We start from the raw sequence: 115,343 nt of genomic DNA, 5'->3' as shown, positions 1-115,343 counted from the left end.
GACCTGCATACGTCAGTAACGGTAACATCTGCGAAAACACAAATGGGAAACACGCTATCACTACAGTGACTAAACCCACAATGGCGGTAGTACGTTCACGAGATTGATTAACAAAGATTGACTGCGCGGCTAGGCCTGCACGGTATAAATTCGCGTTAGCCGTTGTCCAACCAGCGATAATGATAATCACAAAGCCTGAAAAACCTAAAGCATGGTAAGCAACATCACCTGGATCGAGTTGAGTAATAGTAGTTTTTAATAGTACAGCAGTACCTGCCCCCATAATACCAGCAGAGATCCATGCTAAGTAGTGGCCGAAGAACATGCCAACACCTGAAATCAAACCATAACTTTTACGCTTTGCGAAGCGGAAAATAGCCATGTCTATCAAACCGAAGTGAGTAATTGAGTTAGCTGCCCACGCAAAGCCTATCACTTCAAGTAAACCAATACCGGGTTCACCTTTGTCATTTAATCCAGTCCAAATTGAGCTGTCACCTATGGTCATGAAGTCTTGCCAGCCCGTTAATGTGGTACTGCCAATCACATGATTTGATAACACTGGAAATAAGGTAAATGAACCCGCAATAAAAATAACAAATAACCACGGCGCACAAATTTTAGAAAAGTCAGCCACGGTAGAGAAACCATACATGGCGACGACAACGACGATAGATCCTACCGCTAATACAATCATCACAAACCATAGACTGCTAGGGTACCAATTTAATTGTGCCGGAATATCGAATAAGAAACGAACGGCTGTCGACGATACAGTGATCATCGCTGCGGATATCACCGAGAAGATAACGACATTTGCCCAGTTATAGAGCTTGGTCATTGAGTCGCCGGCAATCTTATTTAAATAATTATATAAACTGAGTCGAGTTTCAACAGCAATAGGTGCCGTTAATAACCACCACGAACACATCGCTAATAGATTACCAATTAATAGTCCAAGTAATATATCAATAGTTGAGGCACCTAGAGCAACAAAAGTGGCACCAATAACAAACTCCGTCGCGGCAACATGCTCCCCAGCATATAAACCTGCAAAGTGTTTCCAACCATGTAATTTATTTTTAGCTACAGGCAGCTGCTCTTCATTCATTTGTTTGAATGAAGCCTCATGTTGACTTGTTGTCATTATTTTTATATTCCTATTTAGGGAATAAGTAAAACCCTCACCAAAAATCGATGATAAAGTGATACTATATTTCCTTTACTGACTATTTATTATTTCTATTGAGTTGAAATAATAACCCCATTCATATTCACATTATTTTTATAAATTATTCACGCGTTATTGATCTAATTTCAATGTTAAACATCATTTTATTTAATCATTTACTTTAGCTTTGCTAATATTCTTTCAGCTGTATATTCATTGGTTATCAATGAATTAATTAAGCGACCTTGCAATGCTGAAAATATTGCATCAACTTTATGTTGACCAGCAGCAATGCCATAAACAGGTTTATTTGAATCAATTCTCAACGGTGAGCTCATCACCAATTGATTCATTGAATGCTCGAGTAACTGCCCTTGCTGGTTATACACCCAACTGATGATTTCACCAGTGGCATTGTCATTAATTAACTCGGTTAACTGTGACTGATTAATGAAACCATCGAGCAATAATGGTGACTCTGCGCCCATATGCCCAATACCAACAAAAGTGGCATCTGCTTGTTTAACTAATTCAAAAATACTTTTTACCGGCGCTAAGTCATGCAATAACTGCTTTTCCGCTACTGAAGTCGCAATAACGGGTAATGGCATAGGGTAATGCTTAGCCTGCACTCGATTAGCCATGCTGACTACGATATCAAATGCTGATGCAGAACCGTCTAACATCATGTTGCCTAATAACGACACTATTTTATGCTGTGGACATTGCATCGAAGGTAACTCATCGATACAAGCTTTGAGTGCTCGTCCGGTACCAAAGGCTAAAGTTTTAGGTTGTTCAGACTTTAAGTACCGCTCTAACACGCCTGCACCACATTGCGCTAAACCGTGCACGGAACTGTCATCAGCAGGATCGCTGGGTACAATTTCGCATTCCAATAAATTAAAAGCTTGGGTTAACTGTTGGCCCAACTCCATACATTTACCAATGGGGTGATCTAAACGGACTTTAATTAACCCTTCACTAACCGCTAATGCGACTAAACGTTGTGCTGACTGTCTTGATACTTCTAATTTTTGGGCAATTTCATCTTGAGTATTCTTCGCGACGTAATATAACCACGCAGCTCTTGCCGCTTGCTCTAATCGCGCGAGTTCTGAATTCGACTTGTTATCCATGTTGTCCCTTATATTCAGTATCAACGCATTAACGCTGGCATTAGACGATTAAAATGTTGCCAATGACTTAGTACAGCAATCTCTGGGTAAGCCTGTGACACTGGGTGTAACTCATCGCTAACGTTATCGACTATATGACCACCGCCAATATAATGAATCACTTTCATTTTGGCCGCGACAGCTGCACTAACGCCAAAAAAGCTATCTTCAATCACCAAACAATGCTGTGGCTCGACCCCCATGCGTTTAGCCGCATACAAAAACAAATCAGGTGCCGGCTTACCTCGTTTGACTTCGCTGGCCGTAAAAACATTCAAACCAAACACATCCGTTAACCCTACTACTTCTAATGCGCTAGTTGTACGCGGTAAACTGCTGCTGGTTGCTATGCAATACGGTACTTTCAAATCTGCCAATATCGATCTAATACCGTCTGTTACGGTTAAATTACGCTCAAACTCAGACAATAGTTGCTGACGATATTCTGCTTCAAATTGTTCAGGTAATGTCAGTGCCAGCAAACGCTTTACTTTGTCGGCGACGGTAGCAAATTGACAACCTAGAAAATGCTGTTGTACAAAAGCCATATCAATGCAGGCGCCTAATTGAGCAAGTTTTTCGATTAACACATTCGCGCTAATCACCTCACTGTCGATCACAACCCCATCGCAGTCGAATATTATTAATTGTGTATTTATGTTCATATGCTCGCCTTGCCAGATCAAGTCAGATAACTAACCATATTTTACAGCGTGCTGAACCTGAAACCACAATAATAAATCCAACATCACATTCTGTAGAGTTCTACAAAACTCAAATAACGTGGATAAGTGACCACATTACACTAACTAGAGTAAACATTCGCACCACGAGTGAGCATATGCCCTAGCAGTGAGCATATTCCCTTTTATAAATATTGATGTCAATCACAATTCTCTAATTAAATAAGCAAAACAAGCTTTAGCGATTGCTTATACACGCAACCCAATTATAAAATATTATTTAAATTCAATAGAATATTTTCAACATAGTTGATTCAATTTGTTATTTCATCAATGTAAAAGTTCAAAAAACAGACTATTTCTATTGTAAAACAATTGTAAATTATCGCTTTTTTAGTTGAAAATCGTACTAAAGGTAAGCGACAAGATAAAGAATGAACACGCAATATATGCATTACTTTGGTGCTAAAAACAGGTCTTAGTTATGAATTAATGCCAATTTGGGTGATGTTTACATGCCTAGACAAACGTAAGTTAAATATTCAACAAAATATAGCGTTCATAAAACAAGCTATTACTGTAATAAAATTACATTCCGTTATGCATTTGTGGTCATCATCACAGCAAATAGCGCATTAAAGTTGTAATTTTATTTACAAAGAATATTTTGCAAAACTGATTTGTTGAATATTTTTAAAGGAAACCACTATGACAGTTACCAATACACAAGAGCTTGATTTATTAGTTGAGCGCGTTGCCAAAGCTCAAGCCGAGTTTGCAAACTTTAGCCAAGAAAAAGTCGATACTATCTTTAGAGCGGCTGCTTTAGCTGCAGCAGATGCACGCATATCTCTGGCAAAAATGGCCGTAACCGAAACCGGCATGGGTGTATTAGAAGATAAAGTGATTAAAAACCACTTCGCATCTGAATACATTTATAACAAATACAAAGATGAAAAAACCTGCGGTATTTTATCTGAGGACTTAACCTTCGGTACCATTACTATTGCAGAGCCGGTCGGAATTATTTGCGGTATTGTCCCCACAACTAACCCTACTTCTACTGCTATTTTTAAAGCGCTTATTAGCTTAAAAACCCGTAATGGCATTATTTTCTCACCACACCCAAGAGCTAAAAACTCAACGACTACAGCGGCTAAAATTGTATTAGATGCCGCAGTTGCAGCAGGTGCACCTAAAGATATTATTGGCTGGATTGACCAACCAAGCGTGGCATTGTCTAATCAGTTAATGACTCATGCAAAAGTTAACCTCATTTTAGCCACCGGTGGACCAGGCATGGTTAAAGCAGCGTATTCATCAGGTAAACCAGCCATTGGTGTTGGCGCAGGTAATACACCCATTGTTATCGATGAAACAGCAGACATCAAACGCGCGGTAAGCTCTATATTAATGTCAAAGACCTTTGACAATGGTGTGGTATGTGCTTCTGAACAAGCGGTGATTGTAGTCGACAGCATTTATAAGCAAGTTAAAGAGCGTTTTATCAGTCACGGTGGTCATATTCTGTCTAAAGCAGAAACTGCGGCAATGCAAAGTGTCATCCTTAAAAACGGTGGCCTTAATGCCGATATCGTTGGCCAGAGTGCTGTTGCGATAGCCGCAATGGCAGGTTTTGAAGTGCCTAGTACCACCAAAGTGCTTATTGGTGAAGTGACTGATATTGATGATGCTGAAGCCTTTGCTCACGAGAAATTATCTCCGTTATTAGGGATGTATAAAGCAAAAGACTTTAATGAGGCAATGGACAAAGCGGAAGCCTTAGTTACCTTGGGCGGTATTGGTCATACATCTGGTTTATATACCAATCAAGACACCCAGGATGAGCGTGTTAAAGCCTTTGGTTTTAGAATGAAAACAGCCCGTATTTTGATTAACACACCTGCTTCACAAGGTGGTATCGGTGACTTATATAACTTCAAGCTAGCACCATCGTTAACACTAGGTTGTGGTTCATGGGGCGGTAATTCAATTTCTGAGAACGTCGGACCAAGTCACTTAATCAATAAAAAAATGGTCGCTAAGAGGGCTGAAAACATGTTGTGGCATAAGCTTCCATCATCTATTTATTTCCGTCGCGGTAGCTTACCAATAGCACTTGAAGAGTTAAGTGATAAAAAACGCGCGCTGATCATCACTGACAAGTTTTTATTTAATAACGGTTACTGTAATGAAACCTTAAAAATTCTGAAAGCACAGGGGCTTGAAACCGAAATTTTTTATGAAGTAGAAGCTGACCCAACCTTAGCCATTGTGCGCCAAGGCGCTAAAGTTGCGCAAAGCTTCCAACCTGATGTGATTATTGCATTAGGCGGTGGTTCGCCAATGGATGCTGCTAAAATCATTTGGGTTATGTACGAACATCCTGAAGTTGATTTTGCCGATCTAGCGCTGCGTTTCATGGACATTCGTAAACGTATTTATAAATTTCCTAAGATGGGCGTTAAAGCTCAAATGGTTGCCATTCCGACAACCTCAGGTACTGGATCAGAAGTGACTCCTTTTGCCGTGGTAACCGATGAAGTAACCGGAAAGAAATACCCTATTGCTGACTATCAATTAACGCCGAACATGGCGATTGTCGATCCTAACTTAGTCATGGACATGCCAAAATCACTGACCGCTTTTGGTGGTATTGATGCTGTCACACATGCGTTAGAAGCTTATGTGAGCGTGATGGCAAACGAATACAGTGATGGCCAAGCACTGCAGGCATTAGACCTATTATTTAAGTACCTTCCGGACTCTTATGAATTTGGTGCTAAAGCACCCGTTGCTCGTGAAAAAGTCCATAATGGTGCCACCATAGCCGGTATTGCTTTTGCCAATGCATTCTTAGGCGTTTGTCACTCAATGGCGCACAAATTAGGTGCTGAGTTTCACTTAGCTCATGGTTTGGCTAATGCATTATTAATCTCTAACGTGATCCGCTTTAACGCGACAGATATGCCAACCAAGCAAGCAGCATTTAGTCAATACGACCGCCCTAAAGCCTTATGTCGTTATGCGGCCATTGCAGATTATTTAAAGCTAGGCGGTAAAACGGATGCTCAAAAAGTTGAAAAACTGATTGAGAAAATCGAACAGCTAAAAACAACGATTGGTATTCCTGCATCAATTCAAGATGCTGGCGTTAATGAAGCAGATTTTATCGCCAAACTGGATGAACTGGCTGAAGATGCATTTGATGATCAGTGTACTGGCGCCAATCCACGTTACCCGTTGATTAAAGAGCTAAAACAAGTGTTATTAGACAGCTTCTATGGCCGAGCTTATAAAGACTAGTCGATTCGATAATAAGCAGTAAGCTTTTAACATTACGCCTTACCATATTGTAAGGCGTTTTTTATGTCTTAAACATGCATCCGAAAACGAGTCTGTTTCAAATCAACACGGCTAGCGGAGCAAAGTGTCGTTTACAATCTGTTGATTATCTCGAAAACTGTCTACTGAGATAATGCCAGCATAACGGCCTTATTGGCATGTATTTGAGTCGTATCATACAAAGGAACATGGGTATGTTGCTGCTGCACTAGCAAGGCTATTTCAGTACAACCTAAAATTACCGCCTCAGCTCCTTGTGCATATAATTTATCAATAATACCAAGATAGCATTGCCGTGATTGCGGATTAATCGTGCCCAGACATAACTCTTGATATATCACGTCATGGATTAATGTTTGCTCGTCTGATGAAGGTACTAGTACTTCAATGGGATAGTTATCGCTTATCCGCTGCTTATAAAAGTCCTGTTCCATGGTAAAGCGCGTGCCGAGTAGGCCGACTTTACTGATCCCATCGGCTAACAACACCTCAGCAGTGGCATCAGCAATATGCAAAATGGGTATAGAGATTTGTGCTTGGATCTCATCAGCCACTTTGTGCATGGTATTGGTACAAATCAACAAAAAATCTGCCCCGCCAGCTTCAACCGCTTTCGCTGCAGTCGATAAGTGAATAGCAGTGTCATTCCACAACCCCTTATGTTGTAGGGTTTCTATTTCAGCAAAATCAACACTGTATAAACAAATCTTGGCTGAATGCAGTCCGCCTAGGGCAGACTTCACGCCTTGATTAATGGCTTTGTAGTAATTGAGTGTCGACTCCCAACTCATACCACCTATCATACCGATTGTTTTCATACTCACTCCGGTCACTGAATGCTGTAGGTCTATAAAGACATTATTATCATGATAGAAACATAATGTGGGATAACAAGCTTAATGGCGGATCGATATTGTCTATTTCAGGCTTAGGTCGATTAACCGCTTTGTGGCTCCAAGGTGTCATGACTGAAGATAAATACCTGACTGTGGTAGATTCATTTTTAGGTAGATAACAAAAAACCAGCTAATGCTGGTTTTATTCTAGCCATATAAAATGGTGCTATCAATGGATAAGTGTTTTGTTGGTTACGACTTAAATGGCATTGCACCTAAGTAGTCTTTTTTGCCCACTTCAACACCATTATGACGCAAAATTGCATAGGTAGTGGTCACATGGAAATAAATATTAGGAATGGCATGTTCAAAAGCGAAATCACGCCCAGTAAGATATTTATCTTCCCAACGACGATGAGTAATTTTACGCGTTTCTGCACCAGCAAAGTCTTCGGCTGTAAACGTGGCTAAATAATCGACAACAGAAGCGATACGAGTTTGTAACTCCGCTAATGTCGTCTCATTATCTTCATGTTTTGGCGCACTATCTTCTTGGCCAGTTAAACGCGCGACGGCTAATTTGGCTGTATCGCACGCAATTTGCACTTGGCGAGTTAAGTTAAATTGATCAGGCGCTAAACGTGAATTAAGTAACACCGACATTTCAATTTTTTTAGCTTCTGCAAAGCCTTCACCTTTGACAAGGATTGCACTTAGGTTATTAAGCATTTTACTAAATTGTACAACCGTTAAATCATAAAGCATGGAGAATACCTCTTAATATGAATGAACTTGCTTTGTTATCGACTTAAACCATCAATAAATTTGTGTTAAATCATTCATCATCATTTTATGGAATCGCGATGAATGGTGCTGCTATGAAAAGTTTATCTCACATATCATAGTGATTAATGATTAATGATTAATGATTAATGATAAATGATTAGTGATTAATGAGTATTTTAGTAAGCTTCATCAATGTGCTAAACATTATACGGTTTCTAATAAAACACCAGTAAATGCATATAAAAAAACCAGCAGATGCTGGTTTTTGAATCATCACACAATAAAGAGATTACAGTGCAGCAAGCGCTTCTTTACACAGTTGGGTAATGCGATCCCACTCTTCGTTGTCTACTGCATCAGTCGGTGCTATCCAGCTACCGCCAATACAATCAACATTTGATAGTGCTAAGTAATCTTTATAAGTCGCAGGGCTAATACCGCCTGTTGGACAGAAACGAATATCAGACAATGGGCCAGAGAATGATTTCAGTGCATTGACGCCACCAGAAGCTTCTGCTGGGAAAAACTTGAAGTGAGTGTAACCCAACTCCATACCCACCATGATCTCAGAAATACTAGCCACACCAGGAATCAATGGCACAGTACCTTTCTTGGCTGCTTTTAGTAAATCAATCGTTGCACCAGGAGTGATAATAAACTGTGAACCAGCAGCAACCGCTTGGTTTAGCTGAGCTTCATTTAAAATAGTCCCTGCACCAACAAGTGCTTCAGGTACTTCTTTAGCAATCTTTGCAATCGCTTCAAGGGCGCAAGGTGTACGAAGCGTAACTTCAAGTACACTAATACCGCCAGCCACTAAGGCTTTTGCTAAAGGCACAGCATGTTCAATTTTATTAATGACCATGACCGGAACTACCGGGCTGCGTTTAAACACGTCATGTGGTTGAAACAACCAGTTATTAGGCTCAATCATATTACCGACTTCCTTTTATTTTTAATATAATTCATCAATAGCGTTAGTACTGCGAGCACCTGTTTCAGGGCTGCTTAAACTACGTCGAAGCGCGCCAAACAATTCACGGCCCATGCCATAACTTGAATGATGCAAATCCACTTTACCTGCAGTTCGACTTGCAAGTGTTTTCTCGTCTACAAACAGGGTTAATTCACCCGTTGTCGCATCAACACGAATCACATCGCCGTTTTCAACTTTGGCAATCAGACCACCATCAAGTGCTTCTGGGGTTAAATGAATTGCAGCAGGAACCTTACCAGAGGCTCCAGACATACGGCCATCGGTGACCAACGCCACTTTGAAACCTTTGTCTTGTAAGGTGCCTAAATAAGGTGTGAGCTTGTGAAGCTCAGGCATACCATTAGCTTTAGGGCCTTGACCTCGAACAACCACAACACAATCTCTGTCAAGCTCGCCTGCCTGAAATAGTGCGTCGAGTTTGTTTTGATCATCAATCACAATCGCAGGACCTTCAATCACACGATTATTATCAGGTACTGCAGACACTTTAATCACCGCACGACCTAAATTACCTTTCAATAATTTCAAGCCGCCATTGCTTTGGAACGGTGTAGCAAGGTGGGTTAATACTTCTTTGTCTAAGCTTTCTGTCACACCATCAACCCACTTAAGTTCGCCATCAAGCAAACGAGGTTCTTGGGTATAACGACGCAAGCCGTAACCAGCAACGGTATTGACATCTTCATGCAATAAACCGCCATCAAGTAACTCTTTAATCAACAATGCCATGCCGCCAGCAGCGTGGAAGTGATTAATATCGGCATGACCATTTGGATATACGCGGGCTAATAATGGTACTGCATCAGATAAATCAGAAAAATCATCCCAATTAACGATAATGCCTGCGGCGCGAGCTGCTGCGACAATGTGCATGGTTAAGTTAGTTGAACCACCTGTCGCAAGAATACCCACAATGCCGTTCACTACTGACTTTTCAGATACCACTTCACCAATTGGTGTGTACTGAGTGCCCATTGACGTTAAACGACAAACTTGTTTAGCAGCCATTTTGCTCAATTCATCACGTAATGGATCGTCAGGATTAACAAACGATGAACCAGGTAATTGTAAGCCCATAATTTCAAGCATTAACTGGTTAGAGTTAGCCGTACCATAGAAAGTACAAGTGCCAGCGCTATGATATGACTTAGCTTCAGCTTCAAGCAGTACAGCACGATCAACTTGCCCTTGAGCAAATTGTTGACGAATACGTGCTTTTTCTTTGTTTGGAATACCCGACTTCATTGGCCCAGCAGGCACAAATAGCATCGGCAAATGACCAAAACTTAACGCGCCAATTAATAAACCCGGGACGATTTTGTCGCAAATACCCAGCAGTAACGCGCCATCAAACATGTTGTGCGATAAACCTATCGCAGTAGACATCGCAATGACTTCACGACTCAGTAGACTTAACTCCATGCCCGGCTGACCTTGGGTCACGCCGTCACACATAGCAGGAACACCGGCAGCAACCTGCGCCACACTGCCTACGTCCACACATGCTTGCTTAAGCATATTTGGATAGGTTTCGTAGGGTTGATGCGCTGACAACATGTCGTTAAATGCGGTTACGATACCAATATTGGCTTTCGTCAGTTGACGTAAAGAGTCTTTGTCCGCTGGCTGACAGGCCGCGAATCCATGAGCCAAATTGCCACAACTTAGGGCGCTACGATGAACACCTTTGGCTTTGGCATCGTTTAAGGCCGTTAAATACGTTGAACGAGACTGTTTACTGCGTGCGATAATTCTATCGGTGACGGCTTGTACTACTGAGTGCATGGTAAAACTCCTTACGCGCTATAGAACACATCAACGGGCGTTTTACGCTGCGCTAATACGGCTCTAATGGGCATTTGGGTAACATCATCATTCTCAAGAGCCTGATGATAAACAGTTAATTTTGGTTCTCCGACAAGATGCAAATAAATCTGACGACTATTTAAAATGGCATCTTTAGACAAAGTGATACGTGCATGTGGAGCCGTAGTCGGATTGACCGCAACACACAAAGCTTTAGTGGTTAATGCATTATCAAGTTCTGCGCTGCAAGGGAACCACGAACAAGTATGCCCATCAGTACCCATCCCCAATATCACCACATCAAAAGGACGCGGGAAATTAGCCAATGATTCGCTGGTCATATCGCAACCGGCTTCAGGGGTTGCGAACATATTTTTTAAACCACGAAACTTTCCACTGGCAGCGCGGTTTTGCAATAAATGCTCGCGAACCAACCTTTCATTTGAATCTTTTTCATCAGTGCCAACCCAACGTTCATCAGCCAAAGTGATATAAACATCACTCCAGTCGACGAGTTTATGGCTTAATAGCTCAAATAATTTCAACGGTGTTGAACCACCCGATACCACTAAGCTGGCTTTGCCACGAGTGTCGACAGCATCTTGTAATTGCTTCGCAATTTTGTCGGCTAATTTAGCTTCTAAATCAGCTGGAGTGTCGAACGATTTAAATACAGTATCTTTAATCATGTAAGCTCCCTACTCGTCCCAAGAACGACCATCTTTGGTTATCAATGCAACCGATGCCACAGGTCCCCATGTTCCACAAGGATAAGGCTTAGGCCTTTCGCCACTTTGTTCCCAAGACTGAATGATGCCATCGACCCATTTCCACGCTTGCTCAACTTCATCACGACGCACAAACAGCGCTTGATTACCAAGCATCGCTTCTAATAACAAACGTTCATATGCATCTGCAATACGTTCGTTTTTAAAAGTGTCACTGAAACTTAAATCAAGCTTGGTCGTTTGTAGACGTTGCTTTTGCTCAAGACCAGGAACTTTGTTCATCATCTGAATTTCAACCCCTTCATGAGGTTGTAAGCGGATGGTCAATTTGTTTGGTGGCAGATTACGTAAGCTTGCTCGGTACAAGTTATGCGGTGGGTTTTTAAAATACACCACAATTTCACTGCTCTTGAACGGCATACGCTTGCCACTACGTAAATAGAATGGCACACCAGCCCAACGCCAATTATCAATATCAACACGAAGTGCCACAAAGGTTTCGGTGTTTGATTGTGTATTGGCATCTTCTTCTTCGAGATAACCAGGAACAGGCGAGCCTTTTAAGAAACCCGCACTGTATTGACCACGAACGGTATTTTCATACACATTGTCTTGGTTAATTGGACGCAGTGACTTGAGTACTTTTACTTTTTCATCACGAATACTGTCAGCGTCTAAATTGACTGGAGGATCCATCGCAACCAAAGTTAACACTTGTAGTAAATGGTTTTGGATCATGTCACGCATTTGGCCTGCGCCATCAAAGTAGCCCCAGCGCCCTTCAATACCCACTTCTTCAGCTACAGTAATCTGGACATGATCAATCGTGCGATTATCCCACTTAGAGGCAAACAATGAGTTAGCAAAACGCAAAGCAATCAAGTTTTGTACTGTTTCTTTACCTAAGTAATGGTCTATGCGGTAAACCTGGTTCTCATTAAAGAACTCGGCAACTTGGTCATTAATCACATGCGATGATTCTAAATCGGTACCAATTGGCTTTTCCAGCACAACACGGGTATCAGATTGAATAAGGTCTTGTGCATGTAAACAACGGCAGATGGCACCGAAAATCGAAGGAGGTGTCGCGAAGTAGTTCACCATGACGCGTTTACTTGGTTCAAGTAAATCGTGGAAGGCACTGTAGCCTTCAGGATCTGTAAAATTAGTACCGATATAATGACAACGACTGAGGAAGCGCGCTAACGTTGTTGGGCAAAGTTCGTCTTTAACAAATGTATTTAGTGCTTTAGTAACGAGGGCGATAAACTCTTCTTGAGTGAATGCGTCTTTTGCTACACCGATTACCTTGGTTTCTTTATCAAGTAATTCTGCTTTATCTAGCTGATATAGAGAAGGTAATAATTTACGCCTAGCTAAATCGCCTTTTGTACCGAAAAGTACGAAGTCGCAAGCCTTGGCTCCAATTGATTTGCCCATTGCTGAAAGCTCTCCTAATAATATGTGTGTGTCATGTTCGAATTCGGTCGATGAATAAAAGCACACTTTTGTTGTAATATAACAACAGAATTTAAATATTGCATCTTTAATTTGCATTTATTCTATTGTTGTTAATCTAGTCATGTGTATCTATTATCTGCTATGATTTTCTACCAATTACAAGGCTTGAGAACCATTCAACCGTGATCTATGTCTTGAAAAATAACTACAGATTACTGTCAAAGGTAAATAAATAACTTAAATCACGTAATTCCTGTAAGTTATGATATAAAATTACATTACCTACTTTTAGCTACTTTTTAGCGGATGCTTGCTTATGAATACCCTTGAAAAGGTTCAAAAAAGCCTTACCCAATTTAGTAAATCGGAACGTAAAGTTGCCGAAGTCATATTAGCCTCACCGCAAACAGCTATACATTCAAGTATTGCCACATTAGCCAAAATGGCTGATGTTAGTGAACCAACTGTTAACCGATTTTGTCGTCGATTAGACACAAAAGGGTTCCCTGATTTTAAGTTACATTTGGCTCAAAGTCTTGCTAACGGTACACCTTATGTTAGTCGACATGTTGAAGAAGATGATACGCCTGAGTCGTACACAACAAAAATCTTCGAATCTTCAATGGCATCGCTCGATACTGCCCGTCAAAGTTTAGATACATCAGCGATAAATAAAGCGGTCGATATTCTCACTCAAGCCAAGACTATTTCGTTTTTTGGCCTTGGTGCATCAGCGTCTGTAGCCCACGATGCACAAAACAAGTTCTTTCGTTTTAATGTACCAGTAATATGCTTCGATGACGTGTTAATGCAGCGAATGAGCTGTATTAACTGTAATGAAGGCGACGTAGTCGTATTGATTTCGCATACTGGCCGGACTAAATCACTGATTGAAATAGCTCGTATTGCACGTGAAAACGGCGCTGCTGTGATTGGTATTACCGCCCGTAACTCACCATTGTCTTATGAGTGTACATTGCCTGTAACGATGGAAGTGCCCGAAGACACCGACATGTATTTACCGATGGCATCGCGCTTAGCGCAATTGGTTACTATAGATGTGTTGGCAACAGGCTTTACCTTACGCCGCGGCCCTCGTTTCCGTGATAATTTAAAACGTGTAAAAGAAGTGTTGAAAGAATCTCGTGTGAACAAGGATTTAACCATCTAAATTGATGGGCGGTTAAATAAACATATCTTATGGATTATTTAACTGCGTAAATTGTTTGTTTTAGGCTGCATAAAGATAGAGTCTATACTCTATAAAGTGATAATTTTGCATGAAGCTTTCAAGATAACTGGTAAATAATTACACAATTCAGTTATGTTTGATCGCGTAAAATCTCATCGACAGCAATCAAATATTGTTCTTAAGGCCAAACGGTTTAGTCTGTTTGGCCTTTTTTATTATAAAAATCGCTAATCTGTCACATAAATTACATATTAAAAACGATCATTTTGTTGGTAACTTTACTACATTTTCCCAGAATGTCTGTTAATATAGTTGCATCATTTAAGTGCTAAGATTGTTTAAGTACTTTAAATAACCAAATTCAATTTAACAAAAAATCTTTCTTATCATTAACGGAGTATCTTATGTTCCGCAGAACTAAAATCGTTACGACACTTGGACCAGCAACTGACCGCGATGACAATTTGCGTAAAATTATCGCCGCAGGAGCTAACGTTGTTAGACTTAACTTCTCACATGGTTCACCAGAAGATCATTTAAAACGTGCTACAGATACACGTAGAATCGCTAAAGAATTGGGCAAGCATGTCGCTATTTTAGGTGACTTACAAGGTCCTAAAATACGTATTTCTACCTTCAAAGATAACCAAAAAATCAAACTTAACTTAGGTGATAGCTTTATTCTTGATGCTGACTTAGCAAAAGGCGAAGGCGATGATAAACAAGTTGGTATTGATTACAAGCAATTGCCTAATGATGTAGTCATTGGCGATATACTAATGCTCGATGATGGTCGAGTACAGTTAAGAGTTGACCGTGTTGAAGGCCACAAAGTCTTCACAACGGTTACTGTAGCTGGCCCGTTATCTAATAACAAAGGCATCAATAAGAAAGGTGGCGGCTTAACCGCTCCGGCCCTAACTGAAAAAGACATGGCAGATATTAAAACTGCAGCCTTAATTGATGTTGATTTCTTAGCCGTATCATTCCCACGTACTGGTGCTGATCTTGATCTAGCACGTGCGTTAGCACTTGAAGCCGGCAGTAAAGCGCTAATTGTCGCTAAAGTTGAACGTGCTGAAGCCGTTGAAAGCGATGAAGCAATGGATGATGTTATCCGCGCATCAGATGTAGTCATGGTTGCTCGTGGTGATTTGGGTGTCGAAATTGGTGATGCTGCACTTGTTGCCGTACAAAAACGCCTAATTGAACGCTCGCGTCAACTCAACAAAGCTGTGATCACTGCGACCCAAATGATGGAGTCGATGATTACCAGCCCAATGCCAACACGTGCAGAAGTAATGGACGTGGCTAACGCAGTGTTAGACGGTACTGATGCGGTAATGCTTTCAGCAGAAACTGCCGCTGGTGACTTCCCTGAAGAAACCGTTATGGCAATGGCTAACGTTTGTTTAGGCGCTGAATTACACCCAAGTGTAAATGTATCTAAGCACCGCATGGATCAACGCTTCTCTTCTGTTGAAGAAACAATTGCCCTTTCAACCATGTATGCGGCTAACCATTTACCTGGCGTTAAAGCGATTATTTCGTTAACAGAATCTGGCGCGACAGCTAAATTAATGTCACGTATTAGCTCTGGTTTACCTATTTTTGCATTATCTCGTCATCAAAAGACATTAGCCAGCATGGCAATGTACCGTGGTGTACAACCAATTGAGTTTGACTCAACTGCGTACCCTGCCGATGAGCTAGCTAAAGAAGCATTAAATTGCATGGTGAACAGAGGTTATTTAGTCAGTGGTGATATGGTACTGATGACTAAAGGTGACGCGATGGAAACCATCGGTGGCACTAACACTTGCAAAGTGTTGATCGTTGCTTAATCAAGCCGAGCATAACGAGTAACATTCACTAACGTACATGCAGTGATATACACTCGTTAATAATAAAGCCAATCTTCGGATTGGCTTTTTTATCCGTTATTTTTGAGCTCTTGCGACATAGCGCAATAAAGTGACGTTAAACGTTGCAACCGCTTGTTCGCTTGTTCGCTTGTTCGCTTAACAGCTTCCCCCCAGAACGTGATGGATAAAAAAAGCCCCGACAAAGTCAGGGCCAATTTGTTTCAAAGATCTATATCAAATTAATCAACTGAGATTATAGTTTCTCAAAGTCATTCACGTTGATAGCAGCTAAACGTAATACGTCCGCCTCAACAAGCTGTTTATGCTCAGCTTCAGTGATAATGTCTTTCTCTAACGCCACGTCAAATAACTCAAGCATAGGAAGCTTAGATTTTATATGGCCACTACGTTGTGCCTTCTTAAGTTTCTTATACAAATCTTTCGCTGCATATTTAGCTAAGAACGCATTTTCAACTTCAGCAATACCACTAGTGTCACCTTCAAACTCTCCACAAAGGAAAGTAATGCGATCACGAGCAGGTCCAGGCTTAAGCATACCTTTGACTAAATCAACTGCATATTTATCACTTGGTGCATTGAAGTGGTTACCTAATGGGAAAATCAACACTCGTAGTAATACCGCAGCAATTTTACTCGGGAAATTACGAATCGCGTCATTAAGCGCTTTAGCCGCTAAATGTAAACGCTCAGTCATCACATAATGCACGGCTGGTAAATCATCTTGCTGACGACCATTGTCTTCAAACAGTTTTAACGTAGCAGATGCAAGATATAACTGACTTAGTACATCCCCCATACGCGCAGAAAGCATTTCTTTACGCTTAAGGTCCCCGCCCATAATTAACATCGATAAATCAGTCATAATGGCCAGTGACGAAGAGATACGCGTCATGTCACGATAATATTGCTGTGTAGGGCCACTCACTGGTGCACTGGCAAAACGACTGCCTGTTAATGCACTACCAAATGAACGTAATGCATTACCCATCGCATAACCAATGTGACCTAGCAACAAAGAATCAAAACGATCTAATGCAGAAGTTTCATCTTCCATTGCTGCGGCTTCCATTTCAGCCAAAACATATGGATGACAACGGGTTGCACCTTGACCAAAAATCATCAATGAACGAGTAAGAATGTTTGCACCTTCTACCGTAATTGAAATAGGTGTTGCCATATAAGCATGACCTAAGTAGTTTTTAGGCCCTAATTGAATACCTTTACCAGACTGAATGTCCATCGCATCTTCTAACACATCACGGCCTAGCTCTGTCATGTGGTATTTTGCAATGGCGGTCACCACTGAAGGTTTAACTTTTAAGTCGATACCTTGTGTGGTTAAACGTCGTGCAGCTTCCAGCTGGTAAGTATTGGCGATAATACGCGCCATCGCTTCTTGTACGCCTTCAAAAAGACCAATAGGCATACCAAACTGCTGACGAACGTAACTGTAGGCTGTGGTCGTTTTGGTACAGACATGGCCAGATGCGGTTGCCAGAGCAGGTAATGAGATACCACGTCCTGCAGATAAGCATTCAACCAGCATACGCCAGCCTTTACCGGCAAACTGTGGTCCACCAATAATCCAATCTAATGGAATAAATACATCTTCACCACTTGTTGTACCGTTCATAAACGCCATCATTAATGGGTTATGACGACGACCAATCTCAACACCTTTATGGTCAGTTGGGATCAACGCACACGTAATGCCTATGTTTTTAACGTCACCGAGTAAACCGTCCGGATCGCGCATTTGGAACGCTAAACCGAGCACGGTAGCAACTGGTGCTAAGGTGATATAGCGTTTGTTCCACGTTAGGCTTAAACCTAATGTCTCTTCGCCTTCAAATTCGCGCAGGCAAACAACACCGATATCGGGTATCGCACCAGCATCACTGCCCGCTTCTGGGCCCGTGAGCGCGAAACAGGGAATGTCTTTACCAACAGCAAGTGAAGGTAACCAACGCTCCTTTTGCTCTTGAGTACCATAATGGGTCAACAACTCTCCAGGGCCTAAAGAGTTAGGTACCATTACGGTCACGGCAGCACTGACACTACGCGTGGCTATTTTGGCTACAATCGTTGAGTTTGCATAAGCAGAAAACTCGCGTCCACCGTACTTTTTAGGAATGATTAACGCAAAGAAACCTTGTTCTTTAAAGTATTGCCATAACTCTGGCGGGAGATCTTTGCGATTATGGACGATATCAAAATCGTCGATCATGGTTAATGCGGTTTGAACTTGATTATCAATAAAGTCTTGTTCTTCAGCGCTTAACGTTGGTTTACCGTAGCTGTGTAAGGTATTCCAGTTTGGCTTTCCGCGGAATAACTCACCTTCCCACCAAACATCACCCGCCTCCATTGCTTCTTTCTCGGTACTCGACAAAGGAGGCAATACTTTTTTGAAAAACGAAAATACTGGACGCGTAATAAATTGCATCCTGATATTACGCACGCCAAAGAGGACAATGATCGCTATAACTAGCAATATGACGATACTCATTTTATACCTTCTTAGTTTGTTAACACAGGGACAGCAACGCCTGCTGCCATGTAGGGGATTACTTTACGGATAATGGCTTCAATATTGTTATGTTCACCATAATCTGCTGTGGCAATTTCATTTAATGCATCTGCAGAAGCCATAGTGAACACAATAGTCCCTAAAGTGAAGTGCAAACGCCAAAACATTTCTGCTGCAGGTATGTGAGGTGCACTGGCGGATACCGCTTGTACAAACGTCGCTAAATGCTCACCATAATGCGTGGTAATAAACCAGCGCAAATGACCTTGGCTTTCAATATAACCGCGACCTAACAGCTGCAAGAAAATAATCGTGCCACCGTTGCGTACTTTATTGAGTTCAAGTAACGGTTTAATTAAAGCAGAAAAAATCTCGTTTAGTGACGCATTCTCAGGCGCATGATGTATACGTTTAATCTCTACCGCGGCGCTTGGCATAAAGACATCTAAGTATCTTGCTAACACAGCTCGAATTAATTCTTTTTTTGAACCAAAATGGTAATTAACAGATGCCAAATTGACTTCAGCTTTGCTGGTGATCAGTCGTAACGACGTTTCAGAAAAACCTCTTTCAGCAAACAACTTTTCAGCTGCATCGAGTATTCTTGTTTTTGTATCAGTACGGCTTGCCATTCCCAGACCCAAGTTAATTTAAACACCCGTTTAAATTAATCATTGAGCGCACAGATGTCAATCGAAATTGTCAGCTTTCTTTATTAAGACAAATAACAAAAATCGTAACAACCACACCAGATTGTTAACTAATATGCAATACATGCTGTTTTTCGGTACACTGATGCCGATAATAAAAACAAGGATGCACACAACATGAACTTGCCTTTAAAACGACCGTCTCAAATTGCACTTATTGTTTCAATAGCATTAGGCTTAAGTGCCTGTAGCGACACGACTGCGACCACTCAGATACCTACTGAAAAGATAGATACTGCTGCGGCTATCGATTTTGTCAATAGAGCTGAAGCCGATTTAGCCAATTTATCAATTGAAGCTAATCGGGCTGAATGGATTTATTCCAATTTTATCACTGATGACACCGCGGCGTTGTCTGCCGCTATGGGTGAAAAAGTCACCTCAACATCCGTGCGCTATGCAACTGAAGCGGCGAAATATGCCAATGTAGAGCTTGATGCTGTTAATGCCAGAAAACTTAACAGCTTACGCAGTAGCCTTGTTTTACCAGCCCCTCTAGACCCAGCTAAAAACGCAGAACTTGCCAGCATCGCGTCTGAACTTAACGGGTTATATGGTAAAGGCAAATACTGCTTTGCCGACGGTCGCTGCCTCACTCAACCAGAGCTTTCCAATATAATGGCAGAGTCGAAAGACCCTGCATTGCTTTTAGAAGCTTGGAAAGGTTGGCGTGAAATAGCCAAACCAATGCGTCCACTATTTGAACGAGAAGTCGAATTAGCTAATCAAGGTGCACAAGATTTAGGCTACGCCGACTTATCTGAATTATGGCGAAGTCAGTATGACATGGAGCCAGAAGCATTCTCTGCCGAATTAGATCGTCTATGGGCACAAATTAAGCCTCTATATGATTCATTACATTGTTATGTTCGTGGTGAACTAAATGAGCAATACGGTGACGACGTTGCACCTAAAACAGGCCCTATCCCTGCACATTTATTGGGCAATATGTGGGCTCAGCAATGGGGCACGATTTATAATAGTGTCGCACCTAAAGATGCAGACCCAGGTTACAACGTTACCGAATTGTTAGCCCAGAATGGCTACGATGAAACAAAAATGGTCAAACAAGCTGAAGGCTTTTTCACTTCACTTGGCTTTGGTGCATTACCAGAAACATTCTGGACTCGCTCAATGTTTGTTCAACCTCAAGACCGTGATGTGGTGTGTCATGCATCTGCATGGGATTTAGATGACCAAGATGATCTTCGGATCAAGATGTGCATTCAGAAAAATGCTGAAGACTTTAGCGTTATTCATCACGAATTAGGCCATAACTTTTATCAACGTGCTTATAAAAATCAGCCGTTTATCTTTAAAAACTCTGCCAACGATGGTTTCCATGAAGCCATTGGTGACACGATTGCCTTATCGATTACCCCTAAATATTTGCAAAAAATTGGCTTGCTCGAAACCGTACCCGATGCGTCAAAAGACATCGGCTTATTGTTAAAGCAAGCATTAGATAAAATTGCCTTTATGCCTTTCGGTTTGATGATCGACCAATGGCGCTGGCAAGTATTTAACGGCACCATTAAACCGGAGCAATATAACCAAGCCTGGTGGGATTTACGCGAAAAGTACCAAGGTGTTAAAGCGCCAATTGAACGTACTGAAGCCGACTTCGACCCTGGTGCTAAATACCATGTTCCTGGTAATGTTCCCTATACGCGTTATTTCTTAGCGCATGTTTTGCAGTTCCAATTCCACAAAGCACTGTGTGATATTGCAGGTGATACCGGCCCAGTTCATCGCTGTAGCATTTATGGAAATAAAGAAGCGGGGGCTAAGTTGAATGAAATGCTCGAAATGGGCGCCAGCAAACCTTGGCCGGAAGCACTGAGTGTAGTGACGGGTTCCGATAAAATGGATGCCAAGGCAGTATTAGATTACTTTGCACCTTTGCAAGTGTGGTTAGATGAGCAAAATACCCAAGCTAATCGTCAGTGTGGCTGGTAACGCTAGTGATGACCAATTGTACTAATGAACTGTACTAATGATCTGTACTAATGATCTGTATTAAAGGGTTATAGCAATTGGTTGAATTAATAAATAATAGGGCTGAATCAGTAGCTGACTCAAATAAATGGTCACTCAGAAACTCGCATTTTATCATCTAATTAATTCACTCTTAAAAGGACGCCAATATAAATTGGCGTCCTTTTTATTTATACCGATAATTAATCAGCTTAAAACCTACCTAAAACCGCGACCTTTTCTATTCAGCTCACTATTTTCAATCTTTTTTTGCTGTGATTTTTTTAGCATCACAAATATAGCGCCAACGCCACCACTCTGTTTAGTAGCCGAATGGTATGCGATTACGGGGTCAATAAAGCGTAACCAATGACAGACTGCGGATTTAAGCAATCCTGGATAAGGTTTACTTTTATACCCCTTTCCATGGATAACCAGTATGTTACGTTCGCCGCGCTCATAAGCACTTAACACACAATTAAGTAAGCTTTCACGAGCCTGTAAAAGCCGATATTCATGTAAGTCTAATACGGTTTGAAAACGGTACTTTCCAAGACTAAGTTGTTTAAATACTTGGTCTTGGATGCCATCCATTTTATAACTCACCACATCGTCTGGCTTAAGGGGTGCAAATAAATAAGCCTCAGTGGGTAATAACTGTAACAACTCATGTTGCTCAGCTGCCGCTCGCTTTGCCAGTTGCGCATCTGTTAAACTTAATGGATTAAGCCATATTTGGGTGGTTTGTGGTTGATGTTCATATTTAAGAGGGGTCACATCGGCCATTTCTTGTAAAAATAATTCGTCATCACTTAACGACATATGTCACCTCCTACATACTTTGTAAAGATTCTATCCTTTAGCAAAGTTGCTCAATAATTTATAGTTGTGCTAACGGTATCGCTTGCCATTATTGATTTACATTAGATAAAAAGAGAATAATTCCTTGATAAGAATATTGACCATTTTGAATACGCTATGGCTATCTTCACTGCTTCTTGCAGTGAGCCTGTGCGTTAGCAGTTCGAATGTTTATGCCACTGAATCGATCCCTCACCAGGTTTTGAATGCCAATTTTACAAAATTGACTAACGCTTTTGAACAGCTCGATTTAGCCGCTATGGAAAACATATATACTGACGATGCAGTTTATATTTCTGAAACACAAGACAGAGGAATTATTAGCGGTAAAGAAAATATCCTCAACCTGTATAGCCGATTTTTTAATAAAATTAAACGTAAGAACGCTAAACTTGAAGTCGATTTTCGAGTACTTGTACGTTATAGCGAGCCAAATAGCGCAACTGACATCGGTTATTATTTAGTCCGTTTTCACCCAGGAAAAGAATCTGGCGAACCGGTCAGTGAGTTTGCCGGTAAATTTGTGACTGTGTTTACCAAAGACAGTAAACAACAGTGGAAAATTAGTGTCGACTCTAACACTCACGCCGCGCCACATTTTTACTATGACGCTAAACCAGTACCGAATCTTTATTACGGCCGACAATTTATCGCTGCCACGTCAAAAGAATTACCTGATGAACAATAGTGATTTATCCGCGATAAAGCAGGCATCTTGTCCGTGTGGTAGTAGTTTGCCCTACTACCAGTGCTGTGAAGCCTATCATGCCGGTCTTGTTGTAGCAGAGATGCCAGAGCGTTTAATGCGCTCTCGCTATAGTGCTTTTGTATTACGTCAGTTTAGCTACTTGATTGCCACGCATCATCCAGACTATTTACACGGTTTGACTGAACAACAGCTTGCCCAAGGTAAAACTCAGTGGTTAGGTTTACAGGTATTATCATCGAATCAACAGGCTGACTGTGGTGAAGTGACATTTAAAGCGTGGTTTATTGAAAATAAGCATATTGATGCGGTTTATGAATGTTCGTCATTTATCAAAAAAGATGGCTTATGGTTTTACACCGATGGACAGCAAATGCAAACTCGTTTACCCGGCAGAAATGATGCTTGTATCTGTTACAGCGGAAAAAAGTTTAAACAGTGTTGTGCTAAGCGCATGAGTTAACATCAATAGATAATGCTTAGCCCTTATTACTGATAATAAATACTGGTGCAGAGTGACGATGTAGATACTGAGCAATCGTAAAAACCATTATTTAAATGGGCACTAATTAACAATAGAGACGAAATAGCAATCGATGCGAGTTGCACAATCTTAATCGTCATCAGTAAAGTCCGATTCGCACAACAAGGAATACGCTGACTAAACCAATGAATTGCTCATTAATACTAACTTCTGCGGTTTAGACTCATGGGCATTAATAAACAAAGCAAAATCATTAACACGGATTGCAGGGCTATACAAAAATCCTTGTGCATGATGACAAGCACTTAATGTTAAAAACTCCTCTTGCTCTTTAGTTTCAACCCCTTCAGCAGTTAACGAAATATTCAATGCTTTTGCCATCGCGATAATCGCACTGACAATCTCACGACTTTCGTGGCTAGAAGATATATCCATGATAAACGAGCGATCAATTTTTAATTTAGATATCGGAAATTGCTTTAAGTACTTCATTGAACTGTAACCCGTCCCAAAGTCATCAATCGCTAAACCGACGCCTAACTCTGCCAACTCATGGCATAGATTGATAGCATATCGAATGTCACCCATGAGTTCAGTTTCAGTGATTTCAAGAATTAACGTTTTAGGCTTGATACGATAACGGGTGATTAAGCGCCAAACTTGTTCGTACAAGTTGCCACTAAAAAATTGCCTCGCAGCAACATTCACATGCATCGTAATATTGACGTTTTTATGCTGCCATAAATTCAGTTGCTTACAGGCCGTTTCTAATACCCATTCGCCAATTTGGTTAATCAACCCGGTTTGTTCTGCGATTTCGATAAACGCACCTGGATATAACACGCCTTTTTTAGGGTGATTCCAACGAATTAATGCTTCAGCGCCAATATACTGATTATGTTGTAAGTCCATTAAGGGTTGATAATACAACTCAAATTCTCGACCACGAATAGCACTATGTAAATCACGCTCTATTTCAGCGTTGGTGGTAAACGTTTCAAGTAGTGCTTCATTAAAAAACTGGTAATGTGCACCATTTTTCTTTTTAGCATGTTGTAAGGTAATATCGGCACAAGATAACGGGGCAAACATCCCAACAACAGACTTAATATCAACCACTGCAAGCGCCGGTTTTGGCTCAACTTTCTCACGCGAGATAACCGATGGCGCAGCTAGGTTCATATATAACCGGCTGATCATTTGTTCGACATCGGTCTCAGAGTGCATGGGTGGCAATAACACAGCAAATTCATCGCTACCTATTCTGGCAACATCAATAGCATTAACAGATACAGCAAAGTGTTTTAAGCGCCGTGCGATTTCGATTAAGAGGCTATCGCCTTGAACATGACCATGGGTATCGTTAAAGCGCTTGAAGCCTAATAAATCAATCAGAATCAGTATCCCAGCAGTGGCACGATCTAATTGAGGAGTAAAATGACTACGATTGTGCAAGCCTGTCAAAGAACAATGCCATGCTAAACGCTCTAATTCCGCTTTGTGTAAATATTCTGCCGAATTATCATAACTAGACACTAACGCATAATGCTTACCCTGCTCCGTTACAAACGGGGTAATATGGTAATTTAACCAATATTCACTGCCATCAATCCGCGCGAGCTTAAGGTTACCTTTAACAATCTCACTATTACGTAATTTACTGATTACATGGTCAAGTAATTGTGGGCTATGTCTAAAAATATCGAGACTCGATGCACTATGGTGCTCAACAGTTTCCCGTGGCAACCCAGTCATTTTCTCATGGGCACTATTAACATACTCGATGATTAGACTATCGGTATTCACCAGCATCACGACATGTTCGGATTGCTCGGTTGCATTGCGCAATAAGTAAATTTGTTCATTGCTATCATAGGTATAACGAGTCGCTAGCGTCAAAGCTAATTGGTCAGCACATTGAATAGCAAACTGAATATCAGATTTTATCCAATTAACCTTTTCACAGCTTTCAACCGATAACACACCTTCAATATGTCCATTAATTCGGATGGCAATATCGATACTGGTGACAATGTTATGATGTTGGTAGTAATCTGAAAATGTTTCAACGAGATTTATGTGCGAGTTATCAGAGGATAAAATATAACGGTGAGATCGTAATTCATTAAAATATTGAGGATCTATTGTGATGTGTCTCAGGTGAGATAAATGACTCAATGTTTCATCAATCTTACTGGCTACTAGAGTATGCTCACAAGTAAAATTGTCTTCATCATCAGCAGTAAAATCATCATTCGCAGATTGACTTACGAGAGTCCACACGGATACAAATGACGCAGCGAAATACTCACGCAGCAGTTGACACACTAACTCTGCAGTTTTTGAGAAATCACCTTGTTGTTTAGCACTGGAATTTACAATTAATTCCAATAAGTGCTGTTGCTCTTTTCGATTCATTTACATCCCGAAAAATGGCTTCATAACCCTAAATTTTTACATTATTAATCAGTACACTTGTTATTATTAGTTCTGAAAATCAGAATTAGAGTGATAATGTTACAATAATACATAGGGAGTGAAGTTCGCGTTAAAGGTATGAATAACGTTACATTATCATGCGCTACTATACCTTTTTGTTATGTAAAGCAGATTACACGCGATACTCAAAAACAGCAATCCTTTACTAATATATTGTTACGCTTTATTTGGATTGTTGACACGCTAAACCCACTCCCACAAAATGTGTTTAACATCAATTATATGACAGTGTATATTTCTAATACAAACGACTGAAATCTACAGTTGATTTTCAAGTTGAAAAATCATTTTCTCTACGCTGAACGCAAAATCAAGCTTCAAAGAAATAGTGCTATCTTCATCAATAATGTCCGCTTTAGTTTCAGGAAAACGATCTTGAGCCACTTGCAGCATAGATTGAGCTTGCAATAAGGCATCGTCTCCTACAAAGCTAAGCAGTAATAACGTATCTTCTGCTTCCACAACAGCGCCAATATCTACATAACTGCCGCATTCAGTACAACTGTCACTGACATTTCCTTGCTGCTGTTTAATTTGCTTAATCATTATGTCACCCCATCTGTTTGAACCACGTCAAATGGCAAATATAACTGAGTTTTGGCAAGCTTTTATTTGCCATGCTCACAATTATCAAAATTAAATGATAGTCTCAGGATTTTAGCCTGAAATCTCAGCAGTTAAGCCAGTTGTAAAGATAACGTATTAGATATTTTACGTTGCGTGCTGAGTTGTTCTAAAAAATGCATATCTTCTAATGGGGTGTGTTGTTGGTAAGCATTAATCGCTTTATGCTTAGTTAAGTAATCACAGTTACTTAATACTTCAACCATCGCATCAGATTGAGCGCCTCTTATCACTAGCGCTTCAGGTGTCAATGCTTGTTGTAGTTGAAACTGCCGTGCGCCTTGCTGCTGAAATAACATCGCGTTATCAATAGTGTCTGGGTGAATAGAAATATCATCTACTAATAACTGGGGTTGAGGTACAGAAAATTGTTGTCGCAGTTTTTGTGTGCTTTCTACATCATTATCTAACTGAAATTGAGCCATATCGCGAGCATCAACTGACAACATAGCCAATAGCAAACCAAATTCACCGCGACGATTGTTTTCAATCGCAACGTTTAATCGGCTCCCTATTTGTAACTCATTGACTAATGTTGACTCAATTTGCATATAAAAACATCACTACCACTGCTCGATGCTATTTTATCGACCAAACAGTCATAAACTTTAGTAAAATATTCAATTATCCACTTTACATATAAAAGGTTTCTGACTACTATGGCGACCGCAATTGAGGAGGGGTTCCCGAGTGGCCAAAGGGATCAGACTGTAAATCTGACGGCTCAGCCTTCGAAGGTTCGAATCCTTCTCCCTCCACCATTTGCGTTGCTTCAAAGTTCAAATCTAAAAGTGTTAAAGATGTAAAGAGTTAGAATGTAAAAAGAGAGTAAGAAAAAAAGAAAATATGTGGAGGGGTTCCCGAGTGGCCAAAGGGATCAGACTGTAAATCTGACGGCTCAGCCTTCGAAGGTTCGAATCCTTCTCCCTCCACCATCTTTCTTTTATTCCTATTTATCTTGCTGTGGAGGGGTTCCCGAGTGGCCAAAGGGATCAGACTGTAAATCTGACGGCTCAGCCTTCGAAGGTTCGAATCCTTCTCCCTCCACCATTTTACATTTTGCGATAGTTAATTGTATTTTAATGCAGATAACAATAAAAACACCATCAGATCAAGTGCTAGAATCATTCCTCCTGTCATTCTTGTCTCGTTAATACTTTCTGTTTTACCTTATCTCAGTGTTACAATTTATTGATATTCCTTACCTAATTATTTTCTGTATTACCTCGTGCTGTCATCTGTTGATTCTCCGCTACTGTCTTTCGTCTGCTATTTTTAATTAAATATGTTTGCTTATGTCGATAAACACTACTCTTAACTTTATATTTTAGTTATTATTTATTCCTTTTTGGAATAACGAGTATCATTGCATGTCATCTACTTGGGTCAATCAGGCCATCGCAAAAATAGAAGCCGATTTTCAACGGTCTGCAGACACCCATCTAATAAAATTAGATCTTCCACAACTTGTTGGAATAGACATTTATTTAAAAGATGAAAGTACTCATCCAACAGGTAGCTTGAAACATCGCTTAGCTCGATCACTGTTTCTATATGCGTTATGTAATGGCTGGATAAAAAAAGACACGCCCATTATTGAATCTTCATCTGGCAGTACCGCTGTTTCTGAAGCCTATTTTGCAAGATTACTTGGATTACCGTTTATCGCTGTCATGCCAAAAACGACTGCTAAAAAGAAGATTCAACAAATTGAATTTTATGGTGCGCGATGTCATTTTGTCGATAATGGTAGCCAAATGTATGCTGAATCAGAAAAATTAGCCGCTGAGTTGCAAGGCCATTATATGGACCAATTCACTTATGCTGAACGCGCCACCGATTGGCGGGGTAATAACAATATTGCTGATTCAATCTTTAACCAAATGGAAAAAGAGCCTCATCCTATTCCAAGTTGGATTGTCATGAGTCCAGGTACCGGTGGCACTAGCGCAACTATTGGTCGCTATATTCGTTATCAACAGCAACAAACGCAACTGTGCGTAGTCGATCCGGAAAACTCGGTATTCTACGATTACTTTCACAGTGGTGATGCGAGCATTATTAGCGATAAGAGCAGTAAAATAGAAGGAATTGGTCGGCCACGTGTTGAACCGTCATTTATTGCTGGTGTTGTTGACTGCATGATTAAGATCCCTGATGCCGCCTCTATCGCAACGATTCAGTGGTTAGAACAACTCATAGGGCGTAAAACGGGTGCATCTACTGGTACTAACTTATATGGGGCGTTGTTGCTGGCAACACAAATGCGTAATGAAGGTCAAACAGGCTCCATTGTGACCTTAATTTGTGATGCGGGTGAGCGCTATCTCGATACCTATTACAACCCGCAATGGATAGAAGACAATATAGGCTGTTTCGAACACTACCGAGAAAAACTCATCGCGTTTAATCAATCTGGTTTACTTGGTTAACCTGTTGAAATTAAAAAGCCGTTGAATATAGATTCAACGGCTTTTTGCTTAAATACTGTGTGTGGTCATCATTAGCTCTAAAAAACACATTTAATCAATATTCAGATATTTATGTGTTTGAATCGATAAACGCCAGTTACGGCTAATACACATCTTCATGGCAAGTTCTGTTGCGCGCGCCTTTTGGCTAATAGGTTGTAAGCAAATGGTTTTATCAGTGACATCAATATTCAGCAATAATTCATCTAACTCTTCAATATGGTGTTCAGTGGCGATCGGATGCTTAATTTCATTAGCACGATTTAATGCTTGTTCGAGTACCTTGTAGCCACCTTTCATATTGATTTTAGGTGATACAGTCACCCAAACATCTGTATGACATTTCACCTCAAAAGTACCACTGCTTTCTATTTGTACCTGATAACCAGATTCAATAAAAATCGTGGTTAATTCTGTTAAATCGTACAAACACGGCTCACCACCAGTTAGCACAATGTGCTTAGCAGTAAAGCCTTTATCTTGGAATGCTTGCACTAATGTGTGACCAGTATGAACAGCCCATCTGCCGATAGTGCCATCAACTTGAATCACTTGCTCGGCAGTCACTTTATTTTCGGGTAACACATCCCACGTTTGCTTAGTATCACACCATGCACAACCTACAGGACAACCCTGCAAGCGAACGAACAGTGCAGGAACACCAGTATATGTGCCCTCACCTTGTATTGTTTCAAATACTTCGTTAACGGGATATTTCATTGTTTACCTTACTTCTGCTGACAAGTATTGGCTACCTGGCTTATAACGGGGCGGCATTTATAGAGTATTTTAGCGTTAGCTGCAAGTATTTACACCTACAGCTTTGCAGTTGGGTCTGGCTTAGGTAACATATCAGTTCTATTTACCTGAACCACTAGGCGTTGATCACACCGATCTTACGAGTCAGTTCAGTACGTTAAGAGTATATCCATGTCAGATGCAAAGCAAAACACCCCAACTAAAGCCCTTGTTGTTTTCAGTGGCGGTCAAGATTCAACTACTTGCCTTATCCAGGCTTTATCTCAATATGATGAAGTGCATGGGATCACATTTGATTATGGTCAACGCCATCGTCAAGAAATCGAAGTGGCAAAATCTTTAGCAACAGAGTTGAAACTAGCTAGCCATAAAGTCATGGACACCACCTTATTAAACGAGTTAGCCATTTCAGCATTAACACGTGATGCTATACCGGTATCACATGAGTTGATGAATAATGGCTTGCCGAATACTTTTGTGCCTGGACGTAATATTTTATTTTTAACCTTAGCAGGCATCTACGCTTATCAATTGGGTTGCGATGCTATTATTACAGGCGTGTGTGAGACCGACTTTTCTGGCTATCCAGATTGTCGTAATGAATTTGTTCAATCAATGCAAAACTCATTAGCGCTAGGAATGGATAAACCCCTCAAGATAATTACTCCATTAATGTGGCTTAATAAAGCTGAAACCTGGGCGCTGGCTGATAAATATCAGCAATTAGCTTTAGTGCAACATCAAACGTTAACTTGCTATAACGGCATTATTGGTAAAGGTTGTGGTGATTGCCCCGCTTGTGTATTACGTCAACGTGGCCTAGATGATTACTTGCAAAATAGTCAATCAGTGATGGACTCATTAAACAGTAAGCTATAATAGTATCGATAACATGCTGTCACTAACCGTAACGGATTAATGCAACTCGGCGGCGCGCTATTTTGATGACGACACCTACAGGCACACAGGTTAACGCCATGCGTTAATTTTGCGCTACAGTTAAGTTTAGTGTCTTTAGATAAATTAAATTGGCTTGTTTTGACGGTGCGAAAAGAGGATATTTTGCTAAATCATAAATCAAACACTGTTGGACTTTATCACTTTGTCGTTGCCATCAGCCTTATTTGTATTGGGCTTTTTGCGGCAGATATACCAACGCCTGCATTTTTGCCCATTGATCAGTATTTAAGTTATCAATATGACGCCATTACTGATGGACAAATATGGCGATTAATCACCGGTAACCTGTTACATACTAATTTATGGCATTTACTGATGAATTTGGCAGGATTATGGGTAATTGTGTTTTTACATGAAGTCCATTACAAGCGTCATCCAGGCAAATTTACATTGCTGTTTATCAGTTTGTGTATCTTGGAAGGTATTGGTTTATATTTGTTTTATCCTAGTTTAAAAGCCTATGTTGGGTTAAGTGGTTTGTTGCATGGATTATTTGCTTTTGGTGCGGTAATGGATATCCACAAGGGTTACCGTTCAGGTTATTTACTGTTGCTTGGTGTTATCATTAAGGTTGGATACGAGCAGATATTTGGCGCGACAAACAGTATCACCCAGTTAATTAATGCCAGAGTTGCCACTGAATCACATCTGGTGGGTCTCATTTGTGGCATCTTGTGTGCGTTATGCTGGTCAACGATTGCCCACCGCTTCAAATACCACAATTTACCTTAACGCTACACGCAAACGGTGTTTATTTTAACGCTGATTACACATACTAATTGCACATACTGGACAAACAGTATGTGCAATTAATTTATTATAGGCTCTGCTGACTCAGACTCAATCTCTGGCCCATCCATTTCCTTAGACATCCCTGATTCAGGAACTTTTTCTGATTCAGATTCAATATCTTGGATTGCTGTATTTGATTGAGCTCGTTCAACTAACTTATCGTATTCAGCTTGAGTAATAAGATAACTTTTTAACGGAGGTAATGGTTTTGTTGTCTGTTCATCAGTCACCGGGACTTCTGTCATACCACTGATATCAACTCGGCCAAATATCAACGCGATAGTGATAACGAACACATGTATTAAAATCACGACCAATGTGGTGTAACGACTGTTACTCACTGAAACCACAAAACGTTGCCAAGCATTACCACTAATGATTGGTTGATTGGGCTGCAATAAAAGTTCACTATTATCTGATACGGATCCCATCGCGCCAGTTAACTGCAACTGAATTTCATCAGCGACTTGTTGTTGATGATGTTGTAATTGTTTTTCATCTACCACTTCATCTTCTGTCTCAACAAAAGGTGTCACGCCTTTATCAAATTCAATACTCGCACTGTCAATACTCGCACTATCAACTTGCTGTGATAGTTTGTTATCCCAACGTGGATCAGCGCTATTGGTTATCGCAGATTGAAGCGAACTGGACTGTGGTTTTTTTTCAGACATAAAGACTAATTCACCAAGAATGATGGGCTAAGTATAACGTCAACAACGTCATTGAGTAGCACCTTATTTGTGCTGTTAATGTTTGAATAGGATTAATAAACGTTTACCCAATCAAACGTTAAAATAAAATTATCAGTAACCCAAATGTGAACAATATTTTCAGCTTACACGTGTTCACCTAAATATAGCTATTTGGTTTTGAGGCTGATAGACTAACCTTGCTCAAAATCCAATCAGCGTGATTTACAGGATATTATGAATTCATTATCAAACACTTTGGCATCTCAGCAAACAGTTGCGGTATCGAGCGGATCAGATTACTGCCAAGCAGAAGAAAAAGCTAATGCCCTTTCACATGCATTAGGTGTTATTGCTGGCATCATCGGCTTAATGTTAATGCTGATAAAAGCCCCCGATCATTTAACCTTAGTGCAAATTACTGGTGTGGCAATTTATGGCATTAGCATAATCGCATTGTTTCTTGCCTCTACATTATATCACTCAAGTAAAAGTGCACTGTGGCGTAAACGCTATAAAATGGCAGATCACTGTGCTATTTACACGTTAATTGCCGGCACATACACGCCAATGATGCTAATCAGTTTACAAAGCACACAAGCCACGGTGGTACTTACTGCTATTTGGTCTTTAGCTTTGGGCGGGGTTATCTTTAAAACATTGTTTATCGGTCGCTTTAAAGCATTTAGCGTAGTGCTTTATTTAGTAATGGGTTGGTTATGCGTCACTGTAATGGGCGATTTAAAAACTCACATGAGCGATTTAGGCTTAAGCTTACTGCTTGCTGGCGGTTTATTTTATAGTCTAGGGGTGATTTTTTATGTTGGAAAACGCATTCCGTTTAATCATGCCATTTGGCATTTTTTTGTACTTGGTGGCGCATTCAGCCATTTTTTATGTATTTATCTCACCGTTTTATAACTGTTAAACGTAAAATCATATCTCATAAAATTACGGTTGTACTATGGCCGCAATTTTTCTATTATCTGTTGCTAATACACCACTAAACTCAGCTTGAAGACGTTATATGGGAGCACATGACTAAACTGACGCCAATGGAGCGAATATGGTTTATTGTAAATATTATCCCTCAAGGCACTGTGCTACCTTATGGAATTGTTGCTGATTTAGCAGGGTTACCTGGTCGAGCACGTTATGTCTCTAGAGCATTGAAATTAGCGCCTGAAACACTTGGGCTCCCATGGCATAGGGTTATCAATAGTCAAGGTAAGATTTCCTTTGCAAAAAATACCGAACCTTTTCAAACACAGCAAGAATTATTAAGATTAGAAGGTATCACAGTGAACATAGGCAAGGTTTCGTTGTCTCAATATCAATGGAAACCCGATCTAGCCACCCTGGTAATGACATTACCATTTTAATCTTAGCTTATTCAGAATTCTAAACTTTAAGGTAATTATACATTGGTCAATAAATTAACTCGCTTATTCACTCTGATGTTGTCCACCTGTCCGGTGTTTTTCGCACAGGCAACTGACATTCAACAACTCACTGCAGATACTGAGTCTACGGCTAAATTGGCTGTGTCAGAAACGGCTGTGATTGCAGAAAAACTCGAGCAAATTAATGTCCCGGCTTCATTAGATGCAATCCAACAAGCTGCTATCTTATCGCCATTAACAGCCCACAGTGCTAAATATAATGTGTTTTATGGCAGCTTCGAACTAGGTGAAGCAAATTATCGTTTACCCGCTACCGACAGCGGTTTTTACAGCTATCATTTCGACAGCGATGTCAGTTTATTAATGCTGTCTGATCAACGTCATCTTACCAGCGAATTCACCCTTGAAAATGGTAAATTAGTGCCATTTCGATACATACAAGAACGCACTGGTACTGGCAGTGATTACACTGAACAGACTGCTTTTGCTAAAGCACAGAAATTTATTCATACCATTTATAAGCAAGAAGCATTAAAGCTACCATATGAAGAAAAGGTGTTTGATCCGTTAATGGTTCAATTACAATTCAGAATGGATCTCGCAGCCAACATACGACCATTAGATTATAAAATGGTTAAAGAAAAAGAAGTCGATGACTATCAATTTAGAGTCATAGGCAAAGAAAAAGTCACCATAAAAAGTGGTACTTACGATACCGTCAAAGTTGAAGTGGTGCGTGACAGTACCAAAAGACAAACATTTTTCTGGATGGCGCCTGATTTAGCTTACCTACCCGTTCGTTTAAGCCACTTTTCAAAAGGCAGCAAACAGCTCGATATTCAGCTAGCCAGCTACCAATTCGAAAAACCATTGCCTCCCATGACGCCCGTCGTCATCGACGGTCCTAAGCCTGAAGCTTCAACTACTGTGGATGAACTAGTCTCTGAAGCTGAAAATGACGCTGGCATTAGTGAGTCTGAATTAGATGAAATAAAACAGCTAGCTGTTGATTAACTCGCCTTTACGGAATAACTTCCACTCACCTGGTTGTAAAACAACCCAATTTTCATTATTGGTTAATGGTCTAGTCGCAATCACAGTCACCACGTCATTTGGCGTGGTTTCTTGACTAAAATCGATAACTACATTGGTATCAATCAAGGTAGCTTGTCCAAATGGAGCACGGCGAGTGATGTGACATAGGTTGTTAGTGCAATAGGTCATTAAGTCTATGCCATTGCTCAACAACATATTAAACACACCTAATTGTCTTATTTCATCTGCGAGCAGGCTTATATACTGAAACACTTCATTCATGTTTTCAGGTTCATACTCTCCAAACTTATTAACCACTGATTCCAATATCCAGCAAAAAGCCAGTTCACTGTCAGTATCGCCAACAGGCTGAAAACGTGACACTGAAAAAGTGGATTGATAATCGGTTAATTGGCCATTGTGCGCATAAGTCCAATAACGGCCCCATAGCTCACGACTAAATGGGTGAGTATTGACCAAGGACACACAACCTCGATTAGCTTGGCGAATATGACTTATCACGATTTCACTTTTAATCGGATATGACTTAATAAGTTCGGCAATATGTGACTTACTGCTAGGACAAGCATCTTTAAAAGTACGGTTACCTTTACCTTCATAGAAAGTAATTCCCCAGCCATCAACATGAGGACCAGTAACGCCACCGCGTTCAGCTAAGCCGGTAAAACTAAAAACAATATCCGTTGGCACATTGGCACTCATCGCCAGTAATTCACACATTAGCCTTGCCTTTTATGTTGCTATATTGAGCTAAACACTTTTGAAGAACGTATTGTAACTACTAAGCTAATTGAGTGGAACATTTCAGACACACAAATATTTAAACAATTGTTTGAAAAACACTTGTATTCGAGGCCCCATAAGGTTAACTTTTACGTGACACAGGTCTGACCACGTTCATTCTTGTGAATGAGATCAATAATAAATAAGCTATTTTGTCTACATAAATAGCTTTAAGGAGAAGTACATTGACCACCCTACTTTGGATCATCGCGATGATCTTTGTGCTCGGCGCCATGGCATACCTGCGGGTATCGTTATTATCTACAACAATTGCTGCGGCGATTGTGTTAGTTGTCGGTAGCACTTTGGACATTATTAGTGTAATAACATGGATTGTTTTCCTTGTCATTGCTCTGCCACTAAACATCAAATCATTCAGACAGAATTTTATCAGTCGTCCACTGATAAAAGTGTATCGCGGTATCATGCCAGAGATGTCTTCTACTGAAAAAGAAGCCATTGAAGCAGGTACAACGTGGTGGGAAGCAGATTTATTTGCAGGTAACCCTAACTGGAGCAAATTACACAACTATCCTAAAGCGCGTTTAACTGCTGATGAGCAAGCATTCATAGACGGACCGGTTGAAGAAGTATGTAAAATGCTCAATCAACACGAAGTGTCGCATGTGCTAGGTGACTTGCCACAAGATGTATGGCAATTCTTAAAAGATAACGGTTTCTTCGCGATGATCATTAAGAAGAAGTATGGCGGTTTAGAATATTCTGCTTATGCTCAATCTTGTGTATTACAAAAACTTGCTGGTGTGAGTAGCGAACTTGCCTCAACAGTGGGTGTTCCTAACTCGTTAGGCCCTGGTGAGTTATTACAGCACTATGGTACTAAAGAGCAGCAAGATCATTATCTACCCCGTTTAGCTCAAGGTTTAGAAGTGCCATGTTTTGCACTCACTAGCCCTGAAGCAGGCAGTGATGCTGGCTCAATCCCAGATTTCGGCGTGGTATGTAAAGGTGAATTCCAAGGCGAAGAAGTTCTTGGTATGAAGCTAACGTGGAACAAGCGCTACATTACTTTAGCACCTGTTGCTACTGTACTTGGTCTAGCGTTTAAACTACGCGACCCTGATCACTTATTAGGTGATAAAGAAGAACTAGGCATTACTTGTGCACTTATCCCTACTGACATTCCAGGTGTTGAAACCGGACGTCGTCATTTCCCATTGAACTGTATGTTCCAAAATGGTCCAACACGCGGTAACGAAGTGTTCGTACCACTAAGCTTCATTATTGGTGGCCCAGAAATGGCAGGCCAAGGTTGGAGAATGTTGGTTGAGTGTCTATCTGTAGGTCGTGGTATTACCTTACCGTCAAACTCAGCTGGTGGCGTTAAAACTGCCGCTGTTGCTACGGGTGCTTATGCACGTATTCGTCGTCAATTTAAATTACCTATCGGTAAGTTAGAAGGCATCGAAGAGCCAATGGCACGTATAGGCGGTAATGCTTACCTTATGGATGCAGTGGCAACATTAACCACTACTGCTATCGATTTAGGCGAAAAGCCATCGGTTGTTTCAGCTATCGTTAAATTCCATTTAACCGATAGAATGCAAAAATGTATCATTGATGCAATGGACATACACGGTGGTAAAGGTGTGTGTCTAGGGCCGAATAACTACTTAGGCCGTGGCTATCAAGCTGCACCGATTGCGATTACTGTAGAAGGTGCAAATATTCTAACTCGCTCAATGATCATTTATGGACAAGGCGCAATTCGCTGTCATCCGTATGTATTGGCCGAAATGGAGTCAGCTTTTGATACTGATGCAAATCGTGGTTTAGCTAACTTCGACGCGGCTATCTTTGGTCATATTGGCTTTGCAACGTCTAACTTCATTCGTAGCTTCTGGATGGGCATAACCTCATCTCGTTTCTCGAATAGCCCTTACTCAGATAAAACCAAGCGTTACTATCAACAGATGAACCGTTTCAGTGCTAACTTAGCATTATTATCTGACTTAGCGATGGCTACACTGGGTGGAAACCTAAAACGTAAAGAACGTATTTCTGCTCGTTTAGGTGATTTATTGAGCCAGCTATACCTGACTTCTGCAACGCTAAAACGTTATGAAGATGATGGTCGTTTAACTGAAGATTTACCTTTAGTTCAATGGGCTGTTGAAGATTCGTTGTACAAGTTACAAGATTCGTTAGATGACTTACTGAACAACTTCCCAATGGGTTTAGGCATTGCACTTCGCGCCGTTATCTTCCCATTCGGTCGTCCAATTAAGCGCCCTAGTGATGTATTAGATCACAAAGTGGCTAAGATAATGCAAACTCCTTGTGCTAGTCGTGACCGTTTAGGTAAAGGCCAGTTCTGGACTGCATCTGAGTTCAATGCTGTAGGTATCCAAGAACAAACGTTTAAAGATATCCTTGCCGCAGAGCCACTGTACGACAAAGTCTGTAAAGCTGCGGGTAAGCGTCTGCCATTTATGTGGTTAGATAAAGTTGCTGCTGAAGGTAAAGCGCTTGGTGTGTTAAGCGACAGCGAAATCGCTTTACTTGAACGAGCTGAAATTGGTCGCTTAAAATCAATTAACGTTGATGATTTCGATACCGATGAGCTTCGTGCGCAACTAGCACCTAAAGCTAAGCAAGAAAAAGCAGCCTAGCTGCTAGGTTAAAACCTAAAATAAAAAGGGTAAAGCGCAAGCTTTACCCTTTTTTATCGCTAAAAATTGATGCTATCGCTCAAGGATAATAATGAAACAACTCACCGGATTACAACTGATGCAAGCCATGCTTAATGGCGACATACCTGCCCCGTCAATAACGCAAACCATACCGATGAAAGCTATCGAGGTCAGTGAAGGCGCAGTAACGTTTGAAGCCCATGCAGATGATCGTCATTTAAACCCGATGGGCGGCGTACACGGTGGCTTTGCAGCGACAGTCATGGACACAGTAACAGCCTGCGCGGTTCATTCATCACTCCCAGCAGGTGTCAGTTATTCAACCATTGATTTGAACATTAAAATGGTTCGGCCTGTGCCACAAAACCAGCGATTGATCGCCAAAGGGAGCTTAATGAACTTATCAAAATCGTTAGGCATATCTGAAGGCACTTTAACCACTGAAGCAGGTAAGTTACTCGCTACCGCTACAGCGACCTGCCTTATTCTGCGCCCTTAGGTAGTTGGCTAAACGGTACTTTGCACTTTGAACTTTGAACTTTGCACTGCTAGATGAAACGGCATAATAATACGTATTCCATTAGTAATTAACTCCAGCGCTACCATTCCGTTTTCAGTTTAAATGCCTCGATAAAGCCAAGTTTGCTCCTCGTAAATAATTGAAACAAAAAAGCCAGTCACTTCAATGACTGGCTTTTTTATATATCCTGATTTCAGGTTGTATCAGTGATTACGAATCAAGGATAACGAATCAATGTTGAACGTGATTAGCCTTCTTTTAACTCTATCTCTAACTGCTTAGCGACCGCTTCTGGTGAGCTACTATTACGAGCAAACAAGCTATAAGCAACAGGAATAACGATTAAGGTAAAGAAGGTTGCCAGTAAAATGCCTGATAACACCACGACTCCAATAACAAAACGAGTTTCAGCCCCTGCACCACTGGATAACACTAATGGAATAGCCCCTGCCGCAGTCGTAATACCGGTCATTAGAATAGGTCGTAATCGTTGAGTCGAAGCCTGCAAAATTGCTTGTTGAAATTCAACACCACGGTCTCGTAATTGATTGGCAAACTCAACGATTAAAATACCGTTTTTAGCCGCCAAACCAACCAGCATGATAATGCCAATTTGACTGTAAATATTAATACTCTGGCCGGTAAACCATAACCCAATTAACGCCCCTAACGTTGCTAACGGAACGGTTAACATGATCACCATAGGATGAATATAGCTTTCAAACTGAGCTGCAAGCACTAAAAATACAATACCTAATGCGAGTAAGAACACAAAGTTCATCGAGTTACCCGACTCTTGGTAATCTAACGATGGCCCTTTATAACTTATCACCGCTTCTGCAGGCAAATAAGTTGTAGCAAGATCATTGAGATAATCTAACGCTTCACCCAGAGTATAATCATCGGCCAAATTGGCCTCTAAGGTAATAGCACGCATACGATTGTAACGATTTAACGAGCTGGCATCGGCAAACTCTTCAATCGAGACTAAGTTCGATAACGGGATCAGTTCTTGCGAACGATCCGAACGAACGTAAAGATTCTGCATATCCGTAGCAGTACTTTGATTGTCACGATTACCTTCGACAATCACATCATACTCTTCACCATCGCGCATAAAGGTTGTCACCAAGCGCGATCCAAGCATCGACTCTAATGTTCGGCCAATATGCGCAATTGATACCCCTAAATCTGCTGCACGTTCACGGTCAATCACCACTCTTAACTGAGGCTTGGTTTCTTGGTAATCGTGATCTAAACCAATGAGTTTATGATTTTCTTTGGCTTTCTCGAGCATAATGTCACGCCAATCAGCCAGTTCTTCGTAGCTTGGGCCACCAATCACAAACTGCACTGGTTTACCCACACCGCGACCAAAGGCTTGGCGCATTATCGGGAATGCACGAATACCGGCTAAATCTGATAGACGATTACGGATATCGACAATAATTTCATTGGCACTGCGACGTTCAGCCCAATCTTCCAAAACGATAATAGCCATACCGTTAGAAAAGTCTGATGCGGTGCCAAAGCCACGAGGAGCGCGGATCAATAAGCGCTTAATATCGCCACTTTCAACCAAAGGCATTAAGCGGCCTTCAACTTCATCCATGTATTTTTCGATGTATTCAAAGCTGGCACCTTGAGGTCCATTGACCATTAAAAACATCGAGCCACGGTCTTCTTGTGGAGCAAATTCTTGAGGAATTTTATTCAATAAAAAACCACTTAATGCAAACGAGATTAATACGATTAATGACACTAATACAGGTCGCTTAACCCCTGCTTGCAAGCTTATCAAATACCAGCCCGATATCTTGCTCATCATTTTATCGATTTGTTTAACCAGCCAAGGATCTTGTGTTGCAGGCTTTAATAACTTTGAGCACATCATCGGACTTAATGTTAACGCCACAATACTGGAAAAAATCACAGCCGCACTCATGGTGACAGCAAATTCTTTAAACAGCTTGCCTAAATCGCCCTCTAAGAAGGTAATAGGCATAAATACAGCTACCAGTACCAAAGTCGTTGCCACGATGGCAAAACCCACTTCACGCGCACCTAGAAAGGCTGCTTTAAGCGGAGAATCACCTTCTTCAATCCGTCGATGAATATTCTCTAACATCACAATGGCATCATCAACCACCATACCAATCGCCAGGATCATCGCTAATAGGGTCAGTAAGTTGATGGTATACCCTAGTGCATATAGCACTATAAACGTCCCCATTAAGGATACGGGCACAGTGATGGCTGGAATTAACATCGCCCTCACCGAGCCTAAAAACAAGTAAATAACAATAATCACTAACACCATGGCGATAAACAGTGTTTGATAAACCTCATCAATAGAAGCTTCAATAAACACCGAGCTGTCGTATGAGCGTTTAATCTCCATGCCTGCTGGCAATGTGGGGTTAAGTTTGTCTACCAACGCATTAGCAGCGCGTGCCACTTCAAGGGTGTTAGCGGTAGATTGCTTACTGACCCCTAAACCAATCATTGCCTCTTTGTTACCTCGGAAAATAATCCGCTCTTCCTCGGAGCCGATTTCTACCTTGGCAACATCGCTTAATTTAACTAAATAACCATCATCGCCCTGCATGATCACCAAGTTAGAAAAATCTTCCGCCGTTTTAAATACCCTGTCCAGACGCACGGTAAAATGACGTTCTTTGGATTCAATAGAACCCGCTGGTAACTCAACGTTTTCAGAACGTAATGCAGCTTCGACATCAGATACCGTTAGGTTGCGCGATGCTAATGCTTGGCGATCGATCCAAATTCGCAGCGCATACACTTTGCCGCCACCTAAACGTAACGTTGACACGCCATCGATAACTGAAAATCTATCCACTAAATAACGATTTGCGTAATCAGTCAGCTGCAAGATATCCATTTGGTCGGACACCAAATTGAGCCACATAATGACTTCATCACTGCCGTTAGCTTTGTAAATTGAGGGAGCATCAGCTTCTTCAGGAAGCTGTTCTAATAAACCTGAAATACGATCACGAACATCATTGGTCGCGGCTTCGATATCTCGATTAATATCAAATTCAATGGTAACGCTTGAACGGCCATCACTGCTTGACGAACTTATATGACGGATGCCTTCAACACCACTTATCCTATCTTCGATAAGTTGAGTGATTCGACTTTCAACCACAGAAGCACTGGCGCCACGGTAACTGGTCTCGACCGACACAATTGGCGGATCGATATTTGGATATTCCCGCAAGGGTAATTTATCGAATGATACCAAGCCTAAAACAATCAATAAGATACTAATAACAGATGCAAAAACAGGCCGTTTAACCGATAAGTCAGTTAATATCATGCTGACGTCTCCATGCCTTCTACTTGCGCAAACTTAAAGTTTTCGGCTTGCTCAACTTGAACTTTATCTCCTGGTCGAACTTTTAAAATACCGCGAATAATCACTTGTTGATCAACCTTAAGCCCGTCGGTTATTTCAACCCAGCCACGAGTCCGGCTGCCTAAAGTTACCTGCTGCTGTTCAACAACATTTTCATCATTTACTACATAAACAAAATGCTTATTTTGAATAGGAATAATTGCGGCTTCAGGTAATAGTAATGCTTCACGACTTTGCTTAATAAGGCGCACTTTCATCAACATGCCGGGCAGTATCTTAAAATCATCATTAGGCATTACCGCGCGTACCACTACCGCTCGAGTATCTGGGTTAACGCGGCTATCAATCGAAGTAACAACGCCTTTAAATATCTGGTCGGGATACGCAACCGCTTTGGCTTCAACGAGTTTGCCTGGTTGTAATTCTTGAATAAAACGCTCTGGCACAGAAAAATCTAATTTAATTTTACTCACATCGTCTAGGGTACTAATTTGCTCACCTGGGGTCACTAAGCTACCCACACTCACTTGGCGTAAACCTAATTTACCTGAAAATGGTGCTTTAATTGCGCGGTCTTCTAGCGCAGCTTTAGCCTGCGCAACTTCTGCACGAGTGGTATCAATTAAACTTTGTAAGCGGTCACGCTCTAATTCAGCAATCGTTTTGCTGGTGACCAATGTACGAATACGATCTAATTCACGTAGATTTTCAACTAACTTAATTTCGGTTACGGCTACTTTTGCTTTATGTTCATCATTTCTCAGTTGTACTAATAACGCCCCTTTTTCAACTAAATCGCCATCGTTGAAATTAATACTAGTGACAATTTCAGTGATTTTGGATGTAACGATAATAGACTCATAGGCTTTACCCGTACCCAATGCTTCGACTTCATCACGAATAGGCATAATCGCCACCTTGGCAACCACAACATTAGGTATGGGTCTTGGACGTTGAACTATCGCTTCTTTAGGAGACAGTAAATAGTAAGCCGACAGTGCAGCTAGCACTATGGCGATCAGTACGATTATCTTTTTCATTTCGAGTCCGTAACCATCAAAGGTTGCATGAATTATATATTTGATTTTCTATTTAATGTGATTGTACTTAGCAATAAATCCACATCAAGTTGTTTTACTTTTGCTTACAAATTACGAACAGATTAAACAAATAGTTCACCCTTGGTAAATATGCATTGTATTCACATTTTTAGCGTTATTTATGCATATTTGGTTATTTATACGCATTATTTGAATATTTAAACAATGAAAATCCAAACTGTTCGACACATGCTGTGACAAATCGAGTTTGGCTTCAGATTCAATCGGGGCATATGTTGCCAGGGATAACGGCTATAAATTTGTACTGCCTAATATTGTTATTGCTCAACAATAAAGCCTGTATGTTAGGGATACTACTTGAAATGGATAATTCAAACTGGGTTGATAGGTGCTGAATAGCGTCCTATTGAATCGAATAAAAATGGTAACTTACAAATGAACAAAATAAAAAGAGACGCTCGATGCGTCTCTTTCCTGCTTAATTACCAAACCATAAACCTTAACGGACTTTACGGTCTTCTTGCATTAGATCAGAGATAATTTTGTACACTTCGGTAATAGACTCATCCGATAACGGTTTGTCTTCTACATCATGCAGTAATATTTTAGTCTGATTAGCATCATCAGTTTCTTTAAGCAGTAAACGATAATTGCCTTTTTTCAATGACAATTTTTCTTCGCTCCACAAAGAGCTCCAGAAACCACCGCTTTCTTCTAAATTAATATAAAACAGGCCTTTGCTGTTATCAGTATCAACAACATCAAAACCCATTTCCGGTAATACTAGGCGTAAACGATCCCATACCGACTTATAGTTTGCTTCGGCTAACCAATAAGCAGATTCAGTAGCGTTAGTGACTAAATCAACTTTAATACCAAGGCTTTGCTCAATTCGTGCAGCACGGATAGATTGATCACGTTTAATGCTCATATAAGCAATAGCATTATTTAGCATATCAGTGGTATAACGACGTTTGTCTTCACCGCTTAATAAAATTTTCTGATCTTTATCATCGTAAAACTCTTGATGCTCAACTAAATCAATCGACACAGAACCAGAACGGCCATGTGGTTTCACATCAACTTGGTAACGATAACGCTGACGCAGTTGATAAACCTTGTCACTGCCCCACCAATTAGATTCAATGATTTCATCATTTTCAATCCAATCTGTTTCAATAAAACCAGCGCTAAGGTCTTCGCTACGAACAGCGATGTTATTTTTGCTTAGATAACCATCAATGACATCAAAAATTTCTTGTTTTAAATCAGTAGTACTTTCAATCGATTCAATCACCACACGAATACTATCACTGCTTTCTTCGATGTGTGTGCCTTCAGCCATTGGCAATACTTGCAATGGCGCACGGATATCAAGATTCTTGCCTACAAGCTGCTTGTTAACGTTATTACCAACAGCAGGTATATCATATTCTTTGCTATAAGTAGGCGTATTCAAGCCCTGTGGGATCGTCAATAATGGCGTAGTTTCAGCATTAACGAAATCATCATTACCATTGGCCTGACGGCGATCTAATGGCGTACTGCAAGCTGATACAGCTGCAACAAGGAGTAACGGAGTGACTTTCTTTAACATGAATTTATTTTACCTCAATATGAGCTTGTTTCATTGTTTCTATTAACAGACCATGAAACTGTTCAGAAAGTTCAGTTAAAGGTAAACGAATATGACCATTAGCTATCAAACCCATTCGATGAACAGCCCATTTCACTGGAATTGGGTTGGCTTCACAAAATAACGAGCGATAAATACCCGTTAATGGTTGATCGATTGATTCAGCTAATTGTGCATTTTTGGCTAATGCAGCATCACACATTGCTTTAAACGCATGTGGAACAATATTATTTGCCACTGAAATCACGCCATTACCGCCCAGCAATAAAAACTCACGTGCTGTGGCATCATCGCCGCTATAAAGTAAAAAGTCTTCACCACAAAGTTCACGTAAACGCGCAACACGGCTTAAATCACCGGTGGCTTCTTTTACACCAATAATATTACTGACACTTGATAATTCAGCCACAGTTTCTGGTTTCATATCAACAGCAGTACGGCCTGGTACATTATAAAGAATTTGAGGAATATCAGTACTTGCAGCAACCGCCGTATAATGGGCAATTAATCCCTTAGGCGACGGTTTATTGTAATAAGGAGTCACGCCAAGCATGGCAACAACACCCGATTTTTGCATTGATTTGGTTAACTCAATCGCTTCTGCAGTGGCATTGGCGCCATTACCACCAATCACAGGAATACGACCTGATGCAAACTTAACAGTTTGGCTAACAACAGCCGCATGCTCTGTCATAGGCAGAGTTGCAGACTCGCCTGTAGTACCGACCGCGACAATGGCATCAGTACCTTGTTCAATATGGAACTCAACAAGTCTTTCAAGACTTGCATAATCTACTGTGCCATCACTATTCATTGGTGTGATTAAGGCTACGATGCTTCCGTTTATCATCTATCTTCCCCACGGTTTCAGGATTCGCTATGTTACTGATGCCAACCACTAATGACAAGCTCTACGGTAACCATAATCTGAAATAAGTCATTTATGCTATTTAATGCAGCGTAACCTAGCATCTTTGAAGCCATAGCGCTAAAAAATAATCACATTTATGTGAGTGATATAGGTTACTATATTGAGGTGTTTTAGTGAAAAATGATAGCATTAGCACCCGCACCAAAACTGACATGCTTCGGCATAAGTTTTCGCTCTAAGATATCAAAAAGTGAGGAAAATCCATGACCAATTATCTGGTCGTTACGGCAATGGGCGCAGACCGCCCAGGATTAGTGAGTCGTTTAGCGCGTTTAGCAAGTGATTGTGATTGCGATATAGTCGACAGTCGTATGGCATTATTTGGTAATGAATTTACCCTAATTATGATGATATCTGGCTCCTGGTCAGCTATAACAAAAATTGAAAGCTTATTGCCTGTGCTGAGTGTAGAACTTGAACTCATGACGGTCATGAAGCGAACGTCCAAACATACCCCAAAAAACTTTGTGTCTCGTATTGAAGTGATATTCAATGGTGAAGACCAACGCGGAACTATGAAGAGCATTACCCAGTTTTTGGCCGAAAGAGGCCTCGACTTAGCAGCTGTGCGCTCCCATGCGGATGACAATGATAGTCTTAAAACTCAGTCTATTTTATTAGCAATCAATATCCCTGATAAAATCAACCTATTGAAGCTTGAACAAGGTATTCATGAACTGGCCGAGTCTATGTCTCTAGAGTGCAGCATCAAGCGCATGCAGGGTATTGCCGCGCCATAACTACTCAGTTCACCTCTCGTTGATGTGAACCTTGTACGTGCTGATAACGTAATATTTGCATCTTATCTGATAAAGGATCAATCATGAACACATTAAACGTTGGTGATACTGCACCAAATTTTACTCTGCAAAATCAAGCAGGCGAAGCGGTATCACTGCAAGACACCTTGTCTAAAGGTCCTGTGCTAGTGTATTTCTACCCTAAAGCATCAACTCCTGGTTGCACAGTGCAAGCACAAGGCCTGCGCGATATCAAAACACAACTTGATGGTTTGAAGGTGACAGTATTCGGCATTAGCCCAGATCCTGTGGCTAAACTGGCCAAATTTGCCGACAAACAACAACTCAACTTCACGTTACTCAGTGATGAAGACCATGCGGTTGCTGATGGTTTTGGCGTATGGGGAGAGAAAAAATTTATGGGTAAAATTTACGATGGCATTCATCGCTTAAGTTTTATCGTCGGTACTGATGGCAAAATCAGCCATGTGTTGAATAAATTCAAAACTAAAGATCACCATGAAGTGGTTCTGGCCACGTTAGCTGAATAATTTACTAGAGGTTTCTTCCTCAGATAAGTTTTACGCTTCATGAAGTAATAAAAAAGGGCTTAGCAATAAATTGCTAAGCCCTTTTTAGTGACTGCTATTTCAAATATCGACACCAAACCGTTAACGCCTTAGCGCTAACATTTACACCGTTTTAGCATCGCTCGATTGCTGTGGCTTTTCTTCGTCGGTTGCAGTCTCTGCATCACTCGGCTCGGTTGCAGCGCTTGCAGCTTGTTTAGCCTTATCTTGTGCGGCTAACTCTTTGGCTAGAATAGCTGTTTCTTGCTTCACTAATGCAGCCTCTTCATCAGCTAATAAGCGGGCTTTTTCTTGTTGTTCAAATAGCGCTAGCTCTTCTTCTTTACGGCGTGCTTTTTCAATAGTGCGTTGCTCGGCTTCTTGTGCTTCGCGAACAGCTCTTGCTTCAGCGGCCACTTTTGCTTCTGCTTCGGCGGCTATTTTAGCTTGGCGGTCGGCTTCGTCATCTAATGCTCGCTGAATAACAGCTTGGTCTTGCGCTTCTTGTGGCAATAAGCTTATTAACTCTATACCCACTGGTAACACTATCGTTTCAACACCAGATATGACTTTAACCTTGCCTTCTTTAGTTAAATAAACCAATGGCATAGCTGTATCACCATAACGCTTTTTGAAATGGTCATAGGTAAAGTTTTCAGTAATATTGGTAATTTTTAATACCGCGCCTTTAGCCATTAAACTGGCAATTTTGGCGTAAGATATATTCTCACCAAATAAACATAAGCGCTTGAGATAAGATTCAGACAACTGATGACGAGCACTGGCGCTGTCAGCGTTGTTTAAACCATAGACTTTTTCGGTGCCCATTAAATCTTGAAAGTGAAACGTCACCAACGGATTTAATTGACGGTATGGTGACATCACAAGCACTCGACCAATACCACTTAAGTCCATGAAATTAGATGCATGCTCTGACGCTGGGTTACCAAAATACACCGGAATATTGTCCATGCGCGCTTGGCGAATGCTATCCCAGTTGTTATCCGCAAGAATCACTTTAATATTTTTCGAAATTAAAATAGAAGCTAATTCACGCGAGAATTTAGACGCGCCAAAGATTAACACTCCTTGATTAGAACCCTCTTTCACACCTAAAAACTTAGCCCAACGACCGGCAGTTAAGCTTTGAATCACCACGGTACCAATAATAATTAAGAATACTAACGGTACAATTGAACTGGCACCTTCTAAGCCAACTGTTTCAAGTTTTATGGCAAATAATGATGAAATAGCTGCTGCAACTATACCGCGAGGCGCAACCCAACTTAAAAACCACTTATCTTTAGACGACAAATTAGTGCCTAAGCCTGAAATCCAAATACTGAGTGGACGAGCAATAAACATCGCTACTAAAAGCACCCCGACACCACCAAGTCCTAGATCAAGCATGGCGCCAGAATCCAGACGTGCCGCCAACAAAATAAACAACGCAGAAATCAGTAGTACAGTTAGGGTTTCTTTAAATTCTAAAATGTCAGCAATATCAACGCCGCGCATGTTTGCTAACCAAATACCCATTACCGTTACCGTTAACAGGCCAGACTCCTCTTGTAAAATGTTCGAACCAACAAAAATACCCAGCATAATGGTTAATACTGCGGTGTTACGTAAGTAATGCGGGAACAAGTTTTTACGGATAGCTAAACCCGTTAAGTAACCGCCTGCTGCACCTAAGCCAAAACCAAGCACTAAGGTTAAGCCTAATGCAGTCAATACGTGTGTGGTTGGGTCGGCTGTAACGGCGATATATTCAAATACCAATACAGCAAGTAACGCACCGATAGGATCAATAACGATGCCTTCCCAACGTAATATACTGGCTAAATTTGATTTAGGTTGCACCGTGCGCAACATAGGCACAATAACGGTTGGACCTGTCACCACCACTAATGCGCCAAATAGCATGGCAATTGCCCAGTCAAAGCCAAGCAAATAATGCGCCGCAGGTGCAATGCAAGCCCAGGTAATAAATGCGCCGATGGTGACAAGGTGGGTCACCATTCGTCCATGTTCTTTAATTTCTTTAAAGTTAAGTGTCAGCGCACCTTCAAACAGGATGACCGCAACACCTAACGAAATAATAGGAAACAATAAATCACCAAAGATTTCATCTGGGTCTAATATTCCTAATCCTGGCCCTAACAGTAAACCACATAATAAAAGTGGTAAAATTGCTGGCAGACGTAACTTCCAACCAACCCATTGACACAAAAGCGATAACACACCGATTAATGCCAGCATGCCTGTAATGTGTTCAACCATAATTGTTTCCTTTTGTATTGCTATCATTGCCAATGACTAACTTAAAATAAGCAATGCGACTCACGTTAATATCGTGCTCTAAATGCATTCAACTCGACTGTTTTATAACAACTTAATCAGCCAAATCATCAATTGATGATTAATCTATTGTGATTAATCAATCTTCTATTAATCGATAAAACCTACTGATATTTCCTTTTATTACATCATAATTACATGATGCTTATATGTCTGAACCCGTAAAAAGCAGCTGACAAAATTCAGCATATAACATACTAATTTAACAATAGGATCAAGACTTTTTTTGACCAATATCACATTTTATATCTTTTGGATATTTTTAGGATAAACATCTGATTTACATAAGCAAAAGGCAATATAAGTTTAAACGCTAATCAATTGTTTTTTATCTATTAATCCCGTAAAAACAAAAACCTCAGCAAAAGCTGAGGTTTTATTTGTAACATATACATAACGTGATTATTGTGGAATGCTCACCTTGCCTTCCATTAATACTCGCGCACTTCGGCTCATAATAGCCTTTTTAACTTGCCATTGACCTTGCACTAACACCGCTTGAGCACCCACGCGTAGCGTGCCAGATGGATGACCAAAACGAACCGCACTCAGCTCACCACCGCCAGCAGCCAAATTAACTAATGTGCCAGGAATCGCCGCGGCAGTGCCAATGGCCACTGCTGCTGTGCCCATCATCGCATGATGCAGTTTACCCATAGAAAGGGCCCGCACGACCAGATCGATATCGTCAGTATTAACCGCTTTGCCACTGGATGAAATATAACCCGCAGCAGGCGCAACAAAAGCCACTTTAGGGGTATGTTGACGAGCAGCCGCTTCATCAATATGGTTGATTAAGCCCATTTTTACCGCACCATAAGCCCGAATAGTTTCAAACATGGCTAAGGCTTTATCGTCATTATTAATGTCATCTTGCAACTCAGTACCTTGATACTGAATATCGGCTGCATTAATAAAAATGGTTGGAATGCCCGCATTAATCATGGTGGCGTTAAAGGTCCCGACGCCTGGTACGTCAAGTGCATCGACCACGTTACCTGTAGGAAACATAGCGCCGTCACCGTCGGCAGGATCTAAAAACTCCACTTGCACTTCAGCTGCGGGAAACGTCACACCATCAAGTTCAAAATCACCGGTTTCTTGTACTTCACCGTTGGTAATAGGGACATGAGCAATAATGGTTTTATGAATATTGGCTTGCCAAATACGCACAATTGCGGTGCCATTTTCAGGCACTCGGCTTGGATCGATTAAACCATGACTAATGGCAAATGAACCGACCGCCGCGGTTAAATTACCGCAGTTTCCGCTCCAATCAACAAACGGCTTATCAATCGATACTTGACCAAATAAATAATCAACATCGTGATCAACTTGAGTACTTTTGGATAAGATAACCGTTTTACTGGTACTTGAAGTGGCTCCGCCCATACCATCGGTGTGTTTACCGTAAGGATCGGGACTGCCAATAACCCGCAATAATATTGCATCACGAGCTGCACCAGCCACTTGAGCGGCTGCAGGCAAGTCAGTCAGGCTGAAAAACACCCCTTTACTGGTGCCGCCGCGCATATAAGTCGCTGGAATTTTCATTTGTGGTAAATGAGCCATCACATATTCCTAAAATAACAAAAGACCAAAGCGGCAGCCCATCAATAAGCTTATAAACTGCCGATTGAGTAAGGCACTAACACTAGGTTATTGCCAAACCAACACTCACTTATTACCCCGAATTATGGTTAATTAGTTTCGTTGGCTAAAAAGTCCTGAGCAAAACGTTGTAATACACCGCCCGCTTCATAAATTGACAACTCTTCGCCAGTGTCTACACGACACTTAACCGGAATGGTCACTTGCTCACCATTTTTACGAGTCATGATCACATTTAACATTGCGCCCGGATTACGATCACCTACAACATCATAGGTTTCCGTGCCATCGATATGATAAGTATGTCGATTATGGCCTGCAGTGAACTCTAGCGGTAGCACACCCATACCGACTAAGTTAGTACGGTGAATACGCTCAAAGCCTTCAGCAACAATCACTTCAACCCCAGCAAGACGCACGCCTTTTGCCGCCCAGTCACGTGACGAACCTTGACCGTAATCTGCACCAGCAATAATAATCAGTGGTTGCTTACGTTCCATATAGGTTTCAATCGCTTCCCACATGCGAGTAACTTGGCCTTCAGGCTCTAAGCGCGCCAATGATCCTTGCTTAACCTTGCCGTTTTCCTGCACCATTTCGTTAAACAGTTTAGGGTTAGCAAAGGTGGCACGCTGCGCAGTTAAGTGATCGCCACGATGAGTGGCATAAGAGTTAAAATCAGCTTCTGGCAAGCCCATCTTATCTAGGTATGCCCCTGCCGCACTGTCGAGCATAATCGCATTTGACGGCGATAAATGATCGGTAGTGATATTGTCACCGAGTACGGCTAATGGACGCATACCTTTCATGGTGCGCTCACTCGCCAAAGCTCCGTCCCAATAAGGTGGTCGGCGAATATAAGTACTTTGTGGACGCCAATCATATTGCGGATTTACGTGGCTACCATACTCGACTTTAATGTCGAACATTGGCTCATAGACTTTACGGAATTGCTCAGGCTTAACACTTGCTTTAACAACTGCATCGATTTCTTCATCGGTTGGCCAAATATCTTTTAACGTGACAGCTTGACCTTGGTTATCGATACCTAAGATATCTTTTTCAATATCAAAACGAATCGTACCGGCAATGGCATAAGCAATGACCAAGGGTGGTGATGCTAAAAAGGCTTGTTTAGCATAAGGATGAATACGGCCATCAAAGTTACGATTGCCCGACAACACTGCAGTAGCGTATAAGTCGCGATCAATCACTTCTTGTTGAATAACCGGATCAAGCGCGCCGCTCATGCCGTTACACGTCGTACAGGCAAAACCGACAATACCAAAACCTAAGTTTTCAAGCTCAGGCAATAAACCTGCTTCTTCTAAATACAATTGCACCGCTTTAGAACCAGGCGCAAGCGATGATTTCACCCAAGGTTTACGTAATAAACCACGAGCATTAGCATTGCGAGCCAATAGACCTGCGGCAATCATATTGCGTGGGTTACTGGTGTTAGTACAACTGGTAATAGCGGCAATAATCACTGCACCATCGGGCATTTTACCGGGTTCGTTTTCAACCACACCACTAATGCCACGCGCCGCTAATTCAGATGTCGGCACGCGACTGTGTGGATTAGACGGGCCTGCAATGTTACGACCAACAGATGACAAGTCAAAGTGCAATACTCGCTCATACACAGCATTAGTTAAGGTATCAGCCCATAAACCCGCTTGTTTGGCATAGGTTTCAACCAGTTTAACTTGTGCATCTTCACGACCGGTTAACGTTAGATAATCGATAGTTTGTTTATCGATATAAAACATCGCCGCGGTGGCGCCGTATTCAGGCGTCATGTTAGTAATAGTGGCGCGATCGCCAAGAGTTAAATGGGTGGTCCCTTCGCCATAAAACTCAAGATACGATGACACCACTTTTTGCGCTCGCAAGTATTCAGTTAACGCCAGAACAATATCGGTAGCAGTAATGCCAGGTTGTGGCTTACCCGTTACTTCAACACCAACAATTTCCGGTAAACGCATGTATGAGGCACGGCCGAGCATGACGCTTTCGGCTTCTAAACCGCCCACACCAATGGCTATAACGCCTAACGCATCAACATGAGGTGTATGACTGTCGGTGCCCACTAAGGTGTCAGGAAACGCCACACCATTTTGAGCATGCACCACTGGCGACATACGCTCTAAGTTAATTTGATGCATGATGCCGTTACCCGGTTGGATAACATCAACGTTTTTAAATGCCGTTTTGGTCCAATTGATGAAATGGAAACGGTCTTCATTACGGCGGTCTTCAATGGCGCGGTTTTTCTCAAACGCGTCTTTTTCAAAACCAGCATGCTCTACAGCCAGCGAGTGATCGACAATCAATTGAGTCGGTACTACTGGGTTCACTTTTGAGGGGTCACCGCCTTTTTCAGCAATCGCATCACGCAGACCCGCTAAGTCGACTAATGCGGTTTGGCCTAAAATATCATGACAAACCACACGGGCTGGATACCACGGAAAATCAAGGTCATTTTTACGTTCAATCAGCTGCTTTAACGAATCAGTAAGCATGTCAGGTGAGCAGCGACGGACTAAGTTCTCGGCAAACACACGAGAACAATAAGGTAGTTTGGCGTAGGCTCCAGCTTCAATCGCATCTACAGCCTCTTGGGTGTCAAAATAATCTAATTGGGTGCCAGGTAAGGCTTTACGGTATTGAGTATTCATAACTTCATCCACAATAAATATGAAAGGAATAAGCGCTAATCTATATCGAAAAAAGCCGAGTCATCATAACGAGACTCGGCATGCTGATTAACGTTGGCTAATAGGCGCCACTTTACGAGGCTCACTGCCTACATAATCTGCACTTGGACGAATAATGCGGTTGTTCGATCGCTGCTCCATTACATGTGCAGCCCAACCGGTTAAACGTGAACAAACGAAGATTGGCGTAAATAACTTAGTTGGAATGCCCATAAAATGATAAGCAGAGGCATGGAAGAAGTCAGCGTTACAGAATAACTTTTTGGTGTCCCACATAAACTCTTCACACGCGACAGAAATGTCATATAAAGAGGTGTCACCGTTTTCATGGGCCAGCTTTTCAGACCACTTTTTGATAATCACATTACGTGGATCAGACACGCTATAGATAGCATGACCAAAGCCCATGATTTTTTCTTTACGTTCTAACATCAATGCCATTTGTACTTTAGCATCGGCTGGCGAGCTGAACTTTTGGATCATGTCCATCGCCGCTTCATTAGCACCACCGTGCAGTGGACCACGTAATGAACCAATCGCACCAGTAACACAAGAATACATATCCGATAAAGTTGAGGCACATACACGCGCGGTAAAGGTTGATGCGTTGAACTCATGCTCTGCATACAAAATCAACGACACATCCATTACACGGCGATGTTGCGCTGACGGCGTTTCACCGCGAAGCAGTTTAAGAAAATGTCCACCCAGAGAATCTTCATCTGTGGTGCAATCAATCTCAACACCGTCATGAGTGTAACGGTACCAATAACACATGATGGCCGGAAATGCGGCTAATAAGCGGTTCGACGCTTTGTGTTGCTGAGTGAAATCGACTTCTGGCTCAAGGTTACCTAAAAACGAGCAACCAGTTCGCATCACATCCATTGGATGAGCATCAGCAGGAATTAATTTTAATACCGCTTTTAGTGCATCGGGTAAATCACGCTGCGCTTTTAATTCTGCTTTATATGCAGTTAGCTGAGCCTGGTTTGGTAACTCGCCGTTAAATAATAAATAAGCGACTTCTTCAAAGGTAGCGTTATCAGCTAAATCAGATACATCGTAACCGCAGTACGTTAGGCCTGAACCTGATTTACCGACAGTACATAATTTTGTTTCGCCAGCACTCTGACCGCGTAATCCTGCGCCTGATAATTTCTTGTCTACCATGATATCTTCCTTCTTATGCTTTTCGCGATTTAACCATGCTAAATCGCGATTGTAGGGTATTGTTATTTTAGTTGTAATCGAGTCTTGCTGTCGTACTGAGGCCGTTATTTATTTTTGCCTTCGGCAAACAAACTGTCTAATTTTTGTTCATAATCGTGATAACCCAAATAGTCGTATAAATCCATACGAGTTTGCATGGTATCTACCACTGCTTTTTGGTCGCCATCGGTTAAAATAGCACTGTAAACATTTTCAGCTGCTTTGTTCATCGCACGGAATGCACTCAATGGGTATAACACCATTGCTGCGCCCCACTCGCCTAATTGTTGCTTATTCCATAATTCAGTTTGGCCAAACTCAGTAATGTTAGCCAAAATAGGCACATCTAATGCTTCAGCAAAGGCGCGGTAATGCTCTTCAGTTTTAATTGCTTCAGCAAAAATACCGTCAGCACCCGCTGCCACGTACGCTTTAGCACGCTCGATAGCGGCTTCTAACCCTTCTTGAGCAAACGAGTCAGTACGCGCCATAATGAAAAAATCTGGGTCGGTACGGGCATCAACCGCCGCTTTAATGCGGTCGACCATTTCTTCTACTGGAACTATTTCTTTATTTGGACGATGACCACAACGCTTTTGCGCCACTTGGTCTTCCATGTGTACCGCTGCAGCGCCGGCCTTTTCCATATCACGAATGGTCTTGGCAATATTAAATGCCCCGCCCCAACCCGTATCAATGTCCACCAGCAAAGGTAAGTCACAGGCTGAAGTAATTCGCTGCACATCAACCAGTACATCATTGAGTGATGTCATGCCTAAGTCGGGTAAACCATAAGAGGCGTTAGCCACACCGCCACCAGACAAGTAAATGGCCTGATGACCAATTTGCTTTGCCATCATGGCGGCATAAGCATTAATGGTACCGACAATTTGCAGTGGTTTGTTGTTAGCTAATGCTTGACGAAATTTTTTACCTGCGCTCATGATATTTTCCTTATATGCAATTATGACCGTGGGCGTAACACGCCACACGCAAGACATTACGATAATTTGTGTTCGATATTATTTTTAGAATACATAATATGGCGACGCATCAGCATTTCAGCCAATTCTGCATCACGATTTAAAATGGCCTGAACAATGTGTTTGTGTTCATCATAAGCGGTGGTCACACGCGGACCCGCCATGCCAAGTTGTACGCGATACATGCGCACTAAATGATAAATGCCATCAAACAGCATTGAAATTAGGTGTTTGTTTTTACTGCCTAAAATAATCCGATAATGAAAATCGACATCACCGGCTTCTTGATAATAAGACTCGCCCCCTTTGACCTCGTCAAAGTGAGATTGTAATAAACGGTTTAAATCGGCAATTTCGTCATCGGTCATGTTCTTTGCCGCTAAACGTGCCGCCATGCCTTCGAGTGATTCACGCACTTGATACAGTTCTATCAACCCTTGTGGAGATAACGCCACCACACGAGCGCCTACGTTGGCTTTACGCTCAACAATATGACACGACTCTAAGCGGTTAATGGCTTCACGGATCACGGCTCTACTCACTGCATACTTTGTCGACAATTCAGTTTCGCTCAATTTAGAGCCGGCCTGAATACGACCTTCGACTATATCGTCTCTAAGGGCTACAAAGGTCTTATCTGCAGAAGTAATCGGCTGGATCATATTCATACCTTGGATAATAAAAACTGACATTAAAAAACAGCTACACAAAACAAGTTGTCGACAATATAGCACCTTTAAATCGTATAACAACCCCAAAAGGCACTTTTTGTCGACAATTAATCCAATTCATCATAAAGCGTTAGCGATTACCAATTTATGACACCACTCAATAAACCTTAAGTCAGCCCATGCTAATATTAGCCACCACGGTATAACTCATCACGCCTTTGTGGTTCGATGATTACTCTGCTATCTGTACACACTATGTTGGGTTACACTCCTCTTTATAAAGTGATTGAGACATCGATTAATCCAACAATAAATAGAGCAATAAATACAATAAGGGTCTCTTGATGAGCCAACATTTAGCCTGCCAACTTGAATTGATCCATTTGTTTGTCCATGTCGTTAATGCCGGTGGTTTTTCATCTGCAGCACAAGAGTTAAAGTTGCCCATTGCCACGGTTAGCCGCAAAATTAGCAAATTAGAACAAAGCCTCAATACTCAGTTGATAATGCGCAGCACCCGTAAACTTCGATTAACTGAAGAAGGTGGGGCATTATTTGACCGTTACTATAATGTGGTGGCGCAATTTGATCGTATTTGTGGTCAAACTATTAATGAGCCGCAAAGTACCTTACGGATATCGACACCCGTTTCGATAACCTCGATGATATTAATTGAGGCCATCAATGACTTTTCCAAACAACATCCGCACATTCAACTGCACATCACCCAAAATAACAGCACCATTGATTTGATAGATGAAGGAGTCGACGTTGCTATTGTCGGTGGCGCACAACCAGACTCATCTTGGGTATCAACATCGTTGGGAGTATTAAATTACGGCCTGTATGCATCACCTGAGTATGCCAAGCAACTCATTGAGCTTCGCCACCCGCAGCAGCTAGTTGATTATCAGTTAATTAAAGTGTGGCCGCTGTTTAACTGGACCTTAAAACATCACAGTGGTGAACAATATTATTACGATGGACCCGCTAAATTAACCCTAGGGGATTTACACGGCGCAATACGCGCCGCTGTCGGTGATGGCGGGATTTTATATGGACCAGAATTATTTGTTAAACCACAACTATTGAATCAAGAGCTAGTACCTGTGTTACCTGATTGGGCTGGTGAGCATCGGCGGATCAGTATTTTGTATCATCAACGTCGTCAACAACCCTTAAAAGTGAAATTGTTTATTGAGTTTATTCAGCAACGTGCTGCCACTATCTTCGACTTGTTCTAACTCGATTCGATTTTCGATGCTTAGATGCTTAGATGCTTAGATGCTTAGAGTTTGAAGTGAAAGTTAAATCTACATTCGAATCTACATTCGAAGTTGAATTTGAAACTGAACGTTCTGATTAATAGCAGATTACTCTAACCTAAGTGGTGCGATTAATATTGCTATAGTTTAGCGTGATGCCATCGACTGACACACTCAATCAATGACAACACAAGCAACTAACCGCTAGTCACTAACCATTAGTATAAGTACACATTTAAACTACAGGCACCATGAGCCCCCACCACTAATGCTTGCTCAATATCAGCGGTTTTAGACGGACCCGCAATAAATAATCCTAATTCGCCTGGTTGTAGTGCCACCTGTTTAACCGCTTGGTGCATGTTGGCGACAATATTGTCTTTAGCCAACGCCAATATTAGATTTTCACAAATAAAAGGCGTTACTCGATGACTGGGTTGATTAACCCAAATAGCGCCGTTTTCGGCTACACCAAGCTCGCCAGGGATCACGGCATAATCAATATCAGCCAGATCGTGAGCGGTCTCAGGCACTTGGCGATTACCTTTAATATCGTCCAATAACGAGATCACCTGCATATTTTGTTGGATCAATTCATCTACCGCTTGTTGTAACGCAGCTAAACCGCCTTCATGGTGCAGCGTGCCCGCTACTGTGTTTAAACTTGTATTAAATTGGCCAACAAGATCATCATTGTTAGCAACAACATCCATGGCAGGCATAGCATGTTGATCCAAAGCCGATTGCTTTAGTGCAGATAAAATAGTGTGTTTATTCGACATATTAACGGCTCCGATTCTTGTTATACCAGCTGGCAAAGCTAGACTCTGGTGCGACAGGCAACTCACGGTATTTACCCCATGCACCACTAAATGGCTTGAGTAAACTCCCCGGTAATACCCGCAGTGCTAATCTTGCTGCGGACATAGAGGTATTCATTAAGGTTTCATTAGCCATAAAACGGCCCACTAACGGCATATAGCCACCTTTGCCATACGGCAACCTCTTAGCTTCTGCTTTCAACCGACGATGATGGGCAATAATTTTATCTAATGGCACCATCGTTGGGCACACATAAGTACAACTGCCACATAACGTACAGGCCCAAGGAATAGAGTTGGTATCGTCATACTTAGCACCTACCGCAATACCAATAGGACCAGGAATAGTATAGTTGTAGCTATAACCGCCTGAACGGCGATACACAGGACAGGTATTTAAACAGCCGCCGCAACGAATACACTTTAACGATTCAGCTAAAATTTTGTCTTTCATCATCTCAGTGCGACCATTATCAACAATGATCACATGCATCTCGCCGCCCTCTTGTGGGCCACGGTAAAACGATGAATAAGTGGTAATGGGTTGCCCTGTGGCATTACGGGCTAATGTACGCAACAACACCCCAACAGAATCCATATCAGGAACCACTTTATCGATACCCATTGAGTGCAATTGCAACTTTGGCAAGTTAGCGCCCATGTCTGCATTGCCTTCGTTGGTACACACAACAATCGCACCTTGGTCGGCTATCGCCATATTGACACCGGTCATGGCAGCATCTGCAGTAAGGAATTTCTCTCTTAAATGCGCGCGAGCAGCACGGGTTAAATACAGCGGATCAGACTCACCCGCTTTAGTGCCTAACTGTTGATGAAATAACTCGCCTACTTCCTCTTTTTTCATGTGTATAGCTGGGACCACAATATGCGATGGTGGCATATTGGCGAGCTGAATAATTCGTTCACCTAAATCGGTATCAACCACTTCAATGCCGTGGCGTTCTAAATACGGATTCATGTGGCATTCTTCGGTTAACATCGATTTTGATTTAACCAGTTTTTTAACCTTATGTTTCGCTAAAATCCCATGAACAATTTCATTGTGTTGCTGGGCATCGCTAGCCCAATGCACCTTAATGCCATTACTCAAGCATTGTTGTTCAAATTGCTCAAGGTACTGGGCTAAATGGCTCAAAGTATGCAGTTTGAGTTGCGAGCCAAGCAGCCTTAGTTGTTCCCATTCAGGCAAACTGCCTGCAGCGCGATCACGTTTTTCACGTAATGCCCACAGGGCTTTAGAATGCCAATCAACTCGGGTTTCATCGCGACAAAAAATATCAGCTTTATGGGCATGCACCTTAGAACCCGATGCGGTATATAGTTCGGTCATAGTGGCTCCTATAAAGCATCATTAATGATTTGGGCAATGTGACGGGTTTCAATCGGTAATTTTTGACGACGGATCATGCCATCTAAATGCAGCAAGCATGAAGGGTCAAACCCCACGACATACTTAGCACCCGTTGCCGCATGAGCTTGGGCTTTATCTTTACCCATTTTGGCCGACACCGCGCCTTCATCAACCGCAAACGTGCCGCCAAAACCACAACATTCATCAATACGAGCAGGATAGACAATCTCGAGCCCGGCAATGTGACCCAATACCGCTTCCACTTTATTAAAGCGTTGTTTACCCATTTGCTCTGTCGGCGTCGCTAAATTAAGCATACGAATACCATGACAGCTCATTTGCATGCTTATTTTGGCCGCTACAGGGCGGGCAAAAGCTTTAATCGGGGCAATATCGTGCAAAAACTCCGTTAACTCATAAAGCTTACCGATGACCTCTTGGGCTTCTTGGCTGCCATCAAACTCATGGAAGTTTTCTTTAGCCGCCACCAGACAACTGGCAGCAGGACACACAATGGCATCACAATCGACACCTTTAAAAGCGTTGAGTAATTTAAGGGTGGTGTTTTTTGCTTCATCAAAGCAACCCGAGTTTGTCATCGGCTGACCACAACAGGTTTGCCCAGCAGGAAATATGACTTCATGGCCTAACTTTTCTAATAATGTCAGTGTTGCAATGGCCACATCTGGCATCATTTGATTCACTAGACACGGTATAAATAGTGCTATTTTCATAAGTTGGTATTATCCCCAGGCGCGTTATTACACATCGTCTGAGTGAGTTTAAAATCAACTCAGCAATGGCTAACGACTCATTATCGAGCCATCAATGTATGCTTATACCCTTATAAAATGTAGTGCTAATTAAGCAAATATCGCGGCAGACTTTTTCACTTTTGATCTGAATACGCTTTCATCAGCACCAAAAACTCACATCAATAACAACAAAAGCCGCTGCCCACAGATGAATCAGCAATGAATAAGTGCAACACCATGGTATACATCGATGAATGGCAACCATTAGTTAACATTGTTCATTAATTCAAGTCAGTAGCCTGCGACATTGTGTCGCAGTTTGGTGTTTTTATATTGTCAGAATGGTTGAGGTTAAGCACAATCATGTGATAGGTAACGTCGGAAACATCCCCCGTTTTAATAACTTATATCTAACTGACGTTATCGATTTTTGGTACACACTTTGGCGTTGTTTGGTTGATGGCTTTGAGTCGCAATCAAATGTCTACTCAATGCTTGGTGACTTTACTCAGCCTCTATCTGCTATGGGAATGGGGATAAAGGCTGATTAAAGGTATCAGTTTAAATCTGAATAAGATTATTGGGCCTCTATTGATATAGAGGCCTTTTTTTATGGTTTTTTCACTTAAATTTTATACCTACACCCAATGAGACTAGCGCCCCAATTAAGGTTGTGATGACCACAGAGATCAGTGAGCCAATCAGTACATACTCCGTCATGCTTCGGTTGGCTGATTGATTTAACTCACCAAATCTGAATATCGACTTAGCGGCTAATACAAAACCCACTGCGGCATAGCTGCCCACCAACATAAACGTCAGTATTAATAATCGCTCTAGGTAACCAATCAACTCGCCACCCGCAACAAGGCCGCTCACATTTGCTGTCTTATCACTAACAAGTTCTGCAACACCATCGGTGTCGGTAACGGCGTCTGTGTCAGTGTCCATTGCTGAGTTAACGATGGGATACTTATTCAACACAGCGCCAATCACAATTGAAGTTGGCTTTAGAATGAGTACATAAGCAAACACCACCAACACGCCATCAGAGAAACGTTCATGCTGTAACACTGCCTCAATCGATGCGCCATCTGCAACATGAAAAGCAATCGCAGCCAGTACTGAAACATGCAAAGCCTGATCAATAACAAAGTAGGCTAACTTATCTCCCTTTGGTGTAGTGACCTTCCATAAATCGATAATAAAATGACTTACCGCGACAATAACGATTAAGCAAACCGTTGAACGCCAATCAATCCCGAGTGCCATTGCAGGCAGTAATAATGCAACACCCTGTAAAGTCGCGTGAAGGTACAACTCAGGTGAACGGTAAGTGCGAGCTTTTTTAGCTTCTACCCACCGATCGGTCTGAAGATAAAAGTCACAGATGGTGTGAATTAGTAAAAATGGAATGAGCACGCTGAAAAAATCAAACATACTTGAGCCCCGCGACTTTCTTTATAAACCGACAATTTAACTCATGGATCAACGGCCAACCAGACGCTTTAAGTGACTTGCTGACAGTGGCTGTAGCCACATCGAGCATGTTAGCTAACTCACTAATCGACAAATCCTCATTGGTTCGAAGCATTGGCAACATCACTTCACATTGGCGCGCAGTTAAGTCGTTAAGTTGCTTATCAAGATACTTAAACAGTAAGTCAAAATACTCAGTGAGAGCGATGCTATCGGAGCTAAACAATAATCGGTCATTCTTAAGGCCACTGAGTCCGCGGCCAGACAGCACAAATGCTTGCCCCATCGACTCCGACACCGACTCACGTAAATCAGCATTTGCCGCAATTGCAAAACTAATCCGGCTATCAAATGCTTTACCAAGCGCCTTAATACCAATCCGGTATATAACGGTGTATCTCAACGCATTTTTAATATCATGCACGACAGACTGAAACTCATCACCGCGCTCAATACTGTGCGCATTTTCGCTATGCCCCTCGCTAATCCATGTCTGGATAGATTTGATCTGTTTAAGTAGTAGCTCAAACTGCGCAGAGGTTAGCTTTGTTGAGTCAACAACATCGCCAACAATCACGGCTATAGGTTTATTGGTAGGCTCCACATAACGCTCCTTTGTTTGCAGATTTAGACCAATTTAGCCAATAATGGCTAATAATGCAAGCTTAGCCATTATTGGCTAATAACGACTAAGTGCATTGATAGTACACAAGCTGATTTAGCCGTTTATGGCTAAAAATAAACATTTAGCCACTTTAGGCTAATGATAATATACCAGGCAAGTCGACAGATACGTTGAGAAAACCATCCTGACGCAGGTGACATAAAGCATGACACCAATCAAAGCCGATAGATTATCTCAACATTACGACGAGCAGCTTAAATGCGAGCATCCACCTACCCCAAAGAACTCTGATGCCTTGAGTCGATAGTATTTGTCTTCAATTTCTTGAGACTGCTCTGCGTAAGGTTGGGTCATCACCTTCTGCAATTCTCGAACGAGTGCATAATTGCCAACACTGGCTTGCTGATAAGCAGGCACCAGCAACCACTCGCGTAAAGTAAATTTAGGATTAACGCGTTGCATCTGCGCAATAATATCATCACGGCTACGTGGTTGTGCGTCTGCATCTGCATCTGCATTAAGCGTAGTGCTATTGTCCTCGGTGCCAAGCAGTGTTTGCCATTGTGCTAACCAAACAGACCAGCGTTGCTCCAACCCTTTTGGCCCTTGCGATAAATCTCGATAGAAACTTTTAGTCAGTGGGCCAATATCATCAGGCAGCGACGAAAGCTCACGGAAGAATATTGTGTAATCCACTGGGGTTTGCAGCATCAGCGTTTCAAGCTCATTAAATAACGCCGCATCAAAAGTGTTAAGCCCAAGCTTGGCCGCCCACATCTGCTCCATCTTTGTTTGCATCTCGGTGGCAAAACCATCGACCAACTGCTGAAGCTGTTCTAGATAATCTGGTGTAGACATCAATAATGGGCTTAATGCGGTGCAAAACATCAAGAAATTACGTTCTGCTGCCACGCCTTGATTCAAAAATGCAAAATGTTGTCCGCCACCCGTCCATGGTTGATATTGTGGATTGGACACATCGCAAAATCCAAACGGGCCGTAATCGAGCGTAAAGCCACCAGCGGCACAGTTGTCGCTATTAAAGTTACCCTGACAGTAACCAACTCGGATCCAGTTCGCTATCAGTGACGTCAAACGGCTACGGAACTCACGCGCCAGTAAAAGCACTTTTTGTTCGTTAGTGAGCTTTTGGTCGATAACATCAGCGTATTCACGATCAATTAAATGCAACATCAGTTGTTCAAGCTCTGCCATAGCTTGCGGATGTTCCTGCGTGCGGGCGCGGCGACCAAAAAGCTCAAGCTGGCCAACCCGAATAAACGAGGGTGCCACACGTGTCGAGATAGCAACCGCCTCACTAATCATTTGGTCAGGATCTTGTGCGTTAGAGCCCTCAGAATACCAAGGCCGCTGCACCGTCTCGGTTTTAGACACATACAAACTCAGCGATCGCGACGTTGGTACGCCAAGCGCGTGCATGTGTTCTTGTGCGAGAAACTCACGCACACTGGATCGCAGCACAGCGCGACCATCCGCACCGCGGCAATATGGCGTGCGGCCACCGCCTTTAAGCTGCATTTCCCAGCGTTTATCGTTAATCACAGCCTCAAGCACAGAAACAGCTCGACCATCGCCGTAGCCATTACCCGTTCTGAACGGACATTGTTGAATGTATTCGGTACCAAAAATAGACAATGCATATCCACACGCCCACCCAACCTTGCTCATTGGTACAGGAACGTTCGAAAGATCGCCGGAGAATAAGCTGATAAAATCGGCTGACTGCGCCATGCTGTCAGCAAAACCCAATTCAGCAAACAAGCTGCTGCTGTGTGCTACATATTCTGGATTTTCAATCGGCGTCGGTTTAACAGGCACATAGTGGCCCGAAAATACTTGTCGCGGCGCGTGGTCGTCACCATTTGCTGTCGCGTCAGGATCACGGTTAAGCGTATCCATCAATGAGTAGTTGACCAATTTAGCGAGATCGTCGACTGTCTCGACAGTAAGGGGAGTTTGCTGGGACAGTTGATTAGTCATAGGGATACCTTGTTGTTTGAGTCGAAGGGTTGTTCACAACTTGATGGTTCATCGTGTCGACGATAATTCGATTTGTTCGAGTTCTGGAAGCGGATCTTGTCAGCATATGTCGAAGGCCTGCGCGGTATAATTAGAAAGAGCCTGAGAGAAATGGATGGAACCGACACCCATGGTAACGACTCGTTATACTAATGGAAAGCTTAGCTTGCTGCATCTGCAAAATTGAGATCATGTCATATGATGATCCATCATATCTGCTATGGCCTGCGGCCACTAACGTCGTGGCGCTTCACCCACACCAGATTTATCAAACTTCGTTTGAATTAGATCGCAAGGTTCCACCCTGCACGGGCCAAAAGGGGATCAACAGCAATCCCCTCTTGGATCACCCTTGCCGTTCCGGCAACATTTTCGCTATTTACAAAACAATAGCGGCGAAAAAATTGCGACGGAAAGTAATCCAGCTTTTAACTTCATTTGAATCTTGCCTCGGACTTATTCGAAAATGCTAACGCTTCCGATGGGGCGTCCCTTCCCCTCGAAAGCTAGCCTGACATCCATGTCAGGACTCACGCTATTTTCTTCAAAGTCCTCAATTTAAATGTTGAATCGGTCCATTTCCAAGTCAAGAAAACTAACTGGTTTTTGTCGGATAGACGACACTTGTTACCAAGTGCCGCCCTCCTAAGAACCCAGCGTGCAACTTTCACTGCACTAGGCTCAAGCCTCCACAAAGGTATCGTTAGATACCCAGCAACTTATAAAGCAGTGAGAGCTGATTCATTCCAAGAGTTACGAGCTTGCCTTTTCGATTTTCTCCTAACCAAGTATTCTAGGTACTGAGGGTCGAATGGTATAGCCGCACTTCGGATTTTCACGTGTCTCTCAATAGGCACCTTGGCTATTTGGAATAGATTAAATTGGCAATCCATATCCTTGACCTTCTGCCAACCGTGAAATTGCCATTGGCCTTTTCGGTTGATGAAGTATTTAAGGGCTATCCAAGTCTTAGATTTTGTTGGATGGCGCCTTACTGCCCAGTGCCATAACGTATAGAATAGTTTGTGCCCAACATACCCGAATACTTGCTTAGCAACGCAATGACGATAATAATTCGCCCAACCCCTTAGTTTTGGATTTATCAGTTTGATAAGATCGTTAACAGGGATGGTTGCGTGCTTTTTGATGAGTTCGCGCAGGTTACTCAAGAACAACAAGGTATTGGACTTGCTCGGTTTGATGAGCAATTTTCCTTTGTACTTCCTATGATTGAACCCTAAGAAGTCAAAACCCTTGTTGATGTGGGTAATGTGCGTTTTCTCTTCGGAGAGTGTTAAGCCTCTTTCCGCCAAGAAGTCAGCGATCAACGGTTTGATATTGTTCTCGAGCACTTCCTTTGAAGCGCAGGTGACGACGAAATCGTCGGCGTATCCAATAAAGTTGGCCCTAGCACCCTTTTTGAGTGCTGTAGACTTTATGCGCTGTTCAAGTCCAGCAAGAGTCATTAGCATCAAGGTTGGGGATATAACCCCTCCTTGTGGCGTGCCCTCATCAGTACGATAAAACAACCCTTTATCCATAAAACCAGACTTTAACCATTGTTCCAACATTCGTTTATCTATGGCGATGTTATCAACAAGCCATTGATGCCCGATTTTGTCGAAGCAGGATTTGATATCTCCCTCAAGAACCCATTGCGCTGATCTCTTTAGAGCCAAGCATTTGAAGCACTGATCGACTGCGTCGGCAGTGCTACGATTTGGTCTAAATCCATAGCTGTTTGGGTCAGCAAGCGTCTCCGATATAGGCTCTAATGCAAGAAGGTGGAGCGCTTGTTGTGCTCTGTCTATCATGCATGGGATACCAAGAGGTCTAAGTTTGCCATTCTTTTTGGGGATATAGATACGCTTGAGTGGTTTGGCTTGATATGCCTTCCTGCTCAATTGATTTACTGCTTTCATGCGGCGTGCATCCGTGTTCCAGATGACACCATCTATTCCAGGCGTTCTACTGCCTTTGTTTTTTGATACTCGTTTAACAGCAAGAAGTTTTGCTGAACGCGAGTGAGTCAGTATCCATTGCAACGCTTTCGCCTTACCGTGTTTACCTTCTCGTGTTGCCTTTGCAATACGCATCTGAAGCTTTAATACATGCGGTTCAACGGATTTCCAGTCTATGGACTGCCATTGTTCGCCGTCAGGAGAGGCACTAATCTCTGTTGAAATCATCATTTGCGTTTCTCCTTGAATAAAGTTCTTCAAATTATCTTGCAACGGGAGACCAGTCGGAAGTGGGCTCACTTTCGTGACCAGACACAAGTCTGTATCTGCATCGTTACAATGCAGCCTTTGCTTTTTCCAACCTCCTATACCTGCACCGCTATCGGCCATATCGGCTTTCCCAAAGGGAGCAATACAGGCTTACCGTGTTCCGTATGTCGCGCAATGTCAGGGTAGATGCCCGCTATAGTGCGAAGAGTTATATTGACCACGAAAGAGCATGGGGCAATCTCTTTCCAACTCTCATTGCCTTTTGGCCACAGCGTATAAACCACTTCCGCTGTTTCATCGTATAACGCACCTTACGCGGATTTACATATGTTCATCATACTGACTACCTAGCACTCACCCAATTTGTGGTTATCAGGAGGATCGTTCTCTCACGATTCAGATCCCGATTGGTCTATAACCAATCTTCATTACATTGTCAGAGCCGCTACTTTATTCAGGCTCCTAGGTTCATCTGGTGATACAGATGGTTCACTCAAAAGCGGTGAACAGCGCTTCATACGACCTCACGTCGCACGCCCCATTCCTTGTTAGAAAAATCCAATTTAAACTTTGCTCGAACATCGTTATTGATAGTTTATGAAAGCACCATTTTGAGGGTAATCTATCCACGCTTAACATCATAAAACTTTTACGAAGGGGTACTGGATAATTATATCTAATTGAATTAGATGGTTTTTGTTAAAATATCAACGCTACATAACGAGTTTGTATTATTATGGATTATCTAAATTCTCGCTTTTTCCTAGACTAATAGATGATTGATTAGTGAAAAACAAGCTGATAAGTTACTAAAATTATTAATAATTAAAATGTTCATGCGAATGAGATATTGAAAAGCATCTCAGGATGTTTATCGGAATTCTCTCTAAACGCCGTTAGGGTTACTTGGAGATTTGGTGGAAAATTTAAAGGCGAAGCTCATCGAATTAGAAGAGCATTTATTTAAGGCTGAGACCAGAGCTTCATACGGCGAATTGGATGAACTAATTGCGGATGAGTTCACTGAAATTGGTGGTTCTGGAATTCGATTTGGAAAAAAAGAAGCTCTGGAGCGTCTGCCAGCAGAATTGCCTCCTAAGATCAGTGCAACTGAATATGAATTGAGACATTTAGCGCCAAATTGTGCCCAGTTACTTTATAAAGCTGTAATGGTAAAAGGTGGTGAGACAACCGCTATTTACTCATTACGATGTTCAATATGGTCACTGATAAATGGGAGGTGGCAAATGATCTTCCATCAGGGCACCTTATATAAAGCATTTGAGTAGTTACCCTAACAAGTACATTAATTACACTCCCTACCGTCGAGCGGCTTATTGCGGCGTTACCCATAGAAAATTTAACCCGAAAGTCACGAATTAGAATGAATAATCTAACTCGGAATTGTCCATAAATAAGCTAGATAACTTCTAAAGTAATGTCCAACTTTCGTTAGCCAATACAGTTTCTTCTTGGTCTGGTATGGACTAAGCGCCACAACAGTCATAGCTATGTGCAAGACCTAATAGGTTTAATATAACCCGATTTGTCTTCACCGATCTCTAACACGTTAAGGTCTTCCATAAAGGTAAAAAACTCATCATTCTCATTAAGTTTTAAAAACACGTTTAATTCATTATTTTTAACAGAAAACTGACTATTTTTACATACAGACTCGACGCTAAGATTAAAGCTTCCTCCGCCATCGCTATTGTTCATTCTGTATTTCTTTACAAGCTCCTGCCCTCGAAGCATTTTTAACGTATCATTTTGACTCAATTGCAAAATATAAAACTTACTGTCCCGATTTATTTCTTGTGTTAACTCATTAGGTAATACGTATTGAGTATTCAATTTTACAAAATACTCGTCCTCAAAATTATAGTTTGGGTCATTCGTTGTAAATTCAAACTTAATCACTACGTCGTTATTACTAACCACGATTCCATTAGGGGCTTGAACCGCGACAACTATCTCACTTGGTTCAAGTTCTAGCGGATTGACACTCATCATTTTATACATTGTTGTTAGTGGAATACTGCTGCATCCAGAAACAGCACAAATCATCATTAAAAATATAAAAACAAATCTACGCTTCATAATCCGTTAATACCTTACTAAAAATTAATAGTACTGAAATCCATTTTATTAGTTTGATAAGCACAACTAAACCTCTAATAGTTATACTCATTTATTTATGTTGTGTCACGTTCAACAGCAATGTATATCACACCACAGTTCTAGTTCATAAATGCCTTATTCAACTCTGAACTTGAGGCCGTTGAAGAAAATGACGTGAGCTGGCCATGGACGGGCAGCTCGCTTTCGAGGGGAATGGACGCCCCATCGTAAGCGTTAGCATTTTCGAATAAGGCCGAAGCCATCTACAAATGCCGGTCAATGATTTAGTGGGGTCAAGATTTAGTGGGGTCAGGGTAAACTTTTATAAAAAGTAAATTGAAACATTGGCTTTTCTAAAACGTTACTGTCCATAAATGAGTCAGAATCCATGATTGGGAATGGTTAAATTCAACTCTGAACTTGAGGCCGTTGAAGAAAATGACGTGAGCTGGCCATGGACGGCCAGCTAGCTTTCGAGGGGAAGGGACGCCCCATCGGAAGCGTTAGCATTTTCGAGTAAGGCCGAGGCCTATTACAAACGAGATTCAAAGCTGGATAAATCCCCATGGCGACTTTTCGCAGCTCTTATTTTGTAAATAGCGAAAATGTTGCGGGGCGGCTGGGAGTTCCAAGAGGGAACAGCCGTTGGTTTCCTCTTGGTCTGGTGTGGGTGAAGCGCCACGACGTTGGTGGCCGCAGGCCATAAAGCAATAAGCAATAAGCAATAAGCTAAAAATAAACCTAAATTCCTGCTCAATACCATTACCGGAATAACGGTAGAATCGACCGATTTATGGTGGAGTTTATTGATGTGAATTCAAACGAATTTTTAAAACTCTGGTGTGGGTGAAGCGCCACGACGTTAGTGGCCGCAGACCATGAAGCAATATCTAAAAACACCCTTTGTCCAAAGTAGGACAAACACCCAACTCCCCTATTCTACCGATTATCTGCCGTTGGCTTTTTCAGCAATTTGCGCTGCAAGGTTCTGCGGTGCATGCCCAGTTGGCGGGCAGTTTCTGATACGTTACCATTGTTGGTGGCGAGGACTTGTTGAATGTGTTCCCATTCGACCCGTTTGGGGTTAAGGGGTAGTTCTTCAATATCATCGTAAGTCGTTGTAGTGTCTGGTGTGACTAATAATGCATTTAATAAGGTTTGAGTGTCGACGGGTTTGGCGAGGTAATTGTCTGCGCCGAGGCGGATGGCTTCTACCGCAGTGGCGATGCTGGCAAAGCCAGTGAGCAATACCATGTGGACGTTGGGTAATAATTGTCTTAACGGTTTAATTAACGACAAACCATTATGTTCAGCCAGTTTCATGTCTAACACGATATGCGTTGGCACAAATTGCCTGGCTATTAATAAACTGTCGCTGGCGTGATGGCAGGTTTTACACTCAAAGCCATGCTTACCGAGGCGGCGGGCTAAAATGGCGGCTAGGGCTAAATCGTCTTCTATAATCAATAGCTTGTTCATGATGTTCTCAATTCAGCTTGTATTTATTTCAACGTCTATTATTTCAACGTCGGTTTATTTCAACGTCTGTTTACTTCGATTCGCTTCTATTCGTTTAAAATAGCTTCAACTCGTTTTTTATACGCTTAACGGCAACGTCACGATGGCTTCTGTGCCGCATTCTGAATGTGGTTTAAGGTATAACTTACCGCCTAAACGTTCGAAGCTGGTGTGACTTAATAATACCGCGATGCCCATCCCTTTGGGACTTTTCACCATGTTACTGCCTAAAGTTTGCAATACATGAGTCGCAATGCCGACACCGTAATCACGAATAGTAATACTTAGTTGCTTGGGTTGTGACAAGCCAATATTGATATCTACGCAAGTCTGGTGTTGATTATCTTCACTGGCTTGAATGCCATTTTGAATTAACGCCATTAATGCAGGCAACAAGCTCATGTCGGTCATGACTATACGTGACTCAACTTGTGGTGCTATGGCGATATTCAGTTGTGCTTCTGGCATCAATAAACTTATCTGCTCGGTTAAGATTGCCACTAACTTATCGACCCGCTGTTGTGCTAGTTTTTGCTCCCGTATCGATTCTGTTGCTAACCGTAAGTCAACTAAGGTGACTTCGCAACGATTCAGTGCTTGCTGCATTTCGCTGATCAATTCCAGTTGTTCAGCATCATGATGGGTATCGACTAACTCATCGGTGAGTAAACGCAATGTGGCTAACGGCGTTGCCAATTGATGGGCCATTTGCGCTGATGCGGTGCCTAAGGCCAATATCTTTTCTTGGCGTAACTGGCCTTCTCGTAAATAGCGCAGCTCGGCATTTTTTTGTCTTATTCGTTTGGCAATAAAGCCCACCGTGACGGTTAACACTAATGCCGAAATAACAAAATTAAACCACATGCCTAAATAGTGCGAGCCCATGTCCATACTGTGACTTGCGGGCATAGCTTGATTTGCGGCCATTGCCTGGTTTGCTTGCATAACGTGGTCAATTGGTATTTGGCTCATATCATGATCCATTACCGAGCCGCTATTTTGTTCGGTGATATCAACAATCATCAAAGTATAAAATATCGTCGATACTATGGTTAAGCACCAAGGTGCCCATAGGGGTAAGGTAATAGCTGAAATCGCAATCGGTAATAACAGCAATGAAACAAAGGCATTGGTTGCTCCACCGGTAAAATATAACCAGGTAGCCCAGAACAAGGTGTCTAACAATAAGGTTAAAAACAACAAACCATTGTTGTTCATGCTGAGTCGATGAAATCGATAGCTAAAGCCAACATAACAGGCTTCAAAAATTAGCACGTAAGACAAGGTTACTGGAGGTGTTGTTAAGCCAAATAAGTCGGTAGCAAACAGAATAAGGCCGATTTTAAGGCCCCAATTGACTAATCGCAGTAAGGCTAATTGTTGCTGACTTGCATTAAAAGGCAGACTAACGTTCGACATGTAACCGTTTCCTCGTTCGGTAAAGCATCATAGGCCACTAAGCATTGTCCGATTAGCGTGGCCAGATATTAGACGTCAGCTCGATGGTGATGATTACACTGTACTCAATAAAATGCTGGTTTCACTATTGAGTACCCCTTCAATGGTGCGAACTTCCCTCAACACTTTATCAAATTCTTCTAAACTGGTGGCCCTAATATCGGCGACTAAATCCCAAGCGCCGTTAGTAGTATGCAATTTTTCGAGTTGCGGTATGCCCCTGAGTTTATTGATCACTTGGGTTGTTGAGCGCCCTACTACTTCAATCATCATAATGGCCCGCACCACATTAGATTCAATTTGTTCGTGTGCGCGAATGGTAAACCCTAAAATAGCGCCACTACTAACCAATCTGTCTAAACGGTTTTGCACCGTCCCGCGTGAAACTTGTAATACTTGCGCCAGCTTAGAAATTGATGCTCTGGCATCTTTACGCAGGATAGAAATAAGCTGTTTGTCGAGCGTATCATACAAATAAGGGTGGGCAGATTGATGTGGTGGTTGCATGGTGTTAAGACCTTATTTGGAGAATAATTGTCATTTTGTAATATACAGCCTAGCATTATGACAAATAATAGTTAAATTATTACAACATAATAGCATTTTGTTTAGCAAAGACACTCGATAAGCTTAATCACAGTCTTATTTAGCGTTTGGTCAACATGACCAAACGTGTCAACTAAAGTGATTAATATAATGAATATAGCCATCAATAAAAAGTCTTCAAATGTTGCCTTTGTCAGTGTCACAGCCATGTTAGCCTTACTCAAACATGTTGGCACTGAGGCGTTTCTATTAGGGTTAACAGACTATATTGAACAAGATTATCGTCGTTGGGAGTTATTTGATAAATCACCACGTTTTGCCAGCCACTCAACTGACGGCGTGATAGAGCTAATGCCAACCAGTGATCAACAACAATTTAGCTTTAAATACGTCAATGGCCACCCTAAAAATACCCATATCGGTTTGCAAACTGTCACCGCTTTTGGTGTGTTGTCTGATGTGGCCAGCGGTTATCCTGTTATGTTGTCTGAAATGACCATACTCACCGCACTTCGTACCGCTGCAACCTCCGCCATGATGGCTAAATACTTGGCCCCACGCGGCGCCACTACCTTAGCGATGATAGGTTGTGGAGCTCAATCTGAGTTCCAAATTTTGGCCTGTAAAGTGGTGTTAGGGATTACCAATGTCAGAATTTACGATATTGATCCAAGCGCAATGGCTAAATGCCAGCATAACCTGGCAGACCAGGGCATCACACTTACGTTATGTGATTCAGCTGAAAGTGTTATCGAAGGCGCTGATATGATCACTACTTGCACTGCCGATAAACGTAATGCGACTATTTTAACCAGCAAAATGGTGCGTGATGGAGTACACATCAATGCCATTGGCGGCGATTGCCCTGGTAAAACAGAACTTGAAGCAGACTTACTATTACGTGCCGATGTGTTTGTGGAATATGAACCACAAACCCGTATTGAAGGTGATATCCAGCAACTAGATGAAACGTTTGCCGTTACAGAGATGTATCACGTTATTCGCGGTGAGCAACAAGGTCGCACCCACGATTCACAACTGACTATTTTTGATGGTGTCGGCTTTGCAATTGAAGATTTTTCTGCATTACGATATGTACATGATTTAATTATGCAGCAACAAAGTCATCAGCAACTCGAGTTACTCACCAACCAAGAAAATCCACGGGATTTATTTGGTTTATTAACCCCAGCATCTCAAGCTAGTCGCTTGGCTGTAGGTGCATAATGGCCATTAACCCTCAAGCGCCATCTGCGGTGGTGATGATCCGTCCACATCATTTCAGTCCTAACCCTGAAACGTTGCCAGATAACAGCTATCAAAGCCATGAATTGGCCGAAGATGCTCTGCAGCTATCGCAACAAGCTTATGATCAAGTGACCCAAGCTCAGCAACTATTACAAACAGCAGGCATCACGGTGCACGTTTTTGAAGATACCACCACAGAAACACCAGACTCGGTATTTCCTAACAATTGGTTTTCAACCCATCTAGGTGGTCATGTTGCTATCTATCCTATGTATGCTAAAAATCGTCGTAAAGAACGCCGGACTGACATCATCGATATGCTCAAACAGCAATATCGAGTACAGGATGTTATTGATTATTCGGGCTTAGAATACGACAACATATATCTAGAAGGTACTGGTGCCATGGTTCTCGACCATGTTGAACGAGTGGCTTATGCGGTTCGATCCAAGCGTACCGATTCATTAGTGCTTGAGCGTTTTTGTACTCAATTTAATTACGAGCCAATGGTGTTTGATGCGCAAGATGAAGCTGGAGTACCGGTTTATCACACCAATGTATTGATGTGCATTGGCAGTGATTATGTCATGGCTGGGTTCGATATGATTAAAGACACTCAACGTCGTCAGCAAATTATTCAACGATTTGAAGACAGTGGCAGAGTGATTATTAACTTAACCGAAGATCAAATTCGTCATTTTTGTGGTAATGCACTTGAGTTACAATCAAAACAAGGCCGTTTTTTAGCATTATCACAACGTGCTTTTGATGCGTTAACACATGAGCAAATTGCGTTATTAACTCAAAGCGTGACTCTGCTACCATTAGATGTATCGGCTATAGAGATGGCTGGCGGTTCTGTTCGTTGTATGTTGGCAGGGATCCATTTATCGAAAAGATAAGCTTCAGCATCAACAAACTTTAAAAAGACTCTTAACAATAAACTCTAATAATAAAGAGAAGACTCAATAAAAGGAAGTTGCTAAATGATTAATGACATTATATCGCTCACCAACAATGTGTTGTGGGGCGAATACCAAGTGCTCATTTATATATTGGTATTTGCCGGTGTGTGGTTTTCATTGAAGTTAAGATTTATTCAACTTCGCCATTTTGGTTATATGTTTAAAGTAATGAAAGGCAGTACTCAAGGTGACAAATCGGGCATTAGCTCGTATCAAGCCTTGTGTACCGGCCTTTCTGCCCGTGTTGGTACTGGTAATTTAGCCGGTGTCGCCATGGCAATATCACTCGGTGGTAGCGGTGCGGTATTTTGGATGTGGGTTATCGCGCTACTGGGTATGGCGACCGGATTTGCCGAAAGCATTTTAGGTCAGCTATATAAAGTGCGAGACGATCATAAAGAATACCGCGGAGGACCCGCCTATTATATCCGCGCAGGACTGAATAAACCTTGGTTAGCGGTACTATTCGCATTATGTTTATTCCTGGGTTACGGCATTAGTTTCAGTGCCATGCAAGCCAACACCATCACCGACGCACTCAACCACACCTTCGAAATTTCACCGGTTTATTCTGGAGCGGTCATTACTTTAATTGCTGGCATCATTGTTATGGGAGGCCTTCGCAGCATTGCTCGTTTTGCCGAGTTCGTAGTGCCTTTTATGGGCTTAGCATTTATTTTGGCAGCGGTAACCGTCACCATTATTAATATCCAACAAGTCCCTGGGGTATTGATGGATATTATTAACTCTGCTTTTGGGTTAAATGAAGCAGCAGCTGGTGCGCTCGGTGCTGCAATTAAAAATGGGATTCAACGCGGGTTATATTCTAACGAAGCCGGCGCCGGTAGTGTGCCACATGCGGCAGCGGGCGCCACTCCGGTTCCTAATCACCCGGTTGCGCAAGGTTACGTACAAATGCTTGGGGTGTTTATTGACACTATGGTGTTGTGTAGCTGTACCGCCATTGTGATTCTTCTGGCTCAAGGCAGTATTGGCTCTGAAATGGAAGGTATTCGGATCACTCAAAACGCCATGACTTACCATATGGGAATAAGCGGCGATATGTTTGTTGCCATCATTATTACCCTATTCTCTTTTACGTCTGTAGTAGCAAACTACGCCTACGCAGAAAGTAACTTGCATCTGTTTAAACTCGATAACATCTATGGCCGCACCATTTATACACTATTGTATTTAGGCATGGTGTATTGGGGAGCCAACGCCTCATTAAAAGAAGTGTGGAACATGGCCGACATGGCACTAGGTTTAATGACGGTAGTGAACATCAGTGCCATTATGCTGTTAACCCCGACCATCGTAAATTTAACCCGTGATTATCAAGTTAAACTTAAAACCACTAACAAGCCTGAATTCAAACTGGCCGATGTAGAAATACAAGGTAAAACCGAAAAAGGGGTTTGGTCTTAACCTTTAATCAGCGCATTTTTACAATGGATTTAATTTGAGTGTAAATTGAGCGCTTAGTTTTGAAAGCGGAATTGAATACATTAGTTCAATTCCGCTTTATCGTTAATAACGGCTCATTATAGTCGTACTAATATAACGCCAATATCAAAATGCCACCATTACATCACTACTAGTACAACGCTAATGTCACAACACCAATATCACAATACCAATATCACAACACCACTCATGCTTATCCACTGCATTTATCCGTCAATTTTGTAATTCAAATAACCTCTCGTGAATGCAGCTTTGTTGTTTAATCGACATTATTTGCTCAATTAGAAATCGTTCATATCAAATCCATAATTAAGCATAATCAGCAACAATGGCCATTATGGTTAAAAAATTGCCAAAAGATACTGGCCTTATCTCATAGGGTTAACGTAAAATAGCCAACTAACCAAAGAGGATGTAATGGCTAATATTTCTAAATTTGATCGCGATGACGTACTTGAAAGAGCAAAAAATCTGTTTTGGCAGAAAGGTTTTTTGGCCACATCAACGCGAGAAATTCAAACAACTATGGACATGCGACCAGGCAGTATTTATGCCGCATTTGGTAGTAAAGCTGATTTATATCAAGCGACACTTATTCGTTATGCTCAAACGGGCGAACGTAATTTGAATAATATGTTACAACAACATGATCGTGCATGGGTTGGATTAACACATTATCTACGTGGGCTGGTTAAACCATGCTGTGAAGGTTCACCCAGTGAATTGTGCATGTTAGTAAGGACGTTATCTGAATTAGATGAATCTCATCTAGATACATTAAACGTTGCCCGTGAGCAGCTCAACAAATTTGAACAACGATTTGCCAGTATTATTGACCAAGCCAAACTTGAAGGCGACTTACCTGCCCATTTAGACAGTCAACTCACGGCGAAGAAAATTCAAATCAACATTATTGGTTTGCGATCTTATTTAAAAGCAACCAATGACGTTGACACAGTGAGACAACAGCAAGAAGAGTTTTTTAAACAACTGGCTACTGCTTAAACACAAAAAAGCGCCTTATTGAGGCGCTTTTTTAATTCACGTTTTAACTCACATTTTAGTTAATGCCAGAATATCATGCTAACTATCGACTTCATGAGTAGATCGTCGCATCTCAAATTCAAATTCAAATAATAACAGCACTAACCATCGCAAATTGCATCAACACGGTTCAGTATCGTACAGATTACTTACGTGTTGCTCTTAACATCCACGCCGTTTTCTCGTGTATCCGCATACGGTCAGACACTAAGGCTACCGTTGACTCATCATCAGCAGCTTGTGCTAACTTAAGCACTTGTCGCGATGTTTTAACAACTTGCTCATGGCCTAGGGTAAGTAAGTCAACCATATCAGTAGAACTCGGCACACCTTCTACTTCTTTAATAGAACTCAGGCGCGCAAACTCTTTATACGTTCCCGGTGCGGCCACATCCAAGGTACGAATACGTTCGGCAATATCATCGACCGCTGTCGCAAGTTCAGTGTAATGTTCTTCAAACATTAAGTGTAATTCGCGAAAATGTACCCCGGTAACATTCCAATGGAAATTATGAGTTTGCAAATAAAGCGTGTAAGAGTCAGCCAATAAACTTTTTAAGCCTTCGGCAACTTTTAGTCGGTCATCTTTTTTTATACCAATATCGATGTCAGTCATTTTATTCCTCGTAAAGTAGAATTAATTAGTCATAACATTACAGCATTTGTATAAATGGTGATTACAAGCCAGCAAGATTAATAATAAACACCTCTACTATTAACATGTTGCTTACATTGTATCTCAGCGAGTATTTATCGTCGTTTTATTAAACCAATAAAAACACTCGCCGTTAAAACAAATATTACACCACTAATAAAACGGGTCTCAATTCAAATAAAGTGCATTTAGTAAAGCAAATGACTTAATTGAATGTCTACATAAATTAACGTCATAAACTCACGTAAAATAAATCATTTCGAGTCAATCAATCGTGTTTTCGCTAACTCATCGTTAATGCTAGTGAGTATTTATACTAACATTACCACTTAATGGATCAACCGCTGGCCATTAAACTCTGTTAATAATTTCAGATTAATCTGCGTAACGGACATTGAAGCGGAGCTCATATGGCTGCTTTACGCGGAAACAACACAAAATACATATATATGACCACCACAAGATTAATTAGCAACACAATCACACTGAGCAGGCTAAAGTGGCTCATCATTTCGTAAAGCTCAAAAGGTAAATAGATTGCGCCACTAAAAAGTGCAAACCATTGAGTCCAACCCATGTTATGCCATAAACCATAGGCTTCAATAAAGCGCACCAAAGTATATGCCGCAGCTCCTAATGCTAATAACGTCAGACTTGATTGCGATACCGATCCTATCGCTGCAATAAAAATACTCGGGTAATGACTTGCAGGGTTTAGGTGTAAATGCGTCACCCATTGTGTTGCCAACACCGACAAATTTATACCAGCATACGCATGTAAGCCTATTGCAACCAATAAAGCCAATACGCCTTTACTTGCTTCTAGCATCGCTATAGCTCGTACCCCTTTATCTGAAGGTATCATCTCTCGCGTTTCCAGTTTAAACAGATTGACCTATCTTAACGGCTGTTAATAACCACGCCTATGAATATTTTATCGATAAAAAAAAGCACTTCGGTTGAAGTGCTTAGTCAGCGAATGTCATCCAGTTTATGGTAGAGAATAACGTAAAATACGTTTAACCACTTGGCTATATTGACGTAAAAAAGGCCCTGTATGATAAGCAATCCCATGGCGGGCAAATATTGCCACCACTTGTGGCGCCACTTGCTGGTAGCGTGACGATGGTAAGTCTGGGAACAAATGATGTTCTATTTGAAAACTCAAGTGACCAGTAAATATATGAAACAATTTGCCACCGAGAATGTTTGACGACCCTAACGCCTGACGATAATACCATTGACCTTGAGTTTCATTTTCACACTCTGCTTGGCTAAAGGTATGTACATCGGTGGTAAAATGGCCACAAAAGATAATGGTAGACGTCCATAGATTGCGAATTAGATTAGCTATTAAGTTACCACATATCACCCACAAAAATAGTGGACCGGCCAGCAGAGGAAATAGCAGGTAATCTTTGATTAGTTGCTTACCACCTTTACTAAAAAAGCGACGTTTGAGCTCACTAGCATCAACTTTTGATGATCGGTCTTGTTTCTTTTTACCCATAAAAACACGTTCTGCAGCGAGTTCATGGTAAGACACACCCCATTGAAATAGCATACTTAAATTAACGTAAGTAATAAATTGCCATAGGTTTTTAACCCGCCACGCAAAATCATTCGACAAACGCAGCAAACCATAACCAAAATCACGGTCCTTACCTATTACATTGGTGTAAGTGTGGTGTTCGTAATTATGGATCCGTTGCCAACTTTTACCATCACAGGCGATGTCCCAATCAAACTGACGCGAGTTAATATGAGGATCGTTCATCCAATCATATTGCCCATGCAGCACATTATGACCAATTTCCATATTGTCGAGAATTTTGGCGCTCGCTAAGCTCAACACCCCCACAACCCAGCATAGTGGATGGATAAACCCGAGCATCAATAACACACGACCGCCCCACTCTAAAGCGCGTTGCCACACAATCACTTTACGAATATAAGCAGCATCAGTGGCACCAACCTCGCTTAAAGTTTGGCGCTTTAAGTCATCTAACTCGTTAGCTAACAACTCAAAATTAATATTTTTATTCATCGATTTATAATTCCAACTCAAGTGGCGACACTGCCTGAGAAATGCATAATTGGATCAATTGTTCACCTTGTTGCGATAGCTCACCGGTGCGTAAATTTCTAACCACGCCCGTTTTTTTCACACACTGGCATTGGTGACACACACCAATACGGCAGCCAAAATTGGCACTTATTCCCTGTAGTTCTAAACCATTTAGCAAAGTATCGTTCGTTGCTAATATAAGTTGGGTTTGTTTGCCTCGCTGCGTTAACTGAATATGCTGGTGGCCGTTATCTGTTTGGGGTAATACCGGTGCTTGAAAGTACTCGGCTTGACGGTGTTGTGGCGGGTGATTAATGGCATCTAATTGGCAATCAACATCTTGCTTAAACTTGCCGGGACCGCAGATCAACACTTGGCTCGCTGCTGGGCACTCCTGTAATGCAGCAGCTAAACTGTCGCCATTTTTACGCACCAACATTTTCACAGAGAGCTGAGGGATCTGTTGCGCTAAAGCAGTAAGTTCATCAACATATAAGTGCTCGCCGGCTTTAGCAAAATAGATGAGCTGAATCGGGCTTGATGATTGCAATACTGATCGTTTTATAGACAATGCCAATTGATGCAACATAGCCATAAACGGAGTAATACCACTGCCTGCAGCAACAAACCATAATGGGGTTTCAGGCAGGTCAACAACACTCTCACCTAGCACAAAATCACCTTGCGGCGCGCTTAAGTTAACATAACAACCAGCAGTGATATGCCGACTTAACCCTGAGGTAAAAGCGCCATCCGCGTTATGTTTAATGGTTAAACGAATAACCCGTGTTTTGGGGTATTGAGCATGATGTTGTTCGGGCGACGACGAAATAGAGAAAGGCCGCGTCATTAACCGTCCATTTAGCTCAACCGTTAATAACACATGTTGGCCAGCTTTGGCTTGCGGCCAAGATTTTTGCGGAGCTAACTCAAGCTGTAATACATCATCGCGAAGCGGTTTAACCGACAAAACCTGGGCACGAAACCAGTGAGCTCGCCAAGCAGGCTTAACACGTTGGATAAGCGGTTCGAAATAACTGCCTAATGATTCAGTATGAAATAAGGTTTTAGCAGTGACTTTGTTAAGTCGGGTCAATAAATTCATTTATAGCGTACACGTGTTAGCTCAATTTCAGCGCACGATTGTATGCTGAAATAACATCGAGGCGCAAGTGGCTGTTGACGCTATTTAACACATTACTAAAAAGGCGATTGAATGAGGCTTTAAATGACAACCCATTTCTAATAATAGAGATTATGACGATAAATAGTGGATATTGAGATGTTATCGAAATAGCAAATATAACGATTAAACACTCATGGGATAGCTTAACGGCGTGAGGTTTTAATTAAGCTTAACGGTTTTTGGCATCGAAATGACACTGGTGACATCGGTTTAATCGCCAGGACCAGATGATCTTTCAAGGTTGTTTTTGCAGCGAATTGTTGGTTATGACTTAAATAAAAGCAGATAACATAGTAGAAATGACCAACAAACCCTGTCCGAAGGGTTCGGCTAAAAAATTTTACTCTTTGTTGAGCTTAAAAATGAACGCAAATAAGACCAATAACCAACGGAACCACAAACATAAATGATATGGTAACCAGCCCACCAAAGTCATTTAGCGCTGGTATATCGCCAATATTGTTAACGATATGCCATATAACACGCCTAAAAGAGTGCCGATGTGTTGTGGTGATTTTGTTGTCATATGATTAATGATTAATGATTACTTTTGCTCTTGACCAAAGAGTCGTTCTACTTGTTTCTGCTCGTCTTCAGTTAACGAACCGTAATCTCTTGGGTATGACCAACCATAACCCCAGCGAAATTGGGTGGGTAAATATGGCGAGCCACCCACTCTTACACCGGCTAACATTAATAAAGCAATTTGCGGTTGGCCCACATTGGTAACACAGGCACGTAATGCTTTATCTGATGCAAGGCGTTCATCAAATGTGCCGCCCTTCCAATAGTCATAATCATGTTTTTGGCAACACGCTAACCATAATTCGCTTTGTTCAAACGTGCCATCTGGAAATGCGCTGCAACCATCACTAGTAAACGGTGCGAGTGTGTCCGCTGCGACAGGATTAATTAACATCAATGCACTGACGATAACGATGGCAGCATAATTTAGGCGGTAATTTTTCACGTTTTGCATCCAGCTTATCATTATTCAACCATCATGATGCCACAGCAACCATGACACTAATAGAAAACAAACGTGGCGTCGTGGTTAAATCCTCTGTTACATCAATGGTTAACTAATAATGAACCTAGACGAAAAGCCACACGAATAAACCATATTAATGTACCAAATGAGCAAACCATTTTTGGTACGGTTGATACACGTCGTAAAGCCAATTAAAGACTGCGGTATACACTAAAATAAAGCCTAAAACCCCAGCTTCTAATATTAAGGTGTCAATCAGACTTAATGCCAAATACCATGACACTAACGGAATCGTCACCAATAACATACCGCCTTCAAACCCCAACGCATGCACAATTCTAATGCCAATTTTACGCTCAACTCTATTTGGGCCGATTAACTTATCAAACTGCAGGTTGTAAACATAATTCCAAAGCATTGCAAATAGCGTCAACCCTATGCTGACAAGTAACATATCTAATGGATTTTTTTCAATTAATAATGCACTTGCAGGAACAATAATGGCCATGGCAACGAGCTCAAAAGACACGGCGTGAAATACTCTTTCTCTTCTTTGCATGTTTATCTCTATTAAATGGTGACGTTTTCGCTATTTTCATCCAATATAAAGATACATTAAAGTTAGTAAGTATCGGTAAAAACGATATGTATAGTATTGAACAGCTTGAAGCGTTTGTGCTGACAGTTAACACAGGGTCTTTTTCATCGGCGGCTAGAAGCCTTAATAAAGCCCAGTCGGTTGTCAGTCAGCATGTGATAAACCTTGAAATAGACTGCAATAGCGAACTATTTGATCGCAGCGGACGTTACCCACAATTGACACCAGCAGGGAAAAAACTACTGCCCCATGCTCAAGTATTACTGAGCCAGCATCAACGCCTGCGTGATTGCGCCCAAAGCCTAGACCAACAAGCAGTATCAGAGCTAACGATTGGTTTAGATGAAGGCATCCCGCTGCAAAAACTGTCCAATATTATTAATGAACTCGAAACTCAATTTCCAACTATCACGCTTGAGTTTTTAACTGCATCAAGTATTGATATTATCGATATGATTGACACAGATCGGGCTGTGACCGGGATTATTTTCAGTGAGTTAACGATTCCGAATCACATTGATTTCGAATCAATCGGGTCAATTAAGTTTGATATGTATGTGGCAAGTTCTCACCCTTTAGCACAACAGGTGTGTGATAATTTAGCCAATTTAAAATTGCACCGCCAACTGTTGATCCGTTCGCGAAATACTAAATCCAGTAGCTTTCAGTCAGCCATTAGCCCAGATGCTTGGTACGCCGACAATTACTATATATTGCTAGAACTGGCATTGCAGGGGCATGGTTGGTGTTTACTGCCCAATCATATTGCCAATAACTATGTTAATAGCGGTCAACTAGTTTTGTTACCGTCTGAATTTAAAGAGATTGGCTGGCAAGCGAATGTTGATGTTATACAGCACCATCGTTACAGTCACGAACCGGTATTTAAACAACTCAGGCATTCATTACGCCAATTATTGTCGTATTCAGCATGTTGATGAAACACTTTTAAAAATTGTTATTTGAATCCACAATAACCTCGTAGTTAATGACATTAAACGAGAAACCTAATATGCAACAGCATCAAAAACCTCTGTTTATTTCACACGGCTCTCCTATGATGGCTGTTGAAAACAGCAAAACATCTCGATTTTTACAACAATTAGGCCAGCAGCGGCCTGCACCTAAAGCTATTGTGGTGTTTTCTGCCCACCTCGATGTCGCTGACGATGTGGTGATCACCGCCGGGGCGCAACCAGAAACCGTTCATGATTTCTATCGTTTTCCTGATGAACTATATCAAATTCACTACCCTGCGCCAGGAGAGCCTGTACTGGCTCAGCAAATTGCCAACACGTTTACTAACGCTGGCATCAAGGTGAATTTAGACCCAACACATGGCTGGGATCATGGTGTATGGATCCCATTGAGATTAATGTATCCACAAGCAAACATTCCTATCGTACAAATATCCATTAACACCCGTGTTAGCGCTGAAAAAAATTATCAATATGGACAATTACTTGCGTCATTAAAACACGATAATATTCTCATATTAGGTTCAGGTGGAATAAGCCATAATTTAAGCGAGGTTTTTCGTCAGCCTAAAACACTAAATGGCGTTGATATGATGAATCAATTCACCAAATGGGTTGAAGAAAAGCTAGCAAATAATGATACCCAATCGTTATTAAACTACTTACAGCTCGCACCATTTGCTAAGTTTAATCATCCGACTCAGGAACATTTTTTACCGCTTATTGCTGTTTTAGGGGCGAGCGAAGCAAGTGTTGCTAAAAAAATACATCAAGACGTTGAGTATGAATTGTTAGCACTCGATGCTTATTCATTTAATTAAACACGATGTGTTAAGTAATAGGGATAGAGTAAAATATTTAAGCTCATGTATTAGTAGAATTAATCATAAATTTTGAATAAAAAACGCGCAGTTACATGCCGATAATTCAAACACAATGGACGTCGTTGGTAATTCATCATAAACTGCGTTTATGTTTATATTTCATTGTCGTTACATTTATAAGCACTCGCTAAGTATTTTTTTTGGTAAAATATTGATCTTCATTAAGTTATCACGCTTATATTGCAGCACTATATACGCTATATTATTAAAAATGTCGTACTATAGCAGTACTATAACTGTACTTTGACTCGCATCGCTCATACGTTGAAAATAGCCCCAAGGAACCGATTTATGCTGATTGAACATGACATTACTGACGTTTGTGTTGGAATGTATGTAGTCGAAATAACCGAACCCAAAGATACTTTTTCGCTCACTAAACCTGGTGTGCTTAAAAGCGAAAAGGTTATTGAAGCATTAAAACGTAAATCAGTTACCAAACTACTCATTGATACCAGTAAAGCTGAAGTTGATGTCGCAACAATTGAGCAAAATATCAGTTGGCCTAAGCCTCAAGCGCCCCGAAAAGTGACGCCTGTACGCACCGATGTGAAAGCAAATTTCTTTAATCAAGAAATAGTTAGAGCGCGCCAAGTGTTCAATGAATCAAAAGACATTCAGAAAAAGCTGTTTCATAATGCGCAGCACGGTCTTCCGTTAGACATGGATCCGGTACAAAAGATCACCTCAGAATCCACCGATTTAATTTTTAATAATCCCAATGCCCTATCATGTGTGATAAATATTCGTAATAAAGATGAATATTTATTAGAACACTCTGTGTCTGTCTCTGTTTTGATGACCATGTTTGCCGTCTATAAAAAAATCGACAAAGACATAGTTAATCAACTGGCTATTGGCGCATTTTTACATGATGTTGGGAAAATCATGATCCCCGATCGGATTTTAAACAAACCAGACAAACTGACCGATGAAGAGTTTCATATTATGAAAACTCATGCCAGTTACTCGATTGAAATTATGAAGAATACCCCAGGCATCAGCCAACTAAGTTTAGAAGTGGCAAGCTTACATCATGAAAAACTCAATGGATTGGGTTATCCATTTGGCGTACCAGCAGAAAAAATTACCCTTTATGGGCGCATGATCAGCATATGCGATATTTTTGATGCGCTGACTTCGCACCGCTGTTACAAGCAGGGTTATGCCCAAGTTAAATCATTCAGTATTTTGCGCGCGTTAGCTGAAAAAAATGAATTGGATAAAGACTTAGTCGACCAGTTTATTCGTTGTATGGGAGTTTACCCTATCGGTTCAGTGGTTCAACTTGAGTCAAATAGACTCGCTATTGTTGAAGGTCATAACCCAAAAGACCCTATCCGACCATTAGTCAGACCTTTCTATCATTTAAAACCAGACCGCTTTGAAGTAGGAAACAAAATTGATTTAGCGACTGTCACTGATGACTTAATTGTTAAGTGTGTACGTGCTGATGATTTTAATCTGAACATGGAACAAATTATTGAGTATTTAGCGCACGAAGGCTAATCCACTCCCGCTTTTTAATTGATTGTTTTATGTACTAAGCTAACGCGAATATTAAGCGTGTTGCGCCTTTGGCGGACTTTTCACACCTAGGTGTTTCAATTTGATTAAATGTGATCTATTACGGTTAAATTCTTTTAATATCAAAAACTTAACTAATACCTGCTATTTGGATTTAGACATAATTTTAAGTCCAAATAAATACCGCGTAACGTTAAACGGCCGTATCAACCAATAACATAGCAATGCACACACTATAAAAGCACTCAATAATAAACTTACCGATTTAATTGCGATTGAAGCTTGCCACTGCACAATATAAAACGCCAACATCACAATCACAGTTTGATGCAAAATATAAAACGGGTAGATCAATTCGTTGGTTTGATGCAGCCATGTTGGCGTATTTTTAATATGAGCAATCGCAAAACCTGCCATGGTTAATAACCCAGACCAAGACACTAGCGTACAAACTAACCACCATAATTGCCATCGTGTGGTAAGTGACAAATACGGGCTTAAATCAGGTGAGTAATAGTAGCCATAAAACAGGATTGAACTCACGAACAAACTGGCTAAATAAGTGTATCGATGTTCAGCTAACGCACGCCAAATAAGCTCGCTTTTGACAAAGCACATGCCTGCAATGAAGAAAAACAAATAAAACACACTCAATGACAGGTTTTCGATATGGTGACTGTCTGATGGCGCAACATATTTGAGCGCACCACGTAATACGATTAACACTAAAACTAAACTGAGCAACCCAAAACGATGACGGCTTATTCGTTCAAGCCATTGTTGTAACTTAATACCGGTCTGGCGTGTTAACAAATACCTAAGTGGCACAGCAAGCAGCATAAAGATAACTAAAAATTCAATAAACCATAAATGATTACTATCAAACGACAACATCAACTCACCATACGCCGATGCTAAAGAGCTATATTCAGTAATGTTCTCATAATAATGTTGTGGCGGCACAATCAATATCATTCCCACCAGCAAAGGGATAAAAAGCCGATGAAACTTACTCGAGAGAAATTGGCGCACGGGCATTTTTTGCAGTAACAAAAAACTGGCTGCACCCGCGATAAAAAACAATGTTTGCAGTCTGAGTTGTTCAAAGTACACCATGATATCGTCAAGCACTTTGCTCGATTCATTATTCATCACATGCCAGTCGTCACCATTAAATGGCATCAATACATGGTGTAAAAAAACTGCAAAAATCAGTACCACCCGCAACCAATCAAGTTCTGAATAACGCCTTTTTTGTGGTAAAACCTCATCCATAGTCAATGCCTTCCTCTGGCCTGTTAGTATAAAATGTTGGGTATCTAGCTGGCTTAAGTGCAATGTTCCATCTCACTTAAACTTCATCACTTAGCTGCACTTCTTAAACTCTATCATTCAAGCTCTATTAATTAAGCCATACTTTTGGCAATTTTAGCTTTGTTGTGTAATGCCAACGCGACAAAAGCATCTACAGTAGCACGATCATTAGCACGCTTTACATGTAGCTGAGTGGGTATAGCTTTATGTGCATCAGTGAAAGGTAAAAAATGACAACCTTGACTGTATAATTTACGAATACAATAAGGCGCAATAGCAACACCTAGACCAGCAGCTACCTCAGTTAACAAGGTCTGCATATGTTTAGGTTGGCTGATAATATTGGCCGAAAATCCTGCTTGTTTACACAACATAATAGTATCGTCAAACAAACCTACTGCTTCGTCACGGTTAAAGATGATCAACTTTTGCTGTTGTAATTGACCCAATTCTATTTGGCTATATTCAGCCAGGGGATGGTGTTGTCCCACAACGGCCACCAACTTGTCGATGTAAATATTACTACTGTTAAATTCATCAATAATCCCGCTGGGTAATGGCCGCGAAAACCCAACATCTATGCGGTTATCTTTAAATGCTTCAATTTGTTCTGTCGCGGTCATTTCAAATAACGTGACATGCACATCAGGATATTGCTGCGAATAGCTGCGAACTAAATCTGCCATAAAAGTCAAACATGCTGAACTTAAATGAGCGATATTAAGCTCGCCTATCTGCCCTTGCTGTGCTCGTTTTACCTGACTTTTAGCGTTGTCTGCCAATGCAATAATCTGTTTCGCATCGTGCAGCAATTGCTCTCCCGCGTTAGTGATTTTTACCTGGCGCGAATTTCGGATAAACAGCATAACTCCTAGCTCTTCTTCCAACATGGCAATATGACGGCTAATCGCCGGCTGAACCGTATTGAGATCACGCGCCGCGCCAGAAAAGCTGTGGTGTGACGCTACGCTAATAAAGCTTTTCAATGTTTTTATATCCACAATCACCTCAAATACGCTTTTGCTATAGATTCAATAAAATAATAACATTTTTATTATAGACGCTAACACTTTACTCTTTAGCCTAGTTATATTTACAAAGTCCCAATCACAGAGTCGTCTGCCAAAGGCTAGCTAAATTAGTTGCTATCGAGGGAATATATGAAAAGTTTACAACAGCAAACCGACGCTAAAATGAATGAGGGACGACAAAAGAACCCTGATTTCATGAAAGTCGTTGACGATATTATTGAACAAGCAAAAGCATTTCAACAAGGTGATAGTGCAATTAATCTTGGCCAAAAAGCGCCCAACTTTTCGTTACCTCATTCGGATGGGAAATTAATATCCCTGGTAGATTTACTGCACCAAGGCCCTGTTGTAGTGACATTTTATCGTGGCAGTTGGTGCCCGTACTGCAACTTGCAGCTTCGTGCTTTACAAGTACGGTTAGCCGATATTCATACCCTTGGAGCTCAATTGGTTGCCATCAGTCCGCAAGTGCCGGATGGCTCTATGACAAAAGATGAAATGCACGACCTAGAGTTCTTGGTATTGTCAGATCAAGATGCAAAAGTTGCATCACAATATGGGGTTGCATGGCAAGTGCCTGAATTTCTCGCTGAACATATGCGCGTTGATCGCAAGCTCGACCTTGAAGCCATCAATAATGGCAATGGCAGTGTGTTACCGATCCCCGCGACATTCGTTATCGGTCAAGACGGCGTTGTCACCTGGCGTTATGTCGACGTAGATTACCGAACTCGTTCAGAGCCAGAAGACATCATACAAACATTAAAGCTGCTGGCTTAACGTTCATTGTTGATATCAATGACTGAGTGGTTGAACAATTACTCTTTCGCCCTCTTTTCTTAATCTTAGTTCTTCAGCAAATCACAGGTAAAACAATGACTCGTTTATCTAAACTTGGCAGCTTTTCGCTGCTGTGTATTGCCAGCCTCACCATTATGGTTGGCGCCCTTGTTGCTCCGGGATTATTAAGTATATCGAATGCATTGGGCATCAATGAATATGCGGTATGGCTGGTGACTTTTCCGGCATTAGGTGCAGTATTATTTGCCCCAATAGCGGGTAAATCAATTGATAAGTTTGGCGCTTATCGGGCGCTTATCGTCGGTTTAATACTCTATGGGGCCATGGGCTTTGCGGTGTATTGGCTGAATGGCCCTTGGTTTGTATTGTCTAATCGTATTTTATTGGGCGGTATTACTGCGGTCGTTATGGCGAGCAGTACCGTACTTATTTCGCAATGGTACACCGGTAATGAGCGGCTCAGCATGATAGCTAAACAGGGTATGGCTATTGAATTAGGTGGGGTATTGTTTCTGTTTTTAGGCGGTACATTAGCCAGTATTAATTGGGCTTATCCGCTGAGTTTATACTTAATAGCTTGGTTATTTTTACTGATGCTGTTGTTATTTGTGCCGCGTAAACATCCATCACTCACGGTTGAGGCTGAATGTGATAACAACCAGACTCAACAAGGGCTATCACTTCATCAGGTTTATCTTTTTGCCACTATGGCAATGGTGATCTTTTTTACCGCTATTGTCGTGCTCCCAAAGAGCATGGTTCAACAAGGCTATAACGAAGCTCAAGTGGGTAATTTATTAGCGTTTATCTCATTGGTTGCAGTGGTTGCTGCGTACTTTATGCCAAAAGTTGCCAAACACATGAGCGCAACGTATTTGTTAGCTGTCGCATTTGTAGCATATGCCCTCGCGCATGTTGGTTTTGCAAACGCAAACGGTATGCCGATATTACTCATTGGAGCTGTCTTTGCGGGTATTGGTTTTGGTTTCAGTATTCCGTTACTTAACCATATGACGGTAGAAAAAAGTGCAGCCAACGTTAGAGGCAAAAATTTATCCTATTTTACGATGGCCGTATTTGGCGGTCAGTTTATCACTTCGTTTGTTGAATTTATTCCCGGTGGCACCACGGTGAGCTTTTCTGCCGCCATGCTATTAGCCAGTATTATGGCTGTAATATTGGTCGCCATGCAGTTAAGCGACAATAAAAGTTTCAGCAAACCCGCTACCGAAAAAAAGAGTTAGCCCGCTCAATGATTGGCGGCCGCTATATTGACTATATTGCCAGCATAGCGGCTGAATCAATCTTAAATCAGTGCCTTTATTCTCGCTAGTTGCGACTGAAACAATAAGCTATGTTGATGTGTTACTACCCTACTTTCAAGATCGCCTTGTTCGATGAGTCGACATGCTTCATCCGCCTCAAAGTGATAGCCCAATGATGCTCTGCTATCAATAAAGCTATCGACCAACTCATCTACATGATACAAACTGCATTCAGACGCTCTGAATGCATCAGGAATAACAATGTAACCTTTATCGCCAATAAGATAAGCGTTATTACTTAATCGGCACTGAAACGACGAAGCTAAACTCACAGCGATATCACCACTTTTACCAATAATAATCACATCATCTTCAACACCGGTTTCACATACATGTGCTTGAACATACAGATTATCGATGTCAGCTTTAATAAAATAATCTGCAATCGCCAATGGGTAAATACCCATATCCAATAAACATCCACCCGCTAATTGCGGATTATATTCACGCCCATCAGGCGTAAATGGGATCGGATAGCCAAAATCGACTTTGACCTGTTTAAGCTGACCAATACGGCCTTCATCTAACCATTTTTTTGCTTGTTTAATTGCTGGCAAAAAATAAGTCCATAATGCTTCCATTAACAGCAAGCCTTTGTCTTTGGCTAACGTAACCAAAATATTGCATTCTTCAACCGACACTGTCATCGGCTTTTCGCACAACACGTGTTTACCTGCCATTAAAGCATCATAAGCTTGCCGAAAATGAAAATTATGTGGCGTGGCGACATACACAATATCAACGTCTGGATCATCAAATAATGCTTGGTAGCCTTGATAGGCCTTTTCGGCGCCGTATTGCTTTGCAAAAGCATCGGCATCCGTTTGTTGCCGCGCGGCAACTGCATATAAATGACTGTTAGCCGAAAAGACTAAATCTTGACAAAATAAAGCCGCTATTCTGCCAGTACTCACTATTCCCCAGTTTATTCTAGTCATTCATTTTCCTTAATATTATGTCTAAGCCAAAGGGTATTAATCTATTCACAATACCTCCAAGACTAATGAATTAATAGTAAGAGCTAAATATCATCATTTTTTTGTCGCAGTAGCCATTACGGTTTTCCTGTTTGTGCTACTTTATTGTATCGATATGCAAAATTAACTCGCGAGTGCCAATGAATACGTTAACCCTTGAATATATCAAAAGTATATTGCCTCCAAGGCCGGATAACAGCCATAAAATGACTTTTGGCCATGTATTGAATATTGCTGGTTCATTGCATTATCGGGGAGCGGCTTATTTGTCGAGTTTATCCGCATTACGAGTTGGTGCGGGTTACGTCACCTTAGCCAGTAGTCCATCGGTATGTGACAGTGTGAGTGCATTAACGCCAAATGTTGTTACCTTGCCACTACTCACTCATGTAACAGAAAGGCATGATGATGCAGGGCAAGCAACAGACTTATTATCAACAAAGATGCAGCCATCGAATACTCAGTCGAGTGACCTACAAGCTATTGACGTACAGGCCATTGATAAAAGGGCTGTGTTACAACTTCGCGATAAACTCAACCAAGCCAGTGTCATTTCCATGGGCAGTGGATTAAGTATTGGCCACAGTACTGACCAACTCATTATTAGCCCTAACATTAGCACTAACATTAGTTCTCTCGCTAACCCTCCACTCAGTAACAAACATCTTAGCAACAGCCATTCACAGGGTTTATCTGTTCCTGATGGCAATAATGGATTTTTTTACGCCCTATTAACTGAGATACAAGCTAATCCTAATCCGGTCATCTTTGACGCAGACGCACTTAACTTTATTAGTCACTTACTTCATCCTAGCGGCCCATCGAAAACATCTATCAACTTGCCCAAAAACAGCATTATCACACCACACCCAAAGGAGTTATCAAGGTTACTCAATGTTGATGTCAGCGAAATTCAAGCCAAACGGGTGCACTATGCCAGTATTGCCGCTAAGCAATTAAACACAGTGGTGGTACTTAAAGGCAAACACAGTGTGATTAGTGATGGCGAGCGAGTATTTATCAACCCAACAGGTAACAGCGCGCTAGCCAAAGCCGGAACCGGCGATGTGTTAACAGGTATGATTTCAGGGTTTTGCGCTCAAGGCGTTAGCCCAATAAATGCAGCGTGTTTGGGTGTCTATTTACACGGTTTGGCAGGCGACATTGCTGCAGAGGACTTAAGCCAATATGGCATGTTAGCCAGTGACCTACTTAACTATATTCCTAACGCTATTTTAAAAGTATTAGCCGATGCGAAATCAGCGCGTGATGGTGACCAATACCGAGATGGCTTACCAAAGGCTAGATCGTAATAATCTAGCTATAAATGTTTATTCATACTCTGTTTTCAAACACAAAAGTAAATGACCTCTTCATTGATACCTAGTGGTTATATGTCAAATTGTCTTTATACACACCAGTCTTATCTTTAAAAAACCCGGAAACATGGTATGTGTACTCCGGGTTACCATTAGTTATTGCAGGTTGAGACTATTTAGCCGCACTTCGTGCTTCAGTCAGCCAACCGTTCCATTTATCCTGATTTTTGGTAATCCACTCATCCACGTGGCCTTGAATATCCTGGGTACTCTTTTCGCCTTCGTTCATCCGAGTGTTTTGTTCGTTGATATCGCCAAGCGGCAAGGTAAATACCTCAAAAAATTTCCTTGCTGCGGGATTCTGCTTGGTGAATTTTTTGTTGGCGACTATTTGGATGTCAGAAACAACAAAACCTAGTTTTACTGGGTCAGAAACCGCGCCTTCAATGTCACTCAACGTCATTCGTTCAACACCAGAACGTTGCGCTTCGGATGGCTTAATTTCAGGAACGTTTATCCACACAACGTCCTTGCCTGGTTTCAGTTTGAAAATGGTCCAGTTTGGTGCCCAGGTATAGAAAAATATTGGTCCACCATTTTTATAACCCGCCATCGCTGACGCCATTCCTGCTGCATATGAAGCGGTCACCGGATTAATAGCATCTTTGAGATCGTATACATCCATATGGTGGCTGATGACTTTTTCACATCCCCAACCTGGAGGGCAAGCGGTCAGATCGGCCTTGCCATCGCCATTGGTATCAAAGGCTTTTTTCACTTCAGGGCGTTTAAAATCTTCAAGGGAGGTAATATTATATTTATCGGCCTCTTTCTTAGACACCAAATAACCCTGCAGACCCCCGGCCTTAACCACAAAACCAACTTTCTCACCTTTGTCATAAAATCCTTTCGGCATCTGGCTGTCATGATTTGGAAACCAGCCATTGGTCCAATAATCAACATCACCGAGAGTCACGGTTTTGTAAAAGATCGGATTCGACAGATCTTTAGGTTTTTCTACATCATACCCCAGTGTTTCAAGACCTCGTCGTACAAGCGCTTCCTGAAAAAATCCCGTGTCCCACGTGGCCCGCGCAGGTTTAACGGTTACGCCTTCACCAGGCTGGTGATTATCGGCAAGAGCTGCAGACCCTGTCATGGTCATTGCAGCTAAAGCGACACCCATTATTACTTTCTTAATTATCATTTTCGTTCCTTATTTTTTGTTGCCATAGATTGGGTCATTATCTTTAAATAATTACCAATAATAGACCTGTACCTTTGGACTTAAATAAGCACATTCATTTTTTTTATGAATTATATTTTAAATAATATGTTGAATTCGAAATGTATTTTGAAAAATATGATAAGAACTTAGGCTTGTTACTTTGAAAAACATCATTGCCTCTTTAGGGGCTAAATCACTATCAGCTTAGTCCTCTTTTTTGAAAGCGCTGGCATACGTTTTACTAAACACTTGGGGGGTTGTATAAAAATAACCCGTAAGCACGGTATGTGTGCTCCGGGTTACCAATAAGCTATTGCTGGTTGAGACTATTTAGCAGCATTACGTGCTTCAGTCAGCCAACCGTTCCATTGATCTTGGTTTTTGGCAATCCACGCATCAACGTGGCGTTGAATGTCCTGTTCACTCTTTTCGCCATCGTTCATCCGAGTATTCTGTTCGTTTACGTCGGCAAGCTGCAGGGTAAATACTTCAAAAAATTTCCTAGCTGCTGGATTTTGCTTGGTGAATTTTTTGTTGGCGACGACCTGGATGTCAGAAGCAACAAAACCAAGTTTTACCGGGTCAGAAACTGCGCCTTCAAGTCCCTTTATAGTCATTCGTTCAACAGCAGAACTTTGCGCTTTGGTCGGATTGATTTCAGGCACGTTGATCCACACAACGTCCTTGCCTGGCTTTAGTTTAAAAATGGTCCAATTTGGTGCCCAGGTATAGAAGAAGATTGGTCCACCATTTTTATAACCCGCCATCGCCGATGCCATTCCTGCTGCATATGCCGCTTTAACTGGATTGATAGCATCTTTGAGACCATATACGTCCATATGATGGGTGATTATTTTTTCACATCCCCAGCCTGGAGGGCAGGCAGTCAGATCGGCCTTGCCATCACCATTGGTATCAAAGGCTTTCTTCACCTCAGGGCGTTTAAAATCTTCAAGGGAGGTAATATTATATTTATCGGCCTCTTTTTTAGACACTAAATAGCCACCCAGTCCACCGGCTTTCATGACATAACCAATCTTTTCAGCTTTTTTATCAAAATTTTTCGGTAGTTGATCGTTATGCATTGGAAACCAACCATTGGTCCAATAATCAATATCACCGAGAGTGACCGTTTTGTAAAAGATTGGATTGACCAGCGTTTTGGGCTTTTCCACATCATACCCAAGAGTCTCAAGGCCTCGTCGTACAAGCGCTTCCTGAAAAAAACCGGTGTCCCATGTCGCTCGAGCTGGTTTAACGGTTATGCCTTCTCCTGGCTTGAGAGTATCAGCAAGAGCTGCAGACCCTGTCATTGTGATTGCAGCTAAAGCTGCGCCCAGTATTACTTTTTTAAGTATCATTTTACGTCCTTATTTTTTGGGGTTGCCATTGATTGGGTGATTCTATCTAGAATGATTGCTAATAAAACAATCGCAAGACCGCCAACCGTGGCCAAACCAATATCAAGTGTATTTAAGCCCAGAACGACAGGTGCCCCGAGGCCTCCTGCGCCAATCATTGCGGCGATAACCACCATGGAGAGCGACATCATGATGGTCTGATTAAGACCAGCCATGATGGTCGGAAGAGCAAGTGGTATCTGAACTTTAAGTAAAACCTGCGAGCTTGTTGCCCCAAAGGCGAGCGCAGCCTCGACTAACTCTGGGTGTACCTGCCTGATACCGAGACTGGTTAATCTAACCAACGGTGGCAGGGCAAAAATGATGGTTGCAAGAACACCCGCAGTGTTGCCAATAGAAAAAAGCATCACTATAGGTACCAAATAGACAAAGGCTGGCGTTGTCTGCATCGCATCCAAAATGGGTCGTAGAATGTTATTAACACGATCACTGCGTCCAGCCCATATACCAAATGGCACGCCAACAACGGTGCAGAACACAACAGATGAAAATACCATGGCGAGGGTTATCATGGTTTCAGACCAGAAACCAAGCAGACCAATGAGAATCAACGATGCAAGCGTAAAACCAGCAAGCTTGAAACCTGACACCCGCCAAGCAATGACGCCAAACAGTGCAATAACAAGCAGAGGTGAAGTTGCCAGAAGTCCATCTGACACACTCGATAAAATGAAATCCACGGGCCATTTTATCATCTGGAAAAACCATCGATACCCTTCTACCAACCAGTCAACAAGGCTTGTGATCCATGCATCTAAGGGAATAACTCTTTCATTAAAACTGAACATGATATAACACTCCTGAAGCTAGTATTCTAAGATGCTGACTGCTCAAAATAAGTCCCCTTCTCTGCACGGTTTAAGGTACGAAGAAACAGATTTTTAGAAACAACTCCGCGATATCTATTTTCTGAGTTTACAACTGGAATAGGCCAAGAATGAGATGCTACCAAAGATAAAATGTCTTGAAGACTATCGGTTTCCTGAACAGATTTAGCTTCTGCAAGAAAGGCATGCTCAAGTTTGCTGGTACCATTTCCTTGGTCAATAGCGTCGCGCAGGGAATCTGAAGAGACAACACCTAAAAACCGGTGTTCTGAATCTAATACATAGGCAAATTCGCGATCTTTAATACTTAACATTTCTAATGTGGCTCGTGGGCTACCTGCTTTAGTATGCCAAACGACCGTTGGCTGGCTATCGCGGGCAATGTCCCCTGCGGAGATAACACCGGTTGGATCAACACCGCGGAAAAAAGCGCGTACATAATCGTCAGCGGGATTTTGCAAAATCTCTTCTGGCGTCCCGACTTGGATAACTCGGCCGCCCTGCATAATGGCAATTCGGTCACCAATACGTAATGCTTCGTCTAAATCATGGGAGATAAAAATGATGGTGCGCTCATGACGATCTTGCAGTTTAAGCAGTTCATCTTGCATCTCTGTCTTAATAAGAGGATCAAGCGCCGAAAATGCCTCATCCATGAGCAAGATATCAGGATCAACCGCTAAGCCTCGCGCCAATCCCACTCGCTGCTGCATACCACCACTTAACTCTTTGGGATATGCATTCTCCAAGCCTTCGAGTCCGACTTGTTTTAAAGCATCTAGAGCTCGCTCTTCACGTTGTTTCTTATCCATACCATCAAGCTCGAGTCCAAATGCAGCATTTTCTAACACTGTTTGGTGAGGCATAAGAGCGAAAGACTGAAAGACCATACTGGTTTTACTTCTGCGAAACTTTACCAGCTCATCCTTATTCATTTTGAGGATATTTTGACCATCAACTAACACCTCTCCAGACGTTGGTTCAATAAGCCTGTTTAGCATTCTTACTAGAGTTGATTTTCCTGAGCCGGACAGACCCATCACGACAAAAATTTCACCTTTGTTCACAGTAAAGCTTGCACCTTGAACTGCAACAGTTAGTCCTGTCTGTTCGTAAATTTCTTCTTTACTTTTCCCTTGTTCAAGTAATTTTACCCCCTTGCGAGGTTCAGAACCAAAAACCTTATAGAGATTTTTTATTACTATTTTTTCCATAATATTTTCCATGACGCTCTTTTACGCCGTTCTGCTTTTTTGTACTAACGCTACATAAAAAGCACGTGAATAAATTTTGCGCTGTTAAATATTTACCACACACTTTCGCGATATATTTTATACAGTAGTCCCTAAACGCTAATCATGTCAATGTTAGTGTTTTCAAAAATAGACATAAATCATTGAATTTAATTGTAAAAATAAAACCCAGATTACCCTTATATTTATTATGGGTAATTTATTGATTTAGTTGTCTACATCATCCTCGTTAACTAAGCACTATGTGGTTAATCATTTAGGCTTATCGTTAATTGGCTAGCTAGTAAATTTATAGGCTTCAGAAACTGAATTAATTTGCTGTTTTTTAATTCACATGAATCAAGTGTTTTATGCAGTGATGACTTATCTTTTCATGGCTAGATTATGAATATTTATCCTACGACGACACTACCACTTTGACTCACTAACGTTATTGTTGGCTTATACTTTTGTTAAGAAGTATTACATGAGTTTTTCTGTTTCTCTTGTCACATTAATTACGTTGATGCTCCTCGCCAAGCAAGTCACATCACGCGCCCTCTGTTTGATGGGTTATTTATGAGTGTTACCCCTGTCATCGCGGGTTGTAAGCGATGACAACAAATTACAACCTTCGCCTATAGCCATTTAGAATGATTACAAAAACAGGATGATCATAGAGTCGGGATCGGATCACATTTAACATGATAGTGAAAATTCTATAACCGCAAATAATGATATTTGGTGATGCTGATAATAGCGATATTCGCCATGTGCCTAGCTTACTTGCGGTGATCCTAACTATGACGATGTTTATGTTTGTATCAGCGGCAATTATTCGTGAGAAAGCACTAGATAATACGGCGTTTTTAATTGTAACTCCGATGTCGCTATTGGATATTTTTAGCACCGCTACGCGCTGGTTTAGATTCGTTATTGTTGGTATCTTTCTCGTCTATCTGTGTCTGTTTACCATTGAGCTTGTTCATTAATACCATTGCAAAAAACCAACTTCAAACGCTGTAATTATCCATTATTATATTGATGTCATCGATTTGATTATCTGAATTTGTGTTCCTTTATTAAACGATGCCTATATGCGGCACAATCGGTAGAAGAAGCATTGCCTACAGCCCATTTATGGTCAGAGGCATTGTACTTAAATGAGCACAAGTGATGTCATTAGGCCACAATCAACAGTCATTATTCGGCTTTAACTGTATTTTAGCTGTATTGGTTTTTTAGCGGCAAAGAACGTTAATAAACCTTTATAAACAGCTTAAATAACGATAGTTAGGTAGCATTAATTAAATGACTGTCCTAAATCGCGGTACTTACATAATCAGGCTGCCGCTTAATCGCAACTGCCAATGAGAAGTGTAACTAGCCTTAACATCCAATAGTCAGCGATATGTCATTATATTTTAAACCGACTTAGTTGCTGTTTTAGCATATGGACTTCATGATCTAATCGGTCTCTTTCATCGAGTAATTGTAAAATTAAACCAATGCCACCCCAGTCGAGTGCCAGATCACGTTGAATGCGCGTAGCTTTTTTAACTTGATGTAAATTCTCGACACTAAATTGCCATGTTTCTATCACCTCGCCCTGCAATGGAATCGCAATACTGTGATCCACAAGTTCAAGTAGTAAGGCTGAGCTGATATCACTGCACTCACACAGTTCATCACTACTCAACCAACAATCTTGTTCGCTTATATTAATCTGCAGCATCGTTATTTACTCCAACTGGCACGTGGGTCAAATTTATTTTTCTCTGCTAATTCAGTCCACAATTGTGTGCTTGTTTTGTCTGGTGATGTCGGGACGACTATTTTGAGTACAGCAAATAAGTCCCCATGTACTTTTTTACTGAGTAAGCCTTTTCCTTTTATACGTAATCGCTGTCCTGACTGACTATTAGCAGGGATAGTGAGCTGAATATGACCGGTTAACGTGGGCAGTTTAAGCTTGGTACCCAGCACTGCTTCCCATGGTGCTATTGGCACAACAATGCTCAAATCTCGGCCATCAACATCAAACATGGGATGAGGCACAAACCGAATTTGTAAATAGAGATCGCCATTGTCGGCCTTGGTCGGTCCCGGACCGCCCTGTCCTTTCAAGCGAATACGTTCGCCATTAACAACGCCAGCAGGAATTTTAACTTTTAACGATTTAGGTTGCTCAACGATACGACCGCTAGGTTCTCGTTGTTGTAAGGTAAACTCGACTGGCTTAAGAGTATCGACCAATGTTTCTTCGAGAAACATCGGAAACTCAATTTCAATATCTTGGCCTTTTGGGGGCTGGGTTTGGCGTTGCCTATGTTGGCCACCTTGTTCAAAACCACCGTGGCTTGAACCAAAAATTGAACTAAAAAAGTCTGAAAATTCTTGATCGGTTTGAGGATCGCTTTGCTGTTGTCCCCAATTTTGACTGGCGCCATTCGCTCCACCTTGATTGGCATAGCTATTTTGGGTTCTATTAAGATGATGATGACGTAACTCGTCATATTCGGCTCGCTTTTTAGTGTTATGCAACACCTCATAGGCTTCACCAATTTCTTTGAATTTTTCTTCTGCATCTGGATGTTTACTCACATCGGGATGATACTGCACGGCGAGTTTTTTATAAGCGACCTTTACCGCTTTATCATTCGCTTTAGGGTCTATGCCTAATACAGTGTAATAGTCTTTAAAATTCATTTTATCCCCTCACAAAAAGCAAGTTTGCAACGGATCGTTAGACAACTTTGAACCCATCTACACTAATGAGTTTAGGCCCACAGACGAACAACACGCTTGATCTTGATCAACTCTATTACAGTATGGTCAGTTTAGATAATGCGCATTGCATGATTAATAAAACATCATCCGCTTAAATAACACTGCATCAGCATAGCCCTATGAAATGGATTTATATCCTAAACACTATGCCTTAACTTCATTCACAAAAGTGCCAAGCTTAGTTAACAATATAAAGTTAACTCAATGACACCATAGCAGTACTATCATCCATTTTTGAACACGATGACACCTTACACTACGGCATGAAAGCATGGTGTAAGCTGCATAAATTTGATCTGTAAAATCTTCAGCCAAAATGGATAACACGCCCATCATCTCGGGCTATTTATATTGATAAATATCAATAAATTGACTTAGATTGTGCTGCAATTACTGCTATTACTGCTATTACTGCTATTACTGCTTAGTACTGCTTAGTACTGCTTAGTATTACACTTAAATTAACTGGCACCTCGAGTGCTGCGCTTGCTATCGAGTTGCATTACGTTCTCCAACATTATATCGATGTTCACATAACAAGAGACACTGCGTCATGAACAGCCTTTATCCTCAGAGAAAATTTTTATTTTTAACTTCTATGGTGTTAATTACGCACTAATAAGTGCGGATAGATTAACCACTTAGGCTGGAATTTATAAAATTGCCTTATTGAAATCGAACAGTAAATATCATCATTGATGACAATATTCAACAATGTCACTTGTTTCACCAAATTAACTCAATATCTAACCACACAGAAATGCTTTGGGTACAATATCAGAACAGCAGTGCTACTATGGCTAATAACATAAGTAGATTATCGTTCGTTTTGGCTAGGCCACCATCATTACTGGTTAACACGTAAAGGTAACTAATGGCCTCAGCAACCGCTATATATTCGAACACAATAGCAATTTTCACTCGTATGATAGCTAAATAGATATTAACAATTCTCCAGTCATCACCAACTAGCAGGTCTATTCATGACAGCCGAAGTACTCGAAATTCAGAGCTTTATTGCTCAGTACGCCCCATTTGATCAGCTTCCAGAACAAGTGTTAATTGACGTTGCTAAAAGTGTTGAGATTTCTTATTACCGCACAGATAGCATGATTGTTAACTTTAATGACAACGTTAAAGAGCTATATATGATCCGCAGCGGAGTCGTAGAGTTATATCGCCGTAAAGGTGAACTTTATAATCGTTTAGACCAGGGGCAGTTATTTGGACAAATGGGCTTGTTAACCAATAATAAAGTGCGCTTCCCAGCCAAAGCGGTAAAAGATACGCTGGTATACTGTATTCCTGAGTCGGTATTCAATGATTTGTGCGAGAATTATGATGATTTTGCTGATTTTGTTGAAGCTGAGGATTCCACCCGTTTAAAACAAGCGGTAAAAGGAAAAACCGATGATGCTAATGCACTGACCACTTCCAAAGTAAAAACCTTAGTTACCAGAGAGCCTGTGGTTCTGTCCTGTAATAGCAGCATACAAGCTGTGGCCAAAATTATGGCCGAAGAGAATATATCTGCGGTATTAATTAATGACCCAGATATAGATGATCAACAAGATAGCAGTTTCGTTGGTATTATTACCGAACATGATCTCTGCGCTAAGGTCATTGCAGCCGGGGTAAGTGTTGATAATCCTATTTCACAAGTCATGTCGACCGATTTAATTTCGCTGGATCACAACGCGTATATTTTTGAAGCGATGTTGCTTATGCTGCGCAACAATATTGATCATCTGCCCATTCTAAAAAATAAGAAACCGATTGGTCTGATTGAAGTTGCGGATATCATTCGCTACGAATCGCAAAATAGTTTGTTATTTGTAAGCAGTATCTTCCAGCAAAAAAGTAGCGAAGATTTAGTGCTGCTTTCTGCGGAGTTAAAAAACTGTTTTGTACGCATGGTTAACGAAGACGCTAATTCACACATGGTCGGACGGGCAATGTCTGAAATCGGTCGTAACTTTAAACAGCGTTTATTAGAACTTGCAGAAGAAAAGTTCGGCCCGCCACCTGTTCCATATTGCTTCTTAGCTCTGGGTTCGATGGCTCGAGATGAACAGCTAATGGTGACCGATCAGGATAATGCTATTATCCTGGATAATAGCTATAACGTTGCGTTGCATGGAGCATATTTTGAAAAATTAGCAGATTTTGTTTGTGATGGTTTAGCTGCCTGCGGGTACAGTTACTGCACCGGTGATATTATGGCAAGTAACCCTGAATACCGTAAAACACGCGAACAATGGGAAGAATGTTTCGGTGACTGGATAGAAAACCCCAACCCTCAAGCCTTATTAAACTGCTCTATTTTCTTTGATCTTACGGGGGTTTATGGTCGCATAAAATGGGCCGAACAACTCAATGCCTTTATCTTAAGTAAAGCCAAGAAAAACAACCGCTTTTTAGCCTGTTTAGCACACAATGCCCTCAACCGAAAACCACCTCTGGGATTCTTTAAAGATTTTGTGATGGAAAAAGATGGTCGTCATAATAACTCTATCAATTTAAAACGTCGTGGTACTGCGCCATTGGCCGATTTGATCCGAGTACATGCCCTAGCCATCGGCTCACAATCACAAAACTCATTTGAACGTTTAGAAGACATTATCGATTCGGGTATTCTGCCTACATCCAAGGGCGAAGATTTACAACATGCCATGGAGCTTATTTCTTTGGTTCGTTTGCGTCATCAGTCAACAGACATAGAGTCTGGGATTGAGCCTGATAATAATATTGAACCCGAAAGTATGTCTGATTTTGAAAGACGCAACCTTAAAGATGCTTTTTTAGTGTTAAGCAATGCGCAAAACTTTTTAAAATATCGCTACAGTTCTAACAAACTTTAAAGGTTAACTCATGACTAATTTCAGCGACCAGGAAATTTTAAACTGGCAAGCCTTTCTAGAATTAAAAGCCAATAACAGTAAAGATAAACGCCTGCATGATTTTTATCATGCAGGTACTTATCACAATGAAACACCATTAAGTGATATTGAGTTTGTCGCATTGGATTTTGAAACTACCGGTTTAGATTCACAGCAAAACAGCATCATTAGTATTGGGCTAGTGCCATTTAATTTACAGCGAATTTTTTGTAGTAAAGCAAAAAAATGGTATCTCAACCCTATAGATAAATTACAAGAAAACTCAATTATTATTCACGGTATTACCCACTCAGATTTACAAGGTGCGCCAGATTTGTTGTTGATTTTGGAACAGCTTTTAAATGAATTGGCAGGAAAAGTTGTGGTGGTGCATTATCGGCATATTGAGCGTGATTTTCTTGACCACACTTTACGCATGTTGATTAATGAAGGTATTGTGTTTCCGGTTATCGATACCATGCAGATTGAGGCTAATGTGCAACGGGCGAAGTCACAAGGGTTGCTTAATTTATTTAAAAGAAAGCGCACAGAATCAATTCGGCTTGCCAATAGCCGTGAACGTTATCACTTACCTGCTTATGCACCCCATGATGCGTTAACTGATGCAATTGCCACCGCAGAGTTACTGCAGGCTCAAATTAAATATCATTTTAGTCCAGACACTGCGATTGACAAATTATGGTTGTAATGTGCTTTGATTGAACAAAAATTATGCTTAAAAAAAAAGCCGATGAATTAATCATCGGCTTTTTTGTAGCAAATAAAAACTAGTTTTTATTATGTTTTTCAGTGCGCATGCCCATCAACAAACTGACACACATTACCAATAAAATAATGGTAAAGGGTAAGGCCGTCGAAATGGCACCTGCTTGTAATGCCTCAATCGCCTGAGTGCCACCAACCCAGAGTAATACCGCTGCGATAGCACCCTCAATTGTAGCCCAAAAAATACGTTGTGGGATCGGCGCATCAATTTTACCACCGGCAGTAATACTGTCTATCACCAACGACCCGGAATCGGAAGAGGTAATAAAGAAAACCAGTACCAGTAGCACAGCTATCATTGATAAAATATTGCCTAATGGCAGTACATCAAACATCTGGAACATAGCAAGCGGAACGTCCGTTAGCCCTTCACTGCCTAATATGCCGACTTCATTGACAACTTGGTCAATAGCGACACCACCAAATACTGACATCCATAAGATAGTCACTGATGTTGGTATAATTAATACTGCGGTAAGAAATTCACGTACCGTACGGCCACGAGAAATACGAGCAATAAACATACCCACAAATGGAGACCATGAAATCCACCATGCCCAATAAAACACGGTCCAGCCGTGCATCCAAGCTTCATCTTCACGACCAATTGGATTACTCAAGGGAATGATATTCTTAACATAACCCATTACTGTGGTCGGAATAGTGCCCATAGAAACAGCAGCGGTCACAAGCGCAACAAAGACAACTAAAACAACAGCAAGTAACATATTGACGTTACTGATTACTTTAACACCACCTTCAAGCCCGCGTACCACAGAGACAACAGCCAGCATGGTCACTATAACAATAATAGTGATTTGCAAGGATAGGTCACCTTCAATACCAAACACGTGCTGGAAACCACCCGCAGCTTGTTGAGCACCTAAACCGAGTGATGTTGCCAAACCAAATAATGTGGCGATTACAGCTAAAACATCAATCACATGTCCGGGCCAACCCCAGGTACGGTCGCCTAATATAGGATAAAAAGCAGAACGTATGGAAAGCGGTAAGCCTTTGTTGTACGCGAAGAAAGATAACGATAAGGCGACTACGCCATAAACCGCCCAAGGGTGTAATCCCCAATGGAACATAGTTGCACCCAGTGCAAGCTCTGCTGCTGCCGGGGTATTGGCGACCACATTCAGTGGTGTTTCATACCAGCCGGTGTAATACGCTAACGGTTCTGCAACGCCCCAAAACATCAAACCAATACCCATACCTGCAGCAAAAAGCATCGCTATCCAGGAAAGTCTTGAATGATCGGCTTTTGCGCCGTCACCACCTAGGCGAATTTTACCATAAGGTGAAACAATTAATGCCAGACAGAAGATCACAAATAGATTCATAGACCACATAAAGAGGCCGTCAAATGCACTTATTATCTGCCATTTCATACCATCTAAAAATTCTTTTGATGTTGCCGGGTCGATAATTAAAATGGCAATTAAAAAAATAGCGATTAAGCCTGCACTCGTTCCAAATACAGGGTTATGTATATCAAAACCCCATTTTTGAATGTTATCTTGCCCGACAGTATAATCGGAGTTATCTATACTGTATTTGTCCTTATTTATCTTCATAAAACCTCAATTAGAGCCGCCTTGCCCTATTAAATTGATACTCGATTGCATCTTCAGGCAAAGATTTTAACAAAATCGGCTCGTGATTTCAGGCTTATTTCAAAATCAGGTTAATTTAAAAATAAAAAACATATAAATAATCATATATTTATATATCACATTCTGTATTTTCGCTTCACCAAACACGAACATAAATAACAGCTATTAACAGGCTAATTTTGCGATCACTTTTGTTGCAGTTTTTAGCCTTAAACAGAAAAGCCTAAATATTTAACTAAGCTAGCCTTTAAAGACTAATAAGTTAAAGATAATGTTTTTACCGATATGAATAAACGGTATGTTTATGGGCGGTTTCTACAAGGTAATAATTTTAGCTTACTTGATTTTTTTACGCTGCTAATGTTGATTGTTAATAACGCACAACAAGTGAATTTAGATTGCTGTTCATGTTGGAACTTAGTCAATGAATGAAAAACATGATTCCCCTGTGTTAAGTTTCGTTGGCAACATACTCATAAAATCATAAAAATTAGCCGGATAGAGCTCATTATTTATGACTCTTCGGCCTTGTAACCAATTCTAAATCCTCCCCAATGTTTGCCGTTAACGTAAATTGGTGCAGAGAGATCATGCATCACCTCACCGGTATCACGCTTATATGTTTGCAGTAAAAAACTTTCAGTATTGTTGCCGCATCGCTTTCCTGTAGGGTCATTAAAAATGCGTTTGGTGCGATTACCAGCAAGATCTTGCTCCCGGTTTCCGCTTAAAGGCTGAGAAAATTTGATATTGTGGGTAGGGAAATACCCTCTTACATCTACAGCTCCGGCATAAATAATATCAGTATTATTTTTTAAAATGGCCTCTTGAATATTAGGTAAATTGGAGTCTGTAAAACGGTCAAAACCAGTGGTAAATTTTTGAGGGTCGGTTTTAGGGATTGGCTGGTAATTTGAGTCAAATAATTGGGCTTGTGTGAGTGAACCTTTTAACAGAGCATTTTCAAAAATCGCTCCGACATCAGCCGCAGCATTGAGTGCGACATTAGCGATAATTGCGTGTTTATCCGATAAATCGAAACTTTGTAAATGACGAAATATCTGTTCGGCAAAGCCACTGAGCTCAAGAACTCGATCTGAAGCTTCTATTAAATCGGTATCAACTTTGAGTATAGAGGCCCCTATTCCTTCAATATTGGCACCTATGCCATTGGTGTTATCAACGGTAAAACCTACAGTTTGATCCATTTGCAGCATTTCGCTTGCTGCATCGGCCATGCTTTCTTGGCTTGCTTTTGTAAGAATATAAATCTCATTCATACGCTGAGAGAGTTTTCCCCCCATGTCACTGACTCGTTGCATTGCTTGTACAGATTGAATGCTATTTTCACCAATTTTTGACAGCAATGATTCTATACCTTGCGTTGCTTCAGCCGTTTTATGTGCCAGATTACGAACTTCATCGGCAACCACGGCAAATCCTCTGCCTTGTTCACCAGCTCTAGCCGCTTCAATTGCAGCATTGAGTGCCAACATATTGGTTTGATCAGATAGTTTATTAATAGTGTCGGTGATACTGCTTATAGCGTTTGCTTTGTTGTTAAGTTCTATTAATAACACTGCAGTTGATTCAATTTCAGTAGACAAGCTGCGTTGTTGTTCATCAACTTGTTTTATTTCTTTGGCGTAGCTTGAAGCTTGGGTATTTGCCTCTTCAACCAGTAAACGTACTTTGGCTGATTGGCCTAACAGTTGTTGAGCACCTTGCTCTAAATTACCCGCACGCTCTGATATTTCTTGAACATGCTTAACTTGCAAACCCATTGCATGTGCTAGGTTTTCAATAAAAAATGACACTTCAGCCCCACCAATAGCAATTCGAGTGGCGGCTTTGCTGATACCACTCGCAACATGCTCATCTTGTTGAGATGACTCAAGGATTTCTGGGCTTATTTGTTTTTTGTGGGTAAGCAGTAGCGTGGCTACGGACGCGAGTGCGATCAATAATGCATACAGCCAAGGAGGTAAGGTTAAATAACTCAGCAGTACAGTGATGGCAAATACCACTAAACCATTAATCAAAATCATTCTATTTAGCATGAATACTCCAATCCATTTTTACTCAGATTAGCACTCTCTATGTCATTGTTGGCTATCGACTTTGGTCTAAGCGTTAATCGTCATCTCAACCGATGCGTTTAAACCGTATCAATGACGTAATCGAGCCATTGCATGATCTTGTTATTGCACATTATTTTCATAGATTGTTTTTCAACAAGCATTGCGTGACCGATTCAAGTATTTGAGTGAAGTTTACCGATGCAACAATTTGACATAACAGTCAGTACTAATACCTAAAGCAGCACGAATGAAACGTTTTTTGTTATCAATAGATCACATAAATAGCATGTCGATTTACCGCAAAAAAACCAACGATTAGTTAAGAAAAAGTCTCTTCACATTTGAATTAGATAAAGCGTTAGTGACTACATCAATTAAGTACAAATGTAGTTTATAGATTTTAAACGTCAGATTTTACACGTTAGGCGTTAGGCAGCATTGAGTGTTTGCAACTTCTTGTCACCTTTTAGACTAAATGGTCTGATTATTCAGCTTGTTTTTGGAAGAAATGGTTATGTTGTACACTGAATCAATGGAGCAGTTACTCATGTCGTACAAAATAGCAAAGGTAATATGATTTACTCTTATCGAGGTCTATTTTTAATGCTTTGGCACTGCAAAGCTACATAAAATTTATGCAGCCTCATGTTTATTATTGATGTAGTGATAATTTGCTACTTCCAGCGCCCGCTTGACCAAATAGAGAATAACAACCAAATCCCACCGACGGCAGCACTCAGAAATCCAAGTATGCCAAATAACGGCAAACCAAATAAAGTTGGTCCTCCATCAACTGTCATCACAATAGACGATCCAATAATCATAGCCGCTACCACATTGCCAATGGCAACTCGACTAGCAGCCCGGTCAAGTTGATTGCCAAAGGCTTTTAGTCTTGTGACATCAATATGCAGCTGAAATCTACCGCTACGGGCTGAACGTAAAAGTTGTTGTAAGTCTTGCGGTAATCCACTTAACAATTCACCAGTATCGACAATGGCTTGCCAACCTCTTTTAGCCAATGCGTCTGGTGCGTATCGTTGTAACATTAACTGGTGTAATAATGGTTTTGCTTCAGACACCATATTAAAGTCAGGATCTAATTGCAGGGCAACACCTTCAAGCGCAATTAATGCTTTGATCAATATAATAATATCAGGAGGTAAGCTGAGGCCATATTCTCTAAGCAGTGATATCAGTTCAGTCAACATCATGCTCAAATGGAAGCTTTTTAACGAAACGCCATGATACTTATCAACAAATTCTTCTACTTCAAAAGTAAGATTCTCACTATTGAGCGGAGGATCGCCAGCCCAAGTCAGTAATACATCAACAACACGAGAAGCATCCAATTCAACCATGCTATGTAAAAGTTGCACCACTTGATGGCGGCGTTCGAAAGACAATCGTCCCACCATGCCAAAGTCAATAAATGCGATTCGATTTTCAGGCAGATAAAAAATATTACCTTGATGGGGATCCGCATGATAAAAACCATCAATTAAAATCATTTTCAACGCAGCTTGACCACCATACTTAGCTAACAGCTTCCTATCTAATCCAGCCTGCTCCACTGCTGCTATATTCCGTCCAGAAATACCATCAATAAACTGTTGAACATTGACGCGTTCACTGCACCACGACCAATACACTTTTGGAATAACGATGTTAGGGTTACTTTTGAAATTGTTTGCCACCCTTCCAGCATTACGACACTCGGCCAATAAATCCAGTTCCCGCCTTAGAGAATGGGTAAATTGACGGACCACCTCACGAGGCCTAAAACGGCGTAGTGTCGGTGACTCTGACTCCATCACCTCTGCAATACGGGCAAGTAAACGTAGATCAGCTTCCATAACAGGTCTTATGCCTGGCCTGCGAACCTTAATAATGACTTCAGCACCATCGTGTAGGCGAGCCCGATGAACTTGGGCAATCGATGCGGCAGCAAAAGGGGTTGGATTAAATTCGGCAAAAGCCTGTTGCGGACTACAACCTAAGTCTTCCTGTAACTGTTTACAGATTAATTCAAATGATACCGGCGGCGCATGATTCTGCAATTTTTCAAATTCAGCAGTCCACTCTGGTGGAAATAGGTCTGAACGCGTAGCAAGGATCTGTCCTAGTTTGATAAAGGTTGGTCCCATTTCTGCTAGTGCATGGCAAAACCTAACCGGTGATTCTAACTGGGTTATTTCAGCTGCATGCTTCCAATGCAGAGCCTTACCGGCGACATTAAACACATTAGCAAGGCCAAGCCTGCGCAACACATCGCCGAAGCCATAACGAATTAAAACCGAAGCAAGCTCATTCAGTCGGCCAATATCTCGCGCGGTACCTAACGTTTCCCAAAGCATGCTTCACCCATTATTGACTCTTATTTGAGTTGGAATTAGATGTTGATTTCTCATTCAATTTTTGTGCAAAAGCATCAAGAAAACCTGCTGCCGCATAAGCGAGGTTACGGGTTACTTTAGCTGCAGAATCGACTCCAGCTGCCACCGTGTCGCTTAACCGCTCAGTTAATTGTTGGTTTAATAATGTAGAAACTTCAGTTACTTTCTGGCCGACGGCGGTGCCGCTTACTCGACCATGACGAGCCAAATCATTTAAAGTAACGGATACCGCCTCATTAGCCTCTTTTGCCACGTCTTTTAACGTCTCTAAATACATAGCTTCAAGTTCACTAAGGTCATTAAGGGTGCGCTGTAAATCTTGTTTACTAAAGGTGTTAACATGCGAACTGGCTTCTTCAACAGCTAATTTGGATGCCTCTACGGCAGAACATAAGGCATCCTCAAGCCCAGCAACCGCCTTAGTGAGCTGGTGGGTTTGACCATCACGACTATGAATAACTGCACCTAAACCGGCACCTTTAATCACGCAGCGTGCAATCTGTGAGAGCTCATTGAGGTCTAATTTTCCTTCACTCAATGCTTTAAGAGTAATGCACCGAACGGTGTCCCGAATATCCTTATCTGCCTCAACAGCCTCTTTAATGTCTCCTTCGAGATTGTCACGATGTTTATTGGTATCACTTTTAGCTTTACTCATATTGATTCACCTATAAAACGTCAGGCTGCTAGAACAATCCAAACATTATCGGTCTATTAATGATGCTATTTTACCTTTTTGCTAACCCACCTTGGCTAAGTAGAGCTAAAAGAATCTGATACATAACAGCAAATAAAAATAACACTTACCTAATAAATCTAAGTCAAATGTACTAATGAAACCTTGATGCACCTCAAAGATGTCGTAAATAACGGACAATAATCACACAACCCTGAAACCTCACTTTTTTAAATATTTATATTTATGTGAATGTTAAAAATCTAAATCCACTAAATGTCCGAAGCGGTCGAGAAGACGAACTGGAGTATTTTAAAATTAGCAACAATTCAAATATTTACTATTGCGTTGAGTGGCCGTTAAGCGATTGGATTGTAAGATATTTTTAATAGAGCCAATTATGATACTCAGTTGAATTAAACTGAGTTCTAAGTGTATCAATGACCTCATCGACATATCGAATAACATCATCAATGAAGGTTTAATGGTCAATAGCCCTAAGCTGATACGATATTATTTTAGATAAAATTATCCTAACGCCGTTACTAAGTGATCTATCAATTTTCTAATCCGAGCTGTTAAATGACGTGCAGAAGGATATACAGCGTATAAGTTAAATACGCTAACCATCTTATCGTCAAACAACAATACCAACTCACCACTTTTAAGAAAGGGTTCAACGGTGTACAGCGGACAACGACCAATACCTAAACCTCCAACGGCCATATGCGCGACCGCCCGAGGCGAATTTGCCGTAAAAGACCCATTTACCCGATATTTTTGTTCTGTGCCAGCAACCGTAAAGGCCCAATGCTCCGGATCTGCTGACGATGATTGTAATAAACAATTATGTGTTGATAAATCGCTAGGATGTAATGGTTCACCATGTGTATTGATATATTCCGGTGATGCAAACACCACTAATCGCATAGTAAGCAACTTACGAGCAATAAGCGTAGAATTTTGCAGTGGACCAAAACGAATGGCGAGATCAAAACCTTCGTCAAGTATATCGACATGCTGATCGGACAGATGCAGATTGATAGACACTTTAGGGTGTGCAATTTGAAAAGGTCGAATCGCTTCTACCAATTCCCTTGACCCAAATCCTGTTGGCGCAGTAATACGAATAGGCCCCGCAAGTTCGGATTGACGCTCTTGAACTAAACCTTCTAACTCATCAAATTGATCAATTATAAACACGCAGCGTTCAAAATACGCGAGTCCTGTATCACTCAATGTGACACGTCTAGTTGTCCGATGAATAAGTTGCGCACCTAAACGGGCCTCTAACTGTCGCACATGCTTGCTGGCCAAATTGGTACTAATACCTAGCTGTTTTGCCCCCGCCGTAAACGATTTTTGCCCCGCGACCGCAACAAAAATACGCATACTATCAATCGTATCCATAGATGATCCTCACATGAGTAATGACCATTAATAACAGCCATTAATATTATATCCATAATAGAGATAATGTTTCAATAAAACAGGTCATTGTATTTATGCCGTGTGAACTTTATTCTTTTCTCACGCACAAATCATTCAACCCTTAAAGGAACACATCATGTCTAATGCCATTAAAATTCACAGTTTCCCACTTTCAGGTCATGCTCATCGCGTGCAGCTATTTGCGAGTGTCGCGGGGATTGCGCACAACATTATCCACGTAGATCTTCCTGCTGGGGAGCATAAACAAGCACCGTTTCTTACCCTTAACCCTTTGGGTTTGGTCCCTGTTATTGAAGACGGTGATGCAGTTGTTCACGACTCAATTTCAATCCTCATTTATCTGGCGCGTAAATATGCGCCTTCGTTTATCCCTCAAGATCTGCAACATGAAGCAGAAATGCATCGTTTTCTTGCGATGTCAGCGGGCGAAATCTCTTATGGCGTAGGCGCAGCGAGATTAATTAATATTTTCAATTCACCATCAGATCCGGTGTTTGCTAAAGCCACAGCAGAAAAAGCGTTAACAAAATTAGAAGCACAACTTATCGACCAAGATTATTTGGTCGCAAATAAAATCAGCTTAGCTGACTTTGCTATATACAGTTACGTTGCTCATGCACCTGAAGGCGATGTGTCATTAGCACCTTACCCAAATGTACGTCGCTGGTTAACAAACATTGAAGGGTTGAGAGGATTTGTTGCTATGCCAGCAACCAAAGCTGGATTAGTAGCATAAGACGACTAGCTCTTGGCAGCTCGCACATCCACTGCGGATTTTTGGTACCGATGAATTTGTGAGCCAGTCGTAGGGCCTGTTGATTTATTCAATATCCAGTGCCACCGAAATCCCGCTAAGAGATGCCTATTATGCAAAACCAAACTCGCGATAAGACCCATCAAAAATCAGTTTTATCGCCATTTCATCCTGGTGAACAGAATATTCAGGATCGTGTTGGTAAACGCGCTGTGATGGAGAGTTTTGGACAACGCGCAATACGTCCATACATTCCAGAACAACATCGTGAGTTTTATCAACAACTGCCCTTTATTGTTGCTGGCAGTGTTGACCAACAAGGTTGGCCTTGGGCATCGATACTTTCGGGATATCCAGGATTTATAACATCACCAGACTCAACAACATTAACGATTAACGCATCGGCAATAGCTGGAGACCCTATCGCGCCACAACTAAGAAATGATGGTAGTCCTTTAGGGTTACTTGGTATTGAAATGCACTCTCGTCGTCGTAATCGTGTAAATGGCCGGGTTCATAAAATCAGTCCTACTCATTTTTCAATATCTGTCGATCAATCTTTTGGCAATTGTCCGCAATATATACAAAGCCGCAGTATTCAATTTAATAAACAATCTCACGTCACTAATCCGGCCTCTAACATAGAAGAATTTACGGTATTGAGTCATTATGTTAGTAAGATAATCCGTGATGCTGATACCTTTTTTGTGTCCAGTTATGTGCCAGCTAAAGAACACCCAGAACATGAAGGTGTCGACATTTCACACCGTGGAGGACGGCCTGGTTTTGTAAAAGTAGACGGCAATACACTGACTATTCCTGATTATTCAGGCAACAATTTTTTTAACACTCTCGGTAACTTTTTGGTTAACCCTAAAGCAGGCTTGATATTTATCGACTTTTCGACTGGTGACTTATTTATGTTAACCGGCACTGTCGAATTATTATGGGAAGACACTCCAGAAGTCAGCGCTTTTAAAGGTGCTGAACGAGCATGGCGTTTCACTCTCAGCCACGGAGTGACATTAAGGAATGCACTACCCTTTCGCGCATCGTTTACTGCGTATTCACCAAATACTTTAATGGCTGGTGATTGGGAACAAGCACATGCTTCACTGGCAGCTGAAGCCACAAGAGAATCGTGGTTATCTTATACAGTCAAACGTATTGAAAATGAGAGTAGTGTTATTCGTTCATTTTATGTAGAACCAAAAGACAACACCCCGTTAGTGTCTTCAAAAGCGGGGCAGTTTTTAACGGTGCGCCTTACCCCACCCAATGCAAACACAGCCGTGATAAGAACTTATACCGTATCATCAACACCAGACGACATGTATTACCGCATTTCAGTTAAACGAGAAGCTAATGGCACTATTTCGCAATGCTTACACGATAATGTGCGCGTCGGCGATGTTATTGAAGCTAAAGCTCCTTCGGGTAATTTTTATATTGATGCAGCAGAAAAGCGCCCGGCCGTATTAATCGGCGCAGGCGTAGGGATTACGCCGATGATTGCGATGACCTCGCATATCCTAAATGAAGCTGAGCGTACCCGTCATTTAAGACCATTGACCATATTACACGCCGCTAAAACGACCCAACAACGCGCTTTTACACAAAACTTCCGTGATGCTGAAATAAAATCTAATGGTAAAATTCGATACTATTCAATTATCACTCAACCTAGTGAGCAGGAAAAAATAGGCATTGATTTTAATGCAATCGACCACATTACCGCCGATACACTTCGGCAAATATTAGCACTAGACGATTATGATTTTTATTTATGTGGTCCACCTGCGTTTATGCAAGCACTCTATGATGAAATACGCAGTTTAGGGGTACGTGATGCACGTATTTTTACCGAAGCGTTTGGGCCTGCGGCACTTATTCGCCAAATCGATAATGAATCAATGTTACTTGAAGAAAAAATGTTACTTGAAGCAAAAAAGTCACTTGCAGCAGAAAACGAAGCCGATGAAGCCGTCATCAAATTTGTTAAGTCTGGTTTTGAACAAAGATGGAACGCAAATGATGCGACACTTTTAGAAACAGCAGAAAACCATGGGCTCACGCCTAACTTCAGTTGCCGTAACGGAACTTGCGGCACGTGCGCAGTAAGACTGCTAAAAGGATCAATCACTTATCGAACTAAGCCAGTGGT

General features: G+C 41.4%; 93 protein-coding genes and 3 tRNA genes (2 of these 96 only partly in view). 37 read left to right on the top strand and 59 right to left on the bottom strand.

Features of this window, described 5'->3' with window-relative positions; all coding sequences use genetic code 11:
• From GUY17_RS09960 to GUY17_RS09950, 3 genes are all read right to left on the bottom strand, one after another.
• Nucleotides 1-1,147, bottom strand: the 5' portion of a protein-coding gene (locus GUY17_RS09960; protein WP_162023036.1) for a cytosine permease. Its footprint begins 569 nt before the window's first position; 1,147 of the gene's 1,716 nt are visible here — the first part of the coding sequence; its start codon is at nt 1,145-1,147; the stop codon falls past the left edge of the window.
• 200 nt (nt 1,148-1,347) lie between these two features.
• Nucleotides 1,348-2,310 carry a sugar-binding transcriptional regulator gene (locus tag GUY17_RS09955; RefSeq protein WP_101088384.1) on the bottom strand — a complete coding sequence of 321 codons (963 nt, stop codon included), beginning with the start codon at nt 2,308-2,310 and terminating at the stop codon, nt 1,348-1,350.
• A 20-nt stretch (nt 2,311-2,330) separates the two neighbouring features.
• Nucleotides 2,331-3,014, bottom strand: coding sequence for an HAD family phosphatase (locus GUY17_RS09950; protein ID WP_101088385.1), 684 nt, complete (start codon nt 3,012-3,014; stop codon nt 2,331-2,333).
• Between the two features lie 726 nt (nt 3,015-3,740).
• Between GUY17_RS09950 and adhE the strand changes: the two genes are divergently transcribed.
• Nucleotides 3,741-6,338 carry a bifunctional acetaldehyde-CoA/alcohol dehydrogenase gene (gene adhE / locus GUY17_RS09945; protein ID WP_101088386.1) on the top strand — a complete coding sequence of 866 codons (2,598 nt, stop codon included), beginning with the start codon at nt 3,741-3,743 and terminating at the stop codon, nt 6,336-6,338.
• Nucleotides 6,339-6,499: 161 nt separating this feature from the next.
• Here adhE and GUY17_RS09940 read toward each other — a convergent pair whose 3' ends face one another.
• Nucleotides 6,500-7,195 carry an aspartate/glutamate racemase family protein gene (locus tag GUY17_RS09940; protein ID WP_162023035.1) on the bottom strand — a complete coding sequence of 232 codons (696 nt, stop codon included), beginning with the start codon at nt 7,193-7,195 and terminating at the stop codon, nt 6,500-6,502.
• A gap of 62 nt (nt 7,196-7,257) precedes the next feature.
• On the opposite strand from GUY17_RS09940, the gene GUY17_RS21295 reads away from it, so the two are divergent.
• Nucleotides 7,258-7,392, top strand: coding sequence for a hypothetical protein (locus GUY17_RS21295; protein ID WP_302476625.1), 135 nt, complete (start codon nt 7,258-7,260; stop codon nt 7,390-7,392).
• A gap of 73 nt (nt 7,393-7,465) precedes the next feature.
• Here GUY17_RS21295 and GUY17_RS09935 read toward each other — a convergent pair whose 3' ends face one another.
• From GUY17_RS09935 to zwf, 5 genes are all read right to left on the bottom strand, one after another.
• Complete coding sequence (locus GUY17_RS09935; RefSeq protein WP_162023034.1) at nt 7,466-7,978, bottom strand: DUF1993 family protein; 513 nt, start codon at nt 7,976-7,978, stop codon at nt 7,466-7,468.
• Between the two features lie 310 nt (nt 7,979-8,288).
• Nucleotides 8,289-8,933, bottom strand: a complete 645-nt coding sequence (locus tag GUY17_RS09930) for a bifunctional 4-hydroxy-2-oxoglutarate aldolase/2-dehydro-3-deoxy-phosphogluconate aldolase (protein WP_162023033.1) — start codon at nt 8,931-8,933, stop codon at nt 8,289-8,291.
• Between the two features lie 21 nt (nt 8,934-8,954).
• Complete coding sequence (gene edd / locus GUY17_RS09925) at nt 8,955-10,781, bottom strand: phosphogluconate dehydratase (protein ID WP_162023032.1); 1,827 nt, start codon at nt 10,779-10,781, stop codon at nt 8,955-8,957.
• A gap of 11 nt (nt 10,782-10,792) precedes the next feature.
• Complete coding sequence (pgl, locus tag GUY17_RS09920; protein ID WP_162023031.1) at nt 10,793-11,491, bottom strand: 6-phosphogluconolactonase; 699 nt, start codon at nt 11,489-11,491, stop codon at nt 10,793-10,795.
• A 9-nt stretch (nt 11,492-11,500) separates the two neighbouring features.
• Nucleotides 11,501-12,970, bottom strand: a complete 1,470-nt coding sequence (gene zwf / locus GUY17_RS09915; protein ID WP_101088392.1) for a glucose-6-phosphate dehydrogenase — start codon at nt 12,968-12,970, stop codon at nt 11,501-11,503.
• Nucleotides 12,971-13,307: 337 nt separating this feature from the next.
• On the opposite strand from zwf, the gene GUY17_RS09910 reads away from it, so the two are divergent.
• Complete coding sequence (locus GUY17_RS09910) at nt 13,308-14,162, top strand: MurR/RpiR family transcriptional regulator (RefSeq protein WP_011637353.1); 855 nt, start codon at nt 13,308-13,310, stop codon at nt 14,160-14,162.
• Between the two features lie 425 nt (nt 14,163-14,587).
• On the top strand, nt 14,588-16,027 hold the full coding sequence (gene pyk / locus GUY17_RS09905; RefSeq protein WP_101088393.1) for a pyruvate kinase: 1,440 nt from the start codon (nt 14,588-14,590) through the stop codon (nt 16,025-16,027).
• A 274-nt stretch (nt 16,028-16,301) separates the two neighbouring features.
• Here pyk and GUY17_RS09900 read toward each other — a convergent pair whose 3' ends face one another.
• Nucleotides 16,302-18,578, bottom strand: coding sequence for an acyl-CoA dehydrogenase (locus GUY17_RS09900; protein ID WP_162023030.1), 2,277 nt, complete (start codon nt 18,576-18,578; stop codon nt 16,302-16,304).
• An 11-nt stretch (nt 18,579-18,589) separates the two neighbouring features.
• Nucleotides 18,590-19,231: a TetR/AcrR family transcriptional regulator gene (locus tag GUY17_RS09895; protein WP_101088395.1), complete on the bottom strand. Its 642-nt coding sequence runs from the start codon at nt 19,229-19,231 to the stop codon at nt 18,590-18,592.
• Between the two features lie 195 nt (nt 19,232-19,426).
• Here GUY17_RS09895 and GUY17_RS09890 point away from each other — a divergent pair, with 195 nt between their 5' ends.
• Nucleotides 19,427-21,268 (top strand): M2 family metallopeptidase, encoded by a 1,842-nt coding sequence (locus GUY17_RS09890; protein ID WP_162023029.1) that lies wholly within the window; start codon nt 19,427-19,429, stop codon nt 21,266-21,268.
• 237 nt (nt 21,269-21,505) lie between these two features.
• On the opposite strand, the gene smrA is transcribed toward GUY17_RS09890, so the two are convergent.
• Nucleotides 21,506-22,108, bottom strand: a complete 603-nt coding sequence (smrA, locus tag GUY17_RS09885) for a DNA endonuclease SmrA (protein WP_162023028.1) — start codon at nt 22,106-22,108, stop codon at nt 21,506-21,508.
• A gap of 124 nt (nt 22,109-22,232) precedes the next feature.
• On the opposite strand from smrA, the gene GUY17_RS09880 reads away from it, so the two are divergent.
• Both GUY17_RS09880 and GUY17_RS09875 read left to right on the top strand, forming a co-directional pair.
• Entirely contained in the window at nt 22,233-22,835 is a 603-nt protein-coding gene (locus tag GUY17_RS09880) for a DUF4440 domain-containing protein (protein ID WP_254439895.1), read from the top strand.
• A complete protein-coding gene (locus tag GUY17_RS09875) occupies nt 22,825-23,316 on the top strand; it encodes a YchJ family protein (protein ID WP_101088398.1) in 492 nt (163 codons plus the stop codon). The genes GUY17_RS09880 and GUY17_RS09875 overlap by 11 nt, the downstream gene beginning before the upstream one ends.
• 198 nt (nt 23,317-23,514) lie before the next feature.
• On the opposite strand, the gene GUY17_RS09870 is transcribed toward GUY17_RS09875, so the two are convergent.
• From GUY17_RS09870 to GUY17_RS09860, 3 genes are all read right to left on the bottom strand, one after another.
• Nucleotides 23,515-25,755, bottom strand: a complete 2,241-nt coding sequence (locus tag GUY17_RS09870) for an EAL domain-containing protein (protein ID WP_162023027.1) — start codon at nt 25,753-25,755, stop codon at nt 23,515-23,517.
• Nucleotides 25,756-26,094: 339 nt separating this feature from the next.
• Nucleotides 26,095-26,382: a DUF406 family protein gene (locus GUY17_RS09865; RefSeq protein WP_162023026.1), complete on the bottom strand. Its 288-nt coding sequence runs from the start codon at nt 26,380-26,382 to the stop codon at nt 26,095-26,097.
• Nucleotides 26,383-26,513: 131 nt separating this feature from the next.
• The gene (locus GUY17_RS09860; RefSeq protein WP_101088401.1) at nt 26,514-27,011 is read right to left on the bottom strand and encodes a VC2046/SO_2500 family protein; all 498 of its coding nucleotides are present in this window, start codon (nt 27,009-27,011) and stop codon (nt 26,514-26,516) included.
• Between the two features lie 125 nt (nt 27,012-27,136).
• On the opposite strand from GUY17_RS09860, the gene GUY17_RS09855 reads away from it, so the two are divergent.
• The 4 genes from GUY17_RS09855 (at nt 27,137) to GUY17_RS09840 (ending at nt 28,892) form a co-directional block, all read left to right on the top strand.
• Nucleotides 27,137-27,221 (top strand) — tRNA-Tyr (locus GUY17_RS09855).
• A gap of 89 nt (nt 27,222-27,310) precedes the next feature.
• A tRNA-Tyr gene (locus tag GUY17_RS09850) sits at nt 27,311-27,395 on the top strand.
• A gap of 30 nt (nt 27,396-27,425) precedes the next feature.
• A tRNA-Tyr gene (locus GUY17_RS09845) sits at nt 27,426-27,510 on the top strand.
• Between the two features lie 320 nt (nt 27,511-27,830).
• Complete coding sequence (locus tag GUY17_RS09840) at nt 27,831-28,892, top strand: PLP-dependent cysteine synthase family protein (protein WP_162023025.1); 1,062 nt, start codon at nt 27,831-27,833, stop codon at nt 28,890-28,892.
• Between the two features lie 90 nt (nt 28,893-28,982).
• On the opposite strand, the gene queE is transcribed toward GUY17_RS09840, so the two are convergent.
• Nucleotides 28,983-29,651 (bottom strand): 7-carboxy-7-deazaguanine synthase QueE, encoded by a 669-nt coding sequence (queE, locus tag GUY17_RS09835; RefSeq protein ID WP_162023024.1) that lies wholly within the window; start codon nt 29,649-29,651, stop codon nt 28,983-28,985.
• A gap of 210 nt (nt 29,652-29,861) precedes the next feature.
• Between queE and queC the strand changes: the two genes are divergently transcribed.
• A complete protein-coding gene (queC, locus tag GUY17_RS09830) occupies nt 29,862-30,569 on the top strand; it encodes a 7-cyano-7-deazaguanine synthase QueC (protein WP_162023023.1) in 708 nt (235 codons plus the stop codon).
• A 183-nt stretch (nt 30,570-30,752) separates the two neighbouring features.
• Nucleotides 30,753-31,382: a rhombosortase gene (gene rrtA / locus GUY17_RS09825; protein ID WP_101088405.1), complete on the top strand. Its 630-nt coding sequence runs from the start codon at nt 30,753-30,755 to the stop codon at nt 31,380-31,382.
• A gap of 77 nt (nt 31,383-31,459) precedes the next feature.
• Here rrtA and GUY17_RS09820 read toward each other — a convergent pair whose 3' ends face one another.
• The gene (locus GUY17_RS09820) at nt 31,460-32,116 is read right to left on the bottom strand and encodes a hypothetical protein (RefSeq protein ID WP_162023022.1); all 657 of its coding nucleotides are present in this window, start codon (nt 32,114-32,116) and stop codon (nt 31,460-31,462) included.
• Nucleotides 32,117-32,371: 255 nt separating this feature from the next.
• Here GUY17_RS09820 and GUY17_RS09815 point away from each other — a divergent pair, with 255 nt between their 5' ends.
• The 3 genes from GUY17_RS09815 (at nt 32,372) to GUY17_RS09805 (ending at nt 34,551) form a co-directional block, all read left to right on the top strand.
• Nucleotides 32,372-33,055 (top strand): hemolysin III family protein, encoded by a 684-nt coding sequence (locus GUY17_RS09815; protein WP_101088407.1) that lies wholly within the window; start codon nt 32,372-32,374, stop codon nt 33,053-33,055.
• Nucleotides 33,056-33,171: 116 nt separating this feature from the next.
• Nucleotides 33,172-33,516, top strand: a complete 345-nt coding sequence (locus tag GUY17_RS09810) for an MGMT family protein (RefSeq protein ID WP_101088408.1) — start codon at nt 33,172-33,174, stop codon at nt 33,514-33,516.
• A gap of 75 nt (nt 33,517-33,591) precedes the next feature.
• Nucleotides 33,592-34,551, top strand: a complete 960-nt coding sequence (locus GUY17_RS09805; protein ID WP_162024333.1) for a DUF3108 domain-containing protein — start codon at nt 33,592-33,594, stop codon at nt 34,549-34,551.
• Here the strand turns inward: GUY17_RS09805 and GUY17_RS09800 are convergent.
• Nucleotides 34,537-35,313: a class II glutamine amidotransferase gene (locus GUY17_RS09800; protein ID WP_101088409.1), complete on the bottom strand. Its 777-nt coding sequence runs from the start codon at nt 35,311-35,313 to the stop codon at nt 34,537-34,539. The two genes, GUY17_RS09805 and GUY17_RS09800, sit on opposite strands and share 15 nt — an antisense overlap.
• Before the next feature lie 248 nt (nt 35,314-35,561).
• On the opposite strand from GUY17_RS09800, the gene fadE reads away from it, so the two are divergent.
• Nucleotides 35,562-38,009: an acyl-CoA dehydrogenase FadE gene (fadE, locus tag GUY17_RS09795; protein ID WP_162023021.1), complete on the top strand. Its 2,448-nt coding sequence runs from the start codon at nt 35,562-35,564 to the stop codon at nt 38,007-38,009.
• 85 nt (nt 38,010-38,094) lie between these two features.
• A complete protein-coding gene (locus tag GUY17_RS09790; protein ID WP_208062823.1) occupies nt 38,095-38,529 on the top strand; it encodes a PaaI family thioesterase in 435 nt (144 codons plus the stop codon).
• Between the two features lie 268 nt (nt 38,530-38,797).
• Here the strand turns inward: GUY17_RS09790 and GUY17_RS09785 are convergent, their stop codons facing one another.
• The 4 genes from GUY17_RS09785 to dapA form a co-directional block, all read right to left on the bottom strand.
• Nucleotides 38,798-41,893, bottom strand: a complete 3,096-nt coding sequence (locus GUY17_RS09785; protein ID WP_162023019.1) for an efflux RND transporter permease subunit — start codon at nt 41,891-41,893, stop codon at nt 38,798-38,800.
• Nucleotides 41,890-42,972: an efflux RND transporter periplasmic adaptor subunit gene (locus GUY17_RS09780; RefSeq protein ID WP_162023018.1), complete on the bottom strand. Its 1,083-nt coding sequence runs from the start codon at nt 42,970-42,972 to the stop codon at nt 41,890-41,892. The genes GUY17_RS09785 and GUY17_RS09780 overlap by 4 nt, the downstream gene beginning before the upstream one ends.
• Nucleotides 42,973-43,492: 520 nt before the next feature.
• Nucleotides 43,493-44,590 carry an outer membrane protein assembly factor BamC gene (gene bamC, locus GUY17_RS09775; protein WP_101088414.1) on the bottom strand — a complete coding sequence of 366 codons (1,098 nt, stop codon included), beginning with the start codon at nt 44,588-44,590 and terminating at the stop codon, nt 43,493-43,495.
• 4 nt (nt 44,591-44,594) lie between these two features.
• Nucleotides 44,595-45,479, bottom strand: a complete 885-nt coding sequence (dapA, locus tag GUY17_RS09770; protein ID WP_101088415.1) for a 4-hydroxy-tetrahydrodipicolinate synthase — start codon at nt 45,477-45,479, stop codon at nt 44,595-44,597.
• 284 nt (nt 45,480-45,763) lie between these two features.
• Between dapA and GUY17_RS09765 the strand changes: the two genes are divergently transcribed.
• A complete protein-coding gene (locus GUY17_RS09765) occupies nt 45,764-46,300 on the top strand; it encodes a glycine cleavage system protein R (RefSeq protein WP_101088416.1) in 537 nt (178 codons plus the stop codon).
• A gap of 83 nt (nt 46,301-46,383) precedes the next feature.
• On the top strand, nt 46,384-46,851 hold the full coding sequence (bcp, locus tag GUY17_RS09760) for a thioredoxin-dependent thiol peroxidase (RefSeq protein ID WP_162023017.1): 468 nt from the start codon (nt 46,384-46,386) through the stop codon (nt 46,849-46,851).
• A gap of 141 nt (nt 46,852-46,992) precedes the next feature.
• Here the strand turns inward: bcp and GUY17_RS09755 are convergent, their stop codons facing one another.
• From GUY17_RS09755 to GUY17_RS09730, 6 genes are all read right to left on the bottom strand, one after another.
• On the bottom strand, nt 46,993-49,152 hold the full coding sequence (locus GUY17_RS09755) for a cation:proton antiporter (protein WP_162023016.1): 2,160 nt from the start codon (nt 49,150-49,152) through the stop codon (nt 46,993-46,995).
• A gap of 480 nt (nt 49,153-49,632) precedes the next feature.
• The gene (gene prpF / locus GUY17_RS09750; RefSeq protein ID WP_162023015.1) at nt 49,633-50,802 is read right to left on the bottom strand and encodes a 2-methylaconitate cis-trans isomerase PrpF; all 1,170 of its coding nucleotides are present in this window, start codon (nt 50,800-50,802) and stop codon (nt 49,633-49,635) included.
• Between the two features lie 128 nt (nt 50,803-50,930).
• Complete coding sequence (gene acnD / locus GUY17_RS09745; protein WP_162023014.1) at nt 50,931-53,522, bottom strand: Fe/S-dependent 2-methylisocitrate dehydratase AcnD; 2,592 nt, start codon at nt 53,520-53,522, stop codon at nt 50,931-50,933.
• 87 nt (nt 53,523-53,609) lie between these two features.
• The gene (prpC, locus tag GUY17_RS09740; protein WP_162023013.1) at nt 53,610-54,734 is read right to left on the bottom strand and encodes a 2-methylcitrate synthase; all 1,125 of its coding nucleotides are present in this window, start codon (nt 54,732-54,734) and stop codon (nt 53,610-53,612) included.
• 104 nt (nt 54,735-54,838) lie between these two features.
• Nucleotides 54,839-55,717, bottom strand: a complete 879-nt coding sequence (gene prpB, locus GUY17_RS09735; RefSeq protein ID WP_011637321.1) for a methylisocitrate lyase — start codon at nt 55,715-55,717, stop codon at nt 54,839-54,841.
• Nucleotides 55,718-55,773: 56 nt separating this feature from the next.
• On the bottom strand, nt 55,774-56,424 hold the full coding sequence (locus tag GUY17_RS09730) for a GntR family transcriptional regulator (protein WP_123883537.1): 651 nt from the start codon (nt 56,422-56,424) through the stop codon (nt 55,774-55,776).
• A 347-nt stretch (nt 56,425-56,771) separates the two neighbouring features.
• Here GUY17_RS09730 and GUY17_RS09725 point away from each other — a divergent pair, with 347 nt between their 5' ends.
• A complete protein-coding gene (locus GUY17_RS09725) occupies nt 56,772-57,671 on the top strand; it encodes a LysR family transcriptional regulator (RefSeq protein ID WP_162023012.1) in 900 nt (299 codons plus the stop codon).
• Nucleotides 57,672-57,910: 239 nt separating this feature from the next.
• On the opposite strand, the gene GUY17_RS09720 is transcribed toward GUY17_RS09725, so the two are convergent.
• From GUY17_RS09720 to ltrA, 7 genes are all read right to left on the bottom strand, one after another.
• Nucleotides 57,911-58,474 carry an LUD domain-containing protein gene (locus tag GUY17_RS09720; protein WP_162023011.1) on the bottom strand — a complete coding sequence of 188 codons (564 nt, stop codon included), beginning with the start codon at nt 58,472-58,474 and terminating at the stop codon, nt 57,911-57,913.
• Nucleotide 58,475: 1 nt separating this feature from the next.
• Complete coding sequence (locus GUY17_RS09715) at nt 58,476-59,864, bottom strand: lactate utilization protein B (RefSeq protein ID WP_162023010.1); 1,389 nt, start codon at nt 59,862-59,864, stop codon at nt 58,476-58,478.
• Between the two features lie 8 nt (nt 59,865-59,872).
• Nucleotides 59,873-60,619, bottom strand: coding sequence for a (Fe-S)-binding protein (locus tag GUY17_RS09710; protein ID WP_101088425.1), 747 nt, complete (start codon nt 60,617-60,619; stop codon nt 59,873-59,875).
• Between the two features lie 642 nt (nt 60,620-61,261).
• The gene (locus GUY17_RS09705) at nt 61,262-62,080 is read right to left on the bottom strand and encodes a DUF3307 domain-containing protein (protein WP_162023009.1); all 819 of its coding nucleotides are present in this window, start codon (nt 62,078-62,080) and stop codon (nt 61,262-61,264) included.
• Nucleotides 62,073-62,723, bottom strand: coding sequence for a hypothetical protein (locus GUY17_RS09700; RefSeq protein ID WP_162023008.1), 651 nt, complete (start codon nt 62,721-62,723; stop codon nt 62,073-62,075). The genes GUY17_RS09705 and GUY17_RS09700 overlap by 8 nt, the downstream gene beginning before the upstream one ends.
• A 261-nt stretch (nt 62,724-62,984) precedes the next feature.
• Complete coding sequence (locus GUY17_RS09695; protein ID WP_162023007.1) at nt 62,985-64,745, bottom strand: YdiU family protein; 1,761 nt, start codon at nt 64,743-64,745, stop codon at nt 62,985-62,987.
• Between the two features lie 758 nt (nt 64,746-65,503).
• Nucleotides 65,504-66,976: a group II intron reverse transcriptase/maturase gene (gene ltrA, locus GUY17_RS09690; RefSeq protein ID WP_162024332.1), complete on the bottom strand. Its 1,473-nt coding sequence runs from the start codon at nt 66,974-66,976 to the stop codon at nt 65,504-65,506.
• Nucleotides 66,977-67,932: 956 nt separating this feature from the next.
• Between ltrA and GUY17_RS09685 the strand changes: the two genes are divergently transcribed.
• The gene (locus GUY17_RS09685) at nt 67,933-68,304 is read left to right on the top strand and encodes a DUF4440 domain-containing protein (protein ID WP_162023006.1); all 372 of its coding nucleotides are present in this window, start codon (nt 67,933-67,935) and stop codon (nt 68,302-68,304) included.
• Between the two features lie 220 nt (nt 68,305-68,524).
• Here GUY17_RS09685 and GUY17_RS09680 read toward each other — a convergent pair whose 3' ends face one another.
• From GUY17_RS09680 to GUY17_RS09665, 4 genes are all read right to left on the bottom strand, one after another.
• The gene (locus GUY17_RS09680) at nt 68,525-69,115 is read right to left on the bottom strand and encodes a hypothetical protein (protein WP_162023005.1); all 591 of its coding nucleotides are present in this window, start codon (nt 69,113-69,115) and stop codon (nt 68,525-68,527) included.
• 960 nt (nt 69,116-70,075) lie between these two features.
• Nucleotides 70,076-70,615 carry a response regulator transcription factor gene (locus GUY17_RS09675; RefSeq protein ID WP_101088431.1) on the bottom strand — a complete coding sequence of 180 codons (540 nt, stop codon included), beginning with the start codon at nt 70,613-70,615 and terminating at the stop codon, nt 70,076-70,078.
• Between the two features lie 117 nt (nt 70,616-70,732).
• Nucleotides 70,733-72,073 carry a HAMP domain-containing sensor histidine kinase gene (locus tag GUY17_RS09670; protein ID WP_162023004.1) on the bottom strand — a complete coding sequence of 447 codons (1,341 nt, stop codon included), beginning with the start codon at nt 72,071-72,073 and terminating at the stop codon, nt 70,733-70,735.
• 93 nt (nt 72,074-72,166) lie between these two features.
• The gene (locus GUY17_RS09665) at nt 72,167-72,619 is read right to left on the bottom strand and encodes an Lrp/AsnC family transcriptional regulator (protein WP_101088433.1); all 453 of its coding nucleotides are present in this window, start codon (nt 72,617-72,619) and stop codon (nt 72,167-72,169) included.
• 189 nt (nt 72,620-72,808) lie between these two features.
• On the opposite strand from GUY17_RS09665, the gene GUY17_RS09660 reads away from it, so the two are divergent.
• The 4 genes from GUY17_RS09660 (at nt 72,809) to GUY17_RS09645 (ending at nt 77,343) form a co-directional block, all read left to right on the top strand.
• Nucleotides 72,809-73,885: an ornithine cyclodeaminase gene (locus tag GUY17_RS09660; RefSeq protein WP_162023003.1), complete on the top strand. Its 1,077-nt coding sequence runs from the start codon at nt 72,809-72,811 to the stop codon at nt 73,883-73,885.
• Nucleotides 73,885-74,808 (top strand): citrulline utilization hydrolase CtlX, encoded by a 924-nt coding sequence (gene ctlX, locus GUY17_RS09655; RefSeq protein ID WP_162023002.1) that lies wholly within the window; start codon nt 73,885-73,887, stop codon nt 74,806-74,808. The genes GUY17_RS09660 and ctlX overlap by 1 nt, the downstream gene beginning before the upstream one ends.
• Nucleotides 74,809-74,892: 84 nt before the next feature.
• Nucleotides 74,893-76,299, top strand: a complete 1,407-nt coding sequence (locus tag GUY17_RS09650) for a sodium:alanine symporter family protein (protein WP_162023001.1) — start codon at nt 74,893-74,895, stop codon at nt 76,297-76,299.
• Between the two features lie 456 nt (nt 76,300-76,755).
• Entirely contained in the window at nt 76,756-77,343 is a 588-nt protein-coding gene (locus GUY17_RS09645; RefSeq protein WP_101088437.1) for a TetR/AcrR family transcriptional regulator, read from the top strand.
• Nucleotides 77,344-77,527: 184 nt separating this feature from the next.
• On the opposite strand, the gene GUY17_RS09640 is transcribed toward GUY17_RS09645, so the two are convergent.
• The 6 genes from GUY17_RS09640 to GUY17_RS09615 form a co-directional block, all read right to left on the bottom strand.
• On the bottom strand, nt 77,528-77,998 hold the full coding sequence (locus tag GUY17_RS09640; RefSeq protein WP_101088438.1) for a Dps family protein: 471 nt from the start codon (nt 77,996-77,998) through the stop codon (nt 77,528-77,530).
• A 445-nt stretch (nt 77,999-78,443) separates the two neighbouring features.
• On the bottom strand, nt 78,444-78,902 hold the full coding sequence (locus tag GUY17_RS09635; protein WP_162023000.1) for a DUF2127 domain-containing protein: 459 nt from the start codon (nt 78,900-78,902) through the stop codon (nt 78,444-78,446).
• Nucleotides 78,903-79,028: 126 nt separating this feature from the next.
• On the bottom strand, nt 79,029-80,084 hold the full coding sequence (locus tag GUY17_RS09630; protein ID WP_162022999.1) for an acyl-CoA desaturase: 1,056 nt from the start codon (nt 80,082-80,084) through the stop codon (nt 79,029-79,031).
• A gap of 4 nt (nt 80,085-80,088) precedes the next feature.
• Nucleotides 80,089-81,210 carry a flavin reductase family protein gene (locus tag GUY17_RS09625; RefSeq protein ID WP_162022998.1) on the bottom strand — a complete coding sequence of 374 codons (1,122 nt, stop codon included), beginning with the start codon at nt 81,208-81,210 and terminating at the stop codon, nt 80,089-80,091.
• A gap of 625 nt (nt 81,211-81,835) precedes the next feature.
• The gene (locus GUY17_RS09620; protein ID WP_162024331.1) at nt 81,836-82,210 is read right to left on the bottom strand and encodes a hypothetical protein; all 375 of its coding nucleotides are present in this window, start codon (nt 82,208-82,210) and stop codon (nt 81,836-81,838) included.
• Nucleotides 82,211-82,415: 205 nt separating this feature from the next.
• Entirely contained in the window at nt 82,416-82,841 is a 426-nt protein-coding gene (locus tag GUY17_RS09615) for a PACE efflux transporter (protein WP_162022997.1), read from the bottom strand.
• An 86-nt stretch (nt 82,842-82,927) separates the two neighbouring features.
• Here GUY17_RS09615 and GUY17_RS09610 point away from each other — a divergent pair, with 86 nt between their 5' ends.
• The 3 genes from GUY17_RS09610 to GUY17_RS09600 all read left to right on the top strand — a co-directional run bounded on the left by GUY17_RS09610 (nt 82,928) and on the right by GUY17_RS09600 (nt 86,250).
• A complete protein-coding gene (locus tag GUY17_RS09610; RefSeq protein ID WP_162022996.1) occupies nt 82,928-83,818 on the top strand; it encodes a LysR family transcriptional regulator in 891 nt (296 codons plus the stop codon).
• A 74-nt stretch (nt 83,819-83,892) separates the two neighbouring features.
• Entirely contained in the window at nt 83,893-84,678 is a 786-nt protein-coding gene (locus GUY17_RS09605) for a class III extradiol ring-cleavage dioxygenase (protein WP_101088444.1), read from the top strand.
• Between the two features lie 354 nt (nt 84,679-85,032).
• On the top strand, nt 85,033-86,250 hold the full coding sequence (locus tag GUY17_RS09600) for an HD-GYP domain-containing protein (RefSeq protein ID WP_101088445.1): 1,218 nt from the start codon (nt 85,033-85,035) through the stop codon (nt 86,248-86,250).
• Nucleotides 86,251-86,412: 162 nt separating this feature from the next.
• Here GUY17_RS09600 and GUY17_RS09595 read toward each other — a convergent pair whose 3' ends face one another.
• Nucleotides 86,413-87,543, bottom strand: a complete 1,131-nt coding sequence (locus GUY17_RS09595) for an acyltransferase family protein (protein WP_162022995.1) — start codon at nt 87,541-87,543, stop codon at nt 86,413-86,415.
• A gap of 131 nt (nt 87,544-87,674) precedes the next feature.
• A complete protein-coding gene (locus GUY17_RS09590; protein ID WP_162022994.1) occupies nt 87,675-88,583 on the bottom strand; it encodes a LysR family transcriptional regulator in 909 nt (302 codons plus the stop codon).
• Nucleotides 88,584-88,742: 159 nt separating this feature from the next.
• Here GUY17_RS09590 and GUY17_RS09585 point away from each other — a divergent pair, with 159 nt between their 5' ends.
• Nucleotides 88,743-89,393: a peroxiredoxin-like family protein gene (locus GUY17_RS09585; RefSeq protein WP_162022993.1), complete on the top strand. Its 651-nt coding sequence runs from the start codon at nt 88,743-88,745 to the stop codon at nt 89,391-89,393.
• Nucleotides 89,394-89,488: 95 nt separating this feature from the next.
• Nucleotides 89,489-90,658, top strand: a complete 1,170-nt coding sequence (locus GUY17_RS09580) for an MFS transporter (protein WP_162022992.1) — start codon at nt 89,489-89,491, stop codon at nt 90,656-90,658.
• Nucleotides 90,659-90,720: 62 nt separating this feature from the next.
• On the opposite strand, the gene GUY17_RS09575 is transcribed toward GUY17_RS09580, so the two are convergent.
• Nucleotides 90,721-91,677, bottom strand: a complete 957-nt coding sequence (locus tag GUY17_RS09575) for a Gfo/Idh/MocA family protein (RefSeq protein WP_162022991.1) — start codon at nt 91,675-91,677, stop codon at nt 90,721-90,723.
• A 179-nt stretch (nt 91,678-91,856) separates the two neighbouring features.
• Here GUY17_RS09575 and GUY17_RS09570 point away from each other — a divergent pair, with 179 nt between their 5' ends.
• A complete protein-coding gene (locus GUY17_RS09570) occupies nt 91,857-93,029 on the top strand; it encodes an NAD(P)H-hydrate dehydratase (RefSeq protein WP_162022990.1) in 1,173 nt (390 codons plus the stop codon).
• A gap of 178 nt (nt 93,030-93,207) precedes the next feature.
• Here GUY17_RS09570 and proX (GUY17_RS09565) read toward each other — a convergent pair whose 3' ends face one another.
• From proX (GUY17_RS09565) to proV, 4 genes are all read right to left on the bottom strand, one after another.
• On the bottom strand, nt 93,208-94,242 hold the full coding sequence (gene proX / locus GUY17_RS09565; RefSeq protein ID WP_162022989.1) for a glycine betaine/L-proline ABC transporter substrate-binding protein ProX: 1,035 nt from the start codon (nt 94,240-94,242) through the stop codon (nt 93,208-93,210).
• 347 nt (nt 94,243-94,589) lie between these two features.
• Entirely contained in the window at nt 94,590-95,624 is a 1,035-nt protein-coding gene (gene proX, locus GUY17_RS09560; RefSeq protein WP_162022988.1) for a glycine betaine/L-proline ABC transporter substrate-binding protein ProX, read from the bottom strand.
• Nucleotides 95,621-96,472 (bottom strand): proline/glycine betaine ABC transporter permease, encoded by an 852-nt coding sequence (locus GUY17_RS09555; RefSeq protein ID WP_101088453.1) that lies wholly within the window; start codon nt 96,470-96,472, stop codon nt 95,621-95,623. The genes proX (GUY17_RS09560) and GUY17_RS09555 overlap by 4 nt, the downstream gene beginning before the upstream one ends.
• 26 nt (nt 96,473-96,498) lie before the next feature.
• Entirely contained in the window at nt 96,499-97,725 is a 1,227-nt protein-coding gene (gene proV / locus GUY17_RS09550) for a glycine betaine/L-proline ABC transporter ATP-binding protein ProV (RefSeq protein ID WP_174839637.1), read from the bottom strand.
• Between the two features lie 752 nt (nt 97,726-98,477).
• Between proV and GUY17_RS09545 the strand changes: the two genes are divergently transcribed.
• Nucleotides 98,478-98,735, top strand: a complete 258-nt coding sequence (locus tag GUY17_RS09545) for a hypothetical protein (protein ID WP_162022986.1) — start codon at nt 98,478-98,480, stop codon at nt 98,733-98,735.
• A gap of 425 nt (nt 98,736-99,160) precedes the next feature.
• Here the strand turns inward: GUY17_RS09545 and GUY17_RS09540 are convergent, their stop codons facing one another.
• Both GUY17_RS09540 and GUY17_RS09535 read right to left on the bottom strand, forming a co-directional pair.
• Nucleotides 99,161-99,478 carry a chaperone modulator CbpM gene (locus GUY17_RS09540; RefSeq protein WP_162022985.1) on the bottom strand — a complete coding sequence of 106 codons (318 nt, stop codon included), beginning with the start codon at nt 99,476-99,478 and terminating at the stop codon, nt 99,161-99,163.
• A 2-nt stretch (nt 99,479-99,480) separates the two neighbouring features.
• Nucleotides 99,481-100,452: a DnaJ C-terminal domain-containing protein gene (locus GUY17_RS09535; protein ID WP_162022984.1), complete on the bottom strand. Its 972-nt coding sequence runs from the start codon at nt 100,450-100,452 to the stop codon at nt 99,481-99,483.
• 1,064 nt (nt 100,453-101,516) lie between these two features.
• Here GUY17_RS09535 and GUY17_RS09530 point away from each other — a divergent pair.
• Together GUY17_RS09530 and GUY17_RS09525 are read left to right on the top strand one after the other, a co-directional pair.
• The gene (locus GUY17_RS09530) at nt 101,517-103,394 is read left to right on the top strand and encodes a DUF294 nucleotidyltransferase-like domain-containing protein (RefSeq protein WP_101088458.1); all 1,878 of its coding nucleotides are present in this window, start codon (nt 101,517-101,519) and stop codon (nt 103,392-103,394) included.
• Nucleotides 103,395-103,404: 10 nt separating this feature from the next.
• A complete protein-coding gene (locus GUY17_RS09525) occupies nt 103,405-104,121 on the top strand; it encodes a 3'-5' exonuclease (protein ID WP_101088459.1) in 717 nt (238 codons plus the stop codon).
• Between the two features lie 79 nt (nt 104,122-104,200).
• Here GUY17_RS09525 and GUY17_RS09520 read toward each other — a convergent pair whose 3' ends face one another.
• From GUY17_RS09520 to GUY17_RS09500, 5 genes are all read right to left on the bottom strand, one after another.
• Entirely contained in the window at nt 104,201-105,781 is a 1,581-nt protein-coding gene (locus GUY17_RS09520) for a BCCT family transporter (protein ID WP_162022983.1), read from the bottom strand.
• A gap of 551 nt (nt 105,782-106,332) precedes the next feature.
• Nucleotides 106,333-107,880, bottom strand: coding sequence for a methyl-accepting chemotaxis protein (locus tag GUY17_RS21290; RefSeq protein WP_162022982.1), 1,548 nt, complete (start codon nt 107,878-107,880; stop codon nt 106,333-106,335).
• 695 nt (nt 107,881-108,575) lie between these two features.
• Nucleotides 108,576-110,258: an AarF/ABC1/UbiB kinase family protein gene (locus GUY17_RS09510; RefSeq protein WP_162022981.1), complete on the bottom strand. Its 1,683-nt coding sequence runs from the start codon at nt 110,256-110,258 to the stop codon at nt 108,576-108,578.
• A 10-nt stretch (nt 110,259-110,268) separates the two neighbouring features.
• Nucleotides 110,269-110,955: a DUF6781 family protein gene (locus GUY17_RS09505; protein ID WP_162022980.1), complete on the bottom strand. Its 687-nt coding sequence runs from the start codon at nt 110,953-110,955 to the stop codon at nt 110,269-110,271.
• 546 nt (nt 110,956-111,501) lie between these two features.
• Entirely contained in the window at nt 111,502-112,383 is an 882-nt protein-coding gene (locus GUY17_RS09500; RefSeq protein WP_101088464.1) for a LysR family transcriptional regulator, read from the bottom strand.
• Nucleotides 112,384-112,540: 157 nt separating this feature from the next.
• Between GUY17_RS09500 and GUY17_RS09495 the strand changes: the two genes are divergently transcribed.
• Nucleotides 112,541-113,161, top strand: coding sequence for a glutathione S-transferase family protein (locus GUY17_RS09495; protein ID WP_162022979.1), 621 nt, complete (start codon nt 112,541-112,543; stop codon nt 113,159-113,161).
• 131 nt (nt 113,162-113,292) lie between these two features.
• Nucleotides 113,293-115,343 carry the 5' portion of a pyridoxamine 5'-phosphate oxidase family protein gene (locus tag GUY17_RS09490; RefSeq protein ID WP_162022978.1) on the top strand. The gene runs 103 nt beyond the window's last position, so 2,051 of the gene's 2,154 nt are visible here — the first part of the coding sequence; its start codon is at nt 113,293-113,295; the stop codon falls past the right edge of the window.

The sequence above is a fragment of the Shewanella sp. Arc9-LZ genome (assembly GCF_010092445.1).
Taxonomy (GTDB): Bacteria; Pseudomonadota; Gammaproteobacteria; order Enterobacterales; family Shewanellaceae; genus Shewanella.
Note: the sequence above shows the minus strand (reverse complement) of the source record. Positions and strands in the feature narration are given on the sequence as shown.

Bases quoted from the DNA above. Each gene is read 5' to 3' on its own strand.
- GUY17_RS09595 (WP_162022995.1), bottom strand. From the start codon at position 87,543: ATGGATGAGGTTTTACCACAAAAAAGGCGTTATTCAGAACTTGATTGG.
- GUY17_RS09935 (WP_162023034.1), bottom strand. From the start codon at position 7,978: ATGCTTTATGATTTAACGGTTGTACAATTTAGTAAAATGCTTAATAAC.
- GUY17_RS09805 (WP_162024333.1), top strand. From the start codon at position 33,592: ATGTTGTCCACCTGTCCGGTGTTTTTCGCACAGGCAACTGACATTCAA.
- prpB (WP_011637321.1), bottom strand. From the start codon at position 55,717: ATGAGCGCAGGTAAAAAATTTCGTCAAGCATTAGCTAACAACAAACCA.
- GUY17_RS09870 (WP_162023027.1), bottom strand. From the start codon at position 25,755: ATGAATCGAAAAGAGCAACAGCACTTATTGGAATTAATTGTAAATTCC.
- GUY17_RS09600 (WP_101088445.1), top strand. From the start codon at position 85,033: ATGCTGATTGAACATGACATTACTGACGTTTGTGTTGGAATGTATGTA.
- GUY17_RS09680 (WP_162023005.1), bottom strand. From the start codon at position 69,115: ATGAAGCGTAGATTTGTTTTTATATTTTTAATGATGATTTGTGCTGTT.
- proX (WP_162022988.1), bottom strand. From the start codon at position 95,624: ATGATACTTAAAAAAGTAATACTGGGCGCAGCTTTAGCTGCAATCACA.
- GUY17_RS09580 (WP_162022992.1), top strand. From the start codon at position 89,489: ATGACTCGTTTATCTAAACTTGGCAGCTTTTCGCTGCTGTGTATTGCC.
- GUY17_RS09860 (WP_101088401.1), bottom strand. From the start codon at position 27,011: ATGCAAATTGAGTCAACATTAGTCAATGAGTTACAAATAGGGAGCCGA.
- bcp (WP_162023017.1), top strand. From the start codon at position 46,384: ATGAACACATTAAACGTTGGTGATACTGCACCAAATTTTACTCTGCAA.
- GUY17_RS09650 (WP_162023001.1), top strand. From the start codon at position 74,893: ATGATTAATGACATTATATCGCTCACCAACAATGTGTTGTGGGGCGAA.
- GUY17_RS09670 (WP_162023004.1), bottom strand. From the start codon at position 72,073: ATGTCGAACGTTAGTCTGCCTTTTAATGCAAGTCAGCAACAATTAGCC.
- GUY17_RS09755 (WP_162023016.1), bottom strand. From the start codon at position 49,152: ATGGTTGAACACATTACAGGCATGCTGGCATTAATCGGTGTGTTATCG.
- GUY17_RS09620 (WP_162024331.1), bottom strand. From the start codon at position 82,210: ATGTTAATTAATCCTGTCGCAGCGGACACACTCGCACCGTTTACTAGT.
- acnD (WP_162023014.1), bottom strand. From the start codon at position 53,522: ATGAATACTCAATACCGTAAAGCCTTACCTGGCACCCAATTAGATTAT.
- GUY17_RS09695 (WP_162023007.1), bottom strand. From the start codon at position 64,745: ATGACTAATCAACTGTCCCAGCAAACTCCCCTTACTGTCGAGACAGTC.
- GUY17_RS09615 (WP_162022997.1), bottom strand. From the start codon at position 82,841: ATGCAAAGAAGAGAAAGAGTATTTCACGCCGTGTCTTTTGAGCTCGTT.
- proX (WP_162022989.1), bottom strand. From the start codon at position 94,242: ATGATAATTAAGAAAGTAATAATGGGTGTCGCTTTAGCTGCAATGACC.
- GUY17_RS09540 (WP_162022985.1), bottom strand. From the start codon at position 99,478: ATGCTGCAGATTAATATAAGCGAACAAGATTGTTGGTTGAGTAGTGAT.
- GUY17_RS09810 (WP_101088408.1), top strand. From the start codon at position 33,172: ATGACTAAACTGACGCCAATGGAGCGAATATGGTTTATTGTAAATATT.
- GUY17_RS09800 (WP_101088409.1), bottom strand. From the start codon at position 35,313: ATGTGTGAATTACTGGCGATGAGTGCCAATGTGCCAACGGATATTGTT.
- GUY17_RS09955 (WP_101088384.1), bottom strand. From the start codon at position 2,310: ATGGATAACAAGTCGAATTCAGAACTCGCGCGATTAGAGCAAGCGGCA.
- queC (WP_162023023.1), top strand. From the start codon at position 29,862: ATGTCAGATGCAAAGCAAAACACCCCAACTAAAGCCCTTGTTGTTTTC.
- GUY17_RS09930 (WP_162023033.1), bottom strand. From the start codon at position 8,933: ATGATTGAGCCTAATAACTGGTTGTTTCAACCACATGACGTGTTTAAA.
- GUY17_RS09765 (WP_101088416.1), top strand. From the start codon at position 45,764: ATGACCAATTATCTGGTCGTTACGGCAATGGGCGCAGACCGCCCAGGA.
- pgl (WP_162023031.1), bottom strand. From the start codon at position 11,491: ATGATTAAAGATACTGTATTTAAATCGTTCGACACTCCAGCTGATTTA.
- GUY17_RS09710 (WP_101088425.1), bottom strand. From the start codon at position 60,619: ATGAAAATAGCACTATTTATACCGTGTCTAGTGAATCAAATGATGCCA.
- GUY17_RS09510 (WP_162022981.1), bottom strand. From the start codon at position 110,258: ATGCTTTGGGAAACGTTAGGTACCGCGCGAGATATTGGCCGACTGAAT.
- GUY17_RS09730 (WP_123883537.1), bottom strand. From the start codon at position 56,424: ATGAATATGATCCAGCCGATTACTTCTGCAGATAAGACCTTTGTAGCC.
- GUY17_RS09820 (WP_162023022.1), bottom strand. From the start codon at position 32,116: ATGTCTGAAAAAAAACCACAGTCCAGTTCGCTTCAATCTGCGATAACC.
- GUY17_RS09910 (WP_011637353.1), top strand. From the start codon at position 13,308: ATGAATACCCTTGAAAAGGTTCAAAAAAGCCTTACCCAATTTAGTAAA.
- GUY17_RS09815 (WP_101088407.1), top strand. From the start codon at position 32,372: ATGAATTCATTATCAAACACTTTGGCATCTCAGCAAACAGTTGCGGTA.
- GUY17_RS09630 (WP_162022999.1), bottom strand. From the start codon at position 80,084: ATGAATAAAAATATTAATTTTGAGTTGTTAGCTAACGAGTTAGATGAC.
- bamC (WP_101088414.1), bottom strand. From the start codon at position 44,590: ATGTTAAAGAAAGTCACTCCGTTACTCCTTGTTGCAGCTGTATCAGCT.
- GUY17_RS09535 (WP_162022984.1), bottom strand. From the start codon at position 100,452: ATGAATTTTAAAGACTATTACACTGTATTAGGCATAGACCCTAAAGCG.
- GUY17_RS09575 (WP_162022991.1), bottom strand. From the start codon at position 91,677: ATGACTAGAATAAACTGGGGAATAGTGAGTACTGGCAGAATAGCGGCT.
- GUY17_RS09785 (WP_162023019.1), bottom strand. From the start codon at position 41,893: ATGATATTAACTGACTTATCGGTTAAACGGCCTGTTTTTGCATCTGTT.
- GUY17_RS09500 (WP_101088464.1), bottom strand. From the start codon at position 112,383: ATGGATACGATTGATAGTATGCGTATTTTTGTTGCGGTCGCGGGGCAA.
- ctlX (WP_162023002.1), top strand. From the start codon at position 73,885: ATGGCCATTAACCCTCAAGCGCCATCTGCGGTGGTGATGATCCGTCCA.
- GUY17_RS09840 (WP_162023025.1), top strand. From the start codon at position 27,831: ATGTCATCTACTTGGGTCAATCAGGCCATCGCAAAAATAGAAGCCGAT.
- GUY17_RS21295 (WP_302476625.1), top strand. From the start codon at position 7,258: ATGTGGGATAACAAGCTTAATGGCGGATCGATATTGTCTATTTCAGGC.
- edd (WP_162023032.1), bottom strand. From the start codon at position 10,781: ATGCACTCAGTAGTACAAGCCGTCACCGATAGAATTATCGCACGCAGT.
- GUY17_RS09705 (WP_162023009.1), bottom strand. From the start codon at position 62,080: ATGTTTGATTTTTTCAGCGTGCTCATTCCATTTTTACTAATTCACACC.
- prpC (WP_162023013.1), bottom strand. From the start codon at position 54,734: ATGGTAGACAAGAAATTATCAGGCGCAGGATTACGCGGTCAGAGTGCT.
- GUY17_RS09530 (WP_101088458.1), top strand. From the start codon at position 101,517: ATGACAGCCGAAGTACTCGAAATTCAGAGCTTTATTGCTCAGTACGCC.
- GUY17_RS09520 (WP_162022983.1), bottom strand. From the start codon at position 105,781: ATGAAGATAAATAAGGACAAATACAGTATAGATAACTCCGATTATACT.
- pyk (WP_101088393.1), top strand. From the start codon at position 14,588: ATGTTCCGCAGAACTAAAATCGTTACGACACTTGGACCAGCAACTGAC.
- GUY17_RS09900 (WP_162023030.1), bottom strand. From the start codon at position 18,578: ATGAGTATCGTCATATTGCTAGTTATAGCGATCATTGTCCTCTTTGGC.
- GUY17_RS09505 (WP_162022980.1), bottom strand. From the start codon at position 110,955: ATGAGTAAAGCTAAAAGTGATACCAATAAACATCGTGACAATCTCGAA.
- GUY17_RS09780 (WP_162023018.1), bottom strand. From the start codon at position 42,972: ATGAAAAAGATAATCGTACTGATCGCCATAGTGCTAGCTGCACTGTCG.
- GUY17_RS09570 (WP_162022990.1), top strand. From the start codon at position 91,857: ATGAATACGTTAACCCTTGAATATATCAAAAGTATATTGCCTCCAAGG.
- GUY17_RS09660 (WP_162023003.1), top strand. From the start codon at position 72,809: ATGAATATAGCCATCAATAAAAAGTCTTCAAATGTTGCCTTTGTCAGT.
- GUY17_RS09715 (WP_162023010.1), bottom strand. From the start codon at position 59,864: ATGACCGAACTATATACCGCATCGGGTTCTAAGGTGCATGCCCATAAA.
- dapA (WP_101088415.1), bottom strand. From the start codon at position 45,479: ATGATAAACGGAAGCATCGTAGCCTTAATCACACCAATGAATAGTGAT.
- GUY17_RS09865 (WP_162023026.1), bottom strand. From the start codon at position 26,382: ATGATTAAGCAAATTAAACAGCAGCAAGGAAATGTCAGTGACAGTTGT.
- GUY17_RS09555 (WP_101088453.1), bottom strand. From the start codon at position 96,472: ATGTTCAGTTTTAATGAAAGAGTTATTCCCTTAGATGCATGGATCACA.
- GUY17_RS09940 (WP_162023035.1), bottom strand. From the start codon at position 7,195: ATGAAAACAATCGGTATGATAGGTGGTATGAGTTGGGAGTCGACACTC.
- proV (WP_174839637.1), bottom strand. From the start codon at position 97,725: ATGGAAAAAATAGTAATAAAAAATCTCTATAAGGTTTTTGGTTCTGAA.
- zwf (WP_101088392.1), bottom strand. From the start codon at position 12,970: ATGGGCAAATCAATTGGAGCCAAGGCTTGCGACTTCGTACTTTTCGGT.
- GUY17_RS09890 (WP_162023029.1), top strand. From the start codon at position 19,427: ATGAACTTGCCTTTAAAACGACCGTCTCAAATTGCACTTATTGTTTCA.
- GUY17_RS09545 (WP_162022986.1), top strand. From the start codon at position 98,478: ATGATATTTGGTGATGCTGATAATAGCGATATTCGCCATGTGCCTAGC.
- GUY17_RS09895 (WP_101088395.1), bottom strand. From the start codon at position 19,231: ATGGCAAGCCGTACTGATACAAAAACAAGAATACTCGATGCAGCTGAA.
- GUY17_RS09625 (WP_162022998.1), bottom strand. From the start codon at position 81,210: ATGAATTTATTGACCCGACTTAACAAAGTCACTGCTAAAACCTTATTT.
- adhE (WP_101088386.1), top strand. From the start codon at position 3,741: ATGACAGTTACCAATACACAAGAGCTTGATTTATTAGTTGAGCGCGTT.
- ltrA (WP_162024332.1), bottom strand. From the start codon at position 66,976: ATGATGATTTCAACAGAGATTAGTGCCTCTCCTGACGGCGAACAATGG.
- GUY17_RS09525 (WP_101088459.1), top strand. From the start codon at position 103,405: ATGACTAATTTCAGCGACCAGGAAATTTTAAACTGGCAAGCCTTTCTA.
- queE (WP_162023024.1), bottom strand. From the start codon at position 29,651: ATGAAATATCCCGTTAACGAAGTATTTGAAACAATACAAGGTGAGGGC.
- GUY17_RS09875 (WP_101088398.1), top strand. From the start codon at position 22,825: ATGAACAATAGTGATTTATCCGCGATAAAGCAGGCATCTTGTCCGTGT.
- GUY17_RS09495 (WP_162022979.1), top strand. From the start codon at position 112,541: ATGTCTAATGCCATTAAAATTCACAGTTTCCCACTTTCAGGTCATGCT.
- GUY17_RS09610 (WP_162022996.1), top strand. From the start codon at position 82,928: ATGTATAGTATTGAACAGCTTGAAGCGTTTGTGCTGACAGTTAACACA.
- GUY17_RS09640 (WP_101088438.1), bottom strand. From the start codon at position 77,998: ATGACTGACATCGATATTGGTATAAAAAAAGATGACCGACTAAAAGTT.
- GUY17_RS09585 (WP_162022993.1), top strand. From the start codon at position 88,743: ATGAAAAGTTTACAACAGCAAACCGACGCTAAAATGAATGAGGGACGA.
- GUY17_RS09665 (WP_101088433.1), bottom strand. From the start codon at position 72,619: ATGCAACCACCACATCAATCTGCCCACCCTTATTTGTATGATACGCTC.
- GUY17_RS09645 (WP_101088437.1), top strand. From the start codon at position 76,756: ATGGCTAATATTTCTAAATTTGATCGCGATGACGTACTTGAAAGAGCA.
- GUY17_RS09675 (WP_101088431.1), bottom strand. From the start codon at position 70,615: ATGAACAAGCTATTGATTATAGAAGACGATTTAGCCCTAGCCGCCATT.
- GUY17_RS09950 (WP_101088385.1), bottom strand. From the start codon at position 3,014: ATGAACATAAATACACAATTAATAATATTCGACTGCGATGGGGTTGTG.
- GUY17_RS09720 (WP_162023011.1), bottom strand. From the start codon at position 58,474: ATGTCGAATAAACACACTATTTTATCTGCACTAAAGCAATCGGCTTTG.
- GUY17_RS09725 (WP_162023012.1), top strand. From the start codon at position 56,772: ATGAGCCAACATTTAGCCTGCCAACTTGAATTGATCCATTTGTTTGTC.
- GUY17_RS21290 (WP_162022982.1), bottom strand. From the start codon at position 107,880: ATGCTAAATAGAATGATTTTGATTAATGGTTTAGTGGTATTTGCCATC.
- GUY17_RS09605 (WP_101088444.1), top strand. From the start codon at position 83,893: ATGCAACAGCATCAAAAACCTCTGTTTATTTCACACGGCTCTCCTATG.
- prpF (WP_162023015.1), bottom strand. From the start codon at position 50,802: ATGGCTCATTTACCACAAATGAAAATTCCAGCGACTTATATGCGCGGC.
- GUY17_RS09635 (WP_162023000.1), bottom strand. From the start codon at position 78,902: ATGATACCTTCAGATAAAGGGGTACGAGCTATAGCGATGCTAGAAGCA.
- smrA (WP_162023028.1), bottom strand. From the start codon at position 22,108: ATGTCGTTAAGTGATGACGAATTATTTTTACAAGAAATGGCCGATGTG.